Origin of the sequence: Pseudomonas sp. NPDC089734 (assembly GCF_044748865.1) — a bacterium.
In the GTDB taxonomy this organism is placed as follows: Bacteria; Pseudomonadota; Gammaproteobacteria; order Pseudomonadales; family Pseudomonadaceae; genus Aquipseudomonas.
Genome location: NZ_JBIVGV010000017.1, coordinates 1 through 112922, shown reverse-complemented (window position 1 = coordinate 112922; position 112922 = coordinate 1). Strand labels below are relative to the sequence as shown.

Here is a 112922-nt window from a genome sequence, read left to right as displayed (position 1 = left end):
CCGCGCCGTCGCCTCTGCAATCAACGGATCGTCCGGCCAATAATGCTTCGGGTATCGCCCTTTCAAATCCTTCTTAACTTCCGCATATGTACTGCGCCAGAAGTTGGCCAGATCCTGAGTCACCTGCACCGGGCGACGTGCCGGAGACAGCAGGTGCAGTTTGACGATTTGTCGGCCATTGGCGATGCGGGGAGTGTCCGACAGACCAAACAGCTCTTGCAGACGCACGGCAAGGATTGGGGGGTATTCGCTGTAGTCCAGACGCACCGATGAACCGGACGGCACGCTCAGATGATGCGGTGCCTGCTCGTCCAGCCGCTGCGGCAACGGCCAGGGCAGCAGGGTGTGCAGCATCGAAGGCAGGTCCAGATTGCCGAAGTGGCTGAGCCGGGTCACTTTGCCCAGATACGGCAGCAGCCAGGATTCCAGACTGTCGAGCAAGGCAGGATCACGGACGTCAGGCCATTCGCTGGTGTCCTGTTTTTCCAGATCAAGCTGGCGCAGCATCGTTACCCGCGCCTGCCATTGCCGAAGCTCCGGCGTCCAGGGCAACAGCTCCAGCCCCTTGCGTCGTACCAGCCCCAGCAATGCCTGCCCACGTGCGGCTTCGTCCAGACCGGTCAACGGCTCTCGACTCAGGATCAGTTCCCCGACCTTGCGCTGTCGCTCGGCGCGCAACACACCTTCGCGTTCATCCCAGTCCAGTTGATCGACAAGCGTCACCTGTTCCGACAGCACGGAGTCGAACAACGCCGGATCGAATTCCGCCGCCAGATAGATCCGCTCCTCGCGCTGGCCCTGACGGCTGCCGAGGTCGGCGATCACCAGCCATGACTGTTTCATGAGTGCATCGACCTCAGCGAACAAGGCGGCACGACCGTTGGCCAGGCGATATTCGGCACCGCCTGCCCGACGCTGCTGCGCCACCCGATCCGGATAGGCCAGAGCCAGCAGGCAACCCAGCCAGCGGGAATGATCCGGATCGCTCACCGGTGCCGTGACAGCCCCGCCAAGATAGCCGCGGTACTGACGCGCCAGTTGTTTCGCACGTTGTACACCGCCCTGCGCACCACGATGCGCTTTTGACTCACCGGATACCATCACCAGACGGCTGTGCAGGTCAGCACCCGCTCCCCGAAGAATATCGCGCTCTCCCAACAAGGCCGCCACATCGCACGCCAAGGCCCCCAGTCCCAGCGCATGACCACGCAGCAACAAATGGGCGATACGAGGATGCGCGGGCAACTCCGCCATCGCCTGTCCATGCGGGGTCAGTTTTCGTTCCTGGCCTTGCGGGTTGCTTAACGCCCCCAGCCTGACCAACAGATCCTGGGCCTGTGCATAAGCCGCAGGCGGAGGCACATCGAGCCAGACCAGTTGAGAGGGCGTCACACCCCAGCGCGCCAGTTGCAGCGCCAGCCCGGCCAGATCCGCCTGCAGGATTTCCGCCGTACCATAAGCCGCGAGCTGATCATGCTGTGCTTCGGACCAGAGCCGGTAACACACACCGGGCTCCAGACGCCCTGCCCGCCCCGCTCGCTGCGTTGCACTGGCGCGGGAAATACGCTGAGTGTCGAGGCGCGTCATGCCACTGCCCGGATCAAAGCGCGGCACCCGTGCCAGCCCGGCATCGATCACCACACGTACGCCATCGATGGTCAGGCTGGTTTCCGCGATATTGGTCGCCAGCACCACCTTGCGCACACCTCTGGGCGAAGGCTCGATGGCCGCTCGCTGAGCACTCAGGTCAAGCTCGCCATGCAACGGACACAACAGAATGTCAGTGCGCTCGCCCAACGCATCGGCCAATTGCTGATGCACCCGGCGAATTTCCGCCTGCCCCGGCAGAAACACCAGCAAGCTGCCGGACTCACTGCCCAACGCATCAAGGACAGTCTGCACCACACGCGGCTCGACGAACTCGCCCGGCTGAAAAGGCCGCCCCCACTGCAGGGTGACGGGAAACATGCGCCCTTCGCTGCGGACCACTGGTGCATCATCCAGCAACGTGGAAAGACGCTCGCCTTCCAGGGTGGCCGACATCAGCAGAATCTTCAGCGGTTGCTCGTCACGAAACAGATCGCGGCCGTTGAGACTCAGGGCCAGTGCCAGGTCGGCGTCCAGACTGCGCTCGTGGAACTCATCGAAAATCAGCAGCCCCACGCCTTCCAGCGCCGGGTCGTCCTGCAAGCGTCGAGTCAGAATCCCTTCGGTGACCACTTCGATACGGGTCCTGGGGCCGACCTTGCTGTCCAGCCGGATCCGGTAGCCGACCGTTTCCCCGACCTTTTCGCCCAGCTCACTGGCCAACCGCTCGGCCGCTGCCCTGGCGGCAAGGCGACGCGGCTCCAGCATCAGGATGGTTTGCCCGGCCAGCCAGGGTTCCTCCAGCAGCGCCAAAGGCACGCGGGTGGTCTTGCCCGCGCCGGGCGGCGCCTCGAGGACAGCTTCGTGGCGGGAGGTCAGTGCCTGGCGCAAGGCCGGCAGGACAGCATCGATGGGCAGGGAAATCATGGCGGCTCCAGAACAGGCGGCCGATTATAAGCGTCACAGGCGTTTGCAGAAGCTCGGCAGGATCGGATTTGTCCAGGAAAGCGGTATTTTTGAAAATGATGCGTTGTCTGTTCGCGGATGAATCCGCTCCTACAAAGTCGGACCCGCTCGGGGTTCAACTACCGTGAATATATGTTCACTCAAAGAACCACCGGGATACGCAATAGTCTTAGCGACGTAGCCTTTGCCTTGTATAGTTGCCACTTCATCTCAGGAGTTCTCCATGCGCATCCCATCCCGTTTCGTCGGCGGCATTCTGGTCGCCACCCTTTTGACCCAGATTTCGGCGTGCGGCAGCATTTTCTATCCTGATCGTCGCGGCCAGATCGAAGGCAAGATCGACCCGGCCATCCTCGCTCTGGATGCGGTCGGCCTGTTGTTCTATGTGATTCCGGGCGTGATTGCGCTGGCCGTGGACTTCACCACGGGCGCGATCTACTACACCCCGACCGGGCATGCCCAGATCGACCCGCAAAAGCTGCAACCGGCGATCAAGGCTGACGGCAGCGTCGACAACAGCAAGCTGCAAGCCATTCTGGAAACCGAGCTGGGCCAATCCCTGCCGCTCAACGATCCACGACTGATCCAGTACAAGGGCAGCGTTGAGCAACTGGCAACACTGGGCCTGCGCCCTGCGGCTTAAGGCAGATTGAAAGGAAGCGCCATGAACACCAGCACCGAACATGCCCGTCTGTTGCGTCTTGCGACGCGAGCATCGCTGCTGGTAGCCAGCACCCTGATCATTGCCAAGAGCGTGGCCTGGTGGTTCAGCGGCTCGGTCAGTCTGCTGGCCGGGCTGACTGACTCGCTGCTCGATGGCGCGGCGTCCTTTCTCAACCTGCTGGCGGTGCATTACGCGCTGCGTCCGGCGGATGAGGATCATCGTTATGGCCACGGCAAGGCCGAAGCCTTGTCGGGCATGGCTCAGGCACTGTTCATTGCGGTCAGTGCCGGCCTGATCGCCTTTCAGGCCATCGAGCGTATTCAGCACCCCGAACCTCTGGGCGCGGCGGGCCTGGGTATCGCGGTGATGGCACTGTCCCTGATTCTGACCCTGGGGCTGCTACTGTTGCAGCACAAGGTCATCAAGGAAACGGGTTCGGCAGCCATCCGCGCCGACTCGCTGCATTACCGCTCCGATCTGCTGCTCAATTTCAGCATTCTGGTGGCGCTGACACTCACGTTGTTTGGCTGGCAACAACTGGATGCGTACTTCGGCCTTGGAATTGCCGTCTACATTCTGTGGAGTGCGTTTCAGATTGCTCGCGAAACGGTATCGGTGCTGATGGACGAAGAACTGCCTCCCGATGTCAGCCAGCGCATGCTGGAACTGGCCTGTAGCGTACCGGGGGTTCTGGGGGCGCATGATCTTCGGACAAGAATTTCCGGCAATCGCTGGTTCGTGCAATTACATCTGGAGTTGCCGGGGAGCCTGACGCTCAGTGTCGCGCATGCGCTGTGCGATGACGTCGCAGAAGCGATACACCAGCGCTATCCGAAAGCGGAAGTGCTGGTGCATGCCGATCCTCAGGAAGTGGTGAAACAGGCTATCGCCTGATAAACCTAATTGACGCTGTAGCCACGCCCGACGAGGCAGGCGCCCATAGAGCGACGGTAGAGGTCCACCACTTCAGCCTGTGGCTGGTAAGTGATATTCGCCGGATCGAAGCCGCTTTGCTCTGCGGCCCAGCGGTAGCATTGGTAATGATCCAGCTCGACCTGCTCCTGACTTTGCCCATTGAGGGGATAAGCCACCGGATCATAGCCATTCTGGACGGGGGCCTGGTTGTAGGACTGATTCTGTGGCGGGTTGACCACGACATAATCCTGACTGTCGCTCTGATAGGCGTAGTAAGTACCGGCCGCCAGGAACAACAGCGAGCTGCCGATCCAGATTTCCTGTGAATAGGACGGCAGGCTGCGCACCCGCAGGCCATAAGGCGGCGTCACCACCACATAGCGCGGGCCTTGAGGGCGATACCAATAGCCTTGCGAGTAGAAGTAATCCTGCCCGCGATAAGGAATGCGCGAATAACCACCGGGAACACGATCTATCGTGTAGCCGGGCCGATACCGTGGGCCATCGCCCCAGCCATTGCCACGCCCGTCGGGTCGTCCGTCCCAACGGTCATTGGGGCGACCGCTGCCTGCCTGCCAGTTGCGATTGCCGCGCGGAATATCCTGGTAATAGCCCTGACGCGGTTGCTGGGTCTGCCAGGACTCGCGAGGTGCCGTCTCGATCGGCAGGTTGTTCTGGCGTTGCTGCAACTGTTGCTGACGCTCGACCTGACGTTGCTGATTCTGCTGTTCCTGAATCTGACGCTGCTGATTCAATTGCTGCTGATACATCTGTTGTTGCTGCTGGCGCTCGACGTTACGCATCTGGTTTTGCTGCTGTTGAATCTGCTGCTGTTGCTGGCGCTCAACCTGACGCTGCTGGTTCTGTTGCTGCTGAATCTGCTGTTGTTGCTGGCGTTCGACCTGATTCAGCTGGTTCTGTTGCTGTTGTTGAATCCTGCGTTGCTGCGCGTTGTCGCTGGCGCTGCCTCGGTACTGGTCCTTCAAGGAATCATCATCGGCCAACGCATGGGCGCTGATGCTCAAACACAGCAGACTTAACCCCGTCAGCTTCCAGATGCCTGATTTCATGCTTTCCTCACTAGGACGCGGATAGACGTAAATAAGACTGCAATAGAGGCGCGCCGTTCTGCGCACTTTATCAGGACGCAAAGAAAAGGGGGCCTGCTGGCCCCCTCGGGATACTTCGTCCTGGCACGACGCTTATGACGCCGGCTCACCTCATGCCGTCTTCTGGACAGTATGCAGCCCGGGGGCCTGGCCAACCCTGTTGGGTGGGAGGCCGCAGCTGGCCTGATTGGGCGAGCCGCGCTGGACGCTATGTCCGGGCAGTGATTCTGTTGAAAAGAATAGGCCTGCCAGACCGACAAATGATTGCGAAGATTGCTTATAAAAACATCACTTGCGCAATTTTTGACTTCATATCAATAATTCAGCGCAATTCAACTTGAAAAGGGGAACATCGTGAGCAAGCTCGACAGATATGACCTGAGCATCCTGGCCGAACTGCAACGTGACGCACGCATTTCCAACCAGGAACTGGCAGAACGCATAGGATTGTCACCTTCGCCTTGCTCGCGACGGGTCAAGCAGCTTGAGGACGATGGCTATATCGTGCGGCAGGTCGCATTGCTGGACCGCAAGAAGCTCAGCCTGAACCTGACCGCCTATGTCCTGATCGGCATGGACCGGCACACCCCGGAGCGGTTCGAGCACTTTGAACAGCAGATTCGCAACCTGCCCCAAGTGCTGGAGTGCAGCCTGGTGACGGGAATGGATGCCGATTATCAACTGAAAGTTGTGGTTCCTGATATGGATCACTACCAGAAACTGCTGTTGGGCCATCTTACCCGCATCGAAGGCGTCACCAGCGTCAAGTCGAGCTTTGTGCTCAATCAAGTGCTGGCCAGCACGGAACTACCCCTGGTTCATCTGCGTGGTTGAGCCGCGTACCGGCGTGGTGACGGACTTTCTATAATCGCCCGATACCGCCGTCCGACTGGAGCAACTGATGGACCCCGTGCTTTTTGAAGAGTGGATGATGACCATCCTGGTCACCGTCCTTATTGGTTTCATGGGTTTTATCGTCTGGGATCTGGCGAAGAAATCCAAGGCTGGCAAATTCGGCACGTTCATCCTGTTCTTCGTGCTGGGCCTGGGCATCATGGCGTTCGTGATCAAAAGCCTGGTGATTGCCTACCTGGAAAATGGATCATGACCCCCTGTAGGAGCGAATTCATTCGCGAAAAGGCCCTTCGCGAATGAATTCGCTCCTACAGGGGCACTTCGCGATATTGGCCTTGATCCAGGCCGTCCAGCGTCCAGTCACCGATTCTGACCCGCACCAGCCGCAAGGTGGGCAGACCGACGGCCGCGGTCATGCGTCGAACCTGACGGTTGCGACCTTCCTTGATGACCAGTTCCAGCCAACTGGTGGGCACGCTCTTGCGAAAGCGTACAGGCGGGTTGCGTGGCCAGAGCTGGGGTTCGTCCAGCTGACGGGCCAGGGCAGGCAAGGTCGGCCCATCATTGAGTTCAACCCCGTCACGTAACCGCTGCAACTGTTCCTCGGTCGGCTCACCTTCAACCTGAACCCAGTACGTCTTGGGCAATTTGTGTTTGGGATCGGCAATACGAGCCTGTAACTGCCCGTCATTGGTCAGCAACAGCAAGCCCTCACTGTCACGGTCCAGCCGACCGGCCGGGTAGACGCCCGGAATATCGATAAAGTCCTTGAGCGTTGCCCGTCCTTCGCCATCGCTGAATTGCGTCAGCACATCGAAAGGCTTGTTGAACAGCACGAGTTTCGGTTCGGCCGGTGGGGCTTTGGCGACACGACGGGCCGTACCGGAATGTTTGGGGGCCGGGCGACGGGAAGCAGGACGTTGAATGCGGGACATGAGAACTTCAAAAGCTTGGAAACAGAAAGGGCCACTTTAAGTGGCCCCCGGCATAAATACCAATCCCTTAACGGAAAGGTGGCTCATCGAAGCTGCGCAATTTGCGTGAGTGCAGCGAGTTCAGCTCCGTGCGCAGCAAGTCCAGCGCAGCGATGCCGATCTTCAAATGCTGGCTGACAGCGCGCTCGTAGAACGCGTTGGCCGAGCCTGGCAATTTGATTTCACTGTGCAACGGCTTGTCCGAGACACACAGCAAAGTGCCGTAAGGCACTCGCAGGCGATAGCCCTGGGCTGCGATGGTGCCGCTTTCCATGTCCACGGCCACGGCACGCGACAGGTTGATGAGCGGCCGCTCCTGTGCCCAGCGCAATTCCCAGTTGCGGTCATCGTAGGTCAGCACCGTCCCGGTACGCAGACGCTTCTTGAGCCCCTCGCCCCGCTCACCGGTAATCTGTGCCGCCGACTCTTGCAACGCCAGTTGCACTTCGGCCAGGGCCGGAATCGGGATATGCGGCGGAAGCACGCGATCGAGAATCCCGTCACGACGCATATAAGCGTGGGCCAGCACATAATCACCAATGGTCTGAGACTGACGCAGGCCGCCACAGTGGCCGATCATCAGCCAGCAATGCGGACGCAGTACGGCCAGGTGGTCGGTGATGTTCTTGGCGTTGGACGGGCCGACACCAATGTTGACCAGTGTGACGCCATGGCCATCTTCGGCAATCAGGTGGTAGGCCGGCATCTGATAACGGTGCCAGACCACGCTGGCAACGATCGCCTGCGCCTCTTCATAAATCATGTTCTTGTCGACGACAACGTTGCCAGGCAACACCATGCGCACGAAACGCGGGTCGTCGCGCAGCTTTTCCAGGCCATGCAGGATGAACTGGTCAACGTAGCGGTGGTAGTTGGTCAGCAGGATCCACGGCTGCACATGACGCCAGTCGCTGCCGGTGTAATGCACCAGACGACGCAACGAGAAATCCACCCGCGCCGCATCGAACAGTGCCAGAGGCAATGGATCGGCGTTGGCCCAGTCATGCAGGCCGTCAGCAATACCGTCAGTCGCGGCGGACAAGTCCGTGCTGGGGAAAACCCGCGCCAGCGCGGCAGCGGTCACGCCCGAGCCCGCCAGCTCGTCACCCTGCTCGACCACATACGGATAAGGAATGTTCTGCTCGCTGACGCCGACTTCGATCGTGACCGAGAAGTCGCTCATCAGAGGGCGCAATTGCTCCAGCAGGTATTTGCGGAACGCGGCAGGCTGGGTCACGGTGACGCTGTAGGTGCCGGGCAGTTGCACCTTGGCGTAGGCGCGGGTGGTCAGCGGCACATCGCCATGGCATTCGTACGTCAGACGTAATTCGGGATAACGAAACAGCGCCCGTTGTTCGGCATCCGGTTCCACACGATCTTTCAGATAGCGCTTGAGCGCCTGGCTCAAGGCACGGGTCGCACGTTCATGCAGCTCCGAGAGACGTTCCACGGCTTGCTCGGCGGTTTCTACGACAACAAAAGCTTGGGTCACGGTTTCCGTCCTGTCTGATCTTGCAGACCTGCATCATGCCACCTGTGGCGAAGACCGGGCTATCAAAGTTTCTGCATCGACACCGACAGGCAAAGCGCCATATACCTGACCGGGCGAGAGCAACCGCCCCAGGATGAACGCATCACTGACAGTGGCATTACCGGCCTTGAGCAACAGCCCGGCCTGCAATCCCAGCGCAATGTCTTCGGTCAGTTGCCGGGCACGGTATTGCATGTCGCCCGTGTCCTTGAGCGCAGCCTTAAGCTTTGTAATGTGCGCCTTCAGATGCCGGTCGCCATGGCCATCGCCAAGCTCGTCGAACAAGGCATCGAGCACACCCGGCTCTTTGGACAGCGCACGCAGTACATCCAGGCATTGCACGTTGCCGGAACCCTCCCACGTCGAGTTGACCGGTGCCTCGCGGTACAACCGCGGCAGAATGCTGTCTTCGACATAGCCCGCCCCGCCCAGGCACTCCGCGGCCTCGTTGATCATGGCTGGAGCACGCTTGCAGATCCAGTATTTACCCACAGCCGTGACCAGCCGGACAAAACGTGCCTCGTGCCCATCTTCCGGATGATCCAGAGCCCGTCCAAGACGCAAGGTCAACGCCAGTGCGGCTTCGCTTTCCAGTGCGAGGTCGGCCAGTACGTTCTGCATCAGAGGTTGTTCGCTGAGCAGCCGTCCGCTGACCTTGCGATGGGCGCAATGATGCGTGGCCTGAGTCACCGCCTGACGCATCAGGGCACTGGAGCCAATCATGCAGTCGAAACGGGTCATGGCAACCATTTCAATGATGGTCGGCACGCCGCGCCCTTCTTCACCCACCATCCAGGCCAGGGCACCGCGCAGTTCAATTTCGCTGGAGGCATTGGACCAGTTGCCCAGCTTGTTTTTCAGGCGCTGAATGTAGAACTCGTTACGGGTGTCATTCGGCCGGTGACGTGGCAGCAGGAAGCAGCTCAGGCCCTTGTCGGTCTGTGCCAGTGTCAGAAATGCATCGCACATGGGGGCCGAGCAGAACCACTTGTGACCGACCAGCTCATAGGCCTGTCCCGGCCCGCTCGCCCCCACGGGATAAGCCCGCGTGGTGTTGGCGCGCACATCGGTGCCGCCCTGTTTCTCGGTCATTGCCATACCGATGGTCGCACCGGTCTTGTGGGTGATACCGACATTGCGCGGATCGTAATGCGTGGAAAGGATTTTCGGCAGCCAGGCCTCCGCCAGATCCGGTTGCAACCTGAGTGCGGGTACGCTGGCAAAAGTCATGGTCAGAGGGCAACCGCTGCCGGGGTCGGCCTGGGTATGCAGATAGCTCATGGCAGCCCGGGCTACATGCGCGCCCGGTTGCGGATCGGTCCATGGCAAGGAAGAAATACCGTGTTCAATGGCCGTGCTCATCAACTGGTGATAAGCCGGGTGAAATTCGACCAGATCGAGGCGGTGGCCGTAGCGGTCATGGCTGGCAAAGGTCGGCTTGTTCTGATTGGCGAGGAAACCGGCCTCCATCAGCGATCCGCCTGCCAATGCGCCGTAGGCGTCGATGCGGGGCTCGGCCCAGCCTGCGTCGAACCGCTTTATCCAGGCTTGCAATGGTAGATCGATACGGTAGAGGTTCGCGCCCTCCAGCGGAGGTGGCTGATTGGTCACTTCGTGGGTTTCGGCAAACGGGTGAAGGTCCATGAGCGGTCTCCTCGCAGGCGAGTCATGAACCGCAGTGAAACACGCACCCGTGGCTTTAAAAAGTGCCGTACGTGCCGAAGTACCGGCGCTTTTTCCTGATCGGCTTCACCGCAAGCGGTTCAGATACCCCATTGCGCCTTCACCGCCGGAGCCCTGCGTACGGCACCGGGCACCGCCATCAACAGCGGCAGACTCAGCGTAAAGCAACTGCCCTTGCCCGGTTCGGAACGATGGCTCAGAGCACCGCCTTGCAGCTCGATCAACTGCCGGCAGATCGCCAGACCGATCCCCAGCCCGCCATACTCGCGGGTCATGGAGCCATCGACCTGGAAAAACCGTTCATACAGCGTCGCTTCGTCCAGCTGACTGAAGCCGATACCGGTGTCCATGACCTCGATCCGCATGTGCAGACTGTCGTTGTCATGTTGTTGCGCCATGACCCGAACCTTGACCGCCCCGTTTCGGGTGAACTTGATGGCATTGTCCAGCAGGCACTCCAGGCACTGATACAGCTTGTGAAAATCTCCCCGCACGCTCTCCGGCAATTGCTCGTCCAGCTCGAAGGTCAATACCAGCCCCTTGGACTGAGCGGCACTGCGGAAACGCTCGCGCAAGGAGTCGAACAGGTCATCCAGATCAAAAACCTCGCTCTGGGCATACAACACACCGGCCTGAAGTTCCGTCAGGGTCAGGATGCCGTTGATCATGCTCATCATGTCCTGGGCTGAAGCAGCGGCGGTCTGCTGATACATCTCCAGCTCGCCATCCATTTTCACCGTATCCATCAGCTCGAGCGAACCAATGACCCCATTCATCGGTGTTCTCAGTTCGTGAGTGAGCGTGGCAAGGAACTCATCCTTGAGGCGGTTGCTGGTCGCCAGTTGTTGATTCAAGCGCTCCAGGTCCTCGCCGGCTTCCAGCAGGGTTTTCGCCTGCTGCTCACGGATATGATTGACCCGGTCGGCCAGGGCCAGCGACAACAGCGCCATTTCCAGAACCGAACCGATCTGACTGGCATAGAGGTGCAGAAAGGTATTGGGGATATAGCCGAACAACATCACGGCGTTGACCAGCCCGCCCATCAGGAAAACGACCCAGGCGGCCAGGTAATAGCGGGCGATTCGTATGCCTTTGAGTACGGCCATGATGCCCGTCGTCAGCATCACGGTGAAACAGGCCAGCACCAGCAAGGTCACCATACGCAATGCCAGGCCGTAATTGGCGAACAGCGACAGCAGCATGGCAATCACTGCACCGACCATCACCGCAATCAACAGCCTGTCCAGCCAGCGTGCCAGTGTTGCCGTCTGCAGGAAGCTACGAGAAAACTGACTGGTGAACAGCACGGAGATCGCCATCAGGAATGGCGTGGAGGTGTTGGCCCAGACAGGGCTGTCCGGCCACAGGTATTCGATGGCGACCCCGTTGATCGACAGCTGGTACAACCCGAACGAGGCGATGTACAGGATGTAATACAGATAGCTGGCGTCGCGCACGCTGATGTAGATGAACAGGTTGTAAACCAGCATCCCCGTCAACACGCCATAGATCAGCCCCAGGATATAGATCTTGGCGGGCAACTCTTCCATGTAGGCATGACTGGACCACAGATTGAGCGGTGCCTGAATCGGTCCCTGGCTGGCAACGCGCAGATAAACGGTCGTAGGCTTGCCGGGCGGCAGATCCACCCCGAACACATAGTTGCCCTGCTTAACGTCACGACTTGAAAAAGGCAGCCGGTCGCCGGTTTTCCAGGCCAGTTGATAGCGCTCGTTGCCGTCAGGCAGATAGAGGTCGACATGGTCCATCGGTGGATAGGCCAGTTCCAGCAGCCAGTCGGTATGCTTGGCCCGGGAATGGGGACGGTACAGCAGATCGACTTTCAGCCAGAACGCCGAGTTCGAATAGCCTGCGTTGAGCGTTTGAGCATCGAGCGCACGGAATTCCGAACCTCTGGAAACGACGCTCTCGATGGTCGCCGTGCCGCTCACATCTTCAAACACCTGAATGACCTGCCCCAACGGCAAGCTGCGAGTGTTTTCATCGAACTCGACGCAATGAGCCAGCAATGGAAACCAGGCAACCAGCATGATCAGCAAATAGCGCATAGAGCCCCAAGGTAGGTCGCCGCTGTCACTCCATCCGTTGATGGCGACGCCCTGTAAATTTCTTTCCTTGAAACAGGCTGAACAGTTCAAAACAGGTTTATCAGTGTGGACCTTGCCTACCTTAGACGCCTGACGCATGGCAACAAAAGATCGTCCTGACAATGAGATAGCAAGAATAACCAAGCATAGCGGTTAATGGCCTTTCGTCACTATGGCTTTAAAATTAAAGCGATGGCTCTATCTCGGCCATTACAGGCCAAACTCAAACATTTACCTTACGAACAGATCGTTAAATTTTGCCTGGCCCCCAGAAAAACCCCGGATCGACCGGCGGCCCGGGAAAGGTTTAGTGATAAGCTCGCGCACCATGAATATTTATAGCTCCCGCCCCGTAGTCCTTTGCCTCAGCGGCCACGACCCCAGTGGTGGTGCCGGTCTGCAGGCCGATATAGAAGCCCTGCTTGCCCAAGGCTGCCATGCCGCACCGGCTGTGACGGCGCTGACCGTTCAAGACACCGTCGATGTCAGCGACTTCCGCGTCCTGGATCGCGAATGGGTCCTGGCCCAGGCCAATGCCGTGCTCAATGATTCGAGCGTAGCAGCAGTCAAGCTGGGCATGCTGGGATCTCTGGAAATGGTCGAGACCGTGGCCGGTCTGCTGACGGCGCATCCGCACTTGCCGGTGGTCTGCGACCCCGTGCTGCGGGCCGGAGGGGGAGGACGTCTGGGCAAGGACGAAGTCGGCTTCGCCATACGCGAACGGCTGCTGCCTCTGTCGACCGTGGTCACGCCCAACCTGCCAGAGGCCCGTATTCTGGCTGAGTTGCCCGACGGCACGGCAGACGAATGCGCCCGCAAACTGCTGCCGTTTTGCGAGCATCTGCTGATTACCGGCGGGCATGGCGATGAACAGGAGGTTCACAATCGCCTCTACACCCGCGACGGCCAGTCCCATACTTTTATCTGCCAACGTCTGCCGGGCAGCTACCACGGGTCAGGTTGCACCCTGGCCAGCGCCCTGGCCGGACGACTGGCACAGGGGGAAGCCCTGGTGAGCGCTGTACAATCGGCGCTGGACTACACGTGGCGGACGTTGCGCGACGCCGAGCAGTTGGGCAAGGGACAATTCGTCCCGCGCCGTCTGCCACTGGACTTCTGCTCATAACGCCACGACATGAGACTCAGCCGATGAAACTACGTGGCCTGTATGCCATCACCGACAGCCAGCTGCTGACCGGTAAGTTCCTGTCTTACGTGCAGGCCGCCCTCGAAGGCGGCGTGACCCTGTTGCAATACCGGGACAAGAGCGACGACGAATCCCGTCGCCTGCGTGAAGCCACCGAACTGCTCAAGCTTTGCGAGCAATACAAGACCCGCTTGATCATCAACGATGACGCCGAACTGGCCGCTCGCCTGGGAGTGGGCGTCCATCTGGGACAGACCGACGGCTCGCTGCCGGATGCCCGGGCATTACTGGGGCATAAAGCGATTGTCGGTGCCACGTGTCACGGCAAGCTCGAACTGGCGGAAAAGGCCAAGGCCGATGGTGCCAGCTACGTGGCCTTCGGACGCTTCTTCAGCTCACAGACCAAACCCGATGCCCCGGCCGTGCCTTTCGATCTGCTGGATCAGGTACGCGCCAAAGTACATTTGCCGATTGCGGTCATTGGCGGCATTACCGTTGAGAACGCTCCGCAACTGGTGGCCCACGGGGCTGATCTGCTGGCGGTGGTTCATGGATTGTTCGGAGCCGAGAGCACACAGGAAGTGACACGACGAGCGAAGGCGTTCAACGCACTGTTTCGCGACTGAATTCGCTACCGATGCCGGATATTTATGGTGTTTTGGCGACCGCCTACAGCATGCAATCCATGACTGCGCAGGAGCGAATTCATTCGCGAAAACCTGCAACCTCCAGCTCAAACGTTGGCAGCCCGTTGGCATTTTCCAGCGCCAACAGCGCACGCTTGCGATCGACCCCACCGGCATAACCGGTCAGGTCCCCGCCAGCGCCAATGACGCGATGGCAAGGCACGATGATGGAAATCGGGTTCTTGCCATTGGCAGTGCCCACAGCCCGAGAGTGTCCGGGAGTCAGCCCCATTTTCCGGGCCATGGCGCCATAGGACAGCACTTCACCATAGGGAATCCGGGCCAGCTCGCGCCAGACCTGCTCCTGGAAGGGAGTCCCTCGAAAGCGCAATGGCACCTCAAATGAGCGTCGCTCCCCGCTGAAAAACTCGGTCAGTTGTTCCTGCGCCAGCCGGATCACGCGGGGAACATGCTGATCGTCGGGCAATATCAGCAGGTCCGGAAAGTATTTCTGCCCGACGAAATACACGCCCGTCAGCGCATCATCCTCGGCACGCAAGGCCATATCGCCCAAGGGCGTTGTAACCAGGTAAGCGGAAATCATTTTTTGGCTTCCTCGGATTGACGCCAGACATGCACCGTCGCATAAGCTCGCCAGGGAGCCCACTGGCTGGCGTATTCATTGAGCTTGGCCACCGTCGTACAGCCAAGGTGTTTTTTGAGGACCGCATCCCCCTCGGGAAACGCATTGGGCCAGCCCAGGGCGCGCATGGCGATGTATTGCACGGTCCATTCTCCGATACCTCGAATATGCCGCAAGGCCGACAAGGTCTCATCCAGAGGAACCAGCGGTTCCAGAATAATCCGCCCTGCCGCCACTTCGCGCGCGACGGCAATGATGGCCTCGGCACGAATCCGGATGATGCCCGTGGCAATCAGGTCTTCCGGCTCCAGACAGGCCATCGCTTCGGCTGTCGGAAAGGCATGATGAAGCCCGTCCGGAGCCTCATCGACCGGGGTGCCGAAACGCTCGGCCATACGCCCCAGAATCAAACGTGCCTGCTTCACCGATATCTGCTGACCGACTACCGCACGCACCGCAATCTCGAACCCCTCGAACGCGCCCGGAACCCGCATGCCCGGCAAGGCTGTCACCAGATCCCCCAAGTGCGCATCCACCAGATCGGGCCGGCAACCGGTATCGAATACCCTTCGCACCCGCCCCAGCACCTGAGCGATACCCGATTGCAGAGACGCCGACATCGTCACCACCAGCGCATGACGCTGCGGTGCATGGATCACACGAATCCAGCCGGACAGACGACGCCCTCCGAGTTCGATTCCGATCACCCTTGTGTAAGCCTCGTCATCGACATGCTCGACCCCGCCGATGCAGCGATGGGCCAGAAACTCCAGCACACCGGCCCATGAAAAAGGCGGTCGATACGACAACTCGAAACGCATGCTCGCCTCGCCTGGCCGGTTCGTTGCCTTTCTCAGGCGCAGCGGGTTGAGGCCGTAACGCTCCTGAAACACATCATTGAAACGCCTGACGCTGCCAAACCCGGCCGCCAGGGCCACCTCGGCCATCGACAGACCGGTATCGGTCAGCAGACGCTTGGCAATCAACAGGCGTTGCGTCTGGGCGAACTCGATCATCGACACGCCGAACTCGGCCTCGAAAATCCGCCGAAGATGCCGCGACGTCACCCCGACCCGCCTGGACAGTGCGTCCAGACTCCTGCCGCTCAGAAACCCTTCTTCTATCAACCGTGCAGCAGCCTGGGCCAACCGCCCGGACACATCCAAAAGCCCATGGCCCGGAGCCAGTTCCGGACGACAGCGCAGACACGGGCGAAAACCTGCCCGCTCGGCAGCGGCGGCCGTTGCGTAGAAACTGCAGTTTCTGGCCAGCGGCGCGCGCACCGGGCACATCGGACGGCAATAAATCCCGGTCGTCGACACGCCCATGAAAAACCAGCCGTCGAAACGGCGGTCCCGGGCGACAAATGCCGCGTAGCACACATCTGGATCAAGAGTTTTCATGAGACAGACCCTACTCCAGCGCCGGATAAAAGTCTGGCTGAATTCGGACATGTGCATCCGGCAATCGCCCGGCATTTGCTATAGTGCGGCTCCCTACGTCTTCAGGCCTAGTGACATCACCCAGGCAGCCATGCCACTCAGCGTCGAAACGATTTCCCGGTTCAAAAGCAGAGACCCGATCATGTCCCGTTCCGAAACACTGTTCGCCAACGCCCAGAAACACATCCCCGGTGGCGTCAACTCGCCGGTCCGCGCCTTCAAGAGCGTTGGCGGCACGCCATTGTTCTTCAAGCATGCTGCCGGCGCTTACGTGACAGACGAAGACGACAAGCGCTATGTCGATTACGTCGGCTCCTGGGGGCCGATGATTCTGGGGCACAGCCATCCGCAAGTGCTCGATGCCGTGCGCAGCCAGCTGGAACATGGCCTGTCATACGGCGCACCGACGGCCATGGAAACCGAGATGGCCGATCTGGTCTGCTCGCTGGTACCGTCCATGGAAATGGTACGCATGGTCAGCTCCGGCACAGAAGCCACCATGAGCGCCATTCGCCTGGCCCGTGGCTACACCGGTCGCGACAGCATCATCAAGTTCGAGGGCTGCTACCACGGCCACTCCGACAGCCTGCTGGTCAAGGCCGGTTCCGGCGCTCTGACCCTGGGTGTCCCAAGCTCCCCGGGCGTTCCGGCAGACTTTGCCAAACACACCCTGACCGTGCCTTTCAACGACCTGGAGGCCGTCCGTCAACTGCTGGCCGAAGTGGGTCAGGAAGTGGCGTGCATCATCGTCGAACCGGTCGCTGGCAACATGAACTGCGTTCCGCCTGCACCAGGCTATCTGCAAGGCCTGCGCGCCCTGTGCGACGAACACGGCGTGGTGTTGATCTTCGACGAAGTGATGACCGGTTTCCGCGTGGCCCTCGGTGGCGCTCAGGCCTACTACGGCGTCACGCCTGACCTGAGCACCTTCGGCAAGATCATCGGCGGCGGCATGCCAGTCGGCTGTTTTGGCGGCAAACGCGAAATCATGTCGCACATCGCCCCGCTGGGGCCGGTCTATCAGGCCGGTACCCTATCGGGCAACCCGCTGGCCATGGCCGCCGGCCTGACCACGCTGCGCCTGATCAGCCGCGAAGGTTTCCACGATGAACTGAGCGACTACACGCGCCGTATGCTCGAAGGCCTGCAGGAGCGCGCCGATGCAGCGGGCATCCCGTTCGTGACCACTCAGGCAGGCGGCATGTTCGGTCTGTATTTCAGCGAAGCCGCAGAAATCGTGACTTTCCAGGACGTCATGAGCAGCGATGCCGACCGATTCAAACGCTTCTTCCACCTGATGCTCGAAGGCGGCGTGTACCTGGCGCCAAGCGCATTCGAGGCAGGCTTCACCTCCATCGCCCATGGCGAAGCCGAGTTGAAACTGACTCTCGATGCTGCTGAAAAAGCGTTCGCCGCGCTGAAATAAGCTACTGTAGGAGCGAATCCATTCGCGAATGCTTTATTTTCGCGAATGAATTCGCTCCTACGGGTGAGAAATCAGGCCCGTGCAGCAGAAAATCCGTAAAGACTTTGTAAGGTTGGCTCTGCTTATTTCATAATGCGCAGCCAGCACGTTTCGCTGGACGGGTACGCCCGCACCTTTTTCAGAGGTAAGTCGACTCCCATGAACCGCACCGGCCGCACCCTTGCATTGGGCTGCCTGTTGCTTATCTATCCCCTGCTGACTCAGGCAGGCGGCAACTCGTTGTTAATCCCAGCGGTGGGTCGTTGCACCCTCAATACACAGCCCGAGAACCTGCCGGCTGCGCTGTCGGCATGCCAACAGGCTGCTCAATCGGGGGATGCACAAGCGCAATACGAGTTGGGCGAGTTCTACTACGAGGGCCAGAACACCCCTCGCGACCTGCCTCAGGCACTCAATTATTTCGAGCAGGCATCGTTGCTGGGCCATGCACAGGCGCAGTATCAACTGGGCTTGATGTTCGCTCGGGGTGAAGGCGTGCAGGCCAATAACATTCAGGCCTACATCGTTCTGAAGATGGCTGCGGTCAACGGCTCGGAAGAGGCGCTGGATGCAGCGGACGAGGTATCGGCCAAGATGCAGCGCGACGAGCTGGAAGTCGCCACGCAGGTCCTGGGCCAGATCTTCCGCAAATACCTGCTGGAACTGCAAACCGCCGAAGGGCGCACACCCTTCTCACCGCTGCCCTGATCGAACCGCGTCAGGGCATATTTTCGTTACGCTCTACTTTTCCGGCATCGGCATGGGAAACGGCATCACATTGCCGCCACCACGCGCTTCGCTGATCTTGGGCGTCCCCATGCGCTCGACCTCATCGATCCGCACGATCGAATGCATCGGTACGAAACTGCGCACCACGCCCTCGAACTGTGCCTTGAGCTTTTCTTCGCTGGGGTCCACCACGACCGTCGTACGCTCGCCGAAAACGAACTCCTCCACCTCCAGGAATCCCCACAGATCGCTCTGATAGATCTGCTTGGCGTACATCTCGAACACCTGGCCCTGGTTGAGGAAAATCACCTTGTAGATTGGAGCTTCGCGTTTGGTCATGACAGGCGGATAACAATCGGGGATAGAAAAAAGGGCACGAACTATAGCATGTCCATCGGACAGCCAACGCTAGGAACCCGTGAGCATCGCCCCTATAATGCGCGGTTCTTTGAATCCGCTGATGATCACGCATGGCCAAGAAGCTTTATATCGAAACCCACGGTTGCCAGATGAACGAGTACGACAGCTCGCGCATGGTCGATCTGCTGGGCGAACATCAGGCCCTGGAAGTCACCGCTCGCGCGGAAGATGCCGACGTGATCCTGCTCAATACCTGCTCGATCCGCGAGCGCGCCCAGGACCGGGTCTACTCCCAGCTGGGGCGCTGGCGTGAGTTGAAACTGGCCAACCCCGAGATGGTCATCGCGGTGGGCGGGTGCGTGGCCAGTCAGGAAGGCGAGGCCATTCGTGACCGCGCGCCATACGTGGACGTGGTCTTCGGCCCGCAGACCCTGCACCGCCTGCCGGAAATGATCGACACGGCACGCACCACGCGCCTGCCCCAGGTCGATGTGTCGTTCCCGGAAATCGAGAAGTTCGACCACCTGCCCGAGCCGCGAGTCGACGGGCCAAGTGCCTATGTCTCGGTCATGGAAGGTTGCAGCAAATACTGCACGTTCTGCGTCGTGCCTTATACACGGGGCGAGGAAGTCAGCCGCCCGTTCGATGACGTGCTGACCGAAGTCATTCACCTGGCCGAAAACGGCGTGCGTGAAGTCACCTTGCTGGGGCAGAACGTCAACGGCTATCGCGGTACCACCCACGACGGCCGCGTGGCCGATCTGGCGGACCTGATCCGCGTAGTGGCCGCCGTCGACGGCATCGACCGCATTCGTTACACCACATCCCATCCGCTGGAGTTCTCCGACAGCCTGATCCAGGCTCACGCCGAGGTCCCGGAACTGGTCAAACACCTGCATTTGCCCGTGCAATCAGGCTCCGACCGCGTGCTGGCCGCCATGAAGCGCAACCACACCACGCTGGAATACAAATCCAAGCTGCGCAAGCTCAAGGCTGCCGTTCCGGGCATCAGCATCAGCTCGGACTTCATCGTCGGCTTCCCGGGCGAAACCGAGAAAGACTTTGAAAACACCATGAAGCTGATTCAGGACGTCGGTTTCGACTTCTCGTTTTCGTTCATCTATAGCCCGCGCCCCGGAACGCCGGCCGCCGACCTGAAGGACGAGACCCCGGAAGCCTTGAAAAAGGAACGCCTGGCGGCCCTGCAACACCGCCTCAACCAGCAAGGCTTCGAGATCAGCCGACAGATGGTCGGCAGTACCCAGCGCATTCTGGTGACCGATTACTCGAAAAAGGACCCCGGCGAGCTGCAAGGGCGTACCGAAAACAACCGGATCGTCAATTTCCGCTGTGACAATCCCAAGTTGATCGGGCAATTCGTCGACGTCCATATCGACGATGCACAACCTCACTCGCTACGGGGTTCGCTGTTGCAGTAACGTTTTTTCGCGAATGAATTCGCTCCCACAAATGGCCTTGTAGGAGCGAATTCATTCGCGAACGCCCCACCCTCTCCCCCCTTTAACAAGTCAGACCTTTCGCCCAAGGTTCTCTAGGGGTATTCTTCAATTCACCTTAATTGCCGTCGGGCGGCTAAAAACGACCTTGAACGCACCCATAGAACCTCATCGTTTCATCCTCGAGCCTTTCGAGGCCCATCGTTTCGCCAACTTGTGCGGGCAACTCGACGAGCATCTGCGCTTGATCGAACAACGCCTGAACATCGAGATCCGCAACCGCGGCAATCAGTTTGAACTGATCGGCGAATCCAGACACACCACCTCGGCTGAAAACCTTCTGCGCCGCCTGTATCGGGAAACCAAAGGTACGGACCTGACGCCAGACATGGTTCACCTGTTCCTGCAGGAATCAGGGGTCGAAGGGCTGGACAATCATCCGGCCGCCGAAGTCGGCGTTGCCCTGCGCACCAAGAAAGGCATGATTCGCCCACGCGGCTTGAATCAGCAGCGCTACGTCAAGGAAATCCTCGGCAACGACATCAATTTCGGCATCGGCCCTGCGGGCACCGGCAAAACCTATCTGGCCGTGGCCTGTGCGGTGGATGCGCTGGAGCGCGAGCAGATCCGTCGCATCCTGCTGGTGCGGCCGGCTGTGGAAGCGGGCGAAAAGCTGGGCTTTCTGCCGGGCGACCTGGCCCAGAAGATCGACCCGTACCTGCGACCGCTCTACGACGCCCTTTACGAGATGCTGGGCTTTGAATATGTCGCCAAGCTGATCGAGAAGCAGGTCATTGAAGTGGCACCGCTGGCGTACATGCGCGGACGCACCCTTAATAACAGCTTCATCATTCTCGACGAAAGTCAGAACACCACTGTCGAGCAGATGAAGATGTTCCTGACCCGTATTGGCTTCGGCTCCACCGCCGTCATCACCGGCGACATCACCCAGGTCGACCTGCCAAGAGGCACGAAGTCGGGCCTGACGCATGTCATCGATGTCCTCAAGGACGTACCGGGCATCAGCTTCACCCACTTCAAACCCAAGGACGTGGTTCGCCATCCGCTGGTGCAGCGCATCGTCGAAGCCTATGAGCGCTTCGATGACCGCTTCAGCGATACGCAGACCGGCAGCTTCAATTCTTCACGGGACAGTCACCGCGATGCTTGAGCTGGATCTGCAACTGGCAAGTGAAGCAAAAGCGCCCAGCGAAGCCCAATTCCGCCTCTGGTGCGAAATGGGCCTGCGCCAGCGCAGCGCCGACTCGGAGTTGACCATTCGACTGGTCGACGAAACCGAAGGGCGCGAGCTCAATCACACATGGCGACACAAGGACTACGCGACCAACGTGCTGTCCTTTCCTGCGGACGTGCCCGACGACATGCTGGACATTCCGCTGCTTGGCGACCTGGTCATCTGCGTACCGGTGGTCAATCGCGAAGCACAGGAACAGGGCAAGGCCGTTGATGCGCACTGGGCGCACATGGTCATTCACGGCTGCCTTCATCTGCTCGGTTACGACCATATCGACGATGAAGAAGCCGAAGAAATGGAAGCACTGGAACGAACGTTGCTTGAGGAACTGGGCTATCCGGATCCTTATGCCGACGACGAAAGCGCCGAACATCCACATTCAGAAACACCAAGCAAGGATCACGAGTAAGGGCTATGAGCGAAGACCGATCGAGCAACGGACAAAAGTCATGGCTGGGGAAATTGACCCAGGCTTTTGTCCACGAGCCGAAAAACCGCCAGGAGCTGCTTGAGCTGCTGCGCGAAGCCCAGCAGAACAAATTGTTGGACAGCGAAGCGCTGGCCATCGTCGAAGGAGCCATTCAGGTAGCCGACCTGCAAGTACGCGACATCATGGTGCCGCGCTCGCAGATGATCAGCATCAAGGCCACCCAGACACCCCGCGAATTCCTGCCCGCCGTCATCGATGCCGCGCATTCGCGCTACCCGGTGATCGGCGAAAGCCACGACGACGTACTCGGCGTGCTGCTGGCCAAGGATCTGCTGCCATTGATCCTCAAGCCCAACGGCGACAGCGATGACATCAAGAGCCTGCTGCGGCCAGCGACGTTCGTGCCCGAATCCAAGCGCCTGAACGTGCTGTTGCGCGAATTTCGCGCCAACCACAACCACATGGCCATCGTCATTGACGAATACGGCGGTGTGGCAGGGCTGGTCACCATTGAAGACGTGCTGGAGCAGATCGTCGGCGATATCGAAGACGAGCATGATGTCGAAGAAGACAGCTACATCAAGCCTCTGCCCAGCGGCGACTTTCTGGTCAAGGCCCTGACACCGATCGAAAGCTTCAACGAATTCTTCGACAGCGAGTTTTCCGATGACGAATTCGATACGGTCGGCGGGCTGGTCATGAATGCGTTCGGGCATCTGCCCAAGCGCAACGAGATCACCGAAATCGGTGCATACCGTTTTCGTGTCCTGAGCGCCGACAGCCGTCGTATTCATTTGTTGCGCCTGAGCCCCATCTCTCGTCCGTAACCGTTTCAAGGAACACACATGCGCTGGATAACCCGTCCCGGCTGGCCCGGTAATCTGCTGGCCGTGGCGGCCGGCGGACTCACGACCCTGGCCCTGGCGCCTTTCGACATCTGGCCACTGGCTCTGGTGGCGGTGGCGATGTTTTACCTGGGCCTTCGCGAGTCGAGCCCTCGTCAGGCATTCGCACGAGGCTGGTGCTACGGCTTCGGGCTGTTCGGCGCGGGCACCAGCTGGATCTACGTCAGCATCAACACCTACGGCGGTGCCTCACCGCTGTTGGCGGGTTTCCTGATGCTGCTGTTCATCAGCCTGATCGCCCTGTTCTTTGCCCTGCCCGCCTGGCTCTGGGCGCGCTGGATTCGCCGTAACGAAGCCCCATTGGCCGATGCCCTGGCCTTCGCGGCCTTCTGGACGGCTCAGGAAGCCTTTCGGGGCTGGTTCCTGACCGGCTTTCCATGGCTGTATTCCGGCTATAGCCAGTTGGACGGACCTCTGGCGGGGCTGGCACCTGTCGGCGGCATCTGGCTCATTTCCTTCGTTCTGGCCCTCACCGTTGCCTTGCTGAGCAATCTGCACCGCTTGCGGACACGTCATTCCTTCATGGCGGCCGGTGTGGTGTTATTGATTGCGCCCTGGATAGTCGGCCTGGCACTCAAGGGGCACGCCTGGACATCCCCGGCCGGTGCACCGCTGAAAGTCGCGGCCATGCAAGGCAATATCGAACAAAGCATGAAATGGGACCCGAAACAGCTGAATGCCCAGTTGGCGCTGTACCGTGACATGACGTTCAACTCACAACAGGCTGACCTGATTGTCTGGCCGGAAACCGCCGTACCGGTGCTCAAGGAGTATGCGGAAGGTTATCTGACGATGATGGGCAAGTTTGCCGCGCAAAGAAACTCGGCGCTCATCACCGGCGTCCCGGTCCGTGAACCGAACCGGCATGGTGAACCCCGCTATTACAACGGCATCACCGTGACCGGCGAAGGGGATGGCACCTACCTGAAGCAGAAACTCGTGCCGTTTGGAGAGTACGTGCCCTTGCAGGAGATTCTGCGCGGGTTGATCGCCTTCTTCGACCTGCCCATGTCGGACTTCGCCCGCGGCCCGAGCGACCAGCGCCTGCTGCAAGCCAAGGGGTACCAGATTGCGCCGTTCATTTGCTACGAAGTGGTCTATCCGGAGTTTGCGGCCGGGCTGGCGGCACGCAGCGACCTGCTACTGACGATCAGCAACGACACCTGGTTCGGCACCTCCATCGGCCCGCTGCAACACTTGCAGATGGCTCAGATGCGGGCGCTGGAAGCCGGTCGCTGGATGATTCGCGCCACCAACAACGGCGTCACCGGCCTGATCGACCCGTTCGGCAGCATCACGGTCCAGATACCGCAGTTCGAGCGAGGCGTGCTGTACGGCGAGGTTGTCCCGATGCAGGAACTGACGCCGTATCTGCGCTGGCGTTCATGGCCGCTGATCATTGTCTGCGGGCTGTTGTTTGGCTGGGCCTTGATGGCGGGGCGTATTGCAAAGACGGTTTGAGATAAAAGCGAAAGCTACAAGCTACAAGCTACAAGCTACAAGCTACAAGCTACAAGCTACAAGCTTTTGACTTGAAGCTTGTAGCTTGCGGCTTCCGTTCAATACACCATCCGATAAAACAGCTGCCCCAGCGCTTCATGGATCAGCCACATGCTCTGCATGAAGGCCTTGGCTTCTGGTAGCCAACCGCCAAACGGCTGGTCATTGGCTTCACCCAGAAACCCGACCGGGGCGGCCACCACGGTAAAACCGGCCTTCTCGAAACTCCAGCGCGAGCGCGCCATGTGCCAGGCGTGAGTCACCACCACGACCCGCTTGATACCCAATGGCTGCAAGACACTGGCGGTCATGGTCGCGTTCTCCCAGGTGGTGCGGCTCTGCCCTTCCTGCCAGCGCACCGTGACACCGAAATCATCCTGCAGCGATTGCGCCATGATCGCAGCCTCACTCGGTGGCTCGCCGAAATGCAGGCCTCCTGTCGTCAGGACCGGCAATCCCGACGCCTTCGCCAGTTGCGCCGCGAAGCGCAACCGCTCAAGTCCGGGGCCGGTAGGTACATCCACTCCCCAGGCCAGATCATTACGCTCACGCCCCGAACCCAGCACCACAATGGCGTCAGCCTGCTGCGCCAGTGTCGCCCACTCCTGGCGTGACAAAGGGCGGTCGCCTTCCAGATGGTGCGCAGCCCATTCCACAACGACAGGCAGCGTCATCAACCAGAGCCCTCCCAGACCCAGCACGAAACAGGCAGCCGCAATACGGGGACGGGCACGGCGCAGCCAACAGGCAATGAGCAACAAGAGGAAGAAAATGCCCGGCGGCAAGAGAAGGGCTTTGAGCAGGTAACGTATAGGCATCGAGCATCTCCAGAGATGCCCGAAGCCTAATTTTTTTGAAACTAAGCAGCAATGCTTATAAAGCGGACCCGCAGCCCGCTGTGTTTAACGCTTGAATGTTGTGTTTGAACTGTAACGGCTCAACCCTGCCGACGCCCTGGCCCGCCTCTTATCCTTGAGCCAGATGACCCTGGCGGACTCTTTAGGCGGCACTATCGATCTGGTCTGCTCCGGCGAAACAATGAAACTGCCCTCTAACTTACCCTTAACAGCCCCGCTTGGACCTGTCGCCTCTTTTTCAAGGTAGGCCTCGATAAACTCCAGCTCGGCATTGCTCAAACCTTTGAGTTCAAGCTCGGCGGGCAACTCATTACGAAGTCGAACCGCAGTACTGGCCGTTTCCAGAGCAAGCCCCAGACGATGGATCAAACGTTCATACAGCTCAGGAGTGCTTACTGTGTGCTGCAACTCTGTCATCCGCTCACCTCTTTGAAGATAGAACATACCCTCGTCATTGAGCTTAGCGCTGCTGGTAAAACAGGCGTGTTACTGCGACCAACGGCCAGTCGGGACCGCCTGAGCGGGCGTTTTGGCAACGTTCGACAGCAATCAGGGTTTCCCTCGGTAGACAGCGCTCATGTATGCTACGGCGCTTCCTGTCATTCCACTTCCGCTCTCCGCGAGCCCGTATGCACTGCCAAGACGGCCACAAGGGCCCCACAGGCACTGCCAGGCTGACCCGGTGAAGCAATGAAGAGGTCAAGGGTCACCAATCCTTAGTAAAAAGTAGCCATGCACGAACTCTATCAGCCCCGCGAAATCGAAGCCGCCGCCCAACATTTTTGGGAAGAGCAAAAGTCTTTTGAAGTCAGTGAGCAGCCAGGCAAGGAGACATACTACTGCCTGTCGATGTTTCCTTACCCCAGCGGCAAGCTGCACATGGGCCATGTGCGCAACTACACCATTGGTGACGTGATCTCCCGCTACCAGCGCATGCAGGGCAAGAACGTCCTGCAACCCCTGGGCTGGGACGCTTTCGGCATGCCGGCGGAAAACGCCGCCATCGACAACAACGTCGCACCGGCCAAGTGGACCTACGAAAACATCGCCTACATGAAGGCTCAGCTCAAGAGCCTGGGCCTGGCGATCGACTGGTCCCGTGAAGTGACCACCTGCAAACCCGATTACTACCGCTGGGAACAATGGCTGTTCACTCGCCTGTTCGAGAAAGGCGTGATCTACCGCAAGAACGGCACCGTCAACTGGGACCCTGTCGACCAGACCGTACTGGCCAACGAGCAGGTCATCGACGGCCGTGGCTGGCGTTCGGGCGCGCTGATCGAGAAGCGCGAAATCCCGATGTACTACTTCAAGATCACGGCCTACGCCGATGAGCTGCTGCAAAGCCTCGACGAGTTGCCGGGCTGGCCGGAACAGGTCAAGACCATGCAGCGCAACTGGATTGGCAAGTCGCGCGGCATGGAAGTCCAGTTCCCCTACGATCAGGCTTCCATCGGCGAAACCGGTGCGCTGAAAGTCTTCACCACCCGTCCCGACACCCTGATGGGCGCAACCTATGTGGCCGTGGCTGCCGAGCACCCGCTGGCGACCCAGGCCGCTCAAGGCAACCCCGAGCTGCAAGCCTTCATCGATGAATGCAAGAGCGGCAGCGTCGCCGAAGCCGACGTCGCTACCCAGGAAAAGAAAGGCCTGCCGACCTCACTGTTCGTCGAGCACCCGCTGACCGGCGAAAAACTGCCAGTGTGGGTCGCCAACTACGTGCTGATGCACTACGGCGACGGCGCAGTCATGGCGGTTCCCGCTCACGACGAACGCGATTTCGAGTTCGCCACCAAGTACAGCCTGCCGATCAAGGCCGTGGTACGCACCAGTGCGGGCGACGAAACGCCTGCGCCATGGCAGGAGGCTTACGGCGAGCACGGTGAGCTGATCAATTCCGGCGAATTCAACGGTCTGGACTTCCAGGGCGCGTTCGACGCCATCGAAGCCGCACTCATCAAGAAGAGCCTGGGTCAATCACGTACCCAGTTCCGTCTGCGCGACTGGGGCATCAGCCGTCAGCGCTACTGGGGCTGCCCGATCCCTATCGTGCATTGCGACAGCTGTGGCGACGTTCCGGTCCCGGCAGACCAGTTGCCGGTCGTGCTGCCTGAAGATGTCGTACCGGACGGCGCAGGCTCGCCACTGGCCCGCATGCCTGAGTTCTACGAATGCAGCTGCCCGAAATGCGGCGCACCGGCCAAGCGTGAAACCGACACCATGGACACCTTCGTCGAGTCGTCCTGGTACTACGCACGCTACGCCTCCCCGCACTATGAGGGCGGTCTGGTCGAGCCGAACGCCGCCAATCACTGGCTGCCGGTGGATCAGTACATCGGCGGTATCGAACACGCGATCCTTCACCTGCTCTATGCGCGCTTCTTCCACAAGCTGATGCGCGACGAAGGCCTGGTGACCTCCAACGAGCCGTTCAAGAACCTGCTGACCCAGGGTATGGTCAACGCCGAAACCTACTTCCGCATGGAAGCCAACGGCAAGAAGACCTGGATCAACCCGGCCGATGTGACCCTGGAGCGCGACGCCAAGGCCAAGGTCATCAGCGCCACACTGACCAGCGATGGCCTGCCGGTTGAAATCGGCGGCACCGAGAAGATGTCGAAGTCGAAGAAAAACGGCATCGACCCACAGACCATGATCGACCAGTACGGTGCCGACACCTGCCGCCTGTTCATGATGTTCGCTTCGCCACCTGACATGAGCCTGGAATGGTCCGATTCCGGTGTCGAAGGTTCTCACCGCTTCCTGCGTCGCGTATGGCGTCTGGCCCAAAGCCATGTGGCTCAAGGCCTGCCGGGCAGCCTCGATCTGGCGGCTCTGGATGACGACCAGAAAGCCATTCGCCGCGCCATTCACCTGGCCATCAAACAGGCGAGCCAGGATATTGGCCAGAACCAGAAGTTCAACACGGCCGTCGCTCAGGTGATGACTCTGATGAACGTCCTGGAAAAAGCGCCTCAAGCCACAGCCCAGGACCGCGCCCTGCTTCAGGAAGGTCTGGAAACCGTCGCGCTGCTGCTGGCACCGATCACTCCGCACATCAGCCATGAACTGTGGAAACAGTTGGGCCACGAAACAGCCGTCATCGATGCCGGCTGGCCGAAGCTGGATGAGAACGCCCTGGTGCAGGACAGCCTGCAACTGGTCATTCAGGTCAACGGTAAACTGCGTGGACAGATCGAAATGCCGGCCAGCGCCAGCCGCGAAGAAATCGAAGCCGCTGCGCGGGTCAACGAAAACGTGTTGCGCTTCATCGATGGCCTGACGATCCGCAAAGTGATCGTCGTGCCTGGCAAACTGGTCAATATCGTCGCAAGCTGACTGGATCGGGTGCCCGGCAATGGCCGGGCACCGAACATATTTCCAAGGGCCGCAAAGCGGGCTCAAACGGATTCAAGGGGAGCATCAAGATGATCAAACGCAATGTGCTGGTAATGGGCCTGGCGGTGTTGTTGAGCGCCTGCGGCTTCCAGCTGCGTGGGACAGGCACCAACGAGCTGGCGGTCAAGGAGCTGGATCTCAGCGCTCGCAACATGTACGGCGAAACGGTCACCCAGCTCAACCGCACACTGACCAACGCGGGCGTCAAGATCTACACCGGCGCGCAGTACAAACTGATTCTGACCAACGAAGTCGAAACCCAGCGCACGGCCAGCTATTCGGGTTCCGGTCGCTCGGCCGAACTTCAACTGACCTCTACGCTCAACTATGAAATGCGTGGCGAGAAAGACCTGGTTCTGCTGGCCGATAAAGTCAGTGTGGACAAGACCTACTCCCATGACGGCAATAACCTGACCGGCTCCGACACCGAAGCCCAGCAGGTGCGCAATGAAATGCGCGGCGAACTGGTTCAACGAATGATGGCACGCCTGCAACAGCTGACTCCGGAGCGTCTGGAACAGTTGCAACAGAAAGCCAACGATGTCGCCAAGGCTCAGGCCGACGCGCTGGAAGCCGCTCAACGAGTGCGTGACGAGACGCCTCAACAGTCCCCACTCGAAATTCCAGGCAAGTAAGCGTCCGGGGCCAGCAGGCTGGCCCCGACCTTCTCCCAATCATGAAACTCGCCCCTGCCCAACTCAACAAGCACCTGCAAGGCACACTTGCGCCTGTGTACGTGATCAGCGGCGACGACCCGCTGCTCTGCCAGGAAGCTGCCGATGCGATCCGCACAGCGGCCCGCCAGCAAGGTTTCGACGAACGTCAGGTCTTCAGCGCCGACGCCAGTTTCGACTGGGGTACGTTGCTGCTGGCGGGTGCCAGCATGTCCCTGTTCGCTGAACGTCGCCTGCTGGAACTGCGCCTGCCCTCGGGGAAACCGGGCGATAAAGGCGCAGCAGCCTTGATGGAATACTGCGCCAACCCTGCCGAAGACACCTTGTTACTGATCAGCCTGCCCAAGCTCGACGGCAGCGCCCAGAAAACCAAGTGGGGCAAGGCTCTGGTCGAAGGTGCTCAGACCCAGTTCCTGCAGATCTGGCCAGTGGATATCGGCCAGCTTCCACAATGGATTCGCCAGCGGCTTTCCCAGGCGGGGCTTGCAGCCACTCAGGATGCCGTCGAACTGATTGCCGCACGTGTCGAAGGCAACCTGCTTGCCGCGGCTCAGGAAATCGAAAAGCTCAAACTGATGGCCGAAGATGGCCAGATTACCGTCGAAACCGTACAGGCCGCCGTGGCGGACAGCGCACGTTTCGACGTATTCGGGCTGACCGATGCGATCCTCAACGGCGAGGCGGCCCACGCTCTACGTATCCTGGAAGGGCTGCGTGGCGAAGGCGTCGAAACACCGGTGATCCTCTGGGCCTTGACCCGTGAGCTTCGGGTACTGGCCAACCTGTCGTTGCAATACAGCCAGGGCATCCCGCTGGAAAAGGTGTTCAGCTCGGCCCGCCCTCCCATCTGGGACAAGCGCAAACCCCTGATGAGCAAAGCCTTGCAACGCTATCCGGCCAAACGCTGGAGCCAGTTGCTGATGGACGCCCAACGCATCGATGCACAGATCAAAGGTCAGGCCGCAGGCTCGCCCTGGAGCAGCCTGAGTCGACTGACACTGCTGATGGCGGGGCAGCGTTTGCCATTACCGGCAGAGTGAACCGCCTTTTTCGCGAACACGCTGTAGGAGCGAATTCATTCGCGAGAGGCCTGTGAAGCTGAAGAACATCTAACGCCTTCAGTGACGTCTCGCGAATGAATTCGCTCCTACAGTTTGTTTGATGAGCAGCGATCCGCTCATTCGCGAAAAAGCACCTCATCCCTATTCCCATAGCACACAACTATTGGACAGATGCCTCGCCCTGCCCGATGATCCGCGTCGTTCACTCCCCACCCGAGAGTACCCGCCATGAGCAAACCGAAGCGGCCGAACAAGGCCAAGTCCATCATTGCCCAGCCATTGTTCCGCAGCCGCCAGGAACGACCGGCCAAAGGCAAAGGCAGCTACCGCCGCGAAGCCTTCCAGTCTAAAAACTGGGAGGCTTCTTGCTTTCTGGCCGCATAAAGAGCAACAACCCTTAGGCGCTTTCGACTGCGCAGCCGTGTTAAGGTCTGCATCTGTCGGTAATCCCTCTGGACCCAAGCATGCCTTCTTGTTTTACCCATCCCTGGCAGTTGCGCCAACTCATCGCCGCCTCCAGCCTCATTGCTCTGGTCGCTTGCGCAGAAAAGCCCACGGCAGCCGATGCGACGCCTCTGCAGGCCAGCAAGACCCAGACAATCGCCCCTCTCGCCACGCCAACGCCGACATTGGTTGTCGATGGCAACCTCACGATTCAACCCGCCATCAGCTTCGCTGAATGGCAGGCAGGCTTTCGCAACCAGGCCCTGAGGGCCGGCATTCGCGCTGACATATTCGATCGTGCATTTTTCGGGCTGACGCCGGACATGAGCGTGGTCAAGGCTGACCGCAGCCAGCCCGAGTTCAGCCGCCCGGTGTGGGAATACCTGGATGGCGCGGTCTCTGCCGCCCGCGTACGCAAGGGACAAGCCTTGCTTGCGCAGTACAGCACCGAGTTGCAAAGCATCGAACAACGCTACGGCGTAGACCGTCAGGCACTGGTCGCGGTATGGGGCATGGAGAGTAACTTCGGCCAGTTCCAGGGCTCGCAATCGGTCATCCGCTCTCTGGCGACCCTGGCCTATGAAGGCCGTCGTCCCGACTTCGCCCAAAGCCAGTTGCTGGCAGCACTGGAAATCCTCCAGCATGGCGATATCACGCCGGACAAGATGCTCGGTTCCTGGGCCGGAGCAATGGGACAGACCCAGTTCATACCGACCACCTACAACACCCATGCCGTGGACTTCGATGGCGACGGTCGTCGCGATATCTGGAACACACCGGTCGACGCACTGGCTTCTGCCGCTCATTACCTGCAAAGCTCAGGCTGGCAGCGTGGTCAGCCATGGGGCATTGAAGTGGTCCTGAGTTCGGATTTCGACTATTCCCTGGCCGACAACTCGATCCGCAAAAGCCTGACCGAATGGCAAAGGCTTGGCCTGAAGCTTCCCGATGGCGCGGCACTGCCAGTAGCGGCCAGCCAGCAGCAGGCATCGCTGTTGCTGCCTGCGGGTTATCGCGGCCCGGCCTTTCTGGTTCTGGACAACTTCCGCGCCATTCTCCGGTACAACAACTCAACGTCTTATGCCCTGGCGATCAGCCTGTTGTCCGACCGTTTCAAGGGCAGCGGCTACATCGTAGGTAACTGGCCGCGCTCAGACCTGCCGCTAAGCCGTTCAGAGCGTATTGAACTGCAAACCCTGCTGTCGGCCCGCAAGTACGACGCAGGCGCGCCAGACGGGATTATCGGCGCCAATACGCGCAAGGCGATCCGCAGCGCCCAACAAGCGCTTGGCTGGCCGGCCGATGGCTATCCAACACATGAACTGCTGAAGAACCTGCGTAACCCATAAAGAGGCCACGCGGCCTCCCCGGGAGCAAAGCCCGCAGCGAAAGCATCACCAGGGCACAACGAAAAAGGGCCGGATATGACTATCCGGCCCTTTTCATTTACCCGTCAGATACGCTTCAGAGCAGCGTCTTGGCAATCTTGGCCTGTTCGTCTGCATGGTACGAGGAACGCACCAGCGGCCCGGAAGCCACGTTCTTGAAGCCCATCTTGTAACCTTCCTCGGCGAACCAGGCGAAGGTGTCCGGGTGCACGAAACGCTGCACCGGCAAGTGACTGCGAGAAGGCTGCAGATACTGACCCAGAGTCAGCATGTCGATATCGTGCTCGCGCATGCGGTGCATGACTTCGATGACTTCGTCGTCGGTCTCGCCCAGACCCAGCATCAGGCCGGATTTGGTCGGTACATGCGGCACCATCTGCTTGAAGCGTTGCAACAGGGTCAGCGACCACTGATAGTCCGAACCCGGACGCGCAGCCTTGTAGAGGCGCGGCACGGTTTCCAGGTTGTGGTTGAACACATCCGGCGGCTCGGCAGCGGTGATTTCCAGCGCAACATCCATACGGCCACGGTAGTCCGGCACCAGTGTTTCAAGCTGGACATTAGGGGACAGGGCACGGATTTCACGAATGCAGTCGGCGAAGTGCTGGGCACCGCCGTCACGCAGGTCGTCCCGGTCAACCGAGGTAATCACGACGTACTTGAGGCGCAGGTCGGCGATGGCAACGGCCAGGTTCTTCGGCTCATCCACATCCAGTGGTTTCGGACGGCCATGGCCAACGTCACAGAACGGGCAGCGACGGGTGCAGATATCACCCATGATCATGAAGGTGGCGGTACCGCCGGAGAAGCACTCGCCCAGGTTCGGGCAGGAGGCCTCTTCACAAACGCTGTGCAGCTTGTGTTTGCGCAGTAACTGCTTGATACGGTCGACCTCGGGAGAAACCGGGATCCGCACGCGAATCCAGTCAGGTTTCTTGGGCAACTCGACCGTCGGGATGATCTTGACCGGGATGCGTGCGACTTTTTCGGCACCGCGCAGCTTCACGCCTGCTTCGACTTTCGGACGGGGTGCGCGCTCGGAAACATCAAGCGTCGGGATCAGGGTTTGCACGGTGTCAGTCATATCATTCTATTCCGCCCGTAAGGGTCGCCTGCTCAGCATAGTCGAGGTGTTTGACGAGCTGCGCACGCAGCCGGGCACTTACCTCGGAAAATTCCATCTTCCCTGTGTGATCGCGCAACTGGGTCATTGCCAGCCCGGCATATCCACAGGGGTTGATCCGGCGGAACGGCTCCAGGTCCATGTCGACGTTCAACGCCAGCCCATGGAATGAACAACCGTTACGAATGCGCAGGCCAAGGGACGCGATTTTCGCACCCTCGACATATACGCCGGGGGCATCGGCCTTGGCCGCCGCCGTCACCCCGTAACTGCCCAGCAGGGCAATGAGGGTGTTTTCGATCCGGGTGACCAGATCGCGAACCCCAAAACCCAGGCGCCTGACATCGAGCAACAGATAGGCAACCAGCTGGCCGGGGCCATGATAGGTCACTTGGCCGCCACGATCGACCTGTACGACAGGAATATTGCCCGGCACCAGCAAATGCTCTGCCTTGCCGGACTGTCCCTGGGTAAAGACCGGTGGGTGCTGCACCAGCCAGACTTCGTCGGCGGTATCGCGGCCACGTCCATCGGTGAAACGCTGCATGGCATGCCAGGCTCGTTCGTAATCGATCAATCCAAGATCACGAAAACCCAGAGTGTCAGCCATCAGAGCACCATGTGCACGACACCCGTAGCGCGCAGAGCACTATTGATATCGCGCAACTGGTCTTCGCCGGTGGCGACGATGTGCAGTTGTACAGTGGTGTATTTGCCGTTGCTGCTCTGACGCTCGGCGAGCGTGGATACATCGACCTTGGCGTACTTGCCAAGAATCTCGATCACGGCGGCAGTGAAGCCCACGCTGGTGTCACCGATCACCTTGATCGGGTAGTCATCGCAGGGAAATTCGATTTTGTGCGACTTGACGTCGGTATCGGTCATGGCAGTAAAGGTCTCACAAGCCGTGACGACGGACACGCGGCCTGCTCAGAAAGCAGGCCGCGAGAAGGTCGGCATTGATTACAAATAAGGTCAGCTGAACAAGCCGTAGAAGAACAGGCGAATGCTATCCCACACGCGGCGGAAAATACCACCTTCCTCGACGGCTTCCAGCGCGATGAGGTTGGCAGTATGCACAACCTGATCGTCCTTCTTCACTTCGACCTTACCGATCACGTCACCCTTGGCAATCGGCGCAACCAGTTGCGGGTTCATGGTCATGCTCGCGCTGAGCTTTTTCATGTCGCCCTTGGGCATGGTCAAGCTCAGGTCTTCAGCCAGGCCGGCCTTGACCTGACGGGCTGAGCCCTTCCAGACAGAGGCCTGAGCCAGCTCGGTGCCTTTCTGATAGAAGTTCTGGGTTTCAAAGAAGCGGAAACCATAGGTCAGCAGCTTCTGGGTTTCGGCAGCACGGGCCTGCTCGCTGTTGGTGCCGAACACCACTGCAATCAGACGCATGCCATCACGAACGGCCGAGGACACCATGCAGTAGCCAGCTTCTTCGGTGTGACCGGTTTTCAGGCCATCGACCGTCTTGTCGCGCCACAGCAGCAGGTTGCGGTTAGGCTGTTTGATGCCGTTCCAGAAGAACTCTTTCTGCGAGTAGATCGCATAGTGAGCAGGGTCTTCATGGATGATGGCGCGAGCCAGCTTGGCCATGTCGTGAGCGGACGAATAGTGCTCAGGGTTCGGCAGGCCGGTCGGGTTCATGAAGTGGCTGTTGGTCATGCCCAGGTCGCCAGCCGTCTTGTTCATCATGTCGGCGAACGCGTCTTCGCTGCCGGCGATATGCTCGGCCACGGCAACACTGGCGTCGTTACCCGACTGGATGATGATGCCGTGCAGCAGATCGCTGACCGTCACCTGGCTGCCCACCTTGATGAACATCCGCGAACCGCCCGTACGCCAGGCGTTTTCGCTGACGGTGACCGGATCGTTCTCGCCGATCTGGCCGCGACGGATTTCCAGGGTCGCGATGTAGGCGGTCATCAGCTTGGTCAGGCTCGCCGGTGCCAGGCGCTGGTCACCGTTGTTCTCGACCAGGACGTTGCCGCTGCTGGCATCCATCAGCACGTAGGACTTGGCGGCCAGTTGCGGCGCAGCAGGTGTCATCTGTTCTGCGGCCCAGGCAGCCGGAGCGATAATCAGTGGCACAAGCAGGCACAAACGTTTTGCAAAGGTGGTGATGTTCATCCGTCTCTCGAAATTGCTAATGGGCAAACATGCCCTTGCGGGCAAAGCTGAACAGACCGGTAAAGCGAGTACGCTTCATTCCGGCTCGTGACGCCAGGCTACAGCCCTGGCTGACAGGATCGCCTGTTCGACACACGATCCTGCGAACAGGCCCTGCAACTCTTGCTCTGACGGCAAGTCCGCATTGCGGGGGCCTGTGCATCGTTCTTCATACCGGCCAAGAACGACTGTTTATTCGATACAACTAATCCAGTGTCACCAGGCTGGGCTGGCCAAGATTGGCCGATCTGACACTATCCTGCAATTGCTGGGCTTCACCCTGCGTGCCTATCGGCCCCATCCGGACCCGATAGAGCGTCTGTTGATTGCGGGCTATCGAGCTCACGAAAACCGGTGCCCTGACCATCCCGCTCAGTTTCGATCTCAGGAGCTCGGCAGCGTCCGGATTCGCGAAGGCTCCGACCTGGAGAAACAGCCCAGAGGCTTGTCCTGAAACGTTTTTTTTTGCCTCAACCTGTACAGGCACGGCAGGCGAAGCATGCTGTTGAGGGGGTGGAGTGTATTGTTCGACCGTACCGGTGGAAGCTGTAAAAGCCGGCGTCGCCGCCTGAGCGACAACCTGCGGCTGGTCAAGCGCCAGGGGAGCCGGACGCCCGCGTTGCGCCCACCATTCCTGCGGATCGATCCCTTCGACCTTGACCCGCGCCGTACCGGTTTCGGCATAGCCGAGCTTCTTAGCGGCCGCATAGGACAGGTCGATGATCCGGTCGGAGTAGAACGGCCCCCGGTCGTTGACGCGCAGAATCACGCTGCGGTTGTTGTCCAGGTTGGTCACCCGCACGTAACTGGGCAGCGGCAGGGTCTTGTGAGCGGCGCTCATGCCATACAGGTCATAGACCTCGCCGTTGGCGGTGTTCTGACCATGAAACTTGGTGCCATACCAGGACGCCGTCCCCGAAGCGACGTAGCGCTTGGATTCGCTCATCGGGAAATAGGTCTTGCCCAGCACCGTATAAGGGTTGGCCTTGTAGGGACCGGTATGCACGGTTGGCGTGGCATCGGGAATGCGCGAGACATCGACATCCCACCAGGGAGCCCCGTCCTTGTGCGCACGGTTGATATCCAGCCCCGGTGCAGAGCGCACGATCGAACCGCCCTGCTGCGGAGAGCGCGAAGTGGAAGAGCAACTGGCCATGAGCAATGCCAGCCCCGCATAGGCCAGCAATTTCAAAGGTGTACGAGTCGGCAATGGCCGCATTACTTCACGCCTCGAGCTTTAACCAACGATTCAGACAGCTGATACACGGCCATGGCGTACATCACACTGCGGTTATAACGCGTGATTACATAAAAGTTGTTCAACCCCATCCAGTATTCGGGGCCCTGCTCGCCTTCAAGGCGAAATGCAGTGACCGGAAGGTCATCACGCAGCGCATCATGACTCGCCCAGCCCAGGCCTCGCAACTCCCCAACCGACATGACCGGGTCCAGAGCAGGGCTCAAACCTTCATCGACACGACTGCCGCGGGCGGTCGCAAGGCTGACGACACGCTGCCCGGCCACCCATCCATGACGTTTGAAATAGCTGGCAACACTGCCGATCGCATCGTCCGGGTCGGTCCAGATATTGATGTGCCCATCGCCGTCGAAATCCACGGCATAGGCACGAAAGCTGCTCGGCATGAACTGCGGCAGCCCCATTGCACCGGCATAAGAACCCTTGAGGGTCAGCGGGTCGAGTTGTTGCTCACGCGCCAGTAGCAGGAACTCGCGCAGTTCCTTGCGGAAAAAGGGTGCCCGGGGCGGATAGTCGAAGCCCAGTGTGGACAACGCATCGATCACCCGGTAGTTGCCGGTGTTGCGCCCGAAGAAGGTTTCCACGCCAATGATCGAAACGATGATCTGCGCAGGCACGCCATATTCCTGCTCTGCACGGGCCAGGGCCGCCTCATGCTGACGCCAGAAGTCGACGCCACGCGCAATGCGGGCATCGGTAATGAACATCGGGCGATATTCCTTCCATTGCTTGACCCGCTCGGCAGGACGGGAAATGGCATCGAGGATGGGTTGCTTGCGCTCGACCTCGCGAAACACGTTCATCAGCTGTTCGCCGGCAAAACCGTACTCACGCGTCATTTCACCTACGAACTCGGCCACCTGGGGAGAGCCTTCGTAGTCGCCTGCGATGGACTCCTGCACGGAACCCAGGAGGCTCACCAGACCGACCACCGGAGCATATCGAGCCCAGTTGCGCACTACCTGCATTGAATTCTTCACCTTAATCAAACCTGAGCGATCCATTTGCGATGTGTATGGATCGACATCAAAACCCCAAACGCTGACAGCAGCGTCACGAGCGAAGTTCCGCCATAGCTAATGAAAGGCAATGGCACCCCCACAACCGGCAACAGGCCACTGACCATACCGATGTTGACGAAAACGTAAACAAAAAATGTCATGGTCAGCGCCCCGGCCAGCAACTTGCCGAACAGGGTCTGGGCCTGAGCCGTGATGACCAGGCCACGTCCGATCAGCAGCAGGTAAATGACCAGCAACGCACAGATGCCGACCAGCCCGAACTCTTCGCCCAGTACGGCAATGATGAAGTCCGTGTGGCTTTCGGGCAGGAAGTCCAGGTGCGACTGAGTACCCAGCAACCAGCCTTTCCCGAAGACACCGCCCGACCCGATGGCCGCCTTGGACTGGATGATGTTCCAGCCGGTGCCCAGCGGGTCGCTTTCAGGGTCGAGGAAGGTCAATACACGCTGCTTCTGATAGTCGTGCATGAAGAAGAACCACATGGCGACAGCCGCCGGCACGGCAGCAGCCAGCACGCTGATGATCCAGCGCCAGCGCAGCCCGGCCATGAACAGCACGAAAGCACCGGAGGCCAGGATCAGCAGGGAAGTTCCCAGATCCGGCTGGCGCACGATCAGCACAAACGGAATACCGATCAACCCGAGGCTGACCGCCACATGTTTGAGCTGTGGCGGCAAGGTGCGCTTGGACAGGTACCAGGCGATGGTCGCCGGCATGATGATCTTCAGGAACTCCGAGGGCTGGAAGCGGATGACCCCCGGTATGTTGATCCAGCGGGTTGCTCCCATGGCGTTGTGGCCCATCACGTCCACCACCACCAGCAACAGCACGCCCATGACGTACATGACTGGTACCCAGCGGGCCATGAAACGCGGCTCGAACTGAGCGATGATGACCATCGCCGTCAAACCGATACCAAAGGAGCTGGCCTGTTTGATCAGCAGGTCCCAGTTCTTGCCGCTGGCCGAATACAGAACGAACAGGCTACCGGCGGCCAAGGTCAGCAGAATGACCAGCAAGGGGCCGTCGATATGGATGCGCTGCAGGAATGTCGCACGGCGACGCATCACATCTTCGCTGGAAAGGATGCGGTCGAAATTACTCTTCACGGGCCGCAGCCTCCGGATTCAGGGAGCCGGCATACTCAGGCTTGAGTACACCATTCTGGTCGAGCAGCCAGGCATCCATGACCTGACGAACCACGGGAGCCGCGACGCCAGAGCCGGATTCACCGTTCTCCACCATCACAGCCACAACGATCTTGGGGTTGTCGGCCGGAGCAAAGCCCACGAACAGGGCGTGGTCGCGATGGCGCTCCTGGACCTTGGTACGGTCGTACTTCTCTCCCTGCTTGATGGCCACAACCTGTGCGGTACCGCTTTTACCGGCGATCCGGTACTGGGCCCCGATGGAAGCCTTGCGCGCCGTACCTCGCGCACCGTGCATCACTTCCTGCATGCCGTGGTTGACCCGTGCCCAGTTGGCCGGGTCGCGCAGGATAATATCCGGCATCGGATTATCATCCACCGGAGGCTTGCCTTCGATGCTCTTGGCCAGATGCGGCCGGTTCCACTTGCCCTTGTTGGCCACCAGCGCAGTGGCCTGAGCCAGTTGCAGCGGCGTGGCCTGCATATAGCCCTGCCCGATCCCGAGAATCAGCGTCTCTCCGGGGAACCACGCCTGACGCCGGGTCGCACGCTTCCAGTCACGGGACGGCATCAGGCCGGGAGACTCCTCGAACATGTCCAGCGACACTTTCTGCCCCAGACCGAACTTGTTCATGTAGCCGGACAATCGATCGATGCCGAGTTTATGTGCAAGATCGTAGAAATAGGTGTCATTTGAACGCATGATCGCGACATCCAGATCCACCCAGCCATCGCCGGTCCGGTTCCAGTTACGATATTTGTGGTCATAGTTCGGCAACTGGTAATAACCGGGGTCGAAAACCCGTGACCCAGGTGTCACCACCCCCGCATCCAGGCCGGCAATCGCCACGGCAGGCTTGATCGTCGAGCCCGGCGGATAGAGGCCACGCAGAATACGGTTGAACAGAGGCCGGTCGATGGAATCACGCAGTTCGGCGTAAGCCTTGAAACTGATGCCCGTGACGAACAGATTCGGGTCGAAGCTTGGCGCACTGACCATCGCCAGCACCTCGCCCGTGTTCGGGTCCAGCGCCACGACCGCGCCACGACGCCCGCCCAGTGCAGCTTCGGCCGCCTCCTGAAGATTGATGTCCAGGCTCAGGACGATGTCCTTGCCGGGAATCGGGTCGGTGCGCTTGAGCACACGTAGCACACGGCCACGGGCATTGGTTTCGACTTCTTCATAGCCGACCTGACCATGCAGCTCGTCTTCGTAGAAACGCTCGATACCCGTCTTGCCGATATGGTGCGTACCGCTGTAATTGACCGGATCCAGGCCCTTGAGCTCTTTCTCGTTGATCCGCCCCATGTAGCCGACCGAGTGCGCAAAATGCGGCCCCTGCGGGTAATGCCGCACCAGCTGCGCCACCACCTCGACGCCTGGCAGGCGGAACTGGTTCACGGCAATCAGGGCAATCTGCTCTTCAGTCAGCTCGAACAGGATCGGCACCGGCTCGAAAGGCCGCCGCCCCTGCTTCATGCGTTTCTCGAAGATGATGCGGTCATCGGGCGTGAGCTGCAGCACTTCGACAATGGTGTCGAGCACCTTGGCCCACTCGCCTGAACGCTCGCGGGTCACGCTGAGGCTGAAGCTTGGCCGGTTATCGGCGACCACAACCCCGTTACGGTCGAAGATCAGGCCGCGGCTTGGCGGAATCGGCTGAACGTGAACCCGGTTGTTTTCCGACAGTGTCGAGTGATAGTCGTACTGAATGACCTGCAGGAAATACAGGCGCGCAATCAGGACGCACACCAGCAACATGACGGCCACGGCCCCGAACACGACCCTGCTGCGCACCAGACGTGCGTCCTTTTCATGGTCTTTTAGGCGGATCGGCTGAGGCATCTAGGGCGTGTTCACAGTAAAGGCAATGCTACTTGTGATAAGGGTGCCCGGACAGCACGGTCCAGGCGCGATAGATCTGCTCACCGATCAGGATGCGCACCAGCGGATGCGGCAAGGTCAGTGGTGACAGCGACCAGCGTTGCTCGCTACGTGCACACACCTCGGGAGCAAGCCCTTCGGGGCCTCCGACCATGAGGTTGACCGTGCGCGAGTCCAGGCGCCAGCGATCAAGCTCGCTCGCCAGTTGCTCGGTACTCCAGGGCTTGCCCTGAACTTCAAGCGTGACGATCCGCTCCCCCGGCTGCACCTTGGCCAGCATGGCTTCGCCTTCCTGACGGATCAGACGCGCCACGTCGGCATTCTTGCCACGGGTATTGAGCGGAATTTCCACGAGTTCAAGCGCCAGCTCGGAAGGAAGACGCTTGGCATACTCATGCCAGCCTTCTTCCACCCACTTGGGCATGCGCGAACCGACAGCGATCAGACGCAGACGCACAGCGATGCCTTATTCGTGACCCGGAGTGTGGTGCGCAGCGCTGGCTGCACGGCTTTGCTCGGCACCTTGCCACAGACGCTCCAGGTCATAGAACTGGCGTGCAGCAGCGGTCATGACGTGAACCACGACATCGCCCAGGTCCAGCAGAACCCAGTCGCTGTCGCCCTTGCCTTCTTCGCTCAGAGGCATCAGGCCAGCAGCCTTGACCTTCTCGCGAACGTTATCGACCAGCGCGTTGAGCTGGCGGTTGGAAGTACCGGTGCAGATCAGCATGTAATCGGCAATGCTGGTCTTGTCGCGAACGTCGATGGTCAGGATGTCCGAACCCTTGACGTCTTCCAGTGCAGCCGTTGCCAGCGCTACGACTTCTTCACTACTCATTTTCTGCTTTGTCATAAAAAACTCATTCAGCTCATAAATGTGGAAACGCTCAAACGCTTATTGATAAAAGCAGTTTCAGAGCGCCCCATCAGTGTTCGGCGCACGGTAAAGCCCGTGCACATCGATATAGGCCAGTACCGCGTCTGGCACCAGAAAACGTACCGACTTACTGCTGGCCAGCAGTTGACGGATCTGGGAGGCAGACACCGACAGCGGCGTCTGCCAGACGAATGTAATGTGTCCACCCGGCCCTTTCAGGGCCTTGGGATCGCTGACTGCACGTGCCGCCAGCAGATTGCGCAGGGCATCGGGCGGCTCGCTGTCGGCGTCCGGGCGTTGCAGCACCACGATATGGCAGTGCTCCAGCAATTCTTCCCATCGGTGCCAGCCTGGCAATCCGCAAAAGGCGTCCCATCCCAATAGCAGAAACAGCTGGTCCTGGGCCGCCAGTTCGGCTCGCATCGATTCCAGAGTGTCGATGGTGTAAGACGGCTTGTCCCGTTTCAGCTCACGGTCATCCACCGTCAGGGGCGACACACCGACAACCGCGCACTGGACCATCGCCAGACGATCCTGCGCCGTCACGCTCGGCATGTCGCGATGCGGAGGCCTGGCGCTGGGCGTCAGGCGCAACTCATCGAGTTCAAGCTGCTCGGCCACTTCCAGTGCGCCGCGCAAATGACCGATATGTACCGGGTCGAACGTTCCCCCCAGCATGCCGATACGTCTGGGCAAGGCTGCTACGGGCTCGCTCAAGTCAGGCTGGCTCCTGGCCGCGCAATTGACCGTCACCGATCACGATGTACTTCTCGCAGGTCAGGCCTTCCAGGCCGACAGGGCCGCGGGCATGCAGCTTATCAGTAGAAATGCCGATCTCGGCACCCAGACCGTATTCAAAGCCATCCGCGAAGCAGGTCGGCGCGTTGATCATGACCGAGCTGGAATCGACTTCCGCCATGAAGCGGCGAATCAGGCCCTGATGCTCGGAAACGATGGCATCGCTGTGATGCGAGCCATAGTGGTTGATGTGCTCGATGGCCTCATCCAGACCCGCGACCACACGAATCGACAGAATCGCCGCCAGGTACTCGGTATGCCAGTCTTCTTCGGTGGCTGGGATCGCGTCGATCAGTTCGCGGGTGCGTTCACAGCCGCGCAACTCCACGCCCTTTTCATGAAAACGGGCCGCCATGGCCGGCAGGAATTCGGCAGCCACGGCCTGATCCACCAGCAAGGTTTCCATCGAGCCGCAGATACCGTAACGATAGGTCTTGGCATTGAAGGCAATGTTCTGCGCCTTCACCAGATCGGCGTCGGCAGCCACATAAACGTGGCAGATGCCGTCCAGGTGCTTGATGACCGGTACACGGGCATCACGGCTGACACGTTCGACCAGCCCCTTGCCACCCCGCGGGACGATGACATCCACGTACTCGGGCATGGTGATCAGCGCGCCCACGGCGTCACGATCGGTCGTCTCGACGACCTGCACCACACCGGCAGGCAGACCGGACTCGGCCAGACCACGCTGAATGCAGGCGGCCACGGCCCGGTTGGAATGAATGGCTTCCGACCCGCCACGCAGAATGGTCGCGTTCCCGGACTTCAGGCACAGGCTCGCCGCATCGATGGTCACGTTCGGACGCGACTCGTAGATGATGCCGACCACGCCCAGCGGTACACGCATCTTGCCGACCTGGATACCCGAAGGACGGTAGCTCATGTCGCGGATCGCACCGACCGGGTCCGGCAGACTGGCAACCTGACGCAGCCCGACGATCATGCTGTCTATACGTGCGGGGGTCAGGGCCAGGCGCTCAAGCATGGCGGGGGCCAGGCCATTGGCACGACCGGCATTCAGGTCAAGCTCGTTGGCGGCGGACAACTCGGCGCGGGCTTCGTCCAGGGCGGCGGCAATGGCCTGCAGGGCGCGGTTTTTCTGCGCGGTGCTGGCACGACCGATCACGCGCGAAGCTTCGCGGGCGGCGCGACCCAGGCGGGTCATGTAGTCAAGAACGGACTCAGTCATGGTCTCAGAGGTCTTGGCAGAGAGGAAAGCGGCCGATTATAGCTGTCGCGCCGCACGAACGACAGCGCAGACAGGCGGATGGTCGATAACCGTGCAAAAACGGGTGTCACAGCCTTCATTTCGCCAGCAAACGGTCCTTAAACCCGGATACGCCCCGAAGAACCGGCGACTCTGTCATTTCCAGAAACAACAAAGTGACTCATCCCGCTACATTCAGCTGCATTTCAGACAGTGCTTGTTATGATCTGCGCCCTCTCACTTCGTGTATTCGTCCATGCCTGTTGCGCTTTCCGACAGTTTTTTTCATCGAGATGCCCAGGTCTTGGCCCGCGACCTGCTGGGCAAGGTCATCCGGCACAAGGTCGGCGAACTGTGGCTGGCCGCTCGCATCATTGAAACCGAAGCCTATTACTGTGCCGAAAAAGGCAGCCATGCCTCATTGGGCTATACCGAAAAGCGCAAGGCGCTGTTTCTGGACGGTGGGCATATCTACATGTATTACGCCCGTGGCGGAGATTCGCTGAACTTCAGTGCCGAAGGCCCCGGCAATGCGGTGCTGATCAAATCCGGTTTTGCCTGGGTCGATGAGCTCAGCGATGCCAACGCACTGGCCCGGATGCAACTGAACAATCCCGATGCCAGCGGCAACCTTCGGGCACCGGAGCGCCTGTGCGCAGGCCAGACCCTGCTGTGCCGGGCTCTGGGCCTGAAGGTCCCCGAATGGGATGCCCGACGTTTCGACCCCGACAGGCTGCTGGTCGAAGACATCGGCCAAAGGCCGGAGCGCATCATCCAGACCTCGCGCCTGGGCATCCCCAAAGGCCGCGACGAACACCTGATGTACCGCTTCGTGGAGGCCGATTACGCACGCTTCTGCACGCGGAACCCTCTACGACGCGGTCAGGTCGAAGGCCGCGACTATCTTTTCATTCCTCAAGGAAACTGATCCATGGGCGAACTGCTCGACGGCATTACCGGCTGGCTGACCGCAAACCCTTCGTGGGTTGCGATTGCGATATTCGTGGTGGCCTTCATCGAGTGCGTCGCCATTGCCGGGATCATCGTGCCGGGCACCGTTCTGATGTTCGCCATTGCAGCCCTGGCGGGTAGCGGCATATTGCCCTTGAGCGAGGTTTTGCTGCTGGGTTTCCTCGGCGGTCTGCTGGGTGATGCCGTGTCGTACTTTCTCGGCAGGCGTTTCCATCAGAACATTCGCCGCTTGCCGGGCCTGCGCCAGCATCCGGAATGGCTGACAGGAGCCGAAGCCTATTTCCACCGTTACGGCATCGCCAGCCTGCTGGTCGGGCGTTTCATCGGTCCGTTGCGCCCGATGCTGCCCATGATTGCCGGCATGTTCGACATGCCGTTCCCGCGCTTTGCCGCCGTGAGTGTGGTGGCCGCAGCGGGCTGGTCGATCGTTTACCTGATGCCGGGCTGGGCGGCGGGGGCGGCGATTCGTCTGCCACTGCCCGAGGGGTTCTGGACCGAAGCCGCCTTCATCGGCGCAGGCCTGGCTCTTCTGTTCGGTTTGAGCATTCAAAGCAGCATCCGCAAGCAACGTCATGCAACCAAGGTGATTGCAGCGTTGAGCATGATCATGCTGGCAGCGTTGTTGATTGGCTGGCCGTACCTGAACCATTTCGATCAGGGTCTGATGACGCTGGTGCAGGAGCATCGCAGCGCGACCGCGCAGAATATCGTCCTGCTGGTCACCAGCATTGGTGACTTCAAGGCCCAGTTGCTGGCCGCTGCGTTGCTGATCATTGTCTTGCTGATAGCCAGACAATGGCGTCATGCTGCCTTCGCCCTCGCCACGACGCTGGGCACTGCCGTGGCGAACGGAACACTCAAATCGTTCTTTGGTCGTGTCCGCCCGGATGTGCTGGTGGATCCGCTGACCACCTACAGCATGCCCAGCGGGCACAGCTCCGCCGCCTTTGCGCTGTTCATGACCCTGGCCGTGCTGGCCGGTCGAGGCCAACCGGTTCGCCTGCGCCTGACTTGGCTCATGCTGGGCGCAGTGCCTGCACTGGCCATTGCCTTGTCACGGGTCTATCTGGGCGTTCACTGGCCCACGGACATCCTGGCCGGAATGATGCTGGCGTTCTGTATCTGTGCCGCAAGCCTGACCCTGATCCAGCATCAGACGCCACTGCCCGCCATGTCGGCCAAAGTCTGGTGGCTGATCGCGCCGGCCATTACAGGTCTGCTGGGGGTATTTGCCGTTCATGCCTTGGCGCATGCGACGTTGCGGTATCAGTATTGATGCCTTCGCGAATGAATTCGCTCCTGCACCGGTAGGAGCGAATTCATTCGCGAAAAAGATCAGGTCTGCAAATCACCCTGCATTTCATCGAGCAATTCCTGAATGGCGTCCAGACGCTCTTCGGGGTCGTCGATTTCCAGCAGATCGATCTTGTCCTGCTCGGTGAAGGGCAACAGGTAGGCCAATTGATTGGCCAGCGACTGCTGGCCACCGGCTTCCAGCCCCATATTCAGGGACGCAACCATCGGGTGCTCACCCAGCGCCTCGAGCAGGGCCACCAGATCAGCATCTTCATCCTGCAACGGGCGTTCCTGCTGCTCGCCCAGCCATTGAATATCCGCCAGCAGCAGTTGATCGCGTTGTACCGCCGCGCTGACGACCCTGAAACGTCGCCCGCCGACCACACGGATCCCCAGCAGGCCGTTGTCCTGCTGCTGAAAATCCCTGACCAGCGCCTCACACCCGATCAGCGAATAACCGCCGGGCGCAATGCCGACTTCGCTGCCCTGAGTGATGCACACCACGCCGAATCCTTCCCCCTGCCTCATGCAGCGGCTAATCATGTCCAGGTAGCGCGCCTCGAACAGTTGCAGGTCGAGCACACATCCCGGAAACAACACAGCGTTCAGCGGAAACAGCGGCAGCGTCATAAAAAGTACCTTTTAAACGGTCAACGACACTGCCAACGGCAGGAACAGCGCCGTTGCAACGCCCATAAGACTCATTGCCAATGCAGCAAAAGCGCCTGACTCCTCGCCTTCCTGCAACGCCATGGATGTTCCCACCGCATGAGCGGTAAGCCCCAGCGCCATGCCTCGGGCCGCATGGTTATCAACCCGCGCCAGCGACAACAGCCCAGGGCCGAAAATGGCACCGAACACCCCGGTAATCAGCACAAAAACGGCTGCCAGCGCCGCAACGCCACCGATCTGCTCGGCCACCAGCATGGCAATCGGCGAGGTCACGGACTTGGGAGCCATGGTCATCAGAATCATATGATCGGCTCCCAATAGCCAACCCAGCGATATACACAAGCCTGTGGCAAAGACACCACCAATCACCAGCGTAGTTAAGGTTGGCCAGAACAACTGACGAATCCGCCTCAGATTCAGATAAAGCGGCACCGCCAGCGCCACCGTGGCAGGCCCCAGCAGGATGTTCATGATCTCTGTGCTTTTGCGGTATTCGCTGTAGTCCAGGCCACACGCCAGCAAGATCACGATCACCACCACCATGGAGACCAGCACCGGCTGCAGAAACAGCCAGCGGGTTTTCTCATAGGCTGCCATCGCCAACTGATAGGCGGCCAGGGTCACCGCGATACCGAACAGGGGATGATGAATCACGGACATCCAGGCCCCGTGCCAATCCAGGTTCATGACGGCTCCTGACGGCGTGCCTGACGCTCGATGAGTTTCTGCATCAACCAGCCGACGAATGTCAGCGAAATGATCAGTGAAATCGAAAGGGTGCCAAAGATGGCCCAGAAATCCTTGGCAATGGCTCCGGCATACACCATGACGCCCACGGCAGGCGGCACCAGCAGCAACGGCAGGTAACGCAGCAGGCTGCTGGCGGCGACACTGACCGGCTCGCTGACTTCACCCCGCCAGATCAGGTAGGCAATCAGGAACACCAGACCGATGATCGGTCCCGGCAGTATCGACAAGAAGAGATGATTGAGCGCCGTCCCCAACAGTTGAAACAGCACCAGCCATGTCAGACCCCGTAGCAGCATGAGCACTCCAGAAAAATAAATGAGACCGGCGAATTCACGGCGCCATTATAAGCATGCGAAGTCTGCCGTCATGGACAGGTATTCACAGATGAGGAGTCGCTTGACCAACCCGCACCCCTCTGCTGATCTTGTGATTCGCCACACAGCGACACAACCGAAAGATCAAGGAGAGAGTGACATGCCCTTTGTACCTGCTGCAGAGCTCAAGAACTACATTGGCAAGGAACTGGGATGTTCCGAATGGCTGACTATCGATCAGGAGCGCATCAATCTGTTCGCCGAAGCCACCGGCGATTTCCAGTTCATCCATGTCGATCCGGTCAAGGCCGCAAAAACCCCTTTTGGCAGCACCATTGCCCACGGGCTGTTGTCCCTGTCACTGATCCCCAAATTGATGGGCGATCTGCTGGTCGTGCCTGAAGGCCTGAAAATGGTGGTCAACTACGGCCTGGACAGCGTGCGCTTCATTCAGCCGGTGAAAGTCGATTCCCGGGTCCGCCTGAAAGTCGAACTGACCGAAGTCACGGAGAAGAAACCGGGGCAATGGCTGCTCAAGGCCACGACCACCCTGGAGATCGAAGGGCAGGAAAAACCGGCGTTCATCGCTGAACCACTGTCCCTGTGCTTCGTGTAACACACCTGGAACACGAAACAGTCGTAACAGACTGTTTCGCCCCGCTTACTCGCTGCGGCATACTCCCACCTCATTGTCAGTGACACGAACATCTGCTCAAGCAGAGTCACGGAATAACTCTCTTGGGATCTTAAATGCGCGCGCTCGCTCCTCTGGCTCTGACCCTCCTGATCGCTGGTTGCGGCGATGGCGAATCCCTTTTACCCCCTGACGGCCTGTTGCCGGACGGCGGACGCTACCGTGGCGATCTGGTCAATGGTCACCTTCAGGGCGAAGGCCGCATCGACTACCCCAACGGCAGTTGGTATGCCGGTCACTTCGAGAACGGCCTGCGCCATGGCCGGGGCGAATGGCATGCCAGCAATGGCGACACCTATAAAGGCACCTTCGAGAATGGCCTGTTCCACGGTCAGGGCAAACTGACCACCGGCAGTGGCATTTACGTCGGCGCGTTCAAGCAGGGACGCCGTGACGGGGAAGGCACCTGGCAGGAAAAAGGCCTGCTCTACAGAGGCCATTTCAAGGCGGGCCAATACGACGGACCAGGACGTCTTGAACTCGAAGACGGCAGCCAGTTCCAGGGCCAGTTCGCCAAGGGGCAACCCAACGGCGAAGGGGTACGCACCGATGCCAGCGGCAATCAGTTCAGCGGCCGGTTCGTCAATGGCCAGCTCCAGGGCAACGGCAGCTTCTCCAGCACCGATGGCGATCACTATATCGGCGGCTTTCACAACAACCAGCTGGACGGCAAAGGGCGCTACGAGAACAGCGACGGCGATGTCTGGAGCGGTCAATTCAAGGAAGGCCTGTTTTCAGGGGCTGGCGAGTTGATCGGAGCCGACGGCAGCCGCTATCAAGGTCAGTTCAGCAATTGGCAGTTCTCCGGAGAGGGTCATCTGCAACTGGCAGATGGCAGCCGCTACACCGGCCAGTTCGCCAATGACACTTACCAGGGCAACGGCGTACTGACACTGCCCGACGGCACCGAACAACGGGGCGTCTGGGCCAACGGACAACGTATACGCGACGCTCAGGGCAAGCTGCTGCCCGACCCGCTGGAAGCCGGCCTGCTCGCCCAGGGTCCATTGCTGGATAAAGCGCTCGCGGCGGTGCCTGCCTCGACACCCGGCATTGAGCTATACAGCCTGGTCGTGGCCGGTGATGGCAAGCAAAGCGTGTTCATGCGCGAAGCCGATTACGTCAACAACCTGCTGGCCTCCCGCTTTGGGGCTGTCGGGCAGGTCACACTGGTCAATCACCGCGACCACATGAGCGACCGCCCTCTGGCCACTCGGGAAACCATCAACCGCGCCATCCAGACCCTCGCGCAACGCACCGGCCCTGAAGATCTGGTCTTCATTTACCTGACCAGCCATGGCACTCAGGATCATGAACTGGTCCTCGACCAGCCTCGCCTGTCACTGGCCGACCTGCCTGCCGACGCCCTGGCTGCCGCGATGGCACCGCTGAAGAACCGCGACAAGATCATCGTGATTTCTTCCTGCTATTCGGGTGGATTCATTCCCGCCCTCAAAGACGATCGAACGCTGGTCATGACGGCATCGCGAGCCGATCGTGTCTCGTTCGGCTGTTCGGAAGAAGCGGACTTCACGTACTTCGGCGATGCACTATTTGCCAAGGCACTGGTCGAAACCGATGACCTTCAGCAAGCTTTCAACGATGCCAGGGCGCATATCGCCCAACGCGAAATCGAAGATGATTTCGAGGCTTCGGAACCACAGATATGGGCACCCAAGGGGGTGATTGCCCGCTGGCAACAATTGCGCAAGAGCCAGGCCGAACGAGCGCTGAATACGACGTTGAATCGCAAGGAAGCGAAGACCTCCACTAGCCGCTAGGCTATTCAGTATCAAGGGAGAAACACCATGTACTTGACGCCGCAACACATCCTGCTTGCAGGAGCCACCGGACTCACAGGCGAACACTTGCTGGATCGCCTGCTCAATGAACCGACCGTCAGCCGTGTACTGGCCCCTACCCGTCGCCCACTGGCCGCGCATCCCCACCTGGAAAACCCGGTCGGTGAACTGGGCAGCCTCCTGCCCGCACTCAGCGGCCGTGTGGATATCGCCTTCTGCTGCCTGGGCACCACCATCAAGCAGGCCGGCTCCCAGGAAGCGTTCCGTGCAATCGATCTGGACCTGGTGCTGGCCTTCGGCCAACGCGCCCGCGAACTGGGTGCCCGGCATCTGCTGGTCATCAGCGCCATCGGTGCCGACGCCAGGTCCAGCGTGTTCTACAACCGTGTCAAAGGTGAGATGGAAGAAGCGCTTCGCGCCCAGGGCTGGCCACAACTGACCATCGCCCGCCCGGCACTTCTCGTCGGCAACCGCGCAGAAACGCGCTGGGCCGAACAGCTGGCCGCCCCTATCGCCAAGCTGATTCCCGGCAAGTACGGCGCCATCGAAGCCTGCAGCCTGGCCCGCGCCCTGTGGCGACTGGCACTGGAAGAACAGGATGGTGTGCGGGTTGTGGAGTCGGATGAGTTACGTAAGCTGGGGAAATAATAGTCGGGGCTTTCGCGAATGAATTCGCTCCTACCGACGATCGTGTGGGAGCGAATTCATTCGCGAAAAAAATCACAACCCGCCATGCGCCTGATACCCGACCCCCAACGCAGTCAGCACTGACAGCGGCAACAGCAGGGTATCGAGCAAGGCGCTGGCCGGCAGGTCCAGGGCTGGATAATCAGGCGCCTCGGCACCGAACCGGTCTTTCTCGCAACAGCCTCCCTGCATCGCATACAGATCAAGGCGAGTACCGGCATAAATGACCGGAGCACCCGGCTGAGCCGCATCGAGTGTCCTGACCGTGGCACAGCCGGTCATGGACAGAGCCAGAGCAATCGACAGGACCTTATTCATCACTCCCCACATGATGCTCACCCCAGCGCGGCAGCATGTCCTGCGGGATGTTCAACAGGTTGAGAATCCGTGCCACCACGAAATCCACCAGATCGTCGATGGTCTGCGGCTGATGATAGAAGCCCGGCGAGGCAGGGAGGATCACCGCGCCCATGTTTGACAGCTTGAGCATGTTCTCCAGGTGAATACTGGAAAACGGTGCTTCACGCGGCACCAGAATCAGCTGTCGGCGCTCCTTCAGGGTGACATCCGCCGCACGTTCGATCAGGTTGTTACAGGCGCCTGTGGCAATGGCCGACAGGGTGCCGGTCGAACACGGCACCACCACCATGGCACTGGGCGAACCGGAGCCGGATGCTACCGGCGACATCCAGTCATCACGCCCATAGACACGAATCTGCCCGGACGTCGCGCCGGTGTACTCCGTCAGAAACGCCTGCATCATGGCTGGCTTGGGCGGCAGCCTCACGTCCGTTTCAGTCGCCATCACCAGTTGCGCCGCCTTGGAGATCAGGAAGTGAACTTCCCGATCCTCACGCACCAGACAGTCCAGCAGACGCAAGCCGTACTGGGCACCCGATGCACCGGTCATCGCCAGAGTGATGCGTTCAGGCCCGCTCATTTCAGGGCCTCGGCCAGTTTGCCGTGCAGGCCGCCAAAGCCGCCGTTGCTCATGATCACCACATGGGTGCCGGGCTGAGCCTGGCTCTTGACCCGGGCGATGATCCCGTCGAGAGAGTCGCTGACAATCGAAGGCACCGAGCACTGCGCTGCGGTCGCGCCCAGATCCCAGCCCAGATTGGCCGGCGCATACCAGACCACCTGATCGGCCTGCTGCACGCTTTCAGGCAAACCGTCGCGATGTGCGCCGAGCTTCATGGAGTTGGAGCGTGGCTCGATGATCGCGATGACAGGTGCATCACCGACCTTCTTGCGTAAACCGTCAAGGGTCGTGGCAATGGCAGTCGGATGGTGCGCGAAGTCGTCATAAATGGTGATGCCGCGGACTTCCGCGACTTTCTCCATGCGCCGCTTGACGCTTTTGAAGGCGCTCAGCGCTTCGACACCCTGTGCAGGCAGAACGCCCACATGCCGTGCAGCAGCCAGCGTGGCCAAGGCGTTGGCAACGTTGTGCTGCCCGGTCATTTCCCACTCGACCGTGCCTTGAGGCTGACCGTCGAACAGCACTTCAAAACGCGAGCCGTCGTCGCTCAACAGGCGAGCCTGCCATTGGCCGCCCTGCCCTGTGGTTTGCACCGGTGTCCAGCAACCCATGTCGATGACCCGCTGCAAGGCTGGCTCGGTCGTCGGGTGAATCACCAGGCCTTCGCTCGGAATGGTGCGCACCAGATGGTGGAACTGACGCTCGATGGCCGGCAGGTCCGGGAAGATATCCGCGTGGTCGAACTCAAGGTTATTGAGGATCGCGGTACGCGGACGGTAGTGGACGAACTTGGAGCGCTTGTCAAAGAAGGCGCTGTCGTACTCATCCGCCTCGACCACGAAAAACGGCGTGCCGCCCAGGCGAGCCGATACCGCGAAATTCTGAGGGATACCACCAATGAGGAAGCCCGGGCTCATGCCCGCATGCTCCAGCACCCAGGCCAGCATGCTGCTGGTCGTGGTCTTGCCGTGAGTACCGGCGACCGCCAGCACCCAGCGCTCCTGCAAGACATGGTCGGCCAGCCACTGAGGGCCGGAAACATAAGGCAAACCTTTGTTGAGGACATATTCGACTGCCGGGTTGCCCCGCGACAGAGCGTTGCCGATCACCACCAGGTCCGGCGCCGGGTCCAGTTGCGCGGGATCATAGCCCTGCGTCAACTCAATGCCCTGAGCTTCCAGCTGCGTGCTCATCGGTGGGTAGACGTTGGCGTCGGAGCCCGTGACGCGATGGCCCAACTCTTTGGCGAGCACCGCCAGCGAACCCATGAACGTGCCGCAGATACCAAGGATATGAATATGCATGACCACCTCTTATAACATCCGCGCAGGTTAGCTCAGGAGCGCTCAAATGGCACCCGGTCTTTGTCGGGACAGCACCGGCAGGCTAAGGCTAAAGTTCAAGCCCGGACTCCGCACAAATGACCTACTCTTCATTACTCTCGACAAACGTTTGACCCAACAAGTGCTCCCCACAACAACAATCAGGAGACTTCACCATGCGTTACGCACATCCGGGTACCGAAGGCGCCATTATCAACTTCAAGGAACGCTACGGTAATTACATCGGCGGCGAATTTGTCGCCCCCGTCAAAGGCCAGTACTTCACCAATACATCGCCCATCACGGGCAAGCCCATCGCAGAATTCCCTCGCTCCACCGCCGAAGACATCGACAAGGCGCTGGATGCTGCTCACGCAGCGGCCCACGATTGGGGCACGACGTCCGTGCAGGAGCGCTCGCTCACTCTGCTCAAGATCGCCGACCGCATCGAAGCCAACCTCGAAAAGCTGGCCATCACCGAAACCTGGGACAACGGCAAGGCGATTCGTGAAACCCTGAATGCCGACATCCCGCTGGCTGCCGATCACTTCCGCTACTTCGCGGGTGTTCTGCGTGCTCAGGAAGGCAGCTCGGCGGAAATCGACGGCAATACCGTGGCGTATCACATCCATGAGCCTCTAGGCGTGGTCGGTCAGATCATCCCGTGGAACTTCCCGATCCTGATGGCCGCCTGGAAGCTTGCCCCGGCACTGGCCGCCGGCAACTGCATCGTACTCAAACCTGCCGAGCAGACGCCGTTGGGCATCAGTGTGCTGGTCGAGATGATCGGCGATCTGTTGCCGCCGGGCGTGCTGAACGTCGTGCAAGGTTATGGCCGCGAAGCGGGTGAAGCGCTGGCCAGCAGCAAGCGCATCGCCAAGATCGCCTTCACCGGCTCCACGCCCGTGGGTTCGCACATCATGAAACTGGCGGCGGACAACATCATTCCGTCTACCGTGGAGCTGGGCGGCAAGTCGCCCAATATCTTCTTTGAAGACATCATGAGCGCCGAACCGGAGTTCATCGAGAAAGCCGCCGAAGGCGTGGTGCTGGCGTTCTTCAACCAGGGCGAAGTCTGCACCTGCCCTTCCCGCGCGCTGGTTCAGGAATCCATCTACCCGCAGTTCATGGAAGCGGTGATGAAGAAAGTCCTGAAGATCAAACGCGGCGACCCGCTGGACACCGACACCATGGTCGGCGCACAGGCTTCGCAGCAGCAGTTCGACAAGATCCTCTCGTACCTCGAAATCGCTCAGGCCGAAGGTGCCGAGCTGCTGACCGGCGGGAAGGTGGAAAAACTGGAAGGTGATCTGGCCACCGGTTATTACATCCAGCCAACGCTGCTCAAGGGCAACAACAAGATGCGCGTGTTCCAGGAAGAAATCTTCGGTCCGGTGGTCAGCGTCGCGACCTTCAAGGACGAAGCCGAAGCCCTGGCGATTGCCAACGACACCGAGTTCGGCCTGGGTGCCGGTGTGTGGACCCGCGACATCAACCGCGCGTACCGCGTCGGCCGCGCCATCAAGGCCGGGCGTGTATGGACCAACTGCTATCACCTGTACCCTGCGCACGCGGCGTTCGGTGGCTATAAGAAGTCCGGCGTCGGTCGCGAAACCCACAAGGTCGCGCTGGAGCACTACCAACAGACCAAAAACCTGCTGGTGAGTTATGACACCCATCCGTTGGGGTTCTTTTAAGTAGCTCTGGTTCTCGAATGAATTCGCTTCTACACGTGTAGGAGCGGATTCATCCGCGAAAAAACCCGACGCACCAATCCCGGGCACCCAGCGCCCCGCGTTAAAGCAACGCCCTCAGAATCACACCCCCACACCCCACAAATTCGCACTCCCCTGCACTATGGAGTATTAATTGCTTACATCGCTTCCCACAGTCGCTTGAACCGAAACGTCACCGGTTCGACCGAAAGACTACGTCCAGCGCCAGCGGCGGGACGTCATGGAGAATCTGTATGGCAAGCTTTTCCCACGCTGTCGGTGCGCAGACGTATCGCTTCGACAGCCTCAAGGACGTCATGGCAAAAGCCAGTCCTGCACGCTCCGGGGACTTCCTGGCAGGCGTTGCCGCGCAAAACGATGGCGAACGTGTCGCCGCGCAAATGGCCCTGGCCGATATTCCTCTCAAGTACTTTCTCGAAGAGGCGCTGATTCCTTATGAACAGGACGAAGTCACCCGCCTGATCATCGACACCCACGACCCTGTCGCCTTTGCCCCCGTCAGCCACCTGACCGTGGGCGGCTTTCGTGACTGGCTGCTCAGCGACAAGGCCGACGAAACCAGCCTGCGCGAACTGGCTCCCGGCCTGACACCGGAGATGGCCGCGGCGGTCTCGAAAATCATGCGTGTGCAGGACCTGGTACTGGTGGCGCAGAAGATCCGCGTGGTGACGCGATTCCGCAACACGGTCGGTCTGCGTGGACGCCTTTCGACGCGGTTGCAACCCAATCACCCCACCGACGATCCGTCCGGGATTGCCGCCAGCGTGCTCGACGGTCTGCTGTACGGCAACGGCGACGCCATGATCGGCATCAACCCGGCCACCGACAGCACCTCCTCGATCATCGCCCTGCTGGAAATGCTCGATGCCGTCATCCAGCGTTACGAGATCCCGACCCAATCCTGTGTGCTGACCCATGTCACCACGTCGATTGAAGTGATCAATCGTGGTGTCCCGGTCGATCTGGTTTTTCAATCCATTACCGGTACCGAAGCCGCCAACGCCAGTTTCGGTATCAGCCTGAAGCTGTTGCAGGAAGGCTATGAGGCCGGCTTGAGCCTCAACCGAGGCACGCTCGGGCAGAACCTGATGTACTTCGAGACCGGACAGGGCAGCGCTCTGTCGGCCAACGCCCACCATGGCGTCGATCAACAGACATGCGAAACCCGAGCCTATGCCGTGGCCCGGCATTTCAATCCGTTCCTGGTCAACACCGTGGTCGGTTTCATCGGCCCCGAGTACCTGTACAACGGCAAGCAGATCATTCGTGCTGGCCTGGAAGACCACTTCTGCGGCAAGTTGCTGGGCGTGCCCATGGGCTGCGACATCTGCTACACCAACCACGCAGAAGCCGATCAGGATGACATGGACATGCTGCTGACGCTGCTGGGTGTGGCGGGCATCAACTTCATCATGGGCATTCCCGGCTCCGACGACATCATGCTCAATTACCAGACCACGTCATTTCACGATGCGCTGTATGCCCGGCAAAGCCTGGGCCTGCGCCCGGCCCCCGAATACGAGGCCTGGCTGGCAAGAATGGGCATCTTCACCCAGGCCGACGGCCATGTACGCTTTGGCGATAACCTGCCTCCGGCGTTCCGTCAGGCGCTGGCGCATCTGGCATGAGGAAGCCGACCATGACCGACGAAACCCTTCCCAACCCATGGCTGGAGTTGCGCCGACTGACCCCCGCCCGCATCGCTCTGGGGCGGGCTGGCACCAGTCTGCCGACACAGGCCCAACTGGACTTTCAGTTCGCCCACGCCCAGGCGCGGGATGCCGTGCATCTGCCCTTCGATCATGCGGGCTTGAGCGAGCAGCTCACCGCCAAGGGCCGTGAAACACTTCAGGTGCACAGTGCCGCCGCAGACCGCCACAGCTACCTGCAACGCCCCGACCTGGGACGCCGCCTGAACGAAGAGTCGGTCAGCCAGTTGCAGGAATACGCTGCCGCTCACCCCGGCGGCGTCGATCTGGCTGTCGTTGTCGCCGACGGCCTGTCATCGCTGGCGGTCCACCGTCACACCGTTCCGTTTCTGGCCCGCATGGAAGAACAGGCCACGGCCGAAGGCTGGACGCTGTCACCCGTGGTTCTGGTCGAGCAAGGCCGGGTCGCCGTTGCCGATGAAGTCGGCGAGCTGCTCGGCGCGAAAATGGTGGTCATCCTGATTGGCGAACGCCCGGGCTTGAGCTCCCCGGACAGCCTCGGTCTATATTTCACCTATGCGCCCAGGGTCGGCCTGAACGACGCCCACCGTAACTGCATCTCCAATGTGCGCCTGGAAGGCCTGAGTTATGCCATGGCAGCTCATCGCCTGCTGTACTTGATGCGTGAAGCCTGTCGCCGCCAGGTTTCCGGAGTCAACCTCAAGGACGAGGCCGAGTTGAAGACTGTGGAATCAGATGTTTCTGCCGATAACAAGGGTAACTTCCTGCTCGCCGGCACCGCTGACCCGCATTAGATTGCGCTTTCTAAAGCCAGTCGGCAGCATCGAAACGTCGCCCGAGCACACTGCATTCGCCCATAGTGAAGTTGAGGCCCAATCATGCGGATCATTAAAGCAACTCTTGAACATCTGGACCTGCTCTGCCCGCTATTCATCAAATACCGCGAGTTCTATGGCGAGCTGCCGTTCCCGGATTCGTCACGAGACTTTCTGGAAAAGCGCTTGCGCCGCGATGAGTCCGTGATCTACCTGGCACTGGCCAAGGATGACGACAGTAAAGTGCTGGGCTTCTGTCAGCTCTACCCCAGCTTCTCGTCGTTGTCGCTCAAGCGTGTGTGGATTCTCAATGATATCTACGTGGCCGAAGACTCCCGTCGCCAGCTGGTCGCCGATCACCTGATGAAACATGCCAAGCAGATGGCCAGGGAAACCCACGCCGTGCGCATGCGCGTCTCCACCAGCAGCGATAACGAAGTGGCGCACAAGGTCTATGAATCCATCGGATTCAAGGAAGATACCCAGTTCAAGAACTACGTATTACCGATCAATTGATTTCTGCGTTTTTTCGCGACTGAAGTCGCTCCTACAGTGAGCTGTGCAGGAGCGACTTCAGTCGCGAATATCCATTGCCCCCCCTCCCGGCCCTGTTTATCCCTCTATAATGCCGCGCGTACCGCACAGTAGTTTCTTTCGCACGCACCCTGCATCCAGGGTCTGGCCTCAGGTGTTCCAATGGATTTCAACCCCCTCGACCTCATCCTTCATCTCGATGTCTACCTCGATCTGCTGGTCACCAACTACGGCCCCTGGATCTACGCCATCCTGTTCATGGTGATCTTCTGCGAGACCGGGTTGGTCGTCATGCCCTTCCTGCCGGGCGACTCGCTGCTGTTCATTGCCGGAGCCGTGTCGGCCGGTGGCGGCATGGACCCGGTTCTGCTGGCCGGTCTGCTGATGCTGGCTGCCATCATCGGCGACAGCACCAACTACATCATTGGCCGGACGGTCGGGGAAAAGCTGTTCCGTAACCCGAACTCGAAAATCTTCCGCCGCGATTACCTGATACGCACCCACGAATTCTACGAGCGCCATGGCGGCAAGACCGTGACCCTGGCGCGTTTTCTGCCGATCATTCGTACCTTCGCCCCCTTCGTCGCCGGCGTCGGCAAGATGCATTACCTGCGTTTTCTCGGCTTCAGCGTGTTGGGCTCGATCCTGTGGGTTGGCAGTCTGGTCACACTGGGGTTCTATTTCGGCAATGTGCCGTTCATCAAGAAGAACCTGACGCTGCTGGTGCTGGTGATCATCCTGATCTCCCTGCTGCCGATGATCATCGGCCTGATACGCAGCCGCATGGGCCGTTCGGCCGACGTTCGCTGATCCATGTGGTCCTTCAGCAACTGGCGCAGACGGCGCACGCTGGCCAGGTACCCGGTTGCTCCCGAAGTGTGGCAGCGCATCCGCCAACGGCTGCCGATTCTGGACGGTCTGGACGATACGCAGGATCAACAGCTGCGCGAGGCCTGCATCTTCTTCCTTCAGGCCAAGCACCTGACCCCGCTGTCAGGCGTAGAACTGGATGACGAGCAACGGCTGTTTCTGGCGGCTCAGGCCCAGTTGCCACTGCTCAATCTCGGAGACCTGAACTGGTATCAGGGCTTTCATGAAATCGTCCTGTATCCCGACGACTTCATCAGCCCTCAACGGCACCGCGACGCCAGCGGTATCGAACATGAGTGGGATGGCGAGCACAGCGGCGAAGCCTGGCAGCAAGGTCCGGTCATACTGGCGTGGCCGGGGGTAATGGCCAGCGGTGATTGGGACGGCTACAACCTGGTCATTCATGAACTGGCACACAAGCTCGACATGCTCAACGGCGATGCCAACGGGCTGCCGCCGCTGCACGGCAACATGCGCGTCACCGAATGGGCCAGGGTCATGCAAAGCGCCTACGACGGCCTCAATCGGCAACTGGACCATGATCCGGACGCCGAGACGTCCATCGATCCCTATGCCGCCGAAGACCCGGCCGAATTCTTTGCCGTGACCAGCGAATACTTTTTCAGCGCGCCCGACCTGCTGCACAGCGCTTACCCTGAGGTCTATGAGCAACTGAAAGCGTTCTATCGTCAGGACACCCTGGCTCGCCTGCAGGCTCTGCAACAGGACAATCCGGCCTATAAAGGCCATCATCATAGCCACCACTGATCCAACGCAGTGCGTGGCAACACCCACAGAATATGCCTATAATCCGGCCCACTTTTTGGCGGTTCGCGCCAAAATCTGTCTGGTCAACTATGGGGGCAATGCCCAATGAGCTACAGCAAGATTCCGGCGGGCAAAGACCTGCCGAACGACATCTACGTCGCTATCGAAATCCCGGCCAACCACGCGCCGATCAAGTACGAAATCGACAAAGAATCCGATTGCCTGTTCGTTGACCGTTTCATGGCCACCCCAATGTTCTACCCGGCCAACTACGGTTTCATCCCTAACACCCTGGCTGACGACGGTGACCCCCTCGACGTGCTGGTCGTGACCCCTTACCCGGTTGCTCCAGGCTCGGTCATCCGCGCACGCCCGGTCGGCATCCTGAACATGACCGACGATGGCGGTGGCGATGCCAAGGTTATCGCTGTACCACACGACAAGCTGTCCCAGCTGTACGTCGACGTGAAAGAGTACACCGACCTGCCAGCCCTGCTGCTGGAGCAGATCAAGCACTTCTTCGAGAACTACAAGGATCTCGAAAAAGGCAAATGGGTGAAGATCGACGGTTGGGGCAATGCTGATGCAGCCCGCGCCGAGATCCTGAAATCGGTTGAAGCCTACAAAGGCTGATCATCCGTTTCGCTCTTTTCGGAACACCTGTCCGGGTGTTCCGAACCCCTTCCCCGCCTTGCCCTCTTCACAGACTCACTTCCCTCCGTATAAAAACAAACCTCTGGCCTTGAACGTAATAAACAATACGTTAACTGCCGCCTTCTCGCGCCAATCACAAATACATCGTTCATTGCCTGAAACCGTATTACGGAATAGCCCTACACGACACTTCCGAATGACGTAGTCCTGCTAGTCGCAACCCATAATGGAAGCGAAGGATTTGAACACTTCGTTCATTTAAACGGCCCCACACCCACCGTAAACTTCGCCTCATGAATACATCAGGTGATCGACTACGCATCCTCCTGCGGGAGTGCCATCTCTCTGCGACGGACTTTGCCGCCAACCGCAAAGTCACGCCACAGCACGTGAACAACTGGTTCAAGCGCGGCGTTCCCATGGCGCGGCTGGAAGAGGTGGCTGAACTATTGACCGTCAACGCTCGCTGGCTGCGCACGGGCGAGGGCCCCAAGCACCCGACCGACTCCGCCAACGAAAATACTGGCGGCGACATCACGCTGGCACGCCATCAGGAGCGAAGCCTGCTTCGTGGCGACGTGGAAATTCCGATATTCAAGGAAATCGAACCGGCACACAGCCTGGGCAAGACCGTCCTGACCGAAGTGCCGGGGCAAAAGATACGCTTGCCCATGCACGTGCTGAAAACCATGAACATCGACCCGAAAAGCGCCCTGTGCGTTGCCATGATCGGCAACAGCATGGCCGACAAGATCCAGGACGGCTCGCTGCTGGGCGTCAACCGCGACCTGACTCAGGTCATCGACGGAGAAATGTACGCCCTTGAACACGGCGGTATCCTGCGCGTGCGCTACCTCTACCGCCTGCCCAACGGCGGCCTGCGCCTGCGCAGCCACAACAGCAGCGAATACCCGGACGAGCTCTTCAGCGCCGAAGACATCGAGCAGGAAAACATCCGTATCCTGGGCTGGATATTCTGGTGGTCCACCCTCAATAGCCGCCGCAACGCCATGCTCCTGCGCTGAGCCCGGCATTTACAACATGAGAATGTGTTTCAAGACTGGGCAGCAGCGGAAAACATCAGTATCCTGTGCGCCACCTTTAGGCATCGACCGCTACCCGCGGCCCTTGCCCCAACAAGGCGAACACTGGTTCACCTTGTCTCTTATTCGCGTTCCTTGAGAACGCACCTGTTGAAGGCGATTGCGGTTTACCAAAAATAAACCAAGACCGTCCCCGAGAAGCCGGCCACAAGCCGGCTTTTTATTGTCTGATGAAAAACCAATCACGCCCATCAGCTGGCACACTTGTGTGAAAGCTATCCACAAATCAGCTTTTAACGCCCCACGCCCCCCACATACTGCCCCCGCTTCACCCTCACAGGACAAAGTTCAAGACCAAACGGCTTGAAGACAGCGTTCATCGACTTGATGGTCTGATTACCTTCTTCATGTTCAATGTGCGCCAGGGTACGAATCGAGATTTTGCACATTTTTGCAAAGGTGCGCTGATCCAGTCTGGCCACCATTGTCCGGAGCATTTCCACAGCCTTGCCCATCGAGATTTCGCCATGCCCCAACATATTTTCAATAGAGCGAATGAGTTCCTCTCTTGTCATTGCGCTGAAATCCCGGTCACTCATAGCGGCATTTGAACTCATAGAATGCCCCAGGCTTGCATACGGGCTTTAAGGTTGGCCAGCGGAATGCTGGGGTGGTTCCAGATTGCCGCTGGAAGATCTGGCTGAAGGATTTCAGGCAACTGAAGAAACAGCTTCGCGTCCTCTCTCAAGCGTTCATACAAGCGAGCGTGATCGACATAAGCTCCCAGGCTCATACAGGCGGCCTCCCAATTGATGTTGTTGGCCAGTTCGATCGGTTTTGGCCATCGCGTCGTTCTGATAATCCCTTCGCGATCGACGGACATCGGAGCCAGGTCATAAATGGGGGCCAGTTTGAAACGGCCCTTCTCACGGATTATTGATGTGTTCCGACCGTGATTGTCGGTGTTACCCAAAACCTGATTGAGCAAGTCGCGGCGGAGGTATTCAGAAATCAGATCAGGGATCTCTTCTTCCTGGCCCGCACATCTCCAGATGCCAACCAGCATATCGATAACCTGAAGATGACTCATTTGAAGCCCAGGCTCTGAAACACCGGCCAATGAGTAAATGGACTCCACCGCGAAACGTTTAACGCCTGCAGATGAGATTTCACGATCAAAACGCTTCATCCAGAGACTCGGCTTGCGGCCTTCGTTAAGTGCCAGCCCATCCTGCGAAACCGTATTCAGCCCGAGTTGGTGAATCGCTTTGTAGTACAGGTACTCCGCCCGAAGGATGGCGACGTCTTCGCTCAGTGCCTGCCCTCTTGGAAACTTGATAAACCAGTGCTCAGCCGCCTCCGAATCTGGCAGCGATGCATCCGGGTAAAGCAGACCTGTCTTGTCTGCCGTCATCAGAATCTTTGGCGCAGCACCGCCCGCCCCACTGGCACCGCCAATCGCGGCCCCTTGATCGTATGCGTAGTCGATGAACTCAGTGCTGAGAGCAATCACCTCATCACGAGGAAATCCAAGGCGCGCTGACTGATCAATCAGGTCGGCAGACTCTTTGATTCTCATGTTTCCGATTGGCGCTGGCGTACAGCGACCGAGCAGGAAGAGATCAGCGGCCAAGCGTTCGGGCTTTTCTTTGCCTATTCGCCGCATCAAAGAACTCTTTGCAGCACCCGCTGGCGAGATATCGTGAAGAAATGCTGGCGCGATCTTGAGTGTATTGTCGTCAAAACCTACCGGGAAGTTGTAGCTGACCGCCGACTCATCCTGTGCCAGGACGTCAGAGATGTGGCGAACGATATAATCACGGTCATACGCATAAGAACACGGCCCAAGGAAACCTTCAGCCGGCTCTCGAAAGGTGAGATGAAAAGCATCACGCCACTGGCCTTCATCGTGGATCTGGATTGTGAGCTGCATGGTGCGAACCTGCAATATAGTGCAGACGAGGATAGATCACAGACTAAAAATCTGCAATATAGTGCAGAAAAACTCACTTCAAATGCCGTATAAGTGCATTATATTGCAGATTCAATATTAATGAGGCCGATGCCGCCCAACCAAATCCGACGAAGCGAAATCTCCGCAGATTCCATAGAAACAATCCACTATTGGTCATCTGTTTGGTACTGAATGATGCCCTATCTGTAGACCTTACCACTTGATTTCTAATCAGCTCCTGAAAGGAGAGGATCCGCTTGCCATGCGCCAAGCCAACGGCTGCCGTGACACCCATCGCTCCCTTTGATCCGAAAAGTGGCGCACCGGATGATGTTCAATTACACGTCCTGGTAATCGACGATGTGTACTCATGGGCTCTATGCGGGGTGATGCCAGTGCTCTGCTCCTGCTTCAATGGGTGATCACTGACACCTGCATAGACTTCGGGTCTGGTCTGAGGATCGATGAGCCTCAACTCTGCACGCAGCCCGAGGGTCTCAGGCAGGGTCTGGATATGGTTCGCAAGCATTACGCTGAATAACGGTTCCTCGGACTGCTTGGGGTCGTCCCAGCATTCGTAGACACGCTCGAAATCAGCCTGTGCTATTTCCACCCAGATACCTATACGGTACGCCTCGGGACGATCAAGTACAGGTAGCGGCAAGGTCGCTCGCAAGAAAAACCGCTTGCCCTGAATGATGCAGATATCGTCAGTTTCCTGAACATGTTCGGCACGCTCCTCAACCGTCATTCCCGCGACTGCGTCGGGGCGCTTGAACGTGAGTTCAAGCATTTCGTCAGTATGAATCTCCCCACACGACTCACAAACGGCGCATGCCTTGTTCAGCGCAGCCGATAGGCGTTGGTCGTTCAGCCAGACAGCATCGCTAATAGCAAAGGCTTCCGATGCCTTGCCAGCGTTCATGGCCTGGTCCCGAGGTAGCATACGCCCCAGGATCGCATGACTGGCCCACGGCGAATCAGGGGCATCCAGGACCCGGCAACCTGGTCCGGCTTCCCCCTGATACCACTCCAGCGCCACGCACTCCTTGAGCGCGGGGTCTGCACCCGTTCCCCATCCATCAATACTCACGGCCATCTCAACACCTGACTCGGGATGCGAAGCTGTGTAGGTGCACAGATAGATCGCATACGCACCTTCCTGATCGTATACGAATCCCCGAAAGGTTCGGGTTTCATGACCACAGGTGTCACAATGGCCGACGACTTCCTCATCACCGAGTTCTATTTCTAAATGCTTGCTCATATTGATCCTGGTGGCTGGACTGTTCACAAGCTGGACTTTTCATAGAATGGCCTCAAGAACAATCGAAGAGGAAGAGCGACCTCCTGAGATGTCCTTGCATGAAACTGCGGAGGCCGCATCCTACCGCAGCGATGACCGAATGTAATGAATACGTATTGGTTTTGAAGCTCATGGAATAGGAGAGAGCGTTGAGCGTCCCTTGTAGGATTTTTCAGAAGATGAATTTTAACCTTCTTACTCAAAACATTCGGCTGAACCAGACATCATTCCCCATCGCTCAGCAATTTGTCCTCCCCTCATAAAAACCAGAGCGATAGATAACGATCCGCTTACGAAGAGCCGACTCCGAAAGCAAAAAAGCTTATGGTGGGCGAACAACGAGCAGCGCTCTCAGTAGAAGTCCCTCAACCACACGGAGGCTCCCTCATGAGCAATCCCCCTTACACCCCTCCAGCCGTCTGGCAGCACGTGACCTCATCCGGGGGCACTTTTGCCAATATCAACCGCCCCACTGCCGGTCCGACTCACGACAAGGAACTGCCAGTCGGCAAACACCCGTTGCAGCTTTATTCGCTGGCCACGCCCAACGGGGTGAAGATTACGATTCTGCTGGAGGAGTTGCTGGCGCTGGGGCACAGCGGTGCGGAATATGATGCCTGGCTGATCCGTATTTCCGAGGGCGAGCAGTTCTCCAGCGGGTTTGTCGAGGTCAACCCCAACTCCAAGATTCCTGCGCTGCTGGATCGGAGCCTGGAGACGCCGGTGCGGGTGTTCGAGTCGGGGTCGATCCTGCTTTATCTGGCGGAGAAGTTTTCCAGCTTCCTGCCTGCCGATCATGCAGGCAGGACCGAAACGCTGAACTGGCTGTTCTGGCAGATGGGGGCGGCGCCGTATCTGGGTGGCGGGTTCGGGCATTTTTATGCCTACGCGCCGGAGAAGATCGAGTACGCCATCAACCGCTTCGCGATGGAGGCCAAGCGTCAGCTTGACGTGTTGAATCGTCGTTTGGGAGAAAGCCGTTATCTGGCCGGTGACACTTACACCATCGCCGATATCGCCGTCTGGCCGTGGTATGGCGCACTGGTGCAGAACAGCGTTTATTCCGCCGCAGAGTTTCTGTCCGTGCATGAATACCCGAACCTGATTCGCTGGACCGAAGAAATCGCAGCACGCCCTGCCGTCATACGCGGCCAGAAGGTCAATCGTACCTGGGGCGATGAAGCGGATCAGGTTGCCGAACGGCATCAGGCATCGGATCTGGAGAAGTGAGCCGACACAGAACGACACGGCAGGAGCGTGCAAGCGCTCTCCTGCACATTCGGCGGCCCCCCAATTGAGCAGCAAGCTGCTGCCCAAATCACATCAAACAGGCACTATGTTGCTTTATTAAAAGAAGTCTGGAGCCCTGCAATGCCACAAGACAAAGACCCTCTTGCCCAGACGGCGCTGTCCCAGTCAGGCCGTAGCGCCAGCAGTGGGCCGGGGCTTTCAGTCAATCCGCCCGTGGTGCGCATGAGCACGGTGTTGTTCGACAGCCTGCAGAGCCTGCGTGAAGCAGAAGCGAGAACGGTAGGGCCGGAACGCTCGCTGACTTACGCGGCCAATGGCAATCCGACAGCGTTCGCGTTACAGGATCTGGTGTCTGAACTGGAGGGCGCACACGGCACGTGCCTGTATTCAACCGGTCTGGCCGCCGTGGCGCAGATGTTTCAAGCCTTTCTGCGCCCCGGCCAGCATGTTCTGATCACCGAGGCGGTATATGGCCCGGTCCGGCGACTGGCCAGGACGATGCTCACAGCCTTCGATATCGAGTTCGACTTCTACGCCGCCGACGGCAGTAATGTGGAATCGCTGATCAAGCCCAATACGCGCATGATCTACGCCGAAGTCCCCGGCTCGCTGACCTTCGACCTGTGCGATCTGCCTGCCCTGTCGCAGTTGTGCAAAGCCCATGACCTGCTGCTGGCTGTGGATAACTCCTGGGGTTCGGGGATTCTGTTCAAGCCGCTGGAACTGGGCGCGGATATCTCGTTGATGGCCCTGACCAAATATGTCGCCGGGCACTCGGACGTGATGATGGGCAGTGTCAGCACCACCGAAGCGCACTGGAAAACCCTCAAGACCATGAACACCGCCGTGGGCAATACCGTCAGCCCCGACGATGCATACCTCGTCCTGCGTGGTGCCCGGAGTCTCGCAGCACGAATGGCGATGCACGAACGTCATGCAATGCAGGTCGCTCAATGGCTGCACGGTCATGAGCAAGTGGGCCGTGTTCTGTACCCGGCGCTGCCGGACACACCGGGGCATGCCCTCTGGAAACGGGATTTCCATGGCTGCAACGGGTTGCTGAGCTTTGAATTCAAGACATCCGACCGTCAGGTACTGGACCGCTTCGTCAGTGCCTTGAAGCTGTTTGGCATCGGCTATTCATGGGGCGGATTTGAAAGCCTGGTGTCCGAGGTGGATCACTATGGCGCGCGGGAGCAGGGACTGCCGATGCTGCGCCTGCAAATCGGTCTGGAAAACCCGGATGATTTGATCGAGGACCTGAAGGCCGGATTTGCCGCCGCACTGAACTGACGAATCCCCTGCCGATCACAGATAAAACAGAAGCACACAGTCAGCCAGTCCGGTCGTTCAAGCGTTTGCCCCACGGCCCTGGCTCTGCTAGTGTCGCGCCGGTTTAATCTCCACCGGGAATGCCGCCATGGCCCGCAAGAAAGCTGCACTGGATTTCGAACAATCCCTGACCGATCTGCAAGCGCTGGTAGAGCGTCTGGAGAACGGTGAGCTGTCGTTGGAAGACTCATTGACCGCTTTCGAGCAAGGCGTGCGCCTGACACGTGACTGCCAGAATGCCCTGGCCCAGGCCGAGCAGAAGGTGCAAGTGTTGCTGGAGCGCGATGGCGAGCTGGCCGAAGAACCCTTCGATGCGGAACAAGCCGAATGATCGCGAGCTATCAGGCGCAAAGCCAGGTTCGCGTCAACGCGGCACTCGAAGGTCTGTTTGAAGCCCCGAGCCCGGGGCTGACCCGCCTGTATGCCGCCATGCGTTATAGCGTGATGAACGGCGGCAAGCGTGTACGTCCGCTGCTGGCCTATGCGGCCTGCGAAGCACTGGGCGGCGTTGCCGAAGATGCCAACGGCGCAGCCTGCGCAGTCGAACTGATCCATGCCTATTCACTGGTGCATGACGATTTGCCTGCCATGGATGACGACGACCTGCGCCGGGGCCAGCCCACGACCCACAAAGCGTTCGATGAAGCCTGCGCGATTCTGGCTGGCGACGGCCTGCAAAGCCTGGCGTTCACCGCCCTCCTCGACCCACGCCTGACCTCCCGCGATACCGAAACCCGTCTGCAGATGGTCGATGCCCTGGCCAAGGCTGCCGGCCCGGCCGGAATGGTCGGCGGGCAAGCCATCGACCTGGGTTCGGTCGGTTTGAAACTCGATCAGGCAGCACTCGAATTCATGCACAGGCACAAGACCGGTGCGCTGATCGAAGCCAGCGTTCGGCTCGGCGCACTGGCCAGCGGCCACGCCGACCAGCCGCGACTCGATGCCTTGCAGGTCTACGCCCGGGCGATTGGGCTGGCCTTTCAGGTGCAGGACGACATTCTCGACGTTGAAAGCGACACCGCCACCCTGGGCAAACGCCAAGGGGCCGACATTGCCCGTGATAAACCGACCTATCCCGCTCTGCTCGGGCTGGAACCGGCCAAGGCCTATGCGCTGGAGCTTCGGGATCAGGCACTGGAAGCGCTGCGACCTTTCGACGCAGCCGCCGAGCCTTTGCGCGAGCTGGCGCGCTACATCGTCGAACGCCGCCACTGACCGCAGGCACCGAACGTCGCGACCTGATGAATCAACAGCGCTTCATCGGGTCTGACTCACGATACCTGCATATCCACAGATGCACTTCATGGGCAGCGTGCGATGCATAAGGTAAACTGCCGCCTCTTTTACTTATAACGATTCGCCTGATGCCCACGACGTTCAAAGAGATTCCCCGCGAGCGCCCGGTTACGCCGTTGCTCGACCGTGCAGAAACACCGGACGGCCTGCGCCGTCTGGGTGAAGCCGAGCTGGAAACCCTGGCCGATGAACTACGCCTGGAGCTGCTCTACTCCGTCGGTCAGACCGGCGGGCATTTCGGTGCAGGCCTTGGCGTCATCGAGCTGACCATCGCACTGCATTACGTGTTCGATACCCCGGATGACCGCCTGGTCTGGGATGTCGGTCATCAGGCCTATCCGCACAAGATCCTCACCGGTCGTCGCAAACGCATGGCGACCCTGCGTCAAAAGGATGGCATTGCCGCGTTCCCCCGTCGCAGCGAAAGCGAATACGACACCTTTGGCGTCGGCCACTCCAGCACGTCCATCAGCGCTGCATTGGGCATGGCAATCGCCGCCCGCCTGCAAGGCAGCGATCGCAAGTCCATCGCCGTGATCGGTGATGGCGCGCTGACAGCCGGCATGGCCTTCGAGGCGCTGAACCACGCGCCGGAAGTCGCGGCCAACATGCTGGTGATCCTCAACGACAACGACATGTCGATCTCGCGCAACGTCGGCGGTCTGTCGAACTATCTGGCCAAGATCCTTTCCAGCCGCACTTACGCCAGCATGCGTGAAGGCAGCAAGAAAGTGCTGTCGCGCTTGCCCGGAGCCTGGGAGATCGCCCGCCGTACCGAAGAATACGCCAAGGGCATGCTGGTGCCCGGCACGCTGTTCGAAGAGTTGGGCTGGAACTACATCGGCCCGATCGATGGCCATGACCTGCCAACCCTGATCGCCACCCTGCGTAACATGCGTGACCTCAAAGGGCCGCAGTTCCTGCATGTCGTGACCAAGAAAGGCAAAGGCTTCGCACCAGCCGAAGTCGACCCCATCGGCTACCACGCCATCACCAAGCTCGATCCGCTGAATGCGCCTGCCGCGCCGAAAAAAGCCAGCGGGCCGAAGTATTCCGGTGTGTTCGGCCAGTGGCTGTGCGACATGGCCAAGGCTGACTCACGGCTGGTGGGCATTACCCCAGCCATGAAGGAAGGTTCCGATCTGGTGGCGTTCAGCGAGCGCTTCCCGGACCGCTACTTCGACGTTGCCATTGCCGAGCAACATGCCGTCACGCTGGCGGCGGGTATGGCCTGCGAAGGCAGCAAGCCGGTGGTGGCGATCTACTCCACGTTCCTGCAGCGCGGTTATGACCAACTGGTGCATGACGTGGCCGTTCAGAACCTCGACGTGCTGTTCGCCATCGACCGCGCCGGACTGGTGGGCGAAGACGGCCCGACTCACGCTGGCAGCTTCGACCTGTCCTACCTGCGCTGCATTCCCGGCATCGTGGTGATGACACCGAGCGACGAAAACGAACTGCGCAAGATGCTCAGCACCGGCTACCTGCATGAAGGCCCGGCCGCAGTCCGTTACCCTCGCGGTACTGGCCCGAATGCCGTTATCGAGAACGATCTGGAACCGATCGAGATCGGCAAGGGCGTTGTGCGTCGCCAGGGCAAAGGCGTTGCCATGCTGGTGTTCGGTGTTCAACTGGCAGACGCGCTGGAAGTGGCGGAAAAGATCGATGCCACTGTTATCGACATGCGCTTCGTCAAACCTCTGGACGAAACCTTGGTCCGCGAAGCAGCAACCCATCACGAACTGCTGGTGACCCTCGAAGAAAACGCCATCATGGGTGGCGCGGGCGCGGCGGTCAGCGAGTTCCTGGCACGGGAAAACATCCTGAAGTCCGTGCTGCATCTTGGCCTGCCGGACATCTATGTCGAGCACGCCAAACCGGCACAGATGCTGGCGGAATGCGGCCTGGATGCCGAAGGTATCGAAGCCGCCATCCAGGAACGCCTGACGCTGATCGGCTGAGTCGGGTACGGCACACAACAAAAAGGCGCTCACTGAGCGCCTTTTTTGTACCTGAACGGTTTATTTCAACTGAACCGGAATGCGATACAGGTAGAACAGCACCACACTGGAGAAAGCCAGCAGGAACACCGGAACGGCCTCGAGCCCGATGAACAAGGCACCCGCAGCAATCCAGGCCGGAATGCCGGCATACAGGAACGCAATACGGCGGGTCGCGGCCAGCTTGAGCCAGGCCGTCATCTCTTCAGGGGTATCGAGTGCGGCGCCAGTGGCGATCAAGGCGTGCTTGAACGCACCGAAAGGCTTGAGGCTAAGGAACATCGAGGCGACACCGGCGATGAACAACGGCATCGCCAGCAGGGGAATAAGCGCTTCACGTGTGCCCAGAAAGACACAAACCACCAGCAGCGGTGCCAGGGCAAGGCCCAGGAACTGCCACCACACCAGCGCCATTCGCCGTCGCACATCGTTGCGGGTCACGCGGGATCGACCTCACTCTGGTGCTCATTACCCATCATGTGACCAAGCTTGCCCGCCTTGGTCGCCAGGTACAGTTTGTTGTGCGGGTTCTGACCGGTCTGCAGCGGTACGCGTTCGGCCACCTTGATCCCCATGTCGGTCAGCGCCTTGACCTTGCGCGGGTTATTGGTCATCAACTTCAAGGACTCTACGCCCAGGTGCTGAAGCATCGGCAGGCAAATGCCGTAATCGCGCTGGTCGGCCGCAAAGCCCAGGCGTTCATTGGCTTCGACAGTGTCGGCACCGCCGTCCTGCAACTCATAGGCCCGGATCTTGTTCATCAGACCGATACCACGCCCTTCCTGACGCAGATACAACAGAACGCCCCGCCCTTCGGCGGCAATGGCGCGCAAGGCAGCTTCAAGCTGGGAGCCGCAATCGCAGCGCTGGCTGAACAGCGCATCGCCCGTCAGGCACTCCGAATGGACTCGGCCCAGGACAGGTGCGCCATCGGCAATATCGCCCAGACTCAGAACAACGTGCTCGCGCCCGGTTTCCGACTCGAAAAAGCCATTCATGGTGAATTGCGCAAAAGGGGTAGGCAGCTTGGAAGCGGCGACAAATACGACGGGCACCGTGTGCTCCTGATCAGTATGAAGACTGGAAATTCACAAGGGCTGCATTGTAACAGCACGTTATTAGAGACGCTTAGGCTGAATTCTCGCCCATTAATATCAAAAAGCTAGATCAGTCCCCATGCCCAGACCAGTCCATGCATGGAAAGCCAGGCAAAGACACCGGCCAGCACATCATCGATCATGATCCCGACACCGCCATGGACATGCCGGTCCAGCCAGCGAATGGGCCATGGCTTGAGGATGTCGAAAAAGCGGAAGACCAGAAACCCCACCACCAGCCACGGCCAGCCTTCGGGCACCAGCCAGAGGGTTATCCACATTCCGACCATTTCGTCCCAGACGATACCTTCATGGTCATGCACACCCAGATCGTCCGCCACCTTGCCGCACAGCCAGAAGCCGAACAGCATGGTGATGCCCAGCATGAGCCAGTACCCCCAGTCAGGAAGCATCTGCCACAAGGGGATGAACGGGATGGCGACGAGCGAACCCCAGGTTCCCGGGGCCTTGGGCAAGGTGCCGGAACCGAACCCGAAAGCCAGAAAATGCCAGGGGTTGGTCCAGACAGAAGGCGGCACGAACTCGGCCGGGACCTGATCAGGCTTGTCTTTCAAGGTTCACTCCGAAAATGCTGATAGCCTCGGGAAGACGGCGTGATGTCTTGCCCATCGGCATCCACCAGAGCCACGCCACTCCCGTGGGCGACCCGTCCGATCACCTGCACGGGCCACCCGGTATCGAGCAGGCCGGCCAGGTGTTCAGGCGGCAAGGTAAAGGCCAGCACATAATCATCGCCCCCACTGACTGCGGCCTGCCGTGCAGACGGCAGATCCAGCAGTTTCAGCAGGGGTTCAGACAGGGGCAGCCGCTCGTGCTCGACCACTAGCCGTACTCCGGACGCCTGAGCAATATGCCCGCAATCCGCGAGCAAGCCGTCGGAGATGTCCAGCGCGGCCGTCGCCTTGCCGCGTAAAGCCTGGCCCAGCGCCAATTGCGGCTGTGGCGACCAGTAACGCGCCAGCAGCGGCTCGGCAACCGAAGGCTCGGCAATGCGCTGATTCAGCACCAATGACAAGGCTCCGGCCCCATCGCCCAAGGCACCGCCGACGCACAGCAGGTCGCCTTCGCGAGCGCCGCTGCGGGTCAGCGCCTGACCTGCGGGCACGGCACCGAAGACCGTCAGCGTCAGGCTCAAGGGACCGCGCGTGGTATCGCCCCCCACCAGTCGCAAGGAACACTCTTGCGCCATACGGTTCAGGCCCTGGGTAAAGGCCTTCAACCATTCGGCGTCGACCTGAGACAAGGTCAGGGCAAGGGTGAATGCAACAGGACGGGCACCCATGGCGGCCAGATCGCTGGCGGACACCGCCAGGGCACGCTGGCCCAGCAGGAAAGGATCGCAGACGTCTGGAAAATGCACTCCGGCAACCAGGGTGTCGGTTGAAATCGCCAACTGCTCACCGGGCGGCAACGCCAGCAGTGCGCAGTCGTCACCGATCCCGAGGGCAACCCCTTCGCCGCCCTGCGCACAAGGCGCGGCGGCGAAGTAATTGCGGATCAGCTCGAATTCACCCATGGGAAGTACAGGCGCAGATCAGCGCTTGTTGGCCTTCACTTCGGCATCGCGCAGACGAGGTGCCAGCTTGTCCAGTACACCGTTGACGAACTTGTGGCCGTCAGTGGAGCCATAGACCTTGGCCAGCTCGATGCCTTCGTTGATGACAACGCGGTAAGGCACGTCGATGCGCTTGAGCAGCTCGAAGGTGGAGAGGCGCAGTACCGCCAGCTCGACCGGATCGAGTTCTTCGATGGTCAGGTCAAGGCATGGCTTGAGCGCGACATCGATTTCGGTCTTGTTGGTGGCCACACCGTGCAGCAGTTCACGGAAGTAAACGCCGTCGACGTTGCTGAAATCGTTATCGACGCGGAACTGCGCCTCGATTTCATTCAACGAATGACCTGCCATGTGCCACTGGTACAACGCCTGAGTCGCGAGTTGACGCGCTTCGCGACGCTTGGCGCTCTTGCCTTTGGCAGCCTCTGGAGACTTGGCTTCGCGTGGGTTGAACTGATCGCTATCGTCGGAAATCACTTGGCCTCCAACTGCGACAGCAGACTGACCATTTCAATGGCAGACAGCGCAGCTTCAGCGCCCTTGTTACCGGCCTTGGTGCCGGAACGCTCGATGGCTTGCTCGATGGAATCGACGGTCAGCACGCCGAAAGCGACCGGAACGCCAGCGTCCATGGACACCTGAGCAAGGCCTTTGACGCACTCGCCCGCCACGTATTCAAAGTGAGGCGTACCACCACGGATCACCGCGCCCAGAGCGACGATGGCCGAGAACTCCTTGCGTTGGGCAACCTTCTGCACAACCAGAGGAATCTCGAAAGCACCCGGTGCACGGATGATGGTGATGTCGCTTTCGCTCACGCCATGGCGAACCAGGGCATCAACGGCACCGCTCACCAGGCTTTCCACGACGAAGCTGTTGAAACGGCCAACCACCAAGGCATAGCGGCCTTGTGGGGCGATGAAAGTACCTTCGATGGTCTTCAAGGTCATTCGGTGAGTCTCGTATTAAAGAGCAAGCCCGCCTTGGGGCGGACTGTCAGGGATTGTAGGCCACGAATCGGAACTGCCAGGCCGGAACATGCAAAACGTGAGCGTTCGCACAGACCGACCTGCCGGTATTTATTCGGAGGGCACGTATTCTACAACTTCCAGATCGAAACCGGATATCGCATTGAACTTCATAGGTGAACTCATCAGGCGCATCTTGCGCACACCGAGGTCACGCAGGATCTGGGAACCGGCCCCGACCGTGCTGTAAGTCGTCGGCGTCTTGATCACCTGCTGCCCCGATTTTTCACGGATATGCGCCAGCAGAACATCGCCATCCAGCGGGTGACCGAGCAGCAGCACCACACCGCTGCCTGCCTCGGACACCGCGGACATCGCGGCCCGCAGGCTCCAGCGCCCCGGCTGCTTGACCATCAGCAGGTCGCGCAACGGGTCCATGTTGTGGACACGCACCAGCGTCGGCTCTTCGGCGCAGATATTGCCCAGCGTCAGCGCCAGGTGGACATCGCCTTCGACGGAGTCGCGGTAGGTCACCAGGTTGAAATGGCCCAGTTCGCTGTCCATGGGCTGCTCGGCAATCCGCTGAACGGTACGTTCGTGGATCATCCGATAGTGAATCAGGTCGGCAATGGTGCCGATCTTGATGTCGTGTTCGAGGGCAAAGGCTTCGAGTTCGGCGCGACGGGACATGGTGCCGTCGTCGTTCATCACTTCGCAGATCACGCCACTCGGCTCGAAACCGGCCATGCGCGCCAGGTCGCAGGCTGCTTCGGTGTGACCGGCGCGGGACAGCGTACCGCCAGCCTGAGCCATCAACGGGAAGATATGACCCGGGCTGACGATGTCTTCAGCCTTGGCGTCCTTGGCAGCCGCCGCCTGAACGGTGCGCGCACGGTCCGCAGCAGAGATACCGGTGGTCACGCCTTCGGCGGCTTCGATGGATACCGTGAACTTGGTGCCGAAACCGGAACCGTTGCGTGGCGCCATCAGCGGCAGCTTGAGGGTTTCGCAACGCTCGCGGCTCATGGGCATGCAGATCAGGCCACGGGCGTACTTGGCCATGAAGTTGATGTGTTCGGCTTTCACACACTCGGCGGCCATGATCAGGTCGCCTTCGTTCTCGCGGTCTTCGTCATCCATGAGGATGACCATCTTGCCCTGGCGGATGTCTTCAACCAGTTCTTCGATCGTGTTGAGCGCCACTCGGCACCCCCTTCAATTCAGGATTTGAGGTAGCCGTTCTCGGCCAGAAAGCTTTCGGTGATGCCGCCATGGCCTGGCTCGGCAGCCTTGTCGCCCAATAGCAGACGCTCCAGGTAGCGCGCCAGCAGGTCCACTTCCAGGTTGACCTTACGGCCCGGGCGGTAGTCGGCCATGATGGTTTCGGCCAGGGTGTGAGGCACGATGGTCAGCTCGAATTCGGCGCCATTGACCGAGTTGACGGTCAGGCTGGTGCCATCGACGGTGATCGAACCCTTGTGGGCAATGTATTTGGCCAGCTCTCGCGGAGCACGCACCCGGAACTGGATCGCACGGGCGTTATCTTCACGGGAAACGATTTCACCCACGCCATCGACATGACCGCTGACCAGATGACCGCCCAGACGGGAGCTGGGTGTCAGGGCCTTTTCGAGGTTGACCCGGCTGCCGACCTTGAGGTCGACGAAGGCCGTCACGGTCAGGGTTTCACGGCTGACGTCAGCCCAGAAACCGTCGCCGGGCAACTCGACGGCAGTCAGGCAGACGCCATTGACCGCGATGCTGTCGCCCAGTTTGACGTCACTCAGATCGAGCTTGCCGGTTTCCACGTAAACGCGGACATCGCCGCCCTTGGGGGTCAAGGCGCGGATGCTGCCGATGGATTCGATAATGCCGGTAAACATGGGTCCTCCGGGAGAACAAGGCCTGCGCGCTAAGCGAAAGCCGGGAATTATACGCCGCGAGCCGGAACAGGGAGAGCAATGACTCGCCAGTCATTGCCGACGGCGCGCATTTCTACAATGTTCAGCTCAAGGGCTTCGTTCATTTGCGCCAGCGGCAGATCGAGCAGTGGCCGTGCCGTGGAGCCCAGAAACTTGCCCGCGATAAATATCTGGTATTCATCGACCAGCCCGAGCCGGGTGAACGCACCGGCCAGACGTGGCCCGGCCTCGACCAGCACATCATTGACGCCACGAGCCGCCAGCTCGGCCAACAGCTTGCGCAGGTCCACATGACCGGAGTTATCGGCCAGGGCCAGCATTTCGTGGCCCTCGTCGTGATAACGCCCTCGCGCCGACGCCGCCGCACGGGTGGCGACCAGCGCACTGCCAGCCTTGAAGAACGGTGCATCCAGCGGCACCCGCAGGCGACCGTCGATGAGGACGCGCAAGGGCGGGCGCGTGGCGGCCAGGGCGGTCAATTCGGCATTCAAGCCAAGCTCGTCGGGGCGCACGGTCAGCCGGGCCTTGTCGGTCAGCACCGTATCGGCGCCTGTCAGGACAACGCTCGACTGCGCTCGCAGCCGCTGCACCGCAGAACGGGCTTCAGGTCCGGTGATCCACTGGCTTTCACCGCTGGCCATGGCCGTGCGGCCATCCAGACTCATGGCCAGCTTGACCCGCACATACGGCAGGCCTTTTTCCATGCGTTTGAGGAAGCCTTTGTTCAGCGTTCGCGCCTCAGCCTCCAGCACACCGGACTGGACAGCAATGCCTGCGGCCATCAAGCGCAGCAATCCGCGCCCGGCCACTTCAGGATTCGGGTCCTGCATCGCTGCGACAACCCGGGCCACCCCGGCGTTGACCAGCGCATCGGCACAGGGCGGCGTACGCCCATGATGGCTGCAGGGCTCAAGCGTGACGTAAGCCGTGGCACCACGGGCCTTGTCACCCGCCTGACGCAAGGCATGCACTTCGGCATGAGGCTCCCCGGCCCGGGCATGCCAGCCCTCGCCGACGATCTGGCCGTCACGCACGATGACACAACCAACCCTCGGGTTAGGATGAGTGGAATAAATCCCTTTACGCGCCAGTTCCAGCGCACGGCCCATGTAGCGAGCGTCAAGGGCACCCTGTTCGGTCAACGGTGCGCTCATTCTTTACCCGGCTCACGAGCCAGACGCTCGATCTCTTCACGAAACTCGTTGAGGTCCTGGAAGCGGCGATAGACCGACGCGAAGCGGATATAGGCCACTTCATCGAGTTTCTGCAGCTCGGTCATGACCAGCTCGCCCACCACCAGCGACTTGACCTCACGTTCGCCGGTTGCACGCAACTTGTGCTTGATATGCACCAGTGCAGCTTCCAGCCGCTCGACACTCACGGGCCGTTTTTCAAGGGCTCGCTGCATGCCGGCACGCAGTTTTTCTTCGTCGAAGGGCTGTCGGCTGCCGTCCTGCTTGATCAGACGAGGCAAGACCAGCTCGGCCGTTTCAAAGGTCGTGAAACGTTCGCCGCAAGCCAGGCATTCGCGACGACGACGTACCTGTTCGCCTTCAGCAACAAGGCGCGAATCGATGACTTTGGTGTCGTTGGCACCGCAGAAGGGACAGTGCATGGTGGCAGGCAACAAAAAATGGGGAGCGCCATGGTAGCGCATCCCGCAGGCAAGACAAAACGTTAGGGGGTATTGCCGCGTCTTCCCGCCCACACCGGATCGCTCAACACTTCAACTGCTGTGAGATATAAAAGTGCAGCAAAGCGATGTGAAACTGCCTGCATTCGGTAATACTGCATCACGGCCTTTATATGAGCCCTGTGCATTCTGTTTTTGTTGGAGCCGCTCATGACGTTACGCCCTCTTGCCCTGCTCAGCCTTGTCGGCCTGTTGACCGCCTGCAGCAGCAATGAAGCCCCGCCACCGGCACCCGCCAAACCGGCCACCACGCTCAAGGTTCCGGCAGGTCCTGGCCCGCTGCTGCCTCACCAGCGAGAGCTGAGCGGCCAGTTACTGGGAGTTCCTGCTGGCGCGGAAGTCGAACTGGCGGTTCTGGTCATCGACGAGCGTGGTCGCCCACAGAAACTGCTGACCAGTACAAAGCTTCAAGGCAACGGCCAGTCGCTGCCCTTCCAGCTACGCTTCAACCCCGAAGCCTTTCCGGTGGGCGAGCGGGTTGAATTGCGTGGACGGGCCAGCCAGTCCGGACAGTTGATCCTGCACCTGCCGTCCATGCGTATCGAACAACCCACGACTCAGGCGCTGGGCCCGTTGCAGTTCGTCAAGGCACCATGACGGCACCGGAACACCTTCAGGATGCCTTGAGCCAGTTGCTGGGCGACGCCCGGTTGGTGAGTACGGCACTGCCGGGCACCGATCTGAAGTTATGGCTGATCGATGCAGACAACATGGATCGCGCCTTCAGCCCTGACGAAACACGCCGCATCCTTGAAGAACCGCCCTACTGGAGCTTTTGCTGGGCCAGCGGCCTGGCTCTGGCCCACTTCCTGGCCGAACATCCACAGTGGGTGGCCGGTAAACGTGTGCTGGATTTTGGAGCGGGCTCCGGTGTTGCCGGGATTGCAGCGGCCAGGGCTGGCGCGACGGAAGTGGTCGCATGCGATCTGGACCCTCTGGCGATTGCCGCCTGTCGGGCCAATGCCGAACTCAATGCCGTGCAACTGAGCTACTCGGCCGACTTCTTTGCCGAAGCCGACCGCTTCGACCTGATCCTGGTGGCCGATGTGCTGTATGACCGCGCCAACCTGCCCTTGCTGGATCACTTTCTCAGCCGGGGCCGCCGGGCACTGGTGGCCGATTCCCGTGTCCGTGATTTCCGGCACCCTCTCTACGAGCGCCTGGCCATGCTGCATGCCCACACGCTGCCTGATCTGGCAGAGCCTCATGAATTTCGGGACGTCAGCCTCTACCACGCACAGCGCTGAAAACGCGCTGTCGGTCCTGCCTTGATACTCGCCGCTTTCAGCAATGCCCGGCGGCCTTTATAGTTGGCGGCATTCAGATTGTGCGAGACACGCAATGAGCCAGGACACTTCTTATATCTTCGAGACAACCGCCGCGACCTTCGACCAGTTGGTGATCGACAAGTCTTTCGATCAGCCGGTGCTGGTGGATTTCTGGGCCGAGTGGTGTGCGCCTTGCAAAGTGCTGATGCCGCTGCTGGAGCAGATCACCGCGAGTTATCAGGGTGAGTTGCTGCTGGCCAAGGTCAACTGCGACATTGAGCAGGAAATCGTGGCCCGCTTCGGCATTCGTAGCCTGCCGACCGTGGTGCTGTTCAAGGACGGTCAGCCGGTGGACGGCTTTGCCGGGGCTCAGCCGGAGTCCGAGATCCGCAAGATTCTCGAGCAGCACGTTGTCATGCCGCCTCCGACGGCCGCCGATCCACTGCAACAAGCCAGAACGCTGTTTGCCGAAAGCCGCTTCTCGGACGCCGAAGCCGTGCTCAAGGTGATGCTGGGAGAGGACAACACCAACGCCGCGGCCCTGATCCTGTATGCACGCTGCCTCGCCGAACGCGGCGAACTGGGCGAAGCCCGTACCGTGCTGGATGCGGTGAAGAGCGACGATCACAAGGCCGAACTGGCAGGTGCCAAAGCACAACTGACCTTCCTGGCCGAAGCTGCCACCCTGCCGGCCAGTGCCGATCTGAAGAGCCGCCTGGCGCAAAATCCGCAAGACGATGAAGCCTCGCACCAGCTGGCGATCCTGCAACTGTCTCGCCAGCAGTATGACGCCGCGCTGGAAGGCCTGCTCAAGCTGTTCATCCGTAACCGCAGCTACGCCGATGGCCTGCCCCACAAGACGCTGCTGCAAGTGTTCGACCTGCTGGGCAATGACCACCCGTTGGTCACCACCTATCGCCGCAAGTTGTTTGCTGCCTTGTATTGAGTTGAGCGGCCTTTTTCGCGAATGAATCCGCTCGCATCACATAAAACGCAGCACCATGATTTAAAGCACTTAAGTAGGAGTGAATTTATTCGCGAGAGGCCCGTGAAGCCGAAGAACACCTGTCGCCTTCAATGACGTCTCGCGAATGAATTCGCTCCTGCCGGGCTCAATCGACCCAACTGTAAAGCGGTGCATCCGCGCCGCTTTCAACCTTTACATTCGCGCTATGGCGCAAACGCACCAGCAGGCGCTTGCCTGCGGCAGTGCTGCCAGTCAGGCCTTCCAGTTTTCCCAGCAGATCCGGCCCACTGAGTTGCCCGGCCTTTTGCAGCAGGTCCTTGGCAATCTGCCAGATCTTGTCGTCCTGATTGATCGGCTTGCTTTCCACAACACCTGGCGCAGCTTCAGGGGTGGCCGCCTTGAGCTGGGCACCCAGTTGCGCCCAATCCCCATCGTCCAGTTCCAGCGTCAAATCCACCGGCCACTGACCGATGGTTCCACGAATACGCAGCATGTCCTGTCTCCTCGCTTGGCAGACGCCCATGCTCCCACATCCCGGGGTTCATGAACAAAGCCAGCGAGCGGCCTGCACGTCATTGCCTCGTAGAAAGCCGCCCAGAGCCCTCGCATCGTAGGCGTTCTCCCAGTGTTCGATGACCTTTCCCTCACGAAAGCGCCACAGGCCACAGAACGGCATACCGATGCGTTTATCCGCAGTACCGGCCCGCAGGGTTCCCAGGACCGCGCCGAAATAGTCGTTGGCGATAACCTCCTGCACGTCCATGCAAAGCGAAGCGTGCGTGAGGGCAATCAGATTGACCTCATGGCGGTACACCGCCTGCTTGCCAATGACCGTGAGCGGGCTGGCACTTTGATCGGCCTTGTGCAGAACGATGTCGTCGTCGGCAAACTCGGCAATGCGCGTCAGGTCCTTGTAGATAGCCCGCAGGGTTTCCACATTTCGCTGGCCGGTAGTCATGGGTATGTCCTCCTCAGCGCTCAGGACGCCAGATCGGCAGCGCAAGTCGATCGACGTCCCTGGCAATGGCTGCACATTGAGTGTCATCCAGTTGCACATGGCTGGCCCTGGCGTTTTCCTTCAGATGAACAATGGAGGTGGTTCCGGGAATCAATAACGTGTTCGGGGCATGATTGAACAGCCACGCCAGCGCCAGTTGCGCCGGTGTCAGCCCGTACTGTCTGGCGAGAGGACGCAGTGCGCTGTCCGGCGCGACCAGAGCGCCATGCCCGAGCGGGAACCATGGAATGAACGCGATATTCAGCGCCTGTGTCCGCTGCACGACCGGTTCATCGGTGCGATCGGCAATGTTGTAGAGGCTCTCGATGGCTGCAATGCCTGCCACCCGATGAGCCTCTTCCAGTTGCTCAAGGGTGACGCCCGGCTGGTTCGACAGGCCGATATGGCGGATCTTGCCCTGCTCACGCAACCGCACCAGTTCGCCCAGCGACTCGGCAAGCGGTACATGTGGATCGACGCTGTGCAGTTGATACAGATCGATGCGCTCGGTCCGAAGACGGCGCAGGCTCATTTCCACCTGTTGACGCAAATACTCGGGACGCCCCAAGGGCACGATGTACGGAGCCCCCGGCGCACCTTGTATCCAGTCATTCGGGCCGGACCTCAACATCCCGCCCTTGGTGGAAATGACCAGTTCTCGAGGGTAGGGATACAGGGCATCGCGAATGACCTCTTCGTTATCTCCCGGCCCGTAGGCATCGGCCGTGTCGATGAAGGTGATACCCAGTTCATGCACGGCATGACGCAGCAGCGCCCTGGCCTGCTCGGGATTGTCCGGCGGCCCCCACATGCCATACCCCGTCAGGTGCATCGCACCATAGCCCATCCGGGTGACAGGCGTATCGCCTCCCAGCCTGAAAGTATCCGTGACCGTCATGATGAAACCTCCCTGTTGCGCCATGAGCCCAGGGTTATTTCCGCCGTGATCCCAGGCCCGAACCCGGCAATGATTCCGCGTGCATCCTGATGAGCACCGCCAGCCTCGAAAAGACGTCGCAAGGCATCCAGCACAACCGCTGACGCAATGTTGCCGTACTCGCTCAACGTGCTCCGGCTGTGGACAAACAAGGCCGCGTCCACGCCCAGATAGCGCGACAGGTCATCAAGGATGCGTGGGCCCCCGGCGTGAATGATGTAGAAATCCAGCGTGTCAGCCTGCCAGCCTTGCTCGGCGGTCACCGAACGAATTGCAGGGGCCAGTTGCGCCATGGTTCCCGGCACCCGTTGATCCAGGCAGAAGTGAAAACCGGTGGCCTTGACGGCATAACAGATCCAGTCCTCGGTCCCCGGCACCAGTCGGGACGCATTGCTCAAGAGCTGCATCCCTTCCCCGCCACAACCTCGAACCACGGCCGCCGCCAATGCATCGCCGAACAGACCGTTGGACAGCAGATTGCCGACACTCGTGTCCTGAGGCTGGTAACACAGTGAACAGAACTCGCAGGCGACAATCAGCACATTGGCATCGCGATAAGCCAGGCAGAAGTCGTGGGCGCGGTTGATGGCCGAACCTCCCGCCGCACAGCCCAACTGCGCAATGGGGATCTGCCGGGTGTCGCTGCGAAAGCCCAGCTCATTGATCATCCAGGCCGTCGGCGAAGGCATCATGAAACCGGTGCACGACACATAGACGATGGCGTCGATCTGTTCAGGGGCCAGCCGGGCATTGGCCAGTGCGCGACTCACGACATCGGGGATACGGGCGCGAGCCTCACGGGCATACATCAGATTGCGTGCCTCGAAGCCCGGATGCTTCAGCGTCTGCCCGATCGGTTGCAGCAGATGGCGCTTGCTGACCCGGGTATTGCGGATCAAGCGCTGAACAAGCGGTAACCGGGGATGATGAGGATGCAGGCTGGAAACGAGCGCCAGCGTTTCTTCGAGACTGATCGTGAATTCCGGTACAGCAACGGCCGGGCAGCAAAGCGTTGCCATGAATCTCTCCCTGAGACATACCTGACGCCCTCTTCATTTGACGTTAGGAGGATTTTCAGGCCGTATGAGACCGGTTCGGCATAACCTCTGTGCGTTGTATGCCAAGCGAAAGGAGCGGAGAAAAACCGTCACCCACCGCTTCAATTGTTATAAGATCACATAACAGTTTTTTCACCTCATGTCCGGAGTCCGTTATGCGCCGCCTGCTTCTTGCCCTGCCCTTCGCCTTGCTGCCCCTGGCCTTCGCGGCCAACGCTGCCGACACACATGACCACGATCACGAACATGAACACGGCAGCCTGGGCGCACATGAGCATGGTGTAGGCCGCCTGGATGTGGTGCTTTCGGGCAAATCCCTGGAACTGGAATTCGAGAGCCCGGCCATGAACATCGTGGGTTTCGAGCATGAAGCGACGTCTGCCGAAGACAAGGCAAAGCTGGCCAAGGCCCGTGAACAACTGCTCAAGCCCAACGCCCTGTTCAGCATCTCGGATGCCGCCAACTGCTCGGCCACTTCCGTGAAGCTTGAAAGCCCGCTGTTCGGCGACAAGGATGACGATCATCACGACCACGCCAAAGGCGGCGAAGAGCATCACGAACACAGCGAAATTCGCGGCCACTACAAATTCAACTGCGATGCACCGGCCATTCTGAAAAAGCTGGACCTGAGCCAGATTTTCCTGACCTTCCCCGACACCAAAAAACTCCAGGTACAGTTGATCTCGCCAAGCGGCCAGTCCGGTGCAGAAGTGATTGCGGCGAACCCGTCGATCAAGTTCTGATCCCCCTTTGCAGCACAACGACCGGGCCTGGCCCGGTCTTTTACTTTCAAGCACGAGTGTGGCCATGACCCAAGCACTGATCGAGCTGTCGGACCTGAGCTTCAACTGGCCAGGGCATCCGCAACTGCTGGACATCCCGGCCTTTCGCCTGGAATCGGGCGAAACCCTGTTCCTCAAAGGCCCGAGCGGCAGTGGCAAGACCACCCTGCTGGGTCTGCTGGGCGGCGTACAGAAACCCGGCCAAGGCAGCATCCGCCTGCTGGGGCAGGAGCTGTCGCAATTGTCGGCCGGTGCCCGCGACCGTTTTCGCGTCGATCACACGGGCTACATCTTCCAGCAATTCAACCTGCTGCCGTTTCTGTCGGTGCGGGAGAACGTCGAGCTTCCCTGCCATTTCTCCAAGGTGCGGGCAGCACGTGCGAAACAGCGTCACGGCAGCGTTGAAACCGCTACCAGCACGCTGCTTGCACATCTGGGGCTGAAAGATCCGGCGCTGCTGTCCCGTCGCGCCGACTCACTCTCCATTGGCCAGCAGCAACGGGTCGCCGCTGCACGCGCCCTGATCGGCCAGCCTGAATTGGTGATCGCGGACGAACCGACCTCCGCACTGGATGCCGACACCCGTGAAGCATTCATTCGCCTGCTGTTCACCGAATGCCGCGAAGCCGGCTCCAGCCTGCTGTTCGTCAGCCACGACCAGAGCCTTGCGCCCCTGTTCGACCGCCATCTGTCGCTGTCCGAACTCAACCGCGCCGCCGTCAATGTAGAGGTCTGAGATGTATCTGTTTCGTCTGGCAATGGCCAGTCTGGCCAACCGTCGCTTCACCGCGTTTCTCACCGCCTTTGCCATTGCCCTGTCGGTCTGCCTGCTATTGGCCGTCGAGCGGGTGCGCACCGAGGCTCGTGCCAGTTTCGCCAGCACCATCAGCGGCACGGACCTGATCGTCGGCGCTCGTTCCGGCTCGATCAATCTGTTGCTCTACTCGGTGTTTCGCATCGGTAACGCCACCAACAATATTCGCTGGGACAGCTTCGAGCATCTGGCCAGCAACAAGCAGGTCAAATGGGCCATCCCGATTTCCCTGGGCGACTCGCACCGTGGCTACCGGGTGATGGGGACCAACGAATCGTATTTCGAGAATTATCAGTACGGTCGCCAGCAACACCTGGAACTGGCCGATGGCCGGGCCTTCCAGACCGATCCGTTTGAAGTGGTTCTGGGGGCGGAAGTCGCCAAGGCCCTGCACTACAAGCTGGGCGACAAACTGGTGCTGGCCCATGGCGTGGCCGCGATCAGCCTGGTCAAGCACGATGACAAGCCGTTCACGGTGGTGGGCATTCTCAAGCCGACCGGAACCCCCGTCGACCGCACGCTGCACATCAGCCTGGGCGGCATGGAGGCCATTCATATCGACTGGCACAACGGCGCACCGGCACGGGGCAACGAGCGAATCTCGGCCGATCAGGCCCGCAACATGGACCTGACGCCCACCGCCATCACCGCGGTGATGCTGGGCCTGAACAGCAAGATTGCAACCTTCAGCCTGCAACGTGAAATCAATGAATTCCGGGGCGAGCCGCTGCTGGCCATTCTGCCCGGTGTGGCCTTGCAGGAACTCTGGAGCCTGATGGGAACAGCCGAGAAGGCCCTGTTCGTGATTTCACTGTTCGTGGTGCTCACCGGCCTGATCGGCATGCTGACGGCCATCCTGACCAGCCTCAACGAGCGACGCCGTGAAATGGCCATTCTGCGATCGGTCGGCGCCCGTCCCTGGCACATCGCAAGCCTGCTGATTCTTGAAGCCTTTGCCCTGGCTCTGGCTGGCATCGTCAGTGGCCTGGCGCTGCTCTATATCGGGATCGCGCTGGCTCAGGATTACGTACAAAACACTTACGGCCTGTACCTCTCGTCTATGCCACCTGGCCAATATGAATGGACATTGCTCGGTGGCATTCTCGTCGCTGCGCTGTTGATGGGGACCGTACCGGCATGGCGTGCCTACAGGCAATCGCTGGCCGATGGTCTGTCGGTTCGCTTATGAGGACGTTGACCATGCGGCGCCTGCTGATGATCCTGCTGCTCTCGACCCATGCTTCGGTGTGGGCCGCCGAGCCGCAGATACTGACCTGGAACGACATGATTCCACCCGATGCACCTGTCGTGGCGCCCGTTACAGCGCCGTTGCACGACATGTCGAAGCTGTCCGATGCCCTGGCCATGGAGTCGGCACCGGCAGCCAGGCAACTGGCTCCGCATGCGCCGGTGGTCAAGGCGCTGGATGGCAAACGGGTACGTCTGCCGGGCTATATCGTGCCGCTTGAGGTCAGTGAGGAAGGCCGGGTAATTGAGTTCTTGCTGGTGCCGTATTTTGGTGCCTGCATTCATGTCCCGCCGCCGCCCGCGAATCAGATCGTGCATGTCACCAGCGAGCTGGGTGTCAAGGTCGATGAGTTGTATCAGCCGTACTGGATCGAAGGCCCGATGCAGGCCAAATCATCGACCAGCGAACTGGCCGAAGCGGGTTATCAGATGCAGGCAGACAAGATCTTTGTCTATGAGTTGCCGGATTAGTGAAGACTTTGGATGCTCTAAGCGATTTCATTGAGCTGTATCAAAGTCGTCTCCAGACAGTGCTTTAATCTTAGTCCCATACAACTTACTGACCCTTGGAGCCACCCATGAACAAGTATTTGCTTCGCGCTTCTCTTCTTGCGCTCGCAATTGCCGCCCCTACTGCCGCCCAGGCTTATGAAGCTGGCGATTTCATCGTTCGCGCAGGCGTCGCGCATGTCGACCCGCACGAAGACAGCGGCGAACTGAAACTGGATGGCACCAAGGCACCTGGCACCAAGGCCAGCGTTGATGGCGAAAACCAACTGGGTCTGACCTTTGCCTACATGCTGACTTCCCACGTCGGTATCGAGCTGCTGGCTGCTACACCGTTCAGCCACACCGTTTCCGTCAGTGGCCTGGGCGCAGGCCTGGACGGCAAACTGGCCGACATCAAACAACTGCCACCGACTCTGTCCCTGCAGTACTACCCGATGGAGCCTTCGTCGAAGTTCCAGCCTTATGCAGGTATCGGCATCAACTACACCACGTTCTTTGACACCGACCTGACCAGCAACCGTAAGGATCAGGGCTTCAGTAACCTGAAACTCAAGGACTCGGTAGGCCTGGCCGGCCAGTTGGGCGTGGACTATCTGATCACTGACAACATTCTGCTCAACGCCTCGGTCTGGTACGTCGATATCGACACCGAAGCCACCGTAGACGGTCCATCGGGCCTGAGCGTCGGCAAGACCAAGGTCAATGTCGACATCGACCCATGGGTCTACATGGTCGGCGTGGGTTACAAGTTCTGATAGCCCGCAACAGCAGATAAACGCACAAAGGCACCCTCATCGGGTGCCTTTGTCGTTTCAGGTCAGAGGTGAGCGATCTGGAACAAGGCTCCCTCTACATACGAAAGGGAAAACCCTGTCAGATCCTCCATCCCGTCAGGCAACTGCACATCATAGAACGTCAGCAGAAACAGCTCGGGGGTCAGCGGCTCTGTGCTGAACGAGTCGTCCATATGCTTGCATAACGCTAGCAACAGCGAGCCGACCGAAACGATAGGGCCAGGATAGATCTGAATGAACTGTAAAAAAGTCGGCCCGGCCCGAAGGTTGTAGGTAACGGAATTGGGGCCAAATATAATCGTCACCCCACCGACCACGATCAACATCCACGCCGCCAGACTCAACAGCAGAGACACCAGAGAGCCGGTAACCGGCTCGCGACTTCTGTACTGCTCCAGATACGCAGAATACTCATCCGCGAAACCTGCCACGACCAGTTCACACGGCAATTCATTTACGGTGATCGTTTTAATGAAACTGACGTCATTGTCGTCCTGCATACCATACGCTCCATGTAAGAAGGCGCAGGATGCTAGAGGCTATTCAGATGTTTTGAAATTTCAAAAATACCCACTACAAGAAGTACAGAAACTTCCTACTGGCACTTATGAAAATACGGAGAATCACAGTAACCGTTAACCACATTTGCCAACGGTTACTGTGTTAAGGCGAGCATGAGCGGGCAGGTATTCAGCGCCCCATCAAACGGGCCAGCCCCACTTGCAAGGGCGTCGGCTCATCCAGGGTGAAACGCTCCAACAGTCGCTGGTTGCTGGCTCGCGAATGACGGATATCGCCAGCACGAGGCTCTGCATGAGTGATCGGCGGCAGATCACCGACCACCTCTGACAAGGCTGCCAACAGTTGCTTGAGCGACGTTGTCTTGTTCAAGCCGACATTGATCGCCCCTTCAACGGGGTTCGGCTGCTCCAGCGCCTGAATCAACAGTTTGACCAGATCCGAGATGTAGAAAAAATCCCGTGTCTGCTCACCATCACCGAAGATCGTGATGGGCAGGCCCTTTTCGACACGCTCGGCAAAAATGCTGATCACGCCCGAATAAGGCGAGGACGGGTCCTGGCGTGGACCGAAGATGTTGAAGAAGCGGAACACCACCGGCTCGAAACCATGCTGACGGCGATAGAAGTCCAGGTATTGCTCACTGGCCAGCTTGTCCGAGGCATAGGGCGTCAGCGGTGACTTGGGCGTATCTTCGGTGATGGACTCGCCTTCACCGTTGTTGCCATACACCGCCGCACTCGAAGCAAAGATGACACGCTTGATACCCGCTTCGCGCATGGCTTCGCAGACATTCAGCGTACCGATGAAGTTGCTTTGATGTGTCTGGACAGGGTCTTCGACCGACGCCTGTACAGAAGCCACCGCCGCCAGATGCACGACAGCCTTGCAGCCCTTGGCCGCCTGCTTTACGAGCGCGCTGTCGGCAACATCCCCTTCGATCAGTTCGATGCGAGGGTTATCCAGAGGCAGGTTGCTGCGTTTACCGGTCGACAGGTCATCGAGGATGCGTACCGCATGCCCCTGGGCCAGCAGAGCATCGGCCAGATGCGAGCCGATGAAACCTGCACCGCCGGTAATCAGGATGGGAGCGTCAGACATGTCGATAGTACCGATCCAGCAAACTTGGCAGCCCCGCACGCCAGGCGCGCGGCTTGATACCGAAGGTATGGAGAATTTTCTTGCAGGCCAGCACGCCATGTTGCGGCTCTTGCGCGGCATCGGGCCGTGCGGCATGGGCCTGCGCCGTAGGAGATTCGATGGCCAGCGGATGCAGCAGACGTGCTTCGGTGAGCACCGCCTGCCCCAGGGCCAGAGGCGTCGTGGCCTCATGACCGGCGTAGTGGTAAGTCCCCCACAACGGCGCTTCGCAATCGAGTTGTTTGAGCACGGAAATGATCACCCTGGCCGCATCGTCGACAGGCGTCGGGTTGCCGCGTCGGTCGTCGGCCAGCAGCAACTCTTCCGGCCGTTCGGCACGGGTCAGAAAGCGGCCGAGAACGCCATCGATGCTGTCATCGAGCAACCAGCCAAAACGCAGCAACACGTGCTGCGGGCAGGCCGCACGCACGCTCTGTTCAATGCGCCACAAGGCCTGGCCACGCAGCCCCAGAGGCACGGGCTCATCCTTTTCGCTGTAGGCGGTCGCCCGCGAACCATCGAACACACGGTAGCTGGACGGTTGAACCAGAACGATGTTGTGGTGCTGGCACAGTTCAGCCAGACGCTCCACGGAGCGTTCCTGGTGGGTCAGACGCGCTTCGCCGACACTCTCCGCCTGAAACCAGTCGAAGTAGTAGGCAAGGTTGATCAAGGCATCGGGGCGGGTGTCATCGAGCAGTTGCGTCAGGCTCGCTGCGTCCCAACCGTCTTCCGGTGGACGCGGCGCGAGGAAACCAATGTCTTCCTCGGCACCCAGACGAATCAGCGCCTGCCCGAGGGCATTCCCGCCGCCCAATAGCATAAGGCGCATTCGCATAGAGTCAGCAGGCTCGGTATCAGAGTCATCAAGTAATCAGGTGAAAAACGCCTGCAAACATACCACGTTGACCGCTATCACCCAATAGTTGCCACTGGCAGGAGCTATGTAGGAGCGGATTTATCCGCGAAGAAGGTGTTCGCGAATGAATCCGCTCCTGCTGGCTACTCGGCGGCGGGCTGGGGAGCATGGGCAGCGCCGGGGTTCATGACCACCTGTGGATAAGTCTGGGCAAAGCGTACGTCGGGATTTTTATCCACAAGCCGCTTGAGCCGCTCGTTGAAGGCGCGCCCCACACTGTACTGCCCGCCCGAAGACGTGCGGAACTGCGCGGTCAGGACCACGCCATTGAGGTCCATGCGGTCGACACCGAAAACTTCCAGAGGTCCTTGCAGGTTGTTCTTGAGCAGGATGTCTTCGGAAATCGACTGGCCTGTTTCGCGAATCAGCGCCAGGGCTTCGTCGATGTCGGAGTCATAGGTGAACTGCACCGAGAAGAACGCATAGGCGAACTGCCGGGACTGGTTGGTGACCGCCTTGATCTGCCCGAAAGGCACCGAATGTACGAACCCCTTGCCGTCGCGCAGACGAACGGTACGGATCGTCAGGCTTTCGACCGAGCCGGAATGGCCGGTGCTGAGCACCACCCAGTCCCCGACGGAGAAGGTGTCTTCGATGATGATGAACAGGCCGGTGATCACATCCTGCACCAGTTGCTGCGAGCCGAAACCGATGGCCAGACCGACCACACCCGCACCGGCCAGCAGTGGTGCGACATTGATCCCCAGATTGGCCATGGTGGTGATCGAGCAGATCACCACCAGGATGATTTTCACTGCATTGCGCAGCAGCGGCAGGATGGTCTTGATCCGCGTGCTTGGCTGACGCGCATTGCGATGGTTAGCTGGCGGCTTGAGAGCTTCCTGGATGGCGGTGTCGAGCACCACCCACAGCAGCCAGGTCACCAGAAAGATCAGGCCGATGCTGCTCAGCGAATCGCTGATCACCCGGCCCAGCGTATTGCGCTGGGCGAACTCGAACATCGAAAAACCCCAGATCCGCCCCAGGATTTCAATGAAGGCAACCGCCAGCACAATGCGCAACACCGCATACACCAGACTGAGCAGACGCGCCTTGTACACATGCCCACCCCGCCCGGACTCCTCGGCCGGCTTGAACACATGCTCGAACACAGTGCTCAGAAAGACCGTGGAGATCAGCAATAGCGTAGTGAACAGCGCACACCGCAAGGTCTCCTGGCTGTCTTCTCCGGCACCGATCAGGTTGATGGCCGAGACGAGGATCATCAGCAGAATCGGCAAGTGCCACAGGTTGGAAAATATCTTCAGCGAACGCTGCAAGGCCGGCCTGCTCAAGCGGCTGCTCAGTGAACGGTTGCGGATCAGATGCGCAATCGGACGGCGCACCTTGATCACCAGCATGCAGAACACGACCGAGGCAAAAAGCCCGGTGAATACCGAGACGCTGGTGGTGAAGTTACTGCCCAGCTGGCGAGCGATCTGCGGGCTGGTCAGCGCATCGCTCAGCGCCGCCAGAAAGCCGATGACGAACAACGGTTTGGGGCTGTAACGGCGAATCATGCGCACAGCGGCGCGTTTGTGCCCCGCGTTGAACATGACGATGACGCACAACAACACCGAGGTCGAAACAATACCGCTACTGGTCGCATAGGCAAAACACAGCGCCAGCGCACGCCCCACGGAAGTGGGCATGAAATGGCTGACGTACAGCGTCAGCGGCAGACAGATCACGGCGGGCAAAGTGAACGGCAGTACATATTTCAACAAGGCCTGACTGCGCTCACGGACCTGGAGAAACGGACGTCGATTCAGGCGAATCGCCAGAAAACGCCCCACTGTCGTCAGCACCGCGAAAGCGCCGATCCACACCACCGACAGCAACAGGAAGTCGCCCACGACACTCCACGGCGAGCGTGCCGTGCGCTTATTGACCAGGTCACCGATCTCATCGGCCGCACGGTCGGCCCGCAAACGCCAGGCATCCCACAGGCTTTCGTCCAGATTGAGGGCCGTCTGAATGTCATCGATGCTGGTGCTGATCGCCCCGAGCAGGCCTCCCTGCACCAGAATCTCGGCAGCCGCTGGCTCGGCCTCTGCGGGTTTCTCCTCAGGCTTTTCGGCGGCTTTCTCGTCAGGCTTGTCAGCCTTTTTCTCGGTTTTATCAGCCGCCTTGTCGTCAACGGGGGCCGCTGCCGCCATGGGAAGCGCAGGCACATCGGCAGCCTGCACATGAAAGCTGCCTGCACAAAACAGGAGCCCCAACAGGATCAAGGTTCTTAACTGAGACACCGGGCAGCTTCTCCTTCGTTGAATGACCGACAGAGCCAAAACTCCCTGCAACTGATTCCGGTTCGGGCTGCAAGTTCGATTACGGCTGCAAAAGTGTGGCACTTCAGAATCAGAACGAAAGGTGCTTGACCATAGCAGAACGATCGTTCTACTCTTTTATCCATGAAGACCAAAACATCATCCCCCGTGCAAGACAAGATTCTGCAAACCGCCGAAGCGCTGATCTATCGCATAGGTATTCACGCCATGGGCATGGACTTGCTGGTGCGTACCTCTGGCGTGGCCCGCAAGAGCATCTATCGCTACTTCGCGACCAAGGACGAGATTGCCGCACAAGCATTGAGTGCCCGTGATATCCGCTGGATGCAGTGGTTCAGGACTGAAACTGAAAAGGCCGAAATGCCCGAGGAACGCATCCTCGGCATGTTCACAGTGCTCACCGACTGGTTCGAGTCCGAAGGCTTTCGGGGCTGTGCCTTTATCAATACCGCAGGCGAGATAGGCGATCCCCAAGACCCCGTGCGCCTGATCGCCAGGGATCACAAGCAAAAGCTGCTCGATTACGTGATCGAACTGTGTGAACAACTTCCCGTGTCGGCGCCTGAAGCGCTGGCCAGGCAACTGCTGATTTTGATGGATGGCGCCATTACCCAGGCTCTGGTGATGGGCGATCACGCGGCTGCCAACAATGCCCGCGAGGTGGCCCGACTCCTACTCAAGGCTGCCGACAGTTCAACATCCTGACACTCACCGCTACGAGGTTCCGCCATGTCAGTTTCTGCCCAGCAACGCCCGCCATTACCGCCCTTCTCCCGCGAAACGGCCATCCAGAAAGTCCGTCTGGCTGAAGATGGCTGGAACAGCCGGGACCCGGAAAAAGTCTCCATGGCTTACACCGAAGATACCCAGTGGCGAAACCGTGCCGAATTTGTCACCCAACGAGAACAGGCCAGGGATTTCCTCGCCCGCAAGTGGGCCAGGGAACTGGACTATCGCCTGATCAAGGAGCTGTGGGCCTTCACCGATAACCGCATCGCCGTGCGTTATGCCTACGAATGGCATGACGATTCAGGCAACTGGTTTCGTTCCTATGGCAACGAGAACTGGGAATTCGACGAGAACGGCCTGATGGCCAATCGTTTTGCCTGCATCAATGACCTGCCCATCAAGGAATCCGAGCGCAAGTTCCACTGGCCGCTGGGGCGTCGCCCGGATGATCATCCGGGGCTTTCTGAATTGGGGTTGTGATTGCTCGCGAATGAATTCGCTCCTACACAGGAGCGGATTCATCCGCGAAAATGTTCAGTCTGCCTGAACCGTTACCTGCTGCTGTTCACCCAGCCCTGCAATACCCAGGCGCATGGTCTGGCCCGGGCGCAGGAAGACCGGCACGGGTTTGACACCCAGCCCTACGCCCGGCGGCGTACCGGTGGAGATGATGTCCCCCGGTTGCAGGCTCATGCAGCGACTCAGGTAGGCCACCAGTTGCGGAATGTTGAAGATCAGCGTGCGGGTATTGCCCTGTTGATAGCGATGCCCGTCGACCTCCAGCCACAGGTCAAGGGTATGCGGGTCGGCAATTTCGTCACGGGTCACCAGCCAAGGACCCACCGGCCCGAAGGTGTCGAACCCCTTGCCCTTGTCCCATGATCCGCCTCGCTCCAGTTGCCATTCACGCTCGGACACATCGTTGATGACGCAGTAACCGGCCACATGCTCCATGGCATTGGCCTCGTCGATATAGCGCCCTCCCTTGCCGATCACCACGCCCAGTTCCACTTCCCAGTCGGTCTTGACCGAGCCTCGGGGAATCTCCACCGCATCGTTCGGGCCGCAGATCGCGCTGGTCCACTTGTTGAAGATGATCGGTTCCTTCGGCACCTCCATGTTGGATTCGGCGGCATGGTCGGCATAGTTCAGGCCGATGCAGATGAACTTTCCTACCTGCCCCACACAAGCACCGATACGAGGCTTGCCCGGCACCACAGGCAGGCTGGCCGGGTCGATAGCCGCCAGCGCCGCCAGACCGGCCGGGTTCAAGACTTCACCGGCAATGTCCGGAACATGGGCGCTCAGATCGCGGATCTGATGATCGGCATCCAGCAGGCCGGGCCTTTCCGAACCTTTTTCGCCGTAACGTAGCAATTTCATCGGGTTCTCCTGTTTCTGTCGAAAGTGCAAACCGGGATTCAGATACTCATGCCGCCGTCGATCACGTGCAACGTACCGGTGGTGTAGGCCGAAGCATCAGAACCCAGATATAGAACCAGTTGAGCGATTTCCTCGGCACTACCGAGCCGCCCCATGGGCTGGCGTTCGACAAACTGCCGGTAGACCTGCTCTTCGGAAAGACCTTGCCGGGCCGCCTGCTCCGCAATCCTGGCCCTGAGCGAAGGCGAATCCACAGTACCGGGGCAAATGGCATTGCAGCGAATGCCTTGCCCAATGAAGTCTGCAGCAACCGACTTGGTCAGCCCCACCACCGCCGCCTTGCTCGCGGTGTAGGCAAAACGGTTGGGCACACCTTTGATACTGGAGGCCACCGACGCCATGTTGATGATCGAACCACCGCCACGCTCCAGCATGCCGGGCAGGAAGGCCCGGATCATTCGGTACATGGCCGTGACGTTAAGGTCCATGGAACGGCTCCACGCAGCCTCGTCACACTCGAAAATAGTGCCCGCATGCACATGACCGGCGCAGTTGAACAACACATCCACCGGCCCGACCTGCTCGCTCATGGCCTGGATGCTCTGAGCCGAAGTGACATCCAGTGTCAGGGCTTGCAGGCCTTCAACCCTCTGTAACTCACGAATGTCGATATCGGTGGCTATCACCTCGGCACCCGCCTCGACAAACGCCCTGGCGCTGGCCAGACCAATACCTTGCCCGCCCGCCGTTATCAGAACACGCTTGTTCTTCATCATGCTTTCTCCATGCCCAGATGATCGGGGAGCACTGGCTTGGCGGCATCTGCCTTGCCAAGCATGCTGCCGGGAATTGCCATGATCAGCCCGCCACTGACCAGCAAGCAGAGCGCCAGCACGTAGGTCCCGTTATTGATATTGCCCGTGAGCGTTTCGGCGACCGCCGTGATCATCGAGCCGGTAAAACCGGAGAGGTTGCCGATGGCGTTGATCATGCCGATACCGGCCGCCGCGGCGACACCGGACAACAGCGTCCCCGGCAGGGTCCAGAAAATCGGCATCAGGCTCAGGATTCCCGAAGCGGCCACCGTGAGAAACAGCACGGACAGCACCAGATTCTGTGAAAAGTAGGCGCTGAGAATCAGACCTAAACCGCCGATGAACGCCGGAATCGCGGCATGCATGCGCCGCTCGCCGGTGCGATTGGAGTGCCGGGCATTGAGCAACATCGCGACCGTCGCCACGCCATAGGGAATGGCCGTCAGCAAACCGATGTGCAGCGTGTTGGAAATACCGGCGCTCTTGATGATCGATGGCATCCAGAATGCCAGCCCGTAGAAGCCGGTATTGAAGGTCAGCAGGATCAGCACCAGCAACCAGACTCGCGGATTGAAGAAGACGTCCCCGATGCGTGAGGTCTTGCCGTGATTGTCCTTCTGCAGGTTGGCCTTGAGCAGGGCCTTTTCCGCCGCCGACAGCCATTTGGCCGAATCGATGTTGTCGCACAGGCAGGCAATGACCACAAACGCCATGACGATCGAGGGAATGCCTTCGATGATCAGCATCCATTGCCAGCCGGCCATGCCCTGAATGCCATTCATGCTGCTCATCAACCAGCCGGACAACATGCCGCCCAGCGTCAGGCTGACCGGCAAGGCCATCAGAAACCCTGACATGACCCGGCTTTGACGATGGGTCGGGAACCAGTAGTTGAGGTACAGGATGACGCCTGGAAAGAAGCCCGCCTCGCACACACCGAGCAGAAAGCGCAGCACGTAAAACATCGTGCTCGCCTCGATATGGAAGAAACGCGCCAGCGGCACCGTAAAGGCCACGGCAATCGACACCACGGCCCAACTGAGCATGATCCGGGCGATCCAGAAGCGGGCGCCGAAGCGGTGCAGCAACAGATTGCTCGGGACTTCAAACAGGAAGTAGCCCCAGAAGAAGACGCTGGCGCCCAGGGCATAGACCGTGTTGCTGAATTGCAGGTCGTTGAGCATGTCCAGCTTGGCAAAACCGATATTGACCCGGTCCAGATAAGCGGCCATGTAGCACAGCAGCAGGACCGGCAAAATCCTCAGGATGATCTTGCGGTAGGTACGGTCTTCAAAAGCGGGGTCATGGGCGTGTGCACTGGCACTCTGGTTATCAGCGTGTGTTTGCATGGGAATAACCCTTGGCACGTTTACATGCCTGATTGTTTTTATTGAAGGGGTCGGTGTCAGGCAGGTCTTCCCGGGCGTTTCAAAGGCGGGAAGCGAGGCGATTACCCGATCACGTGCAGAAGCTGATGGGTAATCTATGTCAGGGACCGATTCAGTCCCAATGGCATTTTTGGATTAATCGATAACAACTGGTTATCGAAATCAGCTCTGTTTTTCCAGAGCCTGCCGAGCGTTTTCCAGAAGAATCGCGGCGAACTCCTGGGCCGGCCCGGTGAGCTGATCGCCCTTGCGGGTCAGGATGCCGTAATACTGCGGCGTCAGGTGCATCGGCGTTTCAAGCGTCTTGAGCAACCCGCTTTCCAGATGCGGCGCAACCATGGCATCGGGCAACATGCCGATCATCGGTCCGCTTTGCAGCACCTTGAGAAAGGTCTGCATGGAAATGGTGTCGATGGTGTTGCGTGGCACCTCAACACCGGCATTGGCGAACGCCTCTTCCATACGTCCGCGAATCGGCGTGCCCTTGGGATACAGCATCCAGGGCCAGTCCACCAGTTGCTGCAAGGTCATGGGGCCTGCATCGCACAAGGGATGGCGGCTGTTGACCACAATGCTGAACGGTTCGGGGGCCAGTGCCTGAAAGTCGTAACGCTGTTGCTGGGCCTGGTCCGTGAAGCGTCCGATGGCCAGATCCAGCGTCCGTTCTTCGAGCATTTCCATCAGGTGGTCACTGGTCTGCTCGACCACTTCGATGGCCAGCAACGGCCAGCGCGCCTTGATCTGCACGATGGCTTCGGGCAACACCACAGCGGTGGCGGCAAAGATTCCGCCGACCTTGAGATGCCCATGGCCACCGGCGCTCAGGTTATTGATCTGCTCGACAAAGGTCCGGGCGTCGTTGAGGGCCAACTGGGCATAACGCACCACCTGCGCCCCCAGAGCGGTGGGCACCATGCTGCGGGGTAAACGCTCGAAGACTGCAAACCCCAGCAGGCTTTCCAGCTCCTTGAGCATCTTGCTCAGGGCCGGCTGGCTGAGGTTCATCTGCTGGGCCGCCAGGTGCATGTTCTGCGTGCGCCCCAGGGTATCGATCAGCGTGAGGTGCCTGAATTTGAGCCAACTGCAGAAGCTGGAGAATGACAGGTCCGACATGAAGCTTCCCTCTTCACGGCAATAACGCCAGGTTATCGATAAGTGAGAATTTGCCATTGGAGTTTATCCACTGGCCCACCTAGCGTGCAGTTTTTATCGATCAGGAAGCCTGCGTCATGTCGATCAGCCTCACGCCCGAAAATACCCTGCCTGTGGATACTCCGTCTGCCACCCTGATCGGCCGCGCCTGGATTCCCGGCCCGACGGCCGGACCAGCCCCTGTCGTGCTGCGAAGTGACGGGGTCTTCGACCTGTCCCGGCATTTCGCGACGATCAGTGATCTGCTGGAACTGAACGATCCCCTTCAGGCACTGGCCCATTCCCCCGGTACTTTCATCGCCAGCGTCGAAGAGCTGCTGGGCAATACCGGCGCTCACTGCGATCCCTTGAAACCCTTTTTGCTGGCACCAATGGACCTGCAAGTCATCAAGGCCGCTGGCGTTACCTTTGCCGCCAGCATGATCGAACGGGTGATCGAGGAAAAAGCCGGTGGCGACGCCGCACTGGCCGAAGGGGTGCGCGCCATTGTCAGGGAAGTGATCGGGGACAACCTGCGCGCCGTCAAGCCCGGCTCGGAACAAGCCATGCGCCTGAAGGCCGTGCTGCTCGAAAAAGGCATGTGGTCGCAATATCTGGAAGTCGGCATCGGCCCGGATGCCGAGATTTTCACCAAGGCCCCGGTGCTGTCCGCGGTAGGCAGCGCCAGCCAGATCGGCATTCATCCCGGCTCGCAGTGGAACAACCCGGAACCCGAAGTGGTGCTGGCGGTAAACAGTCGCGGCCAGGTTCAGGGCGCGACGCTGGGCAACGACGTCAACCTGCGTGACGTCGAAGGGCGCAGCGCGCTGTTGCTGGGCAAGGCCAAGGACAACAATGCGTCCTGCGCCATCGGCCCGTTCATCCGCCTCTTTGACGAACACTTCGGCCTCGACGATGTGCGCAATTGCGTTATCGATCTGGAGGTCCGCGGCGAAGATGGCTACTTGTTGCACGGCTCCAGCTCCATGGATCAGATCAGCCGCGACCCGCTGGACCTGGTCGGCCAGACCCTCAACGCCCACCACCAATACCCGGACGGTTTCATGCTGTTTCTCGGTACCCTGTTCGCGCCGACGGAAGACCGTGACCACCCCGGTGCCGGGTTCACCCACAAGACGGGCGACCGGGTTCGCATCAGCAGCCCGCGGCTTGGCGGTCTGCACAATCAGGTCACCCACAGTCATACCGCCAGGCCCTGGACCTTCGGCATCAGCGCCTTGTTACACAACCTTTCGGCACGAGGGTTACTGAAACACTGACACGGCGCTCCCAAGACTCAATCGACAACAAGAGAACAAATGAATATGAGCCTGCCCCCGAAACGCCCGCTGCGCAGCCAGCAATGGTTCGACGACCCCGACCACGCCGACATGACCGCCCTCTATGTCGAGCGCTACATGAACTACGGACTGACGCGGGATGAACTGCAGTCCGGCCGCCCGATCATTGGCATCGCCCAGACCGGCAGCGACCTGACGCCCTGCAACCGCCACCACATCGAACTGGCCCAGCGGGTGAAAGCCGGTATTCGGGATGCAGGCGGTATTCCCATGGAGTTTCCCGTTCATCCCATTGCCGAGCAAAGCCGTCGTCCCACCGCCGCGCTGGATCGCAATCTGGCATATCTGGGGCTGGTGGAAATCCTGCACGGTTACCCGCTCGATGGCGTGGTGCTGACCACCGGCTGCGACAAGACCACGCCCGCCTGCCTGATGGCCGCTGCGACCACTGACCTGCCCGCCATCGTGCTGTCCGGCGGCCCCATGCTCGACGGCCATCACAAGGGCGAACTGATCGGCTCCGGCACCGTGCTCTGGCACGCCCGAAAACTGCTCTCGGCGGGGGAAATCAATTACGAAGGCTTCATGGAGATGACCACGGCGGCGTCCCCTTCCGTCGGGCATTGCAACACCATGGGCACGGCCCTTTCCATGAACGCACTGGCCGAGGCGCTGGGTATGTCACTGCCCGGTTGCGCCAGCATTCCGGCCCCTTACCGCGAACGCGGGCAGATGGCCTATGCCACGGGTAAACGGATCAGCGAGCTGGTGCTTCAGGACGTGCGACCGTCACAGATCATGACCCGCGAAGCCTTCGAGAATGCGATTGCCGTGGCCTCGGCGCTGGGCGCGTCCAGCAACTGCCCGCCGCACCTGATCGCCATCGCCCGGCACATGGGCGTCGAACTGAGCCTGGATGACTGGCAACGCATCGGTGTCGACGTGCCCTTGCTGGTCAACTGCATGCCCGCCGGCAAATACCTGGGTGAAGGCTTCCACCGCGCGGGCGGGGTGCCAGCCGTGATGCACGAATTGCAGAAGGCCGGGCGTCTGCACGAGGGCTGCGCGACCGTCAGCGGCAAGACCGTGGGCGACATCGTGCGCCACTCGATCACCAGCAATGCCGATGTGATCCTTCCCTACGACGCGCCGCTCAAACACAGCGCAGGGTTCATCGTGCTCAGTGGCAATTTCTTCGACAGCGCCATCATGAAAATGTCGGTAGTGGGCGAGGCTTTCCGTAAAACCTATCTGTCCGAGCCGGGTGCCGAAAACAGCTTTGAAGCCCGCGCTATCGTGTTTGAAGGTCCGGAGGATTATCACGCCCGTATCAATGACCCGGCACTCGATATCGACGAGCGCTGCATTCTGGTGATTCGTGGCGCAGGCACCGTCGGTTATCCCGGCAGTGCCGAAGTGGTGAACATGGACCCGCCAGCCGAACTGATCAAACGCGGCATCGACTCCCTGCCCTGCCTGGGCGATGGTCGCCAGAGCGGAACATCGGCCAGCCCGTCGATTCTCAACATGTCTCCGGAAGCGGCGGTGGGTGGCGGCCTGGCGCTGCTGCGTACCAACGATCTGCTGCGCGTCGACCTCAATGCCCGGTCGGTCAACCTGATGGTGAGTGAAGAGGAACTGGCACAACGTCGGCAGGCCTGGACGCCGACTATTCCGCCTTCCCAGACACCCTGGCAGGAACTCTATCGGCAATTGGTGGGGCAGTTATCCACAGGCGGCTGCCTGGAACCGGCCACCCTGCACATGAAGGTGATTGCCCGCAGTGGCGGCGCACCACGGCATTCTCACTGACCGTAAAACGATCGCCCGGCACTCGCCGTATGCCGGGCGATCAAAACAGGCTGTATGTTTATGGACGCGTGCCAACCTCTGCCACCTGAGCGGTCCAGGGTTTGACCTGTTCGCTCAGCGACAAACCAAGGCCCGGACGGGTCGGCACCAGCATGCGGCCATCACGGGTTTCCAGACGCTCATTGAACAGCGGTTCAAGCCACTCGAAGTGCTCGACCCACGGCTCTGTCGGATAGGCCGCGGCCAGGTGAACATGCAGCTCCATGGCAAAATGCGGCGCCAGCATCAGGCCAGCCTGCTCGGCCATGGCCGCGACTTTCAGGTACGGCGTGATACCGCCGACCCGTGGCGCATCAGGCATCAGGAAGTCCGCACCACGCAATTTGATGAACTCGGCGTGTTCGGCCACGCTGGTGAGCATTTCCCCCGTCGCAATCGGCGTATCGAACTGCTGGGCCAGGGCGGCATGGCCTTCGGCGTCGTAGCAGTCCAGCGGCTCCTCGATCCAGATCAGGTTGAACTCCTCGAAACGTCGGCACATGCGCTGAGCCGTCGGCCGGTCCCACTGCTGGTTGGCATCGACCATCAGCGGGAAGTTATCCCCAAGGTGTTTGCGCACGGTGCTGACGCGATGCAAATCGACGGCGCAATCCGGCTGCCCCACTTTCAGCTTGATGCCACCGATGCCCTTCTCTCGTGACAGGTCGGTGTTCTTCATCAGTTGATCCAGCGGCGTGTGCAGGAAACCGCCCGAGGTGTTGTAACAACGCACCGAATCACGCTGGGCACCGAGCAACCGCGCCAGCGACAGGTTGGCGCGCCTGGCCTTGAGGTCCCACAACGCCACATCAAAAGCCCCGATGGCTTGAGTCGACATGCCGCTGCGCCCGACCGAAGCCCCCGCCCAGCAGAGTTTGGTCCACAGCTTGGCGATATCGCTGGGGTTTTCACCGATCAACGCCGGGGCGATTTCCTTGGCGTGGGCAAACTGGCCCGGACCGCCGGCTCGCTTTGAATAGCTGAAACCCAATCCGCGATGCCCATCGACCGTTTCGATCTCTGCGAACAGGATGGCAATTTCAGTCATCGGTTTCTGACGGCCAGTCAGCACCTTCGCGTCGCTGATGGGGTTGGCCAGCGGCAGGAAGACCGAAGACACCTTGACGTAGGCAATGCGGTCATCATCGGAAGACTTGAGGTTTTGTTGTTGTGCGAGCATGAGGCTCTCCTTGGCTATCGAATGAAGTGATCAGGTACGCGGACGGGCCAGGTCTGGATTTTCCGACTCACGGGTCGCAGGCTCGGCGGGCAGATCCTGGAAGTCGTCGAGATCCATGCGTTTGAGCGGACCGACAATGAAGAGGTAGGCAAAGGCACCCAGCAGGCCCATGGCCGCGACATACATCAACGCCGAATCGAAGGAGCCCAACTGGTTGACCAGCAAGCCGATGGCAATGGGGGTCACGATGCTGGCGATGTTGCCGCAGAAGTTGAACATCGCACCGCTGATGCCCATGGCCCGCTTGGGCGACACATCTCCCACGATGCACCAGCCCAGATTGCCCACGCCCTTGGCGAAGAACGCAATGGACATCACCAGAATCACCAGGGCGACCGACTGGGTGTAGTTGGCCACTACAATGCTGCTCGACAGCAACAGGCCGCAGATGATCGGTGTCTTGCGCGCTGCCGTGAGGCTGAAGCCTTTCTTGAGCATCCAGTCCGACCACAGGCCACCGATGATGCCGCCCAGGCAACCGGCAATGGGCGGGATCGCCGCCACCAGCCCGACCTTGAGCATGCTCATGCCCTTGGCTTCGATCAGGTAAGTCGGGAACCAGGTCAGGAAAAACCAGGTGATGGACGTCAGGCAGAACTGACCCAGATAGATGCCCACCATCATGCGGTTGGCACCAATGGCCCGCACGCTCTTCCAGCTGAAGGGCGTCTTGACGTCCCCCATGTTCGGCAGACCGCCACCGGCTTCGATGTAGTCGATTTCCGCCTGATTGGCGCGCTTGTCCTTGCGCGGCTCGTGAACCATCTTGAACCACAGCAGGCCGATCAGAATGCCGGCCCCGCCACTCCAGAAGAACACGTGCTGCCAGCCGAAACTGTTGAGCAGGATCACCATCAACGGGGTGAAGACGGCCAGGGCAAAGTATTGCGCCGACTGGAAAACAGCCGTGGCCAGGCCCCGTTCATGACGCGGGAACCACATCACGGTCAGGCGGTTGTTGGCCGGAAAGGCCGGTGACTCGGCGACGCCCATCAGAAAGCGCAGCACGAAGAGCGCCAGAAACGCCGAACTGAACAGGTCGACGTAGCCCTGCAGAAAGGTCAAGGCCGACCAGATGATCAGACTCATGCCCAGCACAAGCCGCGAACCATAACGGTCCAGCACGATACCGCCCGGAATCTGCATGCTGGTGTAGGCCCAGCCAAAGGCCGAGAAGGCAATGCCCATGGTAATCGCGTCGAAACCCAGGTCGACACGCATCGCAGGCGCGGCGATCGACAGGGTGGCACGGTCGACGTAGTTGAATACGGTGACGATGAAGATCATCACAAGGATGAGGTAGCGGACGTTAGTCTTCGCGACCGTTTGCGTAGGGTTTATCACTATTATTTTCCTTATTGTGTGGTATCGCCGTGAATCCTTGCCGCCCTGCCTGTTGCTCCTGGATTGCTGAATGATCACCGAATGATTGCGCAATCATATCCATTCAAAAAAATAGCCACCGGATCAAATGACCGGTGACCGTGCAGCCGATACTACACTGATTGCGCAATCATTCAACGACTCGTTCGTCGGCTCATGAAAAAAACGATGTCAGGTACTTTGGCGATCGATGAGGGTAAAACCGGTGTCGATCCGCACCGGATCAGCGCTGCCCGCCGGAAATTTGAAGCGATCCAGAAGCGCCTGCGCCACTTGATCGCCAATGCGCTTGCCATCGACCCGAACGGTCGACAGCGCCGGGTAGACCTGAGCGGCACTGCTCAAATCCCCGAAGCCCATCACTGCCAGATCCTCCGGTACCCGCAAGCCACGGCTGGCCGCTTCGGCCAGAACGCCCTGCGCCACCGTGTCGGAGCTGCACACCACGACATCCGGCGCCTCGGAGCCGTCCAGCAATTGCCGCAGCCCTTCCCGACCGGTTTCCAGGGTGGCGGGCGGCGTCAGCACCTGCATCGGCACCTGCGCCATGCCGTGCCGACCCAACTCGGCAATCAGGCTGTTGCAACGTCGCAAGCCACGTGGATCGCTGATGGTCACCACAGAGAAACGCTTGTATCCCTTGTCCAGCAAATGCCGGGCCGTGGCCTGGCCTACGCCCTCATGGGAAAAGCCGACCAGCATGTCGAGAGGGTTCTCACTCAAATCCCAGGCTTCGACCACTGGAATACCCGACTGCGCCAACCGCAGACGACTCGACTCGGTGTGCAAGGTGCCCGTCAGCACAATCCCGTCAGGACGCCGCCCCAACACGGCCTCAAGCAGCTTCTCCTCCTGCTCCGCCGAATAACCGGTCAACCCCAGCAGCGTCTGATAACCGGCCTCGGTCAGACGATCCATCAACGCCTGGACAGTATCGGCAAAGATCGAGTTCGCGATGGTCGGCAGAAAAATCGCCACCAGCCGACTCTTGTTACTGGCCAGCCCGCCGGCCAGCATGTTCGAGACATAACCGGTCTTGCGCACCGCCTCGAGCACCTTCTCCCGCGCCTCCTTGCTGACCACTTCAGGCCGGTGCAACGCCCGGGAAACCGTGATCGGCGAAACCCCTGCCACCTTCGCCACGTCGATCAGCGTAAGGCTCGATGCCTTCTTGGTCAGGGAGTCGTCCACCATCGAGGAGGACTTGCCAGGTTTTTTCGCCATGAGGGTTCCGGGTCTGGGGTGCGGTTTTGTAGAGGGGGGAATTTATCAAAGCTGGGGGCGGAGTGGTGCGCGGCATGAAAGATTCATGGCAAGTCATGCAGAATGATGAACGAAAATGTGTGAGGCAATAAAAAAGCGAAGCCGGGAAAGACTTCGCTTTGGGTGATCGCAGCTTTAGAAAAGCGGTGGATCAGAACGGAATATCATCATCAAAGCTGTCGAAATCCGCAGCCGGTTGTGGCGCCTGTTGTGGAGCCGGACGGGATTCGCGTTGTGGCTGGGAGTACGACTGCTGTGGCGGAGCCGATTGCGGACGCGACTGCTGGCGTGGCGCGGAATTGCCGTAGTTGCCACCGCCCTGGCCTTGTTGGGAGTCGCCTTGTGGACGGCCGCCCAGCAGTTGCATGGTGCCTTGCATGTCGACGACGATTTCGGTCGTGTAACGCTTGATGCCGTCTTTTTCCCACTCACGGGTCTGCAGTTTGCCTTCGATGTAGACCTGCGAACCCTTGCGCAGGTATTCGCCAGCGATTTCGGCCACCTTGCCGAACATCGAAACACGGTGCCACTCAGTCTTTTCGACTTTCTGGCCAGTCTGCTTGTCAGTCCATTGTTCGCTGGTTGCCAGACTCAGGTTGGTCACGGCGTTACCGTTAGGCAAGTAGCGAACTTCGGGATCCTGGCCGCATGTGCCGACCAATATGACTTTGTTAACCCCACGGGCCATAACGTTCTCCTAGGCTTCGCACGTTTCTGGAGCCGGGTTGACCAGCTTTTCCAGAGTCGCACGATCCAATAATTTCGTATCGAGTTTGATATATATGGCAGCCTCTTCGGCAACCACCACTGCATCCGTCACGCCTGTTACGGACATTAAACGCTCTGCCAGTCCTGCTTCACGCTGGGCCTCGGCCGACAACGGCAAGCGCAGGCTCGTCACGTACGGCGGTTCGCGCATGGTCATTGCAAAGGCAAGCCAGATGGCGGCCATGGCTGCACCGCCCAGAAAAACCACGTCGAGCCCACCATGCTGGAACAACCAGCCGCCGAGTATCCCACCTGCTGCTGAACCAAGGAACTGGCTAGTGGAATAAACTCCCATTGCTGTGCCTTTTCCGCCAGCCGGTGATACTTTGCTGATCAATGACGGCAAGGACGCTTCCAGCAGGTTGAACGCGGTAAAGAATACCACTGTCCCGATCACCAGCGCCCGCAACGTATCGCCGAATGCCCAGAAGGATAGCTCAGCGAGCATCAGAACTGTGACCGCGCCGAGCAGTACACGCTTCATCTGACGCTTTTTTTCTCCGTAAATGATGAACGGGATCATCGCGAAGAAAGATATCAACAGCGCCGTGAGGTAAACCCACCAGTGCTGCTCCTTGGGCAAACCGGCTTTTTCGACCAGCGCCAGCGGCAATGCGACGAAACTGGACATCAGCATCGCGTGCAACACGAAGATACCCAAATCCAGACGCAGCAAGTCCGGGTGACGCAGGGTCGCCCCCAGTGCCTGCTTCGCCACGCCCGACTCACGGTGCAGTAACGGGCCATTGGCTTTCGGGACGACAAACGCCACGATCAGGATCCCCAGCAACGCCATGCCACCGGTCGCCTGGAACAACCCCGACAGACCAAAAGCCCCCGTCAGCACGGGGCCGACCACCATGGCGATGGCGAACGACAGACCAATGGTCATGCCGATCATGGCCATGGCCTTGGTGCGATGTTGTTCGCGAGTCAGGTCGGACAGCAAAGCCATGACAGCGGCTGAAATGGCACCGGCACCTTGAAGGATACGCCCGAAGATGACGCCCCAGATCGAGTCGGCCTGTGCCGCGACCAGGCTGCCCACTGCAAAGACAATGAGCCCGAGATAAATCACCGGCCGCCGTCCAATCCGGTCGGAGATGATACCGAAAGGAATCTGCAACACAGCCTGGGTCAGCCCGTAGGCGCCGATGGCCAGACCAATCAGGGCCGGGCTCGCGCCCGCCAGGTCCATGCCATAGGTCGCCAGGACCGGCAGGACCATGAACATGCCCAGCATTCGGAAAGCGAACACCAGGGCCAGACCGCCTGCTGCGCGCGTCTCGCCGCTACTCATCCGTTCGCTATAGGGATCGTGCATGGAAGAACCTCGTGTGAACCGGCGGCGATTCTACCAGTCCCATCGGGGGACAGCACATATACGACACATACGCGACGCTTTGCCGCGTAATGGCATGCAGCCGTATACTCCGAGGTTTATGCCCGCCAAGCGAGGCCGCAGTGGACAAGATCCTGATACGTGGGGCACGAACCCACAACCTGAAAAACATCGACCTGACCCTTCCGCGCGACAAACTGATCGTCATTACCGGGCTTTCCGGTTCCGGCAAGTCCTCGCTGGCGTTCGATACGCTGTATGCCGAAGGCCAGCGCCGCTATGTCGAATCCCTTTCGGCTTATGCCCGTCAGTTTCTGTCGATGATGGAAAAACCGGACGTCGATACCATCGAAGGCCTGTCGCCCGCGATTTCCATCGAACAGAAATCCACCTCGCACAACCCCCGTTCGACGGTCGGCACCATCACCGAGATCTACGACTACCTGCGCCTGCTGTATGCACGCGTCGGTCAGCCTCGCTGCCCGGATCACGACATCCCTCTGGAAGCCCAGACCGTCAGCCAGATGGTCGACCTGGTGCTGGCCCAGCCCGAAGGCAGCAAACTGATGCTCCTGGCGCCCGTGATCCGCGAGCGCAAGGGTGAACATCTTTCGGTCTTCGAGGAGTTGCGTGCGCAGGGTTTTGTTCGGGCTCGCGTCAACGGCAAGCTGTTCGAGCTCGATGAAGTCCCCAAGCTGGACAAGCAGAAGAAGCACTCCATTGATGTGGTCGTGGATCGCTTCAAAGTGCGCCCGGACTTGCAGCAACGCCTGGCCGAGTCGTTCGAGACGGCCTTGAATCTGGCAGACGGTATCGCCCTGGTCGCACCGATGGACGATGAACCCGGCGAAGAGATCATCTTCTCGGCCCGCTTTGCCTGCCCGATCTGCGGCCACGCCATCAGCGAGCTGGAACCCAAGCTGTTCTCGTTCAACAACCCGGCTGGCGCATGCCCGACCTGTGACGGTCTGGGTGTTAAGCAGTTCTTCGATGTAAAGCGACTGGTCAATGCCGAACTGACGCTGGCCGAAGGCGCGATACGCGGTTGGGACCGGCGTAACGTCTATTACTTCCAGATGCTCGGTTCACTGGCCAATCACTACGATTTCAGCCTGGAAGTGCCGTTCAAGGAACTCCCGGCCGAAACGCAGAAAATCCTGCTTAACGGCAGCGGCACGCAGAATGTCGACTTCCGTTATCTCAATGATCGTGGCGATATCGTCAAACGCGCGCATCCATTTGAAGGCATCGTGCCGAACCTTGAGCGTCGCTATCGGGAAACCGAGTCGACCACAGTGCGCGAAGAGCTGGCCAAGTTCCTGGGCACCCAGCCATGTCCGGACTGCCGCGGCACGCGCTTGCGCCGCGAAGCCCGTCACGTGTGGGTCGGCGAGAAAACACTGCCAGCCGTCACCAACTTGCCGATCGGCGATGCCACAAGCTATTTCGATGACCTGAAACTGACCGGGCGACGCGGCGAAATTGCCGACAAAATCCTCAAGGAAATCCGCGAGCGCTTGCAGTTCCTGGTCAACGTCGGCCTGGATTACCTGACGCTGGATCGCAGCGCTGACACGCTGTCCGGCGGCGAAGCGCAGCGTATCCGTCTGGCGAGCCAGATCGGTGCTGGCCTGGTGGGCGTGATGTACATCCTCGACGAGCCCTCCATCGGCCTGCATCAACGTGACAACGACCGTCTGCTGGGCACCCTCAAGCATTTGCGGGATATCGGCAATACCGTGATCGTCGTCGAGCATGATGAAGACGCGATCCGGCTGGCGGACTATGTCGTGGATATTGGCCCGGGCGCGGGTGTACATGGCGGTAATATCGTCGCAGAAGGCACGCCCGATGAGGTGATGAGCCATCCTGACTCCCTGACCGGCAAGTACCTGTCGGGGCGCGTCAAGATCGAGGTTCCAGCCAAACGCACACCACGCAACAAGAAGCTGTCGCTGACCCTCAAGGGCGCACGTGGCAACAACCTGCAGAATGTGAATCTGGAAATCCCGATCGGCTTGCTGACCTGCGTGACAGGCGTTTCCGGCTCGGGTAAATCGACTCTGATCAACAACACCCTGTTTCCGCTCAGCGCCACGGCGCTTAACGGCGCAACGACGCTGGAAGCCGCGGCTCACGACAGCATCAATGGCTTGCAGCATCTGGACAAGGTCGTGGACATCGACCAAAGCCCTATCGGTCGTACCCCTCGCTCGAACCCGGCGACCTACACCGGTCTGTTCACGCCGATTCGTGAACTGTTTGCCGGTGTGCCTGAATCACGCTCGCGTGGTTATGGTCCGGGGCGTTTCTCGTTCAACGTCAAGGGTGGCCGCTGCGAGGCCTGTCAGGGGGATGGCCTGATCAAGGTCGAGATGCACTTCCTGCCGGACATTTATGTCCCGTGCGACGTCTGCAAGAGCAAGCGCTACAACCGCGAAACCCTTGAGATCAAATACAAGGGCAAGAGCATCCATGAAGTGCTGGAAATGACCATCGAGGAAGCCCGTGAGTTCTTCGATGCCGTTCCGGCCCTGGCGCGCAAGCTGCAGACATTGATGGATGTGGGACTGTCCTATATCAAGCTGGGGCAGTCGGCGACGACCTTGTCGGGAGGCGAAGCGCAACGGGTCAAACTGTCTCGCGAGCTCTCCAAGCGTGATACCGGCAAGACGCTCTATATCCTCGACGAGCCGACCACAGGCCTGCACTTTGCCGATATCCAGCAACTGCTCGATGTCCTGCATCGCCTCCGTGATCACGGCAATACCGTTGTCGTCATCGAACACAACCTGGACGTGATCAAGACAGCCGACTGGCTGGTGGATCTAGGGCCGGAAGGCGGTTCGCGTGGCGGACAGATCATCGCTACCGGCACGCCGGAAGAAGTGGCCGAGATGGAGCAATCGCATACCGGGCACTACCTCAAGCCGCTGCTGATCAGGGATCGTGCCTGAGTCATCGTCCGTAGAGGCCTCTGATTGAGGCCTTTTTTGCGAACGAATTCGCTCCCACAACGGGCATGAAAAAGCCCCTGCCACGTAAGTGCGCAGGGGCTTTTTCTATTCGGACAGGGAAATCAGAACTGCGATTGCAGGTAGTTTTCCAGACCGATGGCCTTGATCAGACCTGTCTGCTGCTCCAGCCAGTAGGTGTGATCTTCTTCGGTGTCGGCCAGTTGAAGGCGCAGGATGTCACGGCTGACGTAATCCTTGTGCAACTCGCAAAGCTCAATGCCTTTGCACAGTGCCGCGCGGACCTTGTATTCAAGACACAAGTCGTTGGCGAGCATTTCAGGCACGGTGGTGCCGATTTCCAGATCGTCCGGACGCATGCGCGGCGTGCCTTCCAGCATCAGGATACGGCGAATCAGCGCATCGGCGTGTTGCGCCTCTTCTTCCATCTCGTGGTTGATGCGCTCGTAGAGCTTGGCAAAGCCCCAGTCTTCGTACATGCGCGAATGGATGAAATATTGGTCACGAGCAGCCAATTCGCCAGTGAGCAACGTGTTGAGATAATCGATTACTTCTGGATGGCCTTGCATCGCACCAGATCTCCCTGCTGAAAGGCCATATTTTGAACCAACCGGCGTGCAAGGTCACTTCAAAAAACGCAATAAACTGACAAAAATCAGCGAAAAATCGCCCATCAGAAGCGAAAAACCGCCCAAATGAGGGCGGTTCTGTTTCTCACTTCGAGTTAGCCCAGGTTAACACCCAGGGCTTTGGCAATCCCTTCACCGTAGGCCGGGTCAGCCTTGAAGAAATACTGCAACTGACGCTGTACCACATCACTGGAAACCCCAGCCATTGCACCTGCAATGTTGGTGATCAACAGCGCCTTTTGATCGGCGTCCATCAAGTTGAACAGCTTGCCGGCCTGGCTGTAGTAATCCGTGTCTTCACGATGATCGTGACGACCCGCCGCACCGCTCAAGGCCAGGGACGGCTCGGCATAGCGTGGAGCCTGTTTAGGCGCATCGCCGTAGCTGTTTGGCTCGTAGTTCGGGGCTGCGCCACCGTTATCGCCAAACGCCATGGCTCCATCGCGCTGGTAAGTGTTTACCGGACTTTTCGCAGCGTTGATCGGCAAGTGCTGGTGGTTGGTGCCTACACGGTAGCGATGGGCATCGGCGTAGGCGAATACACGCCCCTGCAACATACGGTCAGGCGAAAGGCCGACACCTGGCACCATATTGCTGGGCCCAAAAGCGGCTTGCTCGACCTCGGCAAAGTAGTTGAGCGGGTTACGGTTGAGTTCCAGCTCGCCCACTTCAATCAACGGAAACTCTTTCTGGGACCAGGTCTTGGTCACGTCGAACGGGTTCTCGTGATGGTTGGCAGCCTGGGCCTCGGTCATCAACTGGATGCACACCTGCCATTTCGGAAACTCACCACGCTCAATGGCCGTGAACAGATCACGTTGCGCATAGTCAGGATCAGTCCCCGCCAGACGAGCAGCGTCCGCTGGTGTCAGGTTCTTGATGCCCTGTTTGGACTTGTAGTGCCATTTGACCCAATGACGCTCACCCGCTGCGCTGATCAGACTGTAGGTGTGACTGCCAAAACCGTGCATATGGCGGTAGCCGTCAGGAATGCCGCGATCTGAGAACAGAATGGTGATCTGGTGCAAAGCCTCTGGGGAATGAGACCAGAAGTCCCACATCGCCTGTGCGCTTTTCAGGTTGCTCTGTGGCAGACGTTTTTGGGTGTGAATGAAATCCGGGAATTTCAGAGGGTCACGGATGAAGAACACCGGCGTGTTGTTGCCGACGATGTCCCAGTTACCTTCCTCGGTGTAGAACTTCACCGCAAAACCACGCGGATCACGCTCAGTGTCGGCCGAGCCGCGCTCACCACCGACGGTAGAAAAGCGCAGGAATATCGGCGTCTGCTTGCCTACCGATTCAAAGAGTTTGGCGCTGGTGTATTGGGTGATATCACGGGTGACTGTGAAAGTACCATGGGCACCCGAGCCCTTGGCGTGCACACGACGCTCAGGGATGTTCTCACGGTTGAAGTGAGCGAGCTTTTCAATCAGGTGGAAGTCGTCCAGCAACAAAGGACCACGCGGGCCGGCCGAACGTGAATTCTGGTTATCCGCAACAGGAGCACCACTGGCGGTTGTAAGCGTTTTGGTCTGGCTCATTCGATATCTTCCTCAGTCTTATAGGGCTGGCTAACGGGCTGAGAAGGAGTATTCGTCAAAACTGAAACACCATCAAATTCATTAAATAATAGAAGTTGATAGGTTTTATAAATTACAGAAGACACAAAAAACCGGGCACAAGGCCCGGTTCTTTGTTCAGACTGACGTCTTATTCAGCAGCTTCTACAACACCACCGACAGGACGATCAACCAGCTCGACGTACGCCATTGGCGCGTTGTCGCCAGCGCGGAAACCGCACTTGAGGATACGCAGGTAGCCACCCTGACGGGTTGCATAGCGCTTGCCCAGATCGTTGAACAGCTTACCAACGATTTCTTTCGAACGAGTACGGTCGAAAGCCAAACGACGGTTAGCAACGCTGTCTACCTTGGCCAGAGTGATCAGCGGCTCGGCAACGCGGCGCAGCTCTTTGGCTTTCGGCAGGGTAGTTTTGATCAGCTCGTGCTCGAACAGCGACACCGCCATGTTCTGGAACATGGCCTTGCGGTGAGAGCTGGTACGGCTCAGGTGACGTCCACTTTTACGATGACGCATGGTTCATTCCTTACCAAACACAACGTTCGGTGATTACGACGATCAGGCAGTCGCCTTGTCGTCCTTCTTAAGACTTGCAGGCGGCCAGTTGTCGAGGCGCATGCCGAGGGAAAGACCACGAGAAGCCAGGACATCCTTGATCTCGGTCAAGGACTTCTTGCCCAGGTTCGGAGTCTTCAACAGTTCTACTTCGGTACGCTGAATCAGGTCGCCGATGTAGTAAATGTTCTCCGCCTTAAGGCAGTTGGCCGAACGCACGGTCAGTTCCAAATCGTCAACCGGACGGAGAAGGATCGGATCGATCTCATCTTCCTGTTCGATTACCACTGGTTCGCTGTCACCCTTGAGGTCGACGAACGCAGCCAACTGCTGTTGCAGAATGGTTGCAGCACGACGGATAGCCTCTTCAGGATCCAGAGTACCGTTGGTTTCCATATCAATAACCAGCTTGTCCAGGTTGGTACGCTGCTCGACACGGGCGTTTTGCACCTCGTAGGCGATGCGACGTACTGGGCTGAACGAAGAGTCAAGCTGCAAGCGACCAATGCTGCGGCTTTCATCTTCATCGCTTTGACGCGAGTCGGCTGGCTCGTAACCACGACCACGAGCTACTACGAGCTTCATGTTCAGGGCGCCGTTAGACGCCAGGTTAGCGATTACGTGATCGGGATTAACGATCTCGACATCATGATCCAGCTGTATATCGGCAGCGGTAACCACCCCCGAACCCTTCTTCG

At 59.6% G+C, this 112922-nt stretch carries 112 protein-coding genes and 1 pseudogene (1 of these 113 running past the window's edge); 50 read left to right on the top strand and 63 right to left on the bottom strand.

Going from position 1 to position 112922, the window contains the following annotated elements; translation table 11 throughout:
• A protein-coding gene (hrpB, locus tag ACIPY9_RS20010; RefSeq protein WP_400705318.1) for an ATP-dependent helicase HrpB crosses the window boundary here: on the bottom strand, window positions 1–2514 show its 5' portion. It extends 18 nt beyond the left edge of the window; the window shows 2514 of its 2532 coding nt (coding positions 1–2514); the start codon lies at window positions 2512–2514; the stop codon falls past the left edge of the window.
• Between hrpB and ACIPY9_RS20005 the strand changes: the two genes are divergently transcribed.
• From ACIPY9_RS20005 to ACIPY9_RS19995, 3 genes are all read left to right on the top strand, one after another.
• Window positions 2498–2635, top strand: coding sequence for a hypothetical protein (locus tag ACIPY9_RS20005; RefSeq protein WP_400705315.1), 138 nt, complete (start codon window positions 2498–2500; stop codon window positions 2633–2635). The genes hrpB and ACIPY9_RS20005 overlap by 17 nt on opposite strands.
• Window positions 2636–2776: 141 nt before the next feature.
• Window positions 2777–3196, top strand: a complete 420-nt coding sequence (locus ACIPY9_RS20000) for a polyribonucleotide nucleotidyltransferase (protein WP_400705312.1) — start codon at window positions 2777–2779, stop codon at window positions 3194–3196.
• Window positions 3197–3217: 21 nt separating this feature from the next.
• Complete coding sequence (locus tag ACIPY9_RS19995; protein WP_400705309.1) at window positions 3218–4111, top strand: cation diffusion facilitator family transporter; 894 nt, start codon at window positions 3218–3220, stop codon at window positions 4109–4111.
• Window positions 4112–4116: 5 nt separating this feature from the next.
• On the opposite strand, the gene ACIPY9_RS19990 is transcribed toward ACIPY9_RS19995, so the two are convergent.
• On the bottom strand, window positions 4117–4821 hold the full coding sequence (locus tag ACIPY9_RS19990) for a DUF6515 family protein (protein ID WP_400705357.1): 705 nt from the start codon (window positions 4819–4821) through the stop codon (window positions 4117–4119).
• A gap of 774 nt (window positions 4822–5595) precedes the next feature.
• Between ACIPY9_RS19990 and ACIPY9_RS19985 the strand changes: the two genes are divergently transcribed.
• Both ACIPY9_RS19985 and ACIPY9_RS19980 read left to right on the top strand, forming a co-directional pair.
• Window positions 5596–6075: an Lrp/AsnC family transcriptional regulator gene (locus ACIPY9_RS19985; RefSeq protein WP_400705306.1), complete on the top strand. Its 480-nt coding sequence runs from the start codon at window positions 5596–5598 to the stop codon at window positions 6073–6075.
• A 67-nt stretch (window positions 6076–6142) separates the two neighbouring features.
• Window positions 6143–6349: a DUF2788 domain-containing protein gene (locus tag ACIPY9_RS19980; protein ID WP_400705303.1), complete on the top strand. Its 207-nt coding sequence runs from the start codon at window positions 6143–6145 to the stop codon at window positions 6347–6349.
• Between the two features lie 55 nt (window positions 6350–6404).
• Here ACIPY9_RS19980 and ACIPY9_RS19975 read toward each other — a convergent pair whose 3' ends face one another.
• The 4 genes from ACIPY9_RS19975 to ACIPY9_RS19960 all read right to left on the bottom strand — a co-directional run bounded on the left by ACIPY9_RS19975 (window position 6405) and on the right by ACIPY9_RS19960 (window position 12353).
• Entirely contained in the window at window positions 6405–7031 is a 627-nt protein-coding gene (locus tag ACIPY9_RS19975; protein ID WP_400705300.1) for an rRNA large subunit pseudouridine synthase E, read from the bottom strand.
• Window positions 7032–7098: 67 nt separating this feature from the next.
• Complete coding sequence (amn, locus tag ACIPY9_RS19970; RefSeq protein ID WP_400705297.1) at window positions 7099–8562, bottom strand: AMP nucleosidase; 1464 nt, start codon at window positions 8560–8562, stop codon at window positions 7099–7101.
• A 33-nt stretch (window positions 8563–8595) separates the two neighbouring features.
• A complete protein-coding gene (locus ACIPY9_RS19965) occupies window positions 8596–10245 on the bottom strand; it encodes an acyl-CoA dehydrogenase family protein (protein ID WP_400705294.1) in 1650 nt (549 codons plus the stop codon).
• Between the two features lie 119 nt (window positions 10246–10364).
• Window positions 10365–12353 carry a 7TM diverse intracellular signaling domain-containing protein gene (locus tag ACIPY9_RS19960; RefSeq protein WP_400705291.1) on the bottom strand — a complete coding sequence of 663 codons (1989 nt, stop codon included), beginning with the start codon at window positions 12351–12353 and terminating at the stop codon, window positions 10365–10367.
• A 367-nt stretch (window positions 12354–12720) separates the two neighbouring features.
• Here ACIPY9_RS19960 and ACIPY9_RS19955 point away from each other — a divergent pair, with 367 nt between their 5' ends.
• Together ACIPY9_RS19955 and thiE are read left to right on the top strand one after the other, a co-directional pair.
• A complete protein-coding gene (locus ACIPY9_RS19955; RefSeq protein ID WP_400705288.1) occupies window positions 12721–13518 on the top strand; it encodes a hydroxymethylpyrimidine/phosphomethylpyrimidine kinase in 798 nt (265 codons plus the stop codon).
• 23 nt (window positions 13519–13541) lie between these two features.
• A complete protein-coding gene (thiE, locus tag ACIPY9_RS19950) occupies window positions 13542–14165 on the top strand; it encodes a thiamine phosphate synthase (protein WP_400705285.1) in 624 nt (207 codons plus the stop codon).
• 79 nt (window positions 14166–14244) lie between these two features.
• Here thiE and ACIPY9_RS19945 read toward each other — a convergent pair whose 3' ends face one another.
• Window positions 14245–14769 (bottom strand): methylated-DNA--[protein]-cysteine S-methyltransferase, encoded by a 525-nt coding sequence (locus ACIPY9_RS19945; protein WP_400705282.1) that lies wholly within the window; start codon window positions 14767–14769, stop codon window positions 14245–14247.
• On the bottom strand, window positions 14766–16211 hold the full coding sequence (locus tag ACIPY9_RS19940; protein ID WP_400705279.1) for an AlkA N-terminal domain-containing protein: 1446 nt from the start codon (window positions 16209–16211) through the stop codon (window positions 14766–14768). The genes ACIPY9_RS19945 and ACIPY9_RS19940 overlap by 4 nt, the downstream gene beginning before the upstream one ends.
• Window positions 16212–16392: 181 nt before the next feature.
• Here ACIPY9_RS19940 and hemL point away from each other — a divergent pair, with 181 nt between their 5' ends.
• Window positions 16393–17676 carry a glutamate-1-semialdehyde 2,1-aminomutase gene (gene hemL / locus ACIPY9_RS19935; RefSeq protein WP_400705276.1) on the top strand — a complete coding sequence of 428 codons (1284 nt, stop codon included), beginning with the start codon at window positions 16393–16395 and terminating at the stop codon, window positions 17674–17676.
• A gap of 198 nt (window positions 17677–17874) precedes the next feature.
• Window positions 17875–18423 carry a tetratricopeptide repeat protein gene (locus tag ACIPY9_RS19930; RefSeq protein WP_400705273.1) on the top strand — a complete coding sequence of 183 codons (549 nt, stop codon included), beginning with the start codon at window positions 17875–17877 and terminating at the stop codon, window positions 18421–18423.
• Between the two features lie 33 nt (window positions 18424–18456).
• On the opposite strand, the gene ACIPY9_RS19925 is transcribed toward ACIPY9_RS19930, so the two are convergent.
• A complete protein-coding gene (locus ACIPY9_RS19925; RefSeq protein ID WP_025261951.1) occupies window positions 18457–18783 on the bottom strand; it encodes a DUF1820 family protein in 327 nt (108 codons plus the stop codon).
• 131 nt (window positions 18784–18914) lie between these two features.
• Here ACIPY9_RS19925 and miaB point away from each other — a divergent pair, with 131 nt between their 5' ends.
• From miaB to lnt, 5 genes are all read left to right on the top strand, one after another.
• Window positions 18915–20243 (top strand): tRNA (N6-isopentenyl adenosine(37)-C2)-methylthiotransferase MiaB, encoded by a 1329-nt coding sequence (gene miaB, locus ACIPY9_RS19920; protein ID WP_400705269.1) that lies wholly within the window; start codon window positions 18915–18917, stop codon window positions 20241–20243.
• A gap of 166 nt (window positions 20244–20409) precedes the next feature.
• On the top strand, window positions 20410–21432 hold the full coding sequence (locus ACIPY9_RS19915; protein ID WP_400705266.1) for a PhoH family protein: 1023 nt from the start codon (window positions 20410–20412) through the stop codon (window positions 21430–21432).
• Entirely contained in the window at window positions 21425–21925 is a 501-nt protein-coding gene (gene ybeY, locus ACIPY9_RS19910; RefSeq protein WP_400705263.1) for an rRNA maturation RNase YbeY, read from the top strand. The genes ACIPY9_RS19915 and ybeY overlap by 8 nt, the downstream gene beginning before the upstream one ends.
• Before the next feature lie 5 nt (window positions 21926–21930).
• The gene (locus tag ACIPY9_RS19905) at window positions 21931–22773 is read left to right on the top strand and encodes an HlyC/CorC family transporter (protein ID WP_400705260.1); all 843 of its coding nucleotides are present in this window, start codon (window positions 21931–21933) and stop codon (window positions 22771–22773) included.
• Between the two features lie 18 nt (window positions 22774–22791).
• Window positions 22792–24312, top strand: coding sequence for an apolipoprotein N-acyltransferase (gene lnt, locus ACIPY9_RS19900; RefSeq protein WP_400705257.1), 1521 nt, complete (start codon window positions 22792–22794; stop codon window positions 24310–24312).
• Between the two features lie 98 nt (window positions 24313–24410).
• On the opposite strand, the gene ACIPY9_RS19895 is transcribed toward lnt, so the two are convergent.
• Window positions 24411–25169, bottom strand: a complete 759-nt coding sequence (locus ACIPY9_RS19895; RefSeq protein ID WP_400705254.1) for a YdcF family protein — start codon at window positions 25167–25169, stop codon at window positions 24411–24413.
• A gap of 84 nt (window positions 25170–25253) precedes the next feature.
• The gene (locus ACIPY9_RS19890) at window positions 25254–25625 is read right to left on the bottom strand and encodes a hypothetical protein (protein WP_400705251.1); all 372 of its coding nucleotides are present in this window, start codon (window positions 25623–25625) and stop codon (window positions 25254–25256) included.
• A 315-nt stretch (window positions 25626–25940) separates the two neighbouring features.
• Between ACIPY9_RS19890 and leuS the strand changes: the two genes are divergently transcribed.
• From leuS to ACIPY9_RS19865, 5 genes are all read left to right on the top strand, one after another.
• Window positions 25941–28547, top strand: coding sequence for a leucine--tRNA ligase (gene leuS, locus ACIPY9_RS19885; protein WP_400705248.1), 2607 nt, complete (start codon window positions 25941–25943; stop codon window positions 28545–28547).
• A gap of 89 nt (window positions 28548–28636) precedes the next feature.
• Window positions 28637–29242, top strand: coding sequence for an LPS assembly lipoprotein LptE (lptE, locus tag ACIPY9_RS19880; protein WP_400705245.1), 606 nt, complete (start codon window positions 28637–28639; stop codon window positions 29240–29242).
• A 41-nt stretch (window positions 29243–29283) separates the two neighbouring features.
• The gene (gene holA / locus ACIPY9_RS19875) at window positions 29284–30321 is read left to right on the top strand and encodes a DNA polymerase III subunit delta (protein ID WP_400705242.1); all 1038 of its coding nucleotides are present in this window, start codon (window positions 29284–29286) and stop codon (window positions 30319–30321) included.
• A 249-nt stretch (window positions 30322–30570) separates the two neighbouring features.
• Complete coding sequence (arfA, locus tag ACIPY9_RS19870) at window positions 30571–30726, top strand: alternative ribosome rescue factor ArfA (protein WP_400705239.1); 156 nt, start codon at window positions 30571–30573, stop codon at window positions 30724–30726.
• A gap of 80 nt (window positions 30727–30806) precedes the next feature.
• Window positions 30807–32135: a lytic murein transglycosylase gene (locus ACIPY9_RS19865; protein WP_400705236.1), complete on the top strand. Its 1329-nt coding sequence runs from the start codon at window positions 30807–30809 to the stop codon at window positions 32133–32135.
• Between the two features lie 115 nt (window positions 32136–32250).
• Here ACIPY9_RS19865 and lipA read toward each other — a convergent pair whose 3' ends face one another.
• The 12 genes from lipA to ACIPY9_RS19805 all read right to left on the bottom strand — a co-directional run bounded on the left by lipA (window position 32251) and on the right by ACIPY9_RS19805 (window position 43652).
• Window positions 32251–33258 carry a lipoyl synthase gene (lipA, locus tag ACIPY9_RS19860; protein WP_400705233.1) on the bottom strand — a complete coding sequence of 336 codons (1008 nt, stop codon included), beginning with the start codon at window positions 33256–33258 and terminating at the stop codon, window positions 32251–32253.
• 1 nt (window position 33259) lies between these two features.
• The gene (lipB, locus tag ACIPY9_RS19855) at window positions 33260–33907 is read right to left on the bottom strand and encodes a lipoyl(octanoyl) transferase LipB (RefSeq protein WP_400705230.1); all 648 of its coding nucleotides are present in this window, start codon (window positions 33905–33907) and stop codon (window positions 33260–33262) included.
• Window positions 33907–34182, bottom strand: coding sequence for a DUF493 domain-containing protein (locus ACIPY9_RS19850; protein ID WP_400705227.1), 276 nt, complete (start codon window positions 34180–34182; stop codon window positions 33907–33909). Before ACIPY9_RS19850 ends, lipB begins: the two co-directional genes overlap by 1 nt.
• Before the next feature lie 90 nt (window positions 34183–34272).
• The gene (locus tag ACIPY9_RS19845; RefSeq protein WP_400705224.1) at window positions 34273–35433 is read right to left on the bottom strand and encodes a D-alanyl-D-alanine carboxypeptidase family protein; all 1161 of its coding nucleotides are present in this window, start codon (window positions 35431–35433) and stop codon (window positions 34273–34275) included.
• A 244-nt stretch (window positions 35434–35677) separates the two neighbouring features.
• Complete coding sequence (locus ACIPY9_RS19840; RefSeq protein WP_400705221.1) at window positions 35678–36691, bottom strand: septal ring lytic transglycosylase RlpA family protein; 1014 nt, start codon at window positions 36689–36691, stop codon at window positions 35678–35680.
• The gene (mltB, locus tag ACIPY9_RS19835) at window positions 36691–37698 is read right to left on the bottom strand and encodes a lytic murein transglycosylase B (protein ID WP_400705218.1); all 1008 of its coding nucleotides are present in this window, start codon (window positions 37696–37698) and stop codon (window positions 36691–36693) included. Before mltB ends, ACIPY9_RS19840 begins: the two co-directional genes overlap by 1 nt.
• Window positions 37699–37715: 17 nt before the next feature.
• Window positions 37716–38819 carry a rod shape-determining protein RodA gene (gene rodA / locus ACIPY9_RS19830; RefSeq protein ID WP_400705354.1) on the bottom strand — a complete coding sequence of 368 codons (1104 nt, stop codon included), beginning with the start codon at window positions 38817–38819 and terminating at the stop codon, window positions 37716–37718.
• A 31-nt stretch (window positions 38820–38850) separates the two neighbouring features.
• Window positions 38851–40746, bottom strand: coding sequence for a penicillin-binding protein 2 (mrdA, locus tag ACIPY9_RS19825; RefSeq protein ID WP_400705215.1), 1896 nt, complete (start codon window positions 40744–40746; stop codon window positions 38851–38853).
• A gap of 28 nt (window positions 40747–40774) precedes the next feature.
• A complete protein-coding gene (gene rlmH / locus ACIPY9_RS19820; RefSeq protein WP_025261972.1) occupies window positions 40775–41242 on the bottom strand; it encodes a 23S rRNA (pseudouridine(1915)-N(3))-methyltransferase RlmH in 468 nt (155 codons plus the stop codon).
• Between the two features lie 9 nt (window positions 41243–41251).
• Window positions 41252–41638, bottom strand: a complete 387-nt coding sequence (gene rsfS / locus ACIPY9_RS19815) for a ribosome silencing factor (RefSeq protein ID WP_400705212.1) — start codon at window positions 41636–41638, stop codon at window positions 41252–41254.
• Window positions 41639–41698: 60 nt separating this feature from the next.
• Window positions 41699–42358: a nicotinate-nucleotide adenylyltransferase gene (nadD, locus tag ACIPY9_RS19810; RefSeq protein ID WP_400705351.1), complete on the bottom strand. Its 660-nt coding sequence runs from the start codon at window positions 42356–42358 to the stop codon at window positions 41699–41701.
• Window positions 42359–42380: 22 nt separating this feature from the next.
• Entirely contained in the window at window positions 42381–43652 is a 1272-nt protein-coding gene (locus tag ACIPY9_RS19805; RefSeq protein WP_400705209.1) for a glutamate-5-semialdehyde dehydrogenase, read from the bottom strand.
• Between the two features lie 274 nt (window positions 43653–43926).
• On the opposite strand from ACIPY9_RS19805, the gene ACIPY9_RS19800 reads away from it, so the two are divergent.
• Window positions 43927–44598 carry a DNA-3-methyladenine glycosylase gene (locus ACIPY9_RS19800; RefSeq protein WP_400705206.1) on the top strand — a complete coding sequence of 224 codons (672 nt, stop codon included), beginning with the start codon at window positions 43927–43929 and terminating at the stop codon, window positions 44596–44598.
• Between the two features lie 3 nt (window positions 44599–44601).
• Window positions 44602–45918, top strand: a complete 1317-nt coding sequence (locus tag ACIPY9_RS19795; RefSeq protein ID WP_400705203.1) for a bifunctional DedA family/phosphatase PAP2 family protein — start codon at window positions 44602–44604, stop codon at window positions 45916–45918.
• A gap of 59 nt (window positions 45919–45977) precedes the next feature.
• On the opposite strand, the gene ACIPY9_RS19790 is transcribed toward ACIPY9_RS19795, so the two are convergent.
• From ACIPY9_RS19790 to ACIPY9_RS19780, 3 genes are read right to left on the bottom strand one after another with little or no spacing between them, the layout of a single operon-like run.
• Window positions 45978–46568, bottom strand: a complete 591-nt coding sequence (locus ACIPY9_RS19790) for an LON peptidase substrate-binding domain-containing protein (RefSeq protein WP_400705200.1) — start codon at window positions 46566–46568, stop codon at window positions 45978–45980.
• A 12-nt stretch (window positions 46569–46580) separates the two neighbouring features.
• Complete coding sequence (locus ACIPY9_RS19785; RefSeq protein ID WP_400705348.1) at window positions 46581–47291, bottom strand: LrgB family protein; 711 nt, start codon at window positions 47289–47291, stop codon at window positions 46581–46583.
• 2 nt (window positions 47292–47293) lie between these two features.
• Window positions 47294–47656 (bottom strand): CidA/LrgA family protein, encoded by a 363-nt coding sequence (locus tag ACIPY9_RS19780; RefSeq protein WP_400705198.1) that lies wholly within the window; start codon window positions 47654–47656, stop codon window positions 47294–47296.
• Window positions 47657–47834: 178 nt separating this feature from the next.
• Here ACIPY9_RS19780 and ACIPY9_RS19775 point away from each other — a divergent pair, with 178 nt between their 5' ends.
• The 3 genes from ACIPY9_RS19775 to ACIPY9_RS19765 all read left to right on the top strand — a co-directional run bounded on the left by ACIPY9_RS19775 (window position 47835) and on the right by ACIPY9_RS19765 (window position 50818).
• On the top strand, window positions 47835–48290 hold the full coding sequence (locus ACIPY9_RS19775) for a MaoC family dehydratase (protein ID WP_400705196.1): 456 nt from the start codon (window positions 47835–47837) through the stop codon (window positions 48288–48290).
• A gap of 134 nt (window positions 48291–48424) precedes the next feature.
• A complete protein-coding gene (locus ACIPY9_RS19770) occupies window positions 48425–50149 on the top strand; it encodes a C13 family peptidase (RefSeq protein WP_400705193.1) in 1725 nt (574 codons plus the stop codon).
• A gap of 27 nt (window positions 50150–50176) precedes the next feature.
• Window positions 50177–50818, top strand: a complete 642-nt coding sequence (locus ACIPY9_RS19765) for an oxidoreductase (RefSeq protein ID WP_400705190.1) — start codon at window positions 50177–50179, stop codon at window positions 50816–50818.
• A 72-nt stretch (window positions 50819–50890) separates the two neighbouring features.
• Here ACIPY9_RS19765 and ACIPY9_RS19760 read toward each other — a convergent pair whose 3' ends face one another.
• From ACIPY9_RS19760 to mpl, 3 genes are read right to left on the bottom strand one after another with little or no spacing between them, the layout of a single operon-like run.
• Entirely contained in the window at window positions 50891–51175 is a 285-nt protein-coding gene (locus ACIPY9_RS19760) for a YceK/YidQ family lipoprotein (RefSeq protein ID WP_400705187.1), read from the bottom strand.
• Window positions 51168–51797: a flavin prenyltransferase UbiX gene (gene ubiX / locus ACIPY9_RS19755; protein WP_400705184.1), complete on the bottom strand. Its 630-nt coding sequence runs from the start codon at window positions 51795–51797 to the stop codon at window positions 51168–51170. The genes ACIPY9_RS19760 and ubiX overlap by 8 nt, the downstream gene beginning before the upstream one ends.
• Window positions 51794–53143, bottom strand: a complete 1350-nt coding sequence (gene mpl / locus ACIPY9_RS19750) for a UDP-N-acetylmuramate:L-alanyl-gamma-D-glutamyl-meso-diaminopimelate ligase (protein WP_400705181.1) — start codon at window positions 53141–53143, stop codon at window positions 51794–51796. Before mpl ends, ubiX begins: the two co-directional genes overlap by 4 nt.
• A 194-nt stretch (window positions 53144–53337) precedes the next feature.
• Here mpl and ACIPY9_RS19745 point away from each other — a divergent pair, with 194 nt between their 5' ends.
• From ACIPY9_RS19745 to ACIPY9_RS19710, 8 genes are all read left to right on the top strand, one after another.
• Complete coding sequence (locus tag ACIPY9_RS19745) at window positions 53338–54858, top strand: aldehyde dehydrogenase family protein (protein WP_400705178.1); 1521 nt, start codon at window positions 53338–53340, stop codon at window positions 54856–54858.
• Window positions 54859–55130: 272 nt separating this feature from the next.
• Entirely contained in the window at window positions 55131–56525 is a 1395-nt protein-coding gene (locus ACIPY9_RS19740; protein WP_400705175.1) for an ethanolamine ammonia-lyase subunit EutB, read from the top strand.
• Between the two features lie 11 nt (window positions 56526–56536).
• Window positions 56537–57361, top strand: coding sequence for an ethanolamine ammonia-lyase subunit EutC (gene eutC / locus ACIPY9_RS19735; protein WP_400705172.1), 825 nt, complete (start codon window positions 56537–56539; stop codon window positions 57359–57361).
• A gap of 84 nt (window positions 57362–57445) precedes the next feature.
• Window positions 57446–57898, top strand: a complete 453-nt coding sequence (locus ACIPY9_RS19730) for a GNAT family N-acetyltransferase (RefSeq protein WP_400705169.1) — start codon at window positions 57446–57448, stop codon at window positions 57896–57898.
• A gap of 180 nt (window positions 57899–58078) precedes the next feature.
• Window positions 58079–58726, top strand: coding sequence for a DedA family protein (locus tag ACIPY9_RS19725; protein ID WP_400705166.1), 648 nt, complete (start codon window positions 58079–58081; stop codon window positions 58724–58726).
• Window positions 58727–58729: 3 nt separating this feature from the next.
• On the top strand, window positions 58730–59554 hold the full coding sequence (locus tag ACIPY9_RS19720; RefSeq protein WP_400705163.1) for a zinc-dependent peptidase: 825 nt from the start codon (window positions 58730–58732) through the stop codon (window positions 59552–59554).
• Window positions 59555–59659: 105 nt separating this feature from the next.
• The gene (ppa, locus tag ACIPY9_RS19715; RefSeq protein ID WP_117184836.1) at window positions 59660–60187 is read left to right on the top strand and encodes an inorganic diphosphatase; all 528 of its coding nucleotides are present in this window, start codon (window positions 59660–59662) and stop codon (window positions 60185–60187) included.
• 314 nt (window positions 60188–60501) lie between these two features.
• A complete protein-coding gene (locus tag ACIPY9_RS19710) occupies window positions 60502–61233 on the top strand; it encodes a helix-turn-helix transcriptional regulator (RefSeq protein WP_400705159.1) in 732 nt (243 codons plus the stop codon).
• Window positions 61234–61544: 311 nt separating this feature from the next.
• Here the strand turns inward: ACIPY9_RS19710 and ACIPY9_RS19705 are convergent, their stop codons facing one another.
• The 3 genes from ACIPY9_RS19705 to ACIPY9_RS19695 all read right to left on the bottom strand — a co-directional run bounded on the left by ACIPY9_RS19705 (window position 61545) and on the right by ACIPY9_RS19695 (window position 64472).
• Entirely contained in the window at window positions 61545–61868 is a 324-nt protein-coding gene (locus ACIPY9_RS19705; protein WP_400705157.1) for a helix-turn-helix domain-containing protein, read from the bottom strand.
• Window positions 61865–63184, bottom strand: coding sequence for a HipA domain-containing protein (locus tag ACIPY9_RS19700; protein ID WP_400705154.1), 1320 nt, complete (start codon window positions 63182–63184; stop codon window positions 61865–61867). The genes ACIPY9_RS19705 and ACIPY9_RS19700 overlap by 4 nt, the downstream gene beginning before the upstream one ends.
• 355 nt (window positions 63185–63539) lie before the next feature.
• Window positions 63540–64472: a DUF2199 domain-containing protein gene (locus tag ACIPY9_RS19695; protein ID WP_400705151.1), complete on the bottom strand. Its 933-nt coding sequence runs from the start codon at window positions 64470–64472 to the stop codon at window positions 63540–63542.
• Window positions 64473–64898: 426 nt separating this feature from the next.
• Here ACIPY9_RS19695 and yghU point away from each other — a divergent pair, with 426 nt between their 5' ends.
• The 5 genes from yghU to dxs all read left to right on the top strand — a co-directional run bounded on the left by yghU (window position 64899) and on the right by dxs (window position 70351).
• Entirely contained in the window at window positions 64899–65741 is an 843-nt protein-coding gene (gene yghU / locus ACIPY9_RS19690; RefSeq protein ID WP_400705148.1) for a glutathione-dependent disulfide-bond oxidoreductase, read from the top strand.
• Window positions 65742–65882: 141 nt separating this feature from the next.
• Entirely contained in the window at window positions 65883–67055 is a 1173-nt protein-coding gene (gene metC / locus ACIPY9_RS19685) for a cystathionine beta-lyase (RefSeq protein ID WP_400705145.1), read from the top strand.
• 127 nt (window positions 67056–67182) lie between these two features.
• Window positions 67183–67425 (top strand): exodeoxyribonuclease VII small subunit, encoded by a 243-nt coding sequence (locus tag ACIPY9_RS19680; RefSeq protein ID WP_400705142.1) that lies wholly within the window; start codon window positions 67183–67185, stop codon window positions 67423–67425.
• Window positions 67422–68309 (top strand): polyprenyl synthetase family protein, encoded by an 888-nt coding sequence (locus tag ACIPY9_RS19675; RefSeq protein WP_400705139.1) that lies wholly within the window; start codon window positions 67422–67424, stop codon window positions 68307–68309. The genes ACIPY9_RS19680 and ACIPY9_RS19675 overlap by 4 nt, the downstream gene beginning before the upstream one ends.
• 149 nt (window positions 68310–68458) lie before the next feature.
• Window positions 68459–70351 carry a 1-deoxy-D-xylulose-5-phosphate synthase gene (dxs, locus tag ACIPY9_RS19670; protein ID WP_400705136.1) on the top strand — a complete coding sequence of 631 codons (1893 nt, stop codon included), beginning with the start codon at window positions 68459–68461 and terminating at the stop codon, window positions 70349–70351.
• A 60-nt stretch (window positions 70352–70411) separates the two neighbouring features.
• Here dxs and ACIPY9_RS19665 read toward each other — a convergent pair whose 3' ends face one another.
• The 10 genes from ACIPY9_RS19665 to nrdR all read right to left on the bottom strand — a co-directional run bounded on the left by ACIPY9_RS19665 (window position 70412) and on the right by nrdR (window position 77568).
• A complete protein-coding gene (locus tag ACIPY9_RS19665) occupies window positions 70412–70831 on the bottom strand; it encodes an MFS transporter (protein ID WP_400705133.1) in 420 nt (139 codons plus the stop codon).
• On the bottom strand, window positions 70828–71445 hold the full coding sequence (gene ribA / locus ACIPY9_RS19660) for a GTP cyclohydrolase II (protein WP_400705130.1): 618 nt from the start codon (window positions 71443–71445) through the stop codon (window positions 70828–70830). Before ribA ends, ACIPY9_RS19665 begins: the two co-directional genes overlap by 4 nt.
• Window positions 71446–71552: 107 nt before the next feature.
• Complete coding sequence (locus ACIPY9_RS19655) at window positions 71553–72062, bottom strand: phosphatidylglycerophosphatase A (RefSeq protein ID WP_400705127.1); 510 nt, start codon at window positions 72060–72062, stop codon at window positions 71553–71555.
• The gene (gene thiL / locus ACIPY9_RS19650) at window positions 72059–73024 is read right to left on the bottom strand and encodes a thiamine-phosphate kinase (protein ID WP_400705124.1); all 966 of its coding nucleotides are present in this window, start codon (window positions 73022–73024) and stop codon (window positions 72059–72061) included. Before thiL ends, ACIPY9_RS19655 begins: the two co-directional genes overlap by 4 nt.
• An 18-nt stretch (window positions 73025–73042) precedes the next feature.
• Window positions 73043–73540, bottom strand: a complete 498-nt coding sequence (gene nusB, locus ACIPY9_RS19645) for a transcription antitermination factor NusB (RefSeq protein WP_400705121.1) — start codon at window positions 73538–73540, stop codon at window positions 73043–73045.
• On the bottom strand, window positions 73537–74013 hold the full coding sequence (gene ribE / locus ACIPY9_RS19640) for a 6,7-dimethyl-8-ribityllumazine synthase (RefSeq protein WP_122318537.1): 477 nt from the start codon (window positions 74011–74013) through the stop codon (window positions 73537–73539). The genes nusB and ribE overlap by 4 nt, the downstream gene beginning before the upstream one ends.
• Window positions 74014–74142: 129 nt before the next feature.
• Window positions 74143–75234 (bottom strand): bifunctional 3,4-dihydroxy-2-butanone-4-phosphate synthase/GTP cyclohydrolase II, encoded by a 1092-nt coding sequence (gene ribBA, locus ACIPY9_RS19635; protein WP_400705118.1) that lies wholly within the window; start codon window positions 75232–75234, stop codon window positions 74143–74145.
• 17 nt (window positions 75235–75251) lie between these two features.
• Window positions 75252–75914, bottom strand: coding sequence for a riboflavin synthase (locus ACIPY9_RS19630; protein WP_400705115.1), 663 nt, complete (start codon window positions 75912–75914; stop codon window positions 75252–75254).
• Window positions 75915–75961: 47 nt separating this feature from the next.
• The gene (ribD, locus tag ACIPY9_RS19625; protein WP_400705112.1) at window positions 75962–77107 is read right to left on the bottom strand and encodes a bifunctional diaminohydroxyphosphoribosylaminopyrimidine deaminase/5-amino-6-(5-phosphoribosylamino)uracil reductase RibD; all 1146 of its coding nucleotides are present in this window, start codon (window positions 77105–77107) and stop codon (window positions 75962–75964) included.
• A complete protein-coding gene (nrdR, locus tag ACIPY9_RS19620) occupies window positions 77104–77568 on the bottom strand; it encodes a transcriptional regulator NrdR (protein WP_025262018.1) in 465 nt (154 codons plus the stop codon). Before nrdR ends, ribD begins: the two co-directional genes overlap by 4 nt.
• A gap of 228 nt (window positions 77569–77796) precedes the next feature.
• Between nrdR and ACIPY9_RS19615 the strand changes: the two genes are divergently transcribed.
• The 3 genes from ACIPY9_RS19615 to trxA all read left to right on the top strand — a co-directional run bounded on the left by ACIPY9_RS19615 (window position 77797) and on the right by trxA (window position 79860).
• Window positions 77797–78243, top strand: coding sequence for a YbaY family lipoprotein (locus tag ACIPY9_RS19615; protein WP_400705109.1), 447 nt, complete (start codon window positions 77797–77799; stop codon window positions 78241–78243).
• Complete coding sequence (locus ACIPY9_RS19610; protein ID WP_400705106.1) at window positions 78240–78893, top strand: class I SAM-dependent methyltransferase; 654 nt, start codon at window positions 78240–78242, stop codon at window positions 78891–78893. The genes ACIPY9_RS19615 and ACIPY9_RS19610 overlap by 4 nt, the downstream gene beginning before the upstream one ends.
• A gap of 94 nt (window positions 78894–78987) precedes the next feature.
• The gene (trxA, locus tag ACIPY9_RS19605; RefSeq protein WP_400705103.1) at window positions 78988–79860 is read left to right on the top strand and encodes a thioredoxin; all 873 of its coding nucleotides are present in this window, start codon (window positions 78988–78990) and stop codon (window positions 79858–79860) included.
• 166 nt (window positions 79861–80026) lie between these two features.
• On the opposite strand, the gene ACIPY9_RS19600 is transcribed toward trxA, so the two are convergent.
• The 4 genes from ACIPY9_RS19600 to ACIPY9_RS19585 are packed head-to-tail and all read right to left on the bottom strand — an operon-like array spanning window position 80027 to window position 82834.
• On the bottom strand, window positions 80027–80374 hold the full coding sequence (locus ACIPY9_RS19600; RefSeq protein ID WP_400705101.1) for a hypothetical protein: 348 nt from the start codon (window positions 80372–80374) through the stop codon (window positions 80027–80029).
• Between the two features lie 48 nt (window positions 80375–80422).
• Window positions 80423–80839 carry a nuclear transport factor 2 family protein gene (locus ACIPY9_RS19595; RefSeq protein ID WP_400705099.1) on the bottom strand — a complete coding sequence of 139 codons (417 nt, stop codon included), beginning with the start codon at window positions 80837–80839 and terminating at the stop codon, window positions 80423–80425.
• Window positions 80840–80852: 13 nt separating this feature from the next.
• The gene (locus ACIPY9_RS19590) at window positions 80853–81776 is read right to left on the bottom strand and encodes an aldo/keto reductase (protein ID WP_400705097.1); all 924 of its coding nucleotides are present in this window, start codon (window positions 81774–81776) and stop codon (window positions 80853–80855) included.
• Window positions 81773–82834, bottom strand: a complete 1062-nt coding sequence (locus ACIPY9_RS19585; RefSeq protein WP_400705095.1) for a type III polyketide synthase — start codon at window positions 82832–82834, stop codon at window positions 81773–81775. Before ACIPY9_RS19585 ends, ACIPY9_RS19590 begins: the two co-directional genes overlap by 4 nt.
• A 194-nt stretch (window positions 82835–83028) precedes the next feature.
• Here ACIPY9_RS19585 and ACIPY9_RS19580 point away from each other — a divergent pair, with 194 nt between their 5' ends.
• The 5 genes from ACIPY9_RS19580 to ACIPY9_RS19560 all read left to right on the top strand — a co-directional run bounded on the left by ACIPY9_RS19580 (window position 83029) and on the right by ACIPY9_RS19560 (window position 86982).
• Complete coding sequence (locus tag ACIPY9_RS19580) at window positions 83029–83616, top strand: DUF2796 domain-containing protein (protein WP_400705092.1); 588 nt, start codon at window positions 83029–83031, stop codon at window positions 83614–83616.
• Window positions 83617–83680: 64 nt separating this feature from the next.
• Window positions 83681–84391 carry an ABC transporter ATP-binding protein gene (locus tag ACIPY9_RS19575; RefSeq protein WP_400705089.1) on the top strand — a complete coding sequence of 237 codons (711 nt, stop codon included), beginning with the start codon at window positions 83681–83683 and terminating at the stop codon, window positions 84389–84391.
• A 1-nt stretch (window position 84392) separates the two neighbouring features.
• Window positions 84393–85658, top strand: coding sequence for an ABC transporter permease (locus ACIPY9_RS19570; protein WP_400705086.1), 1266 nt, complete (start codon window positions 84393–84395; stop codon window positions 85656–85658).
• A gap of 11 nt (window positions 85659–85669) precedes the next feature.
• Window positions 85670–86188 carry a DUF3299 domain-containing protein gene (locus ACIPY9_RS19565; protein ID WP_400705083.1) on the top strand — a complete coding sequence of 173 codons (519 nt, stop codon included), beginning with the start codon at window positions 85670–85672 and terminating at the stop codon, window positions 86186–86188.
• A gap of 107 nt (window positions 86189–86295) precedes the next feature.
• Window positions 86296–86982 carry an OmpW family protein gene (locus tag ACIPY9_RS19560; RefSeq protein ID WP_400705080.1) on the top strand — a complete coding sequence of 229 codons (687 nt, stop codon included), beginning with the start codon at window positions 86296–86298 and terminating at the stop codon, window positions 86980–86982.
• A gap of 62 nt (window positions 86983–87044) precedes the next feature.
• On the opposite strand, the gene ACIPY9_RS19555 is transcribed toward ACIPY9_RS19560, so the two are convergent.
• The 4 genes and pseudogenes from ACIPY9_RS19555 to ACIPY9_RS19540 all read right to left on the bottom strand — a co-directional run.
• Window positions 87045–87521 (bottom strand): hypothetical protein, encoded by a 477-nt coding sequence (locus tag ACIPY9_RS19555; protein WP_400705077.1) that lies wholly within the window; start codon window positions 87519–87521, stop codon window positions 87045–87047.
• A gap of 190 nt (window positions 87522–87711) precedes the next feature.
• Complete coding sequence (locus tag ACIPY9_RS19550; RefSeq protein ID WP_400705074.1) at window positions 87712–88641, bottom strand: NAD-dependent epimerase/dehydratase family protein; 930 nt, start codon at window positions 88639–88641, stop codon at window positions 87712–87714.
• Window positions 88634–89518, bottom strand: coding sequence for a sugar nucleotide-binding protein (locus ACIPY9_RS19545; RefSeq protein ID WP_400705071.1), 885 nt, complete (start codon window positions 89516–89518; stop codon window positions 88634–88636). Before ACIPY9_RS19545 ends, ACIPY9_RS19550 begins: the two co-directional genes overlap by 8 nt.
• Window positions 89519–89685: 167 nt before the next feature.
• Window positions 89686–91758: pseudogene (locus tag ACIPY9_RS19540) on the bottom strand (mechanosensitive ion channel family protein); the annotation flags it as partial.
• A 252-nt stretch (window positions 91759–92010) separates the two neighbouring features.
• Here ACIPY9_RS19540 and ACIPY9_RS19535 point away from each other — a divergent pair.
• Together ACIPY9_RS19535 and ACIPY9_RS19530 are read left to right on the top strand one after the other, a co-directional pair.
• Complete coding sequence (locus ACIPY9_RS19535; RefSeq protein WP_400705068.1) at window positions 92011–92592, top strand: TetR/AcrR family transcriptional regulator; 582 nt, start codon at window positions 92011–92013, stop codon at window positions 92590–92592.
• 24 nt (window positions 92593–92616) lie between these two features.
• Entirely contained in the window at window positions 92617–93096 is a 480-nt protein-coding gene (locus ACIPY9_RS19530) for a DUF1348 family protein (RefSeq protein ID WP_400705066.1), read from the top strand.
• Window positions 93097–93150: 54 nt separating this feature from the next.
• On the opposite strand, the gene ACIPY9_RS19525 is transcribed toward ACIPY9_RS19530, so the two are convergent.
• The 4 genes from ACIPY9_RS19525 to ACIPY9_RS19510 all read right to left on the bottom strand — a co-directional run bounded on the left by ACIPY9_RS19525 (window position 93151) and on the right by ACIPY9_RS19510 (window position 97315).
• Window positions 93151–93999: an ureidoglycolate lyase gene (locus ACIPY9_RS19525; protein WP_400705063.1), complete on the bottom strand. Its 849-nt coding sequence runs from the start codon at window positions 93997–93999 to the stop codon at window positions 93151–93153.
• A 38-nt stretch (window positions 94000–94037) separates the two neighbouring features.
• Window positions 94038–94772 carry an SDR family oxidoreductase gene (locus ACIPY9_RS19520; protein WP_400705345.1) on the bottom strand — a complete coding sequence of 245 codons (735 nt, stop codon included), beginning with the start codon at window positions 94770–94772 and terminating at the stop codon, window positions 94038–94040.
• On the bottom strand, window positions 94772–96163 hold the full coding sequence (locus ACIPY9_RS19515) for an MFS transporter (protein WP_400705060.1): 1392 nt from the start codon (window positions 96161–96163) through the stop codon (window positions 94772–94774). Before ACIPY9_RS19515 ends, ACIPY9_RS19520 begins: the two co-directional genes overlap by 1 nt.
• 201 nt (window positions 96164–96364) lie before the next feature.
• Complete coding sequence (locus tag ACIPY9_RS19510; protein ID WP_400705057.1) at window positions 96365–97315, bottom strand: LysR family transcriptional regulator; 951 nt, start codon at window positions 97313–97315, stop codon at window positions 96365–96367.
• Window positions 97316–97431: 116 nt separating this feature from the next.
• Between ACIPY9_RS19510 and ACIPY9_RS19505 the strand changes: the two genes are divergently transcribed.
• Together ACIPY9_RS19505 and ACIPY9_RS19500 are read left to right on the top strand one after the other, a co-directional pair.
• Window positions 97432–98613: a fumarylacetoacetate hydrolase family protein gene (locus tag ACIPY9_RS19505; RefSeq protein WP_400705055.1), complete on the top strand. Its 1182-nt coding sequence runs from the start codon at window positions 97432–97434 to the stop codon at window positions 98611–98613.
• A 45-nt stretch (window positions 98614–98658) separates the two neighbouring features.
• Window positions 98659–100446 (top strand): IlvD/Edd family dehydratase, encoded by a 1788-nt coding sequence (locus ACIPY9_RS19500; RefSeq protein ID WP_400705052.1) that lies wholly within the window; start codon window positions 98659–98661, stop codon window positions 100444–100446.
• A 58-nt stretch (window positions 100447–100504) separates the two neighbouring features.
• On the opposite strand, the gene ACIPY9_RS19495 is transcribed toward ACIPY9_RS19500, so the two are convergent.
• The 5 genes from ACIPY9_RS19495 to ACIPY9_RS19475 all read right to left on the bottom strand — a co-directional run bounded on the left by ACIPY9_RS19495 (window position 100505) and on the right by ACIPY9_RS19475 (window position 106463).
• Window positions 100505–101665: a mandelate racemase/muconate lactonizing enzyme family protein gene (locus ACIPY9_RS19495; protein WP_400705049.1), complete on the bottom strand. Its 1161-nt coding sequence runs from the start codon at window positions 101663–101665 to the stop codon at window positions 100505–100507.
• 30 nt (window positions 101666–101695) lie between these two features.
• On the bottom strand, window positions 101696–103012 hold the full coding sequence (locus ACIPY9_RS19490) for an MFS transporter (RefSeq protein ID WP_400705342.1): 1317 nt from the start codon (window positions 103010–103012) through the stop codon (window positions 101696–101698).
• Between the two features lie 267 nt (window positions 103013–103279).
• Window positions 103280–104332 carry a LacI family DNA-binding transcriptional regulator gene (locus ACIPY9_RS19485; protein ID WP_400705046.1) on the bottom strand — a complete coding sequence of 351 codons (1053 nt, stop codon included), beginning with the start codon at window positions 104330–104332 and terminating at the stop codon, window positions 103280–103282.
• A gap of 190 nt (window positions 104333–104522) precedes the next feature.
• Window positions 104523–105059: a single-stranded DNA-binding protein gene (locus ACIPY9_RS19480; protein ID WP_400705043.1), complete on the bottom strand. Its 537-nt coding sequence runs from the start codon at window positions 105057–105059 to the stop codon at window positions 104523–104525.
• 9 nt (window positions 105060–105068) lie between these two features.
• Complete coding sequence (locus tag ACIPY9_RS19475) at window positions 105069–106463, bottom strand: MFS transporter (protein WP_400705040.1); 1395 nt, start codon at window positions 106461–106463, stop codon at window positions 105069–105071.
• A gap of 140 nt (window positions 106464–106603) precedes the next feature.
• Between ACIPY9_RS19475 and uvrA the strand changes: the two genes are divergently transcribed.
• Window positions 106604–109438 (top strand): excinuclease ABC subunit UvrA, encoded by a 2835-nt coding sequence (gene uvrA, locus ACIPY9_RS19470; RefSeq protein WP_400705037.1) that lies wholly within the window; start codon window positions 106604–106606, stop codon window positions 109436–109438.
• Between the two features lie 122 nt (window positions 109439–109560).
• On the opposite strand, the gene bfr is transcribed toward uvrA, so the two are convergent.
• From bfr to rpoA, 4 genes are all read right to left on the bottom strand, one after another.
• Entirely contained in the window at window positions 109561–110025 is a 465-nt protein-coding gene (bfr, locus tag ACIPY9_RS19465; RefSeq protein ID WP_400705034.1) for a bacterioferritin, read from the bottom strand.
• 155 nt (window positions 110026–110180) lie between these two features.
• Window positions 110181–111629 carry a catalase gene (locus tag ACIPY9_RS19460; protein WP_400705031.1) on the bottom strand — a complete coding sequence of 483 codons (1449 nt, stop codon included), beginning with the start codon at window positions 111627–111629 and terminating at the stop codon, window positions 110181–110183.
• A 169-nt stretch (window positions 111630–111798) separates the two neighbouring features.
• Window positions 111799–112185, bottom strand: coding sequence for a 50S ribosomal protein L17 (gene rplQ / locus ACIPY9_RS19455; protein WP_025262043.1), 387 nt, complete (start codon window positions 112183–112185; stop codon window positions 111799–111801).
• 42 nt (window positions 112186–112227) lie between these two features.
• A partial coding sequence (gene rpoA, locus ACIPY9_RS19450) for a DNA-directed RNA polymerase subunit alpha (RefSeq protein WP_400705027.1) occupies window positions 112228–112922 on the bottom strand: 695 nt, incomplete at its 5' end.

Bases quoted from the DNA above. Each gene is read 5' to 3' on its own strand.
- ACIPY9_RS19745 (WP_400705178.1), top strand. From the start codon at position 53,338: ATGCGTTACGCACATCCGGGTACCGAAGGCGCCATTATCAACTTCAAG.
- ACIPY9_RS19490 (WP_400705342.1), bottom strand. From the start codon at position 103,012: ATGATCTTCATCGTCACCGTATTCAACTACGTCGACCGTGCCACCCTG.
- ACIPY9_RS19590 (WP_400705097.1), bottom strand. From the start codon at position 81,776: ATGACGGTCACGGATACTTTCAGGCTGGGAGGCGATACGCCTGTCACC.
- ACIPY9_RS19800 (WP_400705206.1), top strand. From the start codon at position 43,927: ATGCCTGTTGCGCTTTCCGACAGTTTTTTTCATCGAGATGCCCAGGTC.
- ACIPY9_RS19600 (WP_400705101.1), bottom strand. From the start codon at position 80,374: ATGCTGCGTATTCGTGGAACCATCGGTCAGTGGCCGGTGGATTTGACG.
- ACIPY9_RS19630 (WP_400705115.1), bottom strand. From the start codon at position 75,914: ATGTTTACCGGCATTATCGAATCCATCGGCAGCATCCGCGCCTTGACC.
- mpl (WP_400705181.1), bottom strand. From the start codon at position 53,143: ATGCATATTCATATCCTTGGTATCTGCGGCACGTTCATGGGTTCGCTG.
- ribE (WP_122318537.1), bottom strand. From the start codon at position 74,013: ATGACCTTGAAGACCATCGAAGGTACTTTCATCGCCCCACAAGGCCGC.
- ACIPY9_RS19765 (WP_400705190.1), top strand. From the start codon at position 50,177: ATGTACTTGACGCCGCAACACATCCTGCTTGCAGGAGCCACCGGACTC.
- ACIPY9_RS19955 (WP_400705288.1), top strand. From the start codon at position 12,721: ATGAATATTTATAGCTCCCGCCCCGTAGTCCTTTGCCTCAGCGGCCAC.
- ACIPY9_RS19580 (WP_400705092.1), top strand. From the start codon at position 83,029: ATGCGCCGCCTGCTTCTTGCCCTGCCCTTCGCCTTGCTGCCCCTGGCC.
- ACIPY9_RS19675 (WP_400705139.1), top strand. From the start codon at position 67,422: ATGATCGCGAGCTATCAGGCGCAAAGCCAGGTTCGCGTCAACGCGGCA.
- ACIPY9_RS19535 (WP_400705068.1), top strand. From the start codon at position 92,011: ATGAAGACCAAAACATCATCCCCCGTGCAAGACAAGATTCTGCAAACC.
- ACIPY9_RS19570 (WP_400705086.1), top strand. From the start codon at position 84,393: ATGTATCTGTTTCGTCTGGCAATGGCCAGTCTGGCCAACCGTCGCTTC.
- mrdA (WP_400705215.1), bottom strand. From the start codon at position 40,746: ATGCCTCAGCCGATCCGCCTAAAAGACCATGAAAAGGACGCACGTCTG.
- ACIPY9_RS19610 (WP_400705106.1), top strand. From the start codon at position 78,240: ATGACGGCACCGGAACACCTTCAGGATGCCTTGAGCCAGTTGCTGGGC.
- ACIPY9_RS19795 (WP_400705203.1), top strand. From the start codon at position 44,602: ATGGGCGAACTGCTCGACGGCATTACCGGCTGGCTGACCGCAAACCCT.
- nrdR (WP_025262018.1), bottom strand. From the start codon at position 77,568: ATGCACTGTCCCTTCTGCGGTGCCAACGACACCAAAGTCATCGATTCG.
- ACIPY9_RS20000 (WP_400705312.1), top strand. From the start codon at position 2,777: ATGCGCATCCCATCCCGTTTCGTCGGCGGCATTCTGGTCGCCACCCTT.
- ACIPY9_RS19945 (WP_400705282.1), bottom strand. From the start codon at position 14,769: ATGATTTCCGCTTACCTGGTTACAACGCCCTTGGGCGATATGGCCTTG.
- ACIPY9_RS19770 (WP_400705193.1), top strand. From the start codon at position 48,425: ATGCGCGCGCTCGCTCCTCTGGCTCTGACCCTCCTGATCGCTGGTTGC.
- ACIPY9_RS19680 (WP_400705142.1), top strand. From the start codon at position 67,183: ATGGCCCGCAAGAAAGCTGCACTGGATTTCGAACAATCCCTGACCGAT.
- ACIPY9_RS19485 (WP_400705046.1), bottom strand. From the start codon at position 104,332: ATGGCGAAAAAACCTGGCAAGTCCTCCTCGATGGTGGACGACTCCCTG.
- ACIPY9_RS19525 (WP_400705063.1), bottom strand. From the start codon at position 93,999: ATGAAATTGCTACGTTACGGCGAAAAAGGTTCGGAAAGGCCCGGCCTG.
- ACIPY9_RS19865 (WP_400705236.1), top strand. From the start codon at position 30,807: ATGCCTTCTTGTTTTACCCATCCCTGGCAGTTGCGCCAACTCATCGCC.
- hemL (WP_400705276.1), top strand. From the start codon at position 16,393: ATGTCCCGTTCCGAAACACTGTTCGCCAACGCCCAGAAACACATCCCC.
- lipB (WP_400705230.1), bottom strand. From the start codon at position 33,907: ATGGCTGACACTCTGGGTTTTCGTGATCTTGGATTGATCGATTACGAA.
- ACIPY9_RS19695 (WP_400705151.1), bottom strand. From the start codon at position 64,472: ATGAGCAAGCATTTAGAAATAGAACTCGGTGATGAGGAAGTCGTCGGC.
- ACIPY9_RS19930 (WP_400705273.1), top strand. From the start codon at position 17,875: ATGAACCGCACCGGCCGCACCCTTGCATTGGGCTGCCTGTTGCTTATC.
- ACIPY9_RS19475 (WP_400705040.1), bottom strand. From the start codon at position 106,463: ATGCACGATCCCTATAGCGAACGGATGAGTAGCGGCGAGACGCGCGCA.
- rplQ (WP_025262043.1), bottom strand. From the start codon at position 112,185: ATGCGTCATCGTAAAAGTGGACGTCACCTGAGCCGTACCAGCTCTCAC.
- ACIPY9_RS19505 (WP_400705055.1), top strand. From the start codon at position 97,432: ATGTCGATCAGCCTCACGCCCGAAAATACCCTGCCTGTGGATACTCCG.
- thiE (WP_400705285.1), top strand. From the start codon at position 13,542: ATGAAACTACGTGGCCTGTATGCCATCACCGACAGCCAGCTGCTGACC.
- ACIPY9_RS19560 (WP_400705080.1), top strand. From the start codon at position 86,296: ATGAACAAGTATTTGCTTCGCGCTTCTCTTCTTGCGCTCGCAATTGCC.
- ACIPY9_RS19845 (WP_400705224.1), bottom strand. From the start codon at position 35,433: ATGAACATCACCACCTTTGCAAAACGTTTGTGCCTGCTTGTGCCACTG.
- ACIPY9_RS19725 (WP_400705166.1), top strand. From the start codon at position 58,079: ATGGATTTCAACCCCCTCGACCTCATCCTTCATCTCGATGTCTACCTC.
- metC (WP_400705145.1), top strand. From the start codon at position 65,883: ATGCCACAAGACAAAGACCCTCTTGCCCAGACGGCGCTGTCCCAGTCA.
- eutC (WP_400705172.1), top strand. From the start codon at position 56,537: ATGACCGACGAAACCCTTCCCAACCCATGGCTGGAGTTGCGCCGACTG.
- ACIPY9_RS19545 (WP_400705071.1), bottom strand. From the start codon at position 89,518: ATGCGAATGCGCCTTATGCTATTGGGCGGCGGGAATGCCCTCGGGCAG.
- miaB (WP_400705269.1), top strand. From the start codon at position 18,915: ATGGCCAAGAAGCTTTATATCGAAACCCACGGTTGCCAGATGAACGAG.
- ACIPY9_RS19895 (WP_400705254.1), bottom strand. From the start codon at position 25,169: ATGCCTATACGTTACCTGCTCAAAGCCCTTCTCTTGCCGCCGGGCATT.
- ACIPY9_RS19730 (WP_400705169.1), top strand. From the start codon at position 57,446: ATGCGGATCATTAAAGCAACTCTTGAACATCTGGACCTGCTCTGCCCG.
- ACIPY9_RS19790 (WP_400705200.1), bottom strand. From the start codon at position 46,568: ATGACGCTGCCGCTGTTTCCGCTGAACGCTGTGTTGTTTCCGGGATGT.
- leuS (WP_400705248.1), top strand. From the start codon at position 25,941: ATGCACGAACTCTATCAGCCCCGCGAAATCGAAGCCGCCGCCCAACAT.
- ybeY (WP_400705263.1), top strand. From the start codon at position 21,425: ATGCTTGAGCTGGATCTGCAACTGGCAAGTGAAGCAAAAGCGCCCAGC.
- ACIPY9_RS19760 (WP_400705187.1), bottom strand. From the start codon at position 51,175: ATGAATAAGGTCCTGTCGATTGCTCTGGCTCTGTCCATGACCGGCTGT.
- rsfS (WP_400705212.1), bottom strand. From the start codon at position 41,638: ATGACAAAGCAGAAAATGAGTAGTGAAGAAGTCGTAGCGCTGGCAACG.
- ACIPY9_RS19720 (WP_400705163.1), top strand. From the start codon at position 58,730: ATGTGGTCCTTCAGCAACTGGCGCAGACGGCGCACGCTGGCCAGGTAC.
- ACIPY9_RS20005 (WP_400705315.1), top strand. From the start codon at position 2,498: ATGGGCAGGGAAATCATGGCGGCTCCAGAACAGGCGGCCGATTATAAG.
- ACIPY9_RS19575 (WP_400705089.1), top strand. From the start codon at position 83,681: ATGACCCAAGCACTGATCGAGCTGTCGGACCTGAGCTTCAACTGGCCA.
- ACIPY9_RS19980 (WP_400705303.1), top strand. From the start codon at position 6,143: ATGGACCCCGTGCTTTTTGAAGAGTGGATGATGACCATCCTGGTCACC.
- ACIPY9_RS19805 (WP_400705209.1), bottom strand. From the start codon at position 43,652: ATGACTGAGTCCGTTCTTGACTACATGACCCGCCTGGGTCGCGCCGCC.
- ACIPY9_RS19510 (WP_400705057.1), bottom strand. From the start codon at position 97,315: ATGTCGGACCTGTCATTCTCCAGCTTCTGCAGTTGGCTCAAATTCAGG.
- ACIPY9_RS19780 (WP_400705198.1), bottom strand. From the start codon at position 47,656: ATGCTGCTACGGGGTCTGACATGGCTGGTGCTGTTTCAACTGTTGGGG.
- ACIPY9_RS19840 (WP_400705221.1), bottom strand. From the start codon at position 36,691: ATGCGGCCATTGCCGACTCGTACACCTTTGAAATTGCTGGCCTATGCG.
- ACIPY9_RS19515 (WP_400705060.1), bottom strand. From the start codon at position 96,163: ATGCAAACACACGCTGATAACCAGAGTGCCAGTGCACACGCCCATGAC.
- ACIPY9_RS19585 (WP_400705095.1), bottom strand. From the start codon at position 82,834: ATGGCAACGCTTTGCTGCCCGGCCGTTGCTGTACCGGAATTCACGATC.
- ACIPY9_RS19520 (WP_400705345.1), bottom strand. From the start codon at position 94,772: ATGAAGAACAAGCGTGTTCTGATAACGGCGGGCGGGCAAGGTATTGGT.
- ACIPY9_RS19550 (WP_400705074.1), bottom strand. From the start codon at position 88,641: ATGTCTGACGCTCCCATCCTGATTACCGGCGGTGCAGGTTTCATCGGC.
- ACIPY9_RS19500 (WP_400705052.1), top strand. From the start codon at position 98,659: ATGAGCCTGCCCCCGAAACGCCCGCTGCGCAGCCAGCAATGGTTCGAC.
- mltB (WP_400705218.1), bottom strand. From the start codon at position 37,698: ATGCAGGTAGTGCGCAACTGGGCTCGATATGCTCCGGTGGTCGGTCTG.
- ACIPY9_RS19960 (WP_400705291.1), bottom strand. From the start codon at position 12,353: ATGCGCTATTTGCTGATCATGCTGGTTGCCTGGTTTCCATTGCTGGCT.
- dxs (WP_400705136.1), top strand. From the start codon at position 68,459: ATGCCCACGACGTTCAAAGAGATTCCCCGCGAGCGCCCGGTTACGCCG.
- ACIPY9_RS19710 (WP_400705159.1), top strand. From the start codon at position 60,502: ATGAATACATCAGGTGATCGACTACGCATCCTCCTGCGGGAGTGCCAT.
- ACIPY9_RS19555 (WP_400705077.1), bottom strand. From the start codon at position 87,521: ATGCAGGACGACAATGACGTCAGTTTCATTAAAACGATCACCGTAAAT.
- lipA (WP_400705233.1), bottom strand. From the start codon at position 33,258: ATGACTGACACCGTGCAAACCCTGATCCCGACGCTTGATGTTTCCGAG.
- yghU (WP_400705148.1), top strand. From the start codon at position 64,899: ATGAGCAATCCCCCTTACACCCCTCCAGCCGTCTGGCAGCACGTGACC.
- ACIPY9_RS19965 (WP_400705294.1), bottom strand. From the start codon at position 10,245: ATGGACCTTCACCCGTTTGCCGAAACCCACGAAGTGACCAATCAGCCA.
- trxA (WP_400705103.1), top strand. From the start codon at position 78,988: ATGAGCCAGGACACTTCTTATATCTTCGAGACAACCGCCGCGACCTTC.
- rodA (WP_400705354.1), bottom strand. From the start codon at position 38,819: ATGCGTCGCCGTGCGACATTCCTGCAGCGCATCCATATCGACGGCCCC.
- ACIPY9_RS19480 (WP_400705043.1), bottom strand. From the start codon at position 105,059: ATGGCCCGTGGGGTTAACAAAGTCATATTGGTCGGCACATGCGGCCAG.
- ACIPY9_RS19700 (WP_400705154.1), bottom strand. From the start codon at position 63,184: ATGCAGCTCACAATCCAGATCCACGATGAAGGCCAGTGGCGTGATGCT.
- ACIPY9_RS19775 (WP_400705196.1), top strand. From the start codon at position 47,835: ATGCCCTTTGTACCTGCTGCAGAGCTCAAGAACTACATTGGCAAGGAA.
- ACIPY9_RS19975 (WP_400705300.1), bottom strand. From the start codon at position 7,031: ATGTCCCGCATTCAACGTCCTGCTTCCCGTCGCCCGGCCCCCAAACAT.
- ACIPY9_RS19495 (WP_400705049.1), bottom strand. From the start codon at position 101,665: ATGCTCGCACAACAACAAAACCTCAAGTCTTCCGATGATGACCGCATT.
- ACIPY9_RS19595 (WP_400705099.1), bottom strand. From the start codon at position 80,839: ATGACTACCGGCCAGCGAAATGTGGAAACCCTGCGGGCTATCTACAAG.
- ACIPY9_RS19565 (WP_400705083.1), top strand. From the start codon at position 85,670: ATGCGGCGCCTGCTGATGATCCTGCTGCTCTCGACCCATGCTTCGGTG.
- lnt (WP_400705257.1), top strand. From the start codon at position 22,792: ATGCGCTGGATAACCCGTCCCGGCTGGCCCGGTAATCTGCTGGCCGTG.
- ACIPY9_RS19940 (WP_400705279.1), bottom strand. From the start codon at position 16,211: ATGAAAACTCTTGATCCAGATGTGTGCTACGCGGCATTTGTCGCCCGG.
- ACIPY9_RS19995 (WP_400705309.1), top strand. From the start codon at position 3,218: ATGAACACCAGCACCGAACATGCCCGTCTGTTGCGTCTTGCGACGCGA.
- ppa (WP_117184836.1), top strand. From the start codon at position 59,660: ATGAGCTACAGCAAGATTCCGGCGGGCAAAGACCTGCCGAACGACATC.
- ACIPY9_RS19530 (WP_400705066.1), top strand. From the start codon at position 92,617: ATGTCAGTTTCTGCCCAGCAACGCCCGCCATTACCGCCCTTCTCCCGC.
- ACIPY9_RS19705 (WP_400705157.1), bottom strand. From the start codon at position 61,868: ATGAGTTCAAATGCCGCTATGAGTGACCGGGATTTCAGCGCAATGACA.
- arfA (WP_400705239.1), top strand. From the start codon at position 30,571: ATGAGCAAACCGAAGCGGCCGAACAAGGCCAAGTCCATCATTGCCCAG.
- ACIPY9_RS19740 (WP_400705175.1), top strand. From the start codon at position 55,131: ATGGCAAGCTTTTCCCACGCTGTCGGTGCGCAGACGTATCGCTTCGAC.
- ACIPY9_RS19905 (WP_400705260.1), top strand. From the start codon at position 21,931: ATGAGCGAAGACCGATCGAGCAACGGACAAAAGTCATGGCTGGGGAAA.
- holA (WP_400705242.1), top strand. From the start codon at position 29,284: ATGAAACTCGCCCCTGCCCAACTCAACAAGCACCTGCAAGGCACACTT.
- thiL (WP_400705124.1), bottom strand. From the start codon at position 73,024: ATGGGTGAATTCGAGCTGATCCGCAATTACTTCGCCGCCGCGCCTTGT.
- ACIPY9_RS19460 (WP_400705031.1), bottom strand. From the start codon at position 111,629: ATGAGCCAGACCAAAACGCTTACAACCGCCAGTGGTGCTCCTGTTGCG.
- ribD (WP_400705112.1), bottom strand. From the start codon at position 77,107: ATGAGCGCACCGTTGACCGAACAGGGTGCCCTTGACGCTCGCTACATG.
- lptE (WP_400705245.1), top strand. From the start codon at position 28,637: ATGATCAAACGCAATGTGCTGGTAATGGGCCTGGCGGTGTTGTTGAGC.
- ACIPY9_RS19850 (WP_400705227.1), bottom strand. From the start codon at position 34,182: ATGACCGATACCGACGTCAAGTCGCACAAAATCGAATTTCCCTGCGAT.
- ACIPY9_RS19925 (WP_025261951.1), bottom strand. From the start codon at position 18,783: ATGACCAAACGCGAAGCTCCAATCTACAAGGTGATTTTCCTCAACCAG.
- bfr (WP_400705034.1), bottom strand. From the start codon at position 110,025: ATGCAAGGCCATCCAGAAGTAATCGATTATCTCAACACGTTGCTCACT.
- ACIPY9_RS19890 (WP_400705251.1), bottom strand. From the start codon at position 25,625: ATGACAGAGTTGCAGCACACAGTAAGCACTCCTGAGCTGTATGAACGT.
- ACIPY9_RS19615 (WP_400705109.1), top strand. From the start codon at position 77,797: ATGACGTTACGCCCTCTTGCCCTGCTCAGCCTTGTCGGCCTGTTGACC.
- ubiX (WP_400705184.1), bottom strand. From the start codon at position 51,797: ATGAGCGGGCCTGAACGCATCACTCTGGCGATGACCGGTGCATCGGGT.